Source organism: Metapseudomonas resinovorans, assembly GCF_002003485.1.
In the GTDB taxonomy this organism is placed as follows: domain Bacteria; phylum Pseudomonadota; class Gammaproteobacteria; order Pseudomonadales; family Pseudomonadaceae; genus Metapseudomonas; species Metapseudomonas resinovorans_D.
The window spans coordinates 1-115,343 of record NZ_BDMA01000089.1; the positions used below are offsets into that span (position 1 = coordinate 1).

At 63.4% G+C, this 115,343-nt stretch carries 88 protein-coding genes (1 of these 88 running past the window's edge); 55 read left to right on the forward strand and 33 right to left on the reverse strand.

Annotated features, from left to right (window positions below):
- Positions 1-209: 209 nt before the first annotated feature.
- The 3 genes from ercA to MnOB_RS24875 all read left to right on the forward strand — a co-directional run bounded on the left by ercA (position 210) and on the right by MnOB_RS24875 (position 4,883).
- Positions 210-1,373 (forward strand): alcohol dehydrogenase-like regulatory protein ErcA, encoded by a 1,164-nt coding sequence (gene ercA, locus MnOB_RS24865; RefSeq protein WP_077527195.1) that lies wholly within the window; start codon positions 210-212, stop codon positions 1,371-1,373.
- Entirely contained in the window at positions 1,357-2,694 is a 1,338-nt protein-coding gene (locus tag MnOB_RS24870) for a hybrid sensor histidine kinase/response regulator (protein WP_077527197.1), read from the forward strand. The genes ercA and MnOB_RS24870 overlap by 17 nt, the downstream gene beginning before the upstream one ends.
- A gap of 485 nt (positions 2,695-3,179) precedes the next feature.
- Positions 3,180-4,883, forward strand: a complete 1,704-nt coding sequence (locus tag MnOB_RS24875) for an ABC transporter ATP-binding protein/permease (protein ID WP_234358327.1) — start codon at positions 3,180-3,182, stop codon at positions 4,881-4,883.
- Here the strand turns inward: MnOB_RS24875 and MnOB_RS24880 are convergent.
- On the reverse strand, positions 4,869-5,996 hold the full coding sequence (locus tag MnOB_RS24880) for a glycoside hydrolase family 5 protein (protein WP_077527200.1): 1,128 nt from the start codon (positions 5,994-5,996) through the stop codon (positions 4,869-4,871). The two genes, MnOB_RS24875 and MnOB_RS24880, sit on opposite strands and share 15 nt — an antisense overlap.
- Before the next feature lie 211 nt (positions 5,997-6,207).
- Positions 6,208-7,392 (reverse strand): 4-hydroxybenzoate 3-monooxygenase, encoded by a 1,185-nt coding sequence (gene pobA, locus MnOB_RS24885; RefSeq protein WP_077527201.1) that lies wholly within the window; start codon positions 7,390-7,392, stop codon positions 6,208-6,210.
- 161 nt (positions 7,393-7,553) lie between these two features.
- Between pobA and MnOB_RS24890 the strand changes: the two genes are divergently transcribed.
- A complete protein-coding gene (locus MnOB_RS24890; RefSeq protein ID WP_077527203.1) occupies positions 7,554-8,423 on the forward strand; it encodes a helix-turn-helix domain-containing protein in 870 nt (289 codons plus the stop codon).
- Positions 8,424-8,559: 136 nt separating this feature from the next.
- Here MnOB_RS24890 and MnOB_RS24895 read toward each other — a convergent pair whose 3' ends face one another.
- From MnOB_RS24895 to MnOB_RS24920, 6 genes are all read right to left on the reverse strand, one after another.
- Positions 8,560-9,072 carry a DoxX family protein gene (locus MnOB_RS24895; protein ID WP_077527205.1) on the reverse strand — a complete coding sequence of 171 codons (513 nt, stop codon included), beginning with the start codon at positions 9,070-9,072 and terminating at the stop codon, positions 8,560-8,562.
- Positions 9,069-9,845, reverse strand: coding sequence for an HvfC/BufC N-terminal domain-containing protein (locus MnOB_RS24900; RefSeq protein WP_077527207.1), 777 nt, complete (start codon positions 9,843-9,845; stop codon positions 9,069-9,071). The genes MnOB_RS24895 and MnOB_RS24900 overlap by 4 nt, the downstream gene beginning before the upstream one ends.
- A complete protein-coding gene (gene bufB / locus MnOB_RS24905) occupies positions 9,842-10,711 on the reverse strand; it encodes an MNIO family bufferin maturase (protein ID WP_077527209.1) in 870 nt (289 codons plus the stop codon). Before bufB ends, MnOB_RS24900 begins: the two co-directional genes overlap by 4 nt.
- A 24-nt stretch (positions 10,712-10,735) precedes the next feature.
- Complete coding sequence (locus MnOB_RS24910) at positions 10,736-11,047, reverse strand: BufA1 family periplasmic bufferin-type metallophore (protein ID WP_077527211.1); 312 nt, start codon at positions 11,045-11,047, stop codon at positions 10,736-10,738.
- Positions 11,048-11,227: 180 nt separating this feature from the next.
- The gene (locus tag MnOB_RS24915; protein WP_077527213.1) at positions 11,228-11,863 is read right to left on the reverse strand and encodes an SCO family protein; all 636 of its coding nucleotides are present in this window, start codon (positions 11,861-11,863) and stop codon (positions 11,228-11,230) included.
- Complete coding sequence (locus MnOB_RS24920) at positions 11,860-13,716, reverse strand: multicopper oxidase family protein (protein ID WP_077527215.1); 1,857 nt, start codon at positions 13,714-13,716, stop codon at positions 11,860-11,862. The genes MnOB_RS24915 and MnOB_RS24920 overlap by 4 nt, the downstream gene beginning before the upstream one ends.
- A 367-nt stretch (positions 13,717-14,083) precedes the next feature.
- On the opposite strand from MnOB_RS24920, the gene MnOB_RS24925 reads away from it, so the two are divergent.
- Positions 14,084-14,530, forward strand: a complete 447-nt coding sequence (locus tag MnOB_RS24925) for a hypothetical protein (RefSeq protein ID WP_077527217.1) — start codon at positions 14,084-14,086, stop codon at positions 14,528-14,530.
- A gap of 242 nt (positions 14,531-14,772) precedes the next feature.
- Positions 14,773-16,152 carry an aldehyde dehydrogenase family protein gene (locus MnOB_RS24930; RefSeq protein WP_077527219.1) on the forward strand — a complete coding sequence of 460 codons (1,380 nt, stop codon included), beginning with the start codon at positions 14,773-14,775 and terminating at the stop codon, positions 16,150-16,152.
- A gap of 272 nt (positions 16,153-16,424) precedes the next feature.
- On the opposite strand, the gene pdxR is transcribed toward MnOB_RS24930, so the two are convergent.
- Entirely contained in the window at positions 16,425-17,858 is a 1,434-nt protein-coding gene (gene pdxR, locus MnOB_RS24935) for a MocR-like pyridoxine biosynthesis transcription factor PdxR (RefSeq protein WP_077527221.1), read from the reverse strand.
- Between the two features lie 302 nt (positions 17,859-18,160).
- Here pdxR and MnOB_RS24940 point away from each other — a divergent pair, with 302 nt between their 5' ends.
- Positions 18,161-18,421 (forward strand): hypothetical protein, encoded by a 261-nt coding sequence (locus MnOB_RS24940; RefSeq protein ID WP_077527223.1) that lies wholly within the window; start codon positions 18,161-18,163, stop codon positions 18,419-18,421.
- Positions 18,422-18,529: 108 nt separating this feature from the next.
- Here MnOB_RS24940 and MnOB_RS24945 read toward each other — a convergent pair whose 3' ends face one another.
- Entirely contained in the window at positions 18,530-19,099 is a 570-nt protein-coding gene (locus tag MnOB_RS24945; RefSeq protein WP_234358328.1) for a MarR family winged helix-turn-helix transcriptional regulator, read from the reverse strand.
- A 106-nt stretch (positions 19,100-19,205) separates the two neighbouring features.
- On the opposite strand from MnOB_RS24945, the gene MnOB_RS24950 reads away from it, so the two are divergent.
- From MnOB_RS24950 to MnOB_RS29850, 20 genes are all read left to right on the forward strand, one after another.
- Complete coding sequence (locus tag MnOB_RS24950; protein ID WP_077527227.1) at positions 19,206-19,436, forward strand: glutaredoxin domain-containing protein; 231 nt, start codon at positions 19,206-19,208, stop codon at positions 19,434-19,436.
- 13 nt (positions 19,437-19,449) lie between these two features.
- Positions 19,450-19,704, forward strand: coding sequence for a DUF2024 family protein (locus tag MnOB_RS24955; RefSeq protein ID WP_077527228.1), 255 nt, complete (start codon positions 19,450-19,452; stop codon positions 19,702-19,704).
- A gap of 10 nt (positions 19,705-19,714) precedes the next feature.
- Positions 19,715-19,987, forward strand: a complete 273-nt coding sequence (locus tag MnOB_RS24960) for a Rho-binding antiterminator (protein ID WP_077527229.1) — start codon at positions 19,715-19,717, stop codon at positions 19,985-19,987.
- A gap of 188 nt (positions 19,988-20,175) precedes the next feature.
- On the forward strand, positions 20,176-21,105 hold the full coding sequence (gene pcaQ / locus MnOB_RS24965) for a pca operon transcription factor PcaQ (protein ID WP_077527230.1): 930 nt from the start codon (positions 20,176-20,178) through the stop codon (positions 21,103-21,105).
- Positions 21,106-21,222: 117 nt separating this feature from the next.
- On the forward strand, positions 21,223-21,942 hold the full coding sequence (gene pcaH, locus MnOB_RS24970) for a protocatechuate 3,4-dioxygenase subunit beta (RefSeq protein ID WP_077527231.1): 720 nt from the start codon (positions 21,223-21,225) through the stop codon (positions 21,940-21,942).
- A 12-nt stretch (positions 21,943-21,954) separates the two neighbouring features.
- Positions 21,955-22,560: a protocatechuate 3,4-dioxygenase subunit alpha gene (pcaG, locus tag MnOB_RS24975; RefSeq protein WP_077527232.1), complete on the forward strand. Its 606-nt coding sequence runs from the start codon at positions 21,955-21,957 to the stop codon at positions 22,558-22,560.
- Positions 22,550-23,650, forward strand: a complete 1,101-nt coding sequence (gene zapE, locus MnOB_RS24980; RefSeq protein ID WP_077527233.1) for a cell division protein ZapE — start codon at positions 22,550-22,552, stop codon at positions 23,648-23,650. The genes pcaG and zapE overlap by 11 nt, the downstream gene beginning before the upstream one ends.
- Before the next feature lie 14 nt (positions 23,651-23,664).
- Complete coding sequence (locus MnOB_RS24985) at positions 23,665-24,594, forward strand: AEC family transporter (RefSeq protein WP_077527234.1); 930 nt, start codon at positions 23,665-23,667, stop codon at positions 24,592-24,594.
- A gap of 243 nt (positions 24,595-24,837) precedes the next feature.
- Positions 24,838-25,470 (forward strand): malonic semialdehyde reductase, encoded by a 633-nt coding sequence (locus tag MnOB_RS24990; RefSeq protein ID WP_077527235.1) that lies wholly within the window; start codon positions 24,838-24,840, stop codon positions 25,468-25,470.
- 343 nt (positions 25,471-25,813) lie between these two features.
- Complete coding sequence (locus MnOB_RS24995; protein WP_077527236.1) at positions 25,814-26,656, forward strand: IclR family transcriptional regulator domain-containing protein; 843 nt, start codon at positions 25,814-25,816, stop codon at positions 26,654-26,656.
- A 376-nt stretch (positions 26,657-27,032) separates the two neighbouring features.
- The gene (gene pcaK / locus MnOB_RS25000) at positions 27,033-28,382 is read left to right on the forward strand and encodes a 4-hydroxybenzoate transporter PcaK (protein ID WP_077527237.1); all 1,350 of its coding nucleotides are present in this window, start codon (positions 27,033-27,035) and stop codon (positions 28,380-28,382) included.
- A 164-nt stretch (positions 28,383-28,546) separates the two neighbouring features.
- Complete coding sequence (locus tag MnOB_RS25005; protein WP_077527238.1) at positions 28,547-29,509, forward strand: AraC family transcriptional regulator; 963 nt, start codon at positions 28,547-28,549, stop codon at positions 29,507-29,509.
- Positions 29,510-29,772: 263 nt separating this feature from the next.
- Positions 29,773-31,131, forward strand: coding sequence for a benzoate 1,2-dioxygenase large subunit (gene benA / locus MnOB_RS25010; protein WP_077527239.1), 1,359 nt, complete (start codon positions 29,773-29,775; stop codon positions 31,129-31,131).
- Positions 31,128-31,616, forward strand: coding sequence for a benzoate 1,2-dioxygenase small subunit (gene benB, locus MnOB_RS25015; RefSeq protein ID WP_077527240.1), 489 nt, complete (start codon positions 31,128-31,130; stop codon positions 31,614-31,616). Before benA ends, benB begins: the two co-directional genes overlap by 4 nt.
- Positions 31,617-31,626: 10 nt before the next feature.
- On the forward strand, positions 31,627-32,640 hold the full coding sequence (gene benC / locus MnOB_RS25020; RefSeq protein WP_077527241.1) for a benzoate 1,2-dioxygenase electron transfer component BenC: 1,014 nt from the start codon (positions 31,627-31,629) through the stop codon (positions 32,638-32,640).
- Between the two features lie 32 nt (positions 32,641-32,672).
- On the forward strand, positions 32,673-33,449 hold the full coding sequence (locus MnOB_RS25025) for a 1,6-dihydroxycyclohexa-2,4-diene-1-carboxylate dehydrogenase (protein ID WP_077527242.1): 777 nt from the start codon (positions 32,673-32,675) through the stop codon (positions 33,447-33,449).
- 191 nt (positions 33,450-33,640) lie between these two features.
- A complete protein-coding gene (locus MnOB_RS25030; RefSeq protein ID WP_077527243.1) occupies positions 33,641-34,972 on the forward strand; it encodes an MFS transporter in 1,332 nt (443 codons plus the stop codon).
- Positions 34,973-35,009: 37 nt separating this feature from the next.
- Positions 35,010-36,224, forward strand: a complete 1,215-nt coding sequence (locus MnOB_RS25035; protein WP_077527244.1) for a benzoate/H(+) symporter BenE family transporter — start codon at positions 35,010-35,012, stop codon at positions 36,222-36,224.
- A 128-nt stretch (positions 36,225-36,352) separates the two neighbouring features.
- A complete protein-coding gene (locus tag MnOB_RS25040; protein ID WP_077527245.1) occupies positions 36,353-37,612 on the forward strand; it encodes an OprD family porin in 1,260 nt (419 codons plus the stop codon).
- A 179-nt stretch (positions 37,613-37,791) separates the two neighbouring features.
- Positions 37,792-38,655, forward strand: coding sequence for a methyl-accepting chemotaxis protein (locus tag MnOB_RS29850; protein ID WP_077527246.1), 864 nt, complete (start codon positions 37,792-37,794; stop codon positions 38,653-38,655).
- A 13-nt stretch (positions 38,656-38,668) separates the two neighbouring features.
- On the opposite strand, the gene MnOB_RS25050 is transcribed toward MnOB_RS29850, so the two are convergent.
- The 4 genes from MnOB_RS25050 to MnOB_RS25065 all read right to left on the reverse strand — a co-directional run bounded on the left by MnOB_RS25050 (position 38,669) and on the right by MnOB_RS25065 (position 42,767).
- Positions 38,669-39,847 carry a BaiN/RdsA family NAD(P)/FAD-dependent oxidoreductase gene (locus MnOB_RS25050; RefSeq protein WP_077527247.1) on the reverse strand — a complete coding sequence of 393 codons (1,179 nt, stop codon included), beginning with the start codon at positions 39,845-39,847 and terminating at the stop codon, positions 38,669-38,671.
- A gap of 174 nt (positions 39,848-40,021) precedes the next feature.
- Entirely contained in the window at positions 40,022-41,005 is a 984-nt protein-coding gene (gene acuI, locus MnOB_RS25055; RefSeq protein WP_077527248.1) for an acrylyl-CoA reductase (NADPH), read from the reverse strand.
- 64 nt (positions 41,006-41,069) lie between these two features.
- On the reverse strand, positions 41,070-41,702 hold the full coding sequence (acuR, locus tag MnOB_RS25060) for an acrylate utilization transcriptional regulator AcuR (protein ID WP_077527249.1): 633 nt from the start codon (positions 41,700-41,702) through the stop codon (positions 41,070-41,072).
- A 177-nt stretch (positions 41,703-41,879) separates the two neighbouring features.
- Positions 41,880-42,767: an alpha/beta fold hydrolase gene (locus MnOB_RS25065; protein ID WP_077527250.1), complete on the reverse strand. Its 888-nt coding sequence runs from the start codon at positions 42,765-42,767 to the stop codon at positions 41,880-41,882.
- Positions 42,768-42,945: 178 nt separating this feature from the next.
- On the opposite strand from MnOB_RS25065, the gene MnOB_RS25070 reads away from it, so the two are divergent.
- Positions 42,946-43,524, forward strand: coding sequence for a CGNR zinc finger domain-containing protein (locus tag MnOB_RS25070; RefSeq protein WP_077527251.1), 579 nt, complete (start codon positions 42,946-42,948; stop codon positions 43,522-43,524).
- Positions 43,525-43,797: 273 nt separating this feature from the next.
- On the opposite strand, the gene MnOB_RS25075 is transcribed toward MnOB_RS25070, so the two are convergent.
- Positions 43,798-44,331 (reverse strand): RrF2 family transcriptional regulator, encoded by a 534-nt coding sequence (locus MnOB_RS25075; protein WP_077527252.1) that lies wholly within the window; start codon positions 44,329-44,331, stop codon positions 43,798-43,800.
- 330 nt (positions 44,332-44,661) lie between these two features.
- Between MnOB_RS25075 and MnOB_RS25080 the strand changes: the two genes are divergently transcribed.
- The 5 genes from MnOB_RS25080 (at position 44,662) to MnOB_RS25100 (ending at position 49,517) form a co-directional block, all read left to right on the forward strand.
- Positions 44,662-45,864: an NAD(P)/FAD-dependent oxidoreductase gene (locus MnOB_RS25080; protein ID WP_077527253.1), complete on the forward strand. Its 1,203-nt coding sequence runs from the start codon at positions 44,662-44,664 to the stop codon at positions 45,862-45,864.
- Positions 45,865-45,948: 84 nt separating this feature from the next.
- Positions 45,949-46,221 (forward strand): hypothetical protein, encoded by a 273-nt coding sequence (locus MnOB_RS25085; RefSeq protein ID WP_077527254.1) that lies wholly within the window; start codon positions 45,949-45,951, stop codon positions 46,219-46,221.
- A 139-nt stretch (positions 46,222-46,360) separates the two neighbouring features.
- Positions 46,361-47,887, forward strand: a complete 1,527-nt coding sequence (locus MnOB_RS25090) for a flavin-containing monooxygenase (RefSeq protein ID WP_077527255.1) — start codon at positions 46,361-46,363, stop codon at positions 47,885-47,887.
- Between the two features lie 74 nt (positions 47,888-47,961).
- Positions 47,962-48,741, forward strand: a complete 780-nt coding sequence (locus MnOB_RS25095) for an SDR family NAD(P)-dependent oxidoreductase (RefSeq protein WP_077527256.1) — start codon at positions 47,962-47,964, stop codon at positions 48,739-48,741.
- A gap of 17 nt (positions 48,742-48,758) precedes the next feature.
- Positions 48,759-49,517 carry an SDR family NAD(P)-dependent oxidoreductase gene (locus MnOB_RS25100; protein ID WP_077527257.1) on the forward strand — a complete coding sequence of 253 codons (759 nt, stop codon included), beginning with the start codon at positions 48,759-48,761 and terminating at the stop codon, positions 49,515-49,517.
- Positions 49,518-49,710: 193 nt separating this feature from the next.
- Here the strand turns inward: MnOB_RS25100 and MnOB_RS25105 are convergent, their stop codons facing one another.
- Genes MnOB_RS25105 through MnOB_RS25125 form a run of 5 tightly spaced genes read right to left on the reverse strand, consistent with a single transcriptional unit; the run spans position 49,711 to position 66,906 of the window.
- A complete protein-coding gene (locus MnOB_RS25105) occupies positions 49,711-51,807 on the reverse strand; it encodes a site-2 protease family protein (protein ID WP_077527309.1) in 2,097 nt (698 codons plus the stop codon).
- Positions 51,807-53,147: an efflux RND transporter periplasmic adaptor subunit gene (locus MnOB_RS25110; RefSeq protein ID WP_077527258.1), complete on the reverse strand. Its 1,341-nt coding sequence runs from the start codon at positions 53,145-53,147 to the stop codon at positions 51,807-51,809. The genes MnOB_RS25105 and MnOB_RS25110 overlap by 1 nt, the downstream gene beginning before the upstream one ends.
- A complete protein-coding gene (locus tag MnOB_RS25115) occupies positions 53,140-53,919 on the reverse strand; it encodes an efflux RND transporter periplasmic adaptor subunit (protein WP_107504128.1) in 780 nt (259 codons plus the stop codon). Before MnOB_RS25115 ends, MnOB_RS25110 begins: the two co-directional genes overlap by 8 nt.
- A gap of 10 nt (positions 53,920-53,929) precedes the next feature.
- The gene (locus tag MnOB_RS25120; RefSeq protein ID WP_077527259.1) at positions 53,930-55,435 is read right to left on the reverse strand and encodes a TolC family protein; all 1,506 of its coding nucleotides are present in this window, start codon (positions 55,433-55,435) and stop codon (positions 53,930-53,932) included.
- A gap of 20 nt (positions 55,436-55,455) precedes the next feature.
- Positions 55,456-66,906, reverse strand: a complete 11,451-nt coding sequence (locus MnOB_RS25125; RefSeq protein WP_077527260.1) for a VCBS domain-containing protein — start codon at positions 66,904-66,906, stop codon at positions 55,456-55,458.
- 533 nt (positions 66,907-67,439) lie between these two features.
- Between MnOB_RS25125 and MnOB_RS25130 the strand changes: the two genes are divergently transcribed.
- A complete protein-coding gene (locus tag MnOB_RS25130; protein WP_234358332.1) occupies positions 67,440-69,053 on the forward strand; it encodes a mechanosensitive ion channel family protein in 1,614 nt (537 codons plus the stop codon).
- A gap of 136 nt (positions 69,054-69,189) precedes the next feature.
- Complete coding sequence (locus MnOB_RS25135; protein ID WP_077527262.1) at positions 69,190-69,696, forward strand: DUF3015 domain-containing protein; 507 nt, start codon at positions 69,190-69,192, stop codon at positions 69,694-69,696.
- Between the two features lie 578 nt (positions 69,697-70,274).
- Here MnOB_RS25135 and MnOB_RS25140 read toward each other — a convergent pair.
- Positions 70,275-71,552 carry an OmpP1/FadL family transporter gene (locus tag MnOB_RS25140; RefSeq protein WP_077527310.1) on the reverse strand — a complete coding sequence of 426 codons (1,278 nt, stop codon included), beginning with the start codon at positions 71,550-71,552 and terminating at the stop codon, positions 70,275-70,277.
- 281 nt (positions 71,553-71,833) lie between these two features.
- Between MnOB_RS25140 and MnOB_RS25145 the strand changes: the two genes are divergently transcribed.
- From MnOB_RS25145 to MnOB_RS25185, 9 genes are all read left to right on the forward strand, one after another.
- Positions 71,834-72,808: an AAA family ATPase gene (locus tag MnOB_RS25145; protein WP_077527263.1), complete on the forward strand. Its 975-nt coding sequence runs from the start codon at positions 71,834-71,836 to the stop codon at positions 72,806-72,808.
- A 14-nt stretch (positions 72,809-72,822) separates the two neighbouring features.
- A complete protein-coding gene (locus MnOB_RS25150) occupies positions 72,823-73,767 on the forward strand; it encodes a DUF58 domain-containing protein (RefSeq protein WP_371580328.1) in 945 nt (314 codons plus the stop codon).
- The gene (locus MnOB_RS25155; protein ID WP_077527265.1) at positions 73,764-74,270 is read left to right on the forward strand and encodes a DUF4381 domain-containing protein; all 507 of its coding nucleotides are present in this window, start codon (positions 73,764-73,766) and stop codon (positions 74,268-74,270) included. Before MnOB_RS25150 ends, MnOB_RS25155 begins: the two co-directional genes overlap by 4 nt.
- Complete coding sequence (locus tag MnOB_RS25160; RefSeq protein WP_077527266.1) at positions 74,257-75,258, forward strand: vWA domain-containing protein; 1,002 nt, start codon at positions 74,257-74,259, stop codon at positions 75,256-75,258. The genes MnOB_RS25155 and MnOB_RS25160 overlap by 14 nt, the downstream gene beginning before the upstream one ends.
- A gap of 1 nt (position 75,259) precedes the next feature.
- Positions 75,260-76,861, forward strand: coding sequence for a VWA domain-containing protein (locus MnOB_RS25165; protein WP_077527267.1), 1,602 nt, complete (start codon positions 75,260-75,262; stop codon positions 76,859-76,861).
- Positions 76,858-78,168, forward strand: a complete 1,311-nt coding sequence (locus MnOB_RS25170; protein WP_077527268.1) for a BatD family protein — start codon at positions 76,858-76,860, stop codon at positions 78,166-78,168. Before MnOB_RS25165 ends, MnOB_RS25170 begins: the two co-directional genes overlap by 4 nt.
- A gap of 41 nt (positions 78,169-78,209) precedes the next feature.
- Positions 78,210-79,211, forward strand: a complete 1,002-nt coding sequence (locus tag MnOB_RS25175; RefSeq protein ID WP_077527269.1) for an HAD family hydrolase — start codon at positions 78,210-78,212, stop codon at positions 79,209-79,211.
- Between the two features lie 107 nt (positions 79,212-79,318).
- Positions 79,319-80,887: an arylsulfatase gene (locus MnOB_RS25180; RefSeq protein ID WP_077527270.1), complete on the forward strand. Its 1,569-nt coding sequence runs from the start codon at positions 79,319-79,321 to the stop codon at positions 80,885-80,887.
- A gap of 81 nt (positions 80,888-80,968) precedes the next feature.
- On the forward strand, positions 80,969-83,509 hold the full coding sequence (locus MnOB_RS25185; protein ID WP_107504130.1) for a fused MFS/spermidine synthase: 2,541 nt from the start codon (positions 80,969-80,971) through the stop codon (positions 83,507-83,509).
- A 502-nt stretch (positions 83,510-84,011) separates the two neighbouring features.
- Here MnOB_RS25185 and MnOB_RS25190 read toward each other — a convergent pair.
- Entirely contained in the window at positions 84,012-84,347 is a 336-nt protein-coding gene (locus MnOB_RS25190) for a hypothetical protein (protein ID WP_077527272.1), read from the reverse strand.
- A gap of 50 nt (positions 84,348-84,397) precedes the next feature.
- A complete protein-coding gene (locus MnOB_RS25195; protein ID WP_077527273.1) occupies positions 84,398-84,643 on the reverse strand; it encodes a hypothetical protein in 246 nt (81 codons plus the stop codon).
- A 275-nt stretch (positions 84,644-84,918) separates the two neighbouring features.
- Here MnOB_RS25195 and MnOB_RS25200 point away from each other — a divergent pair, with 275 nt between their 5' ends.
- Both MnOB_RS25200 and MnOB_RS25205 read left to right on the forward strand, forming a co-directional pair.
- Positions 84,919-86,055: a response regulator gene (locus MnOB_RS25200; protein ID WP_199824597.1), complete on the forward strand. Its 1,137-nt coding sequence runs from the start codon at positions 84,919-84,921 to the stop codon at positions 86,053-86,055.
- 89 nt (positions 86,056-86,144) lie between these two features.
- Positions 86,145-90,521 carry a response regulator gene (locus tag MnOB_RS25205; protein WP_077527275.1) on the forward strand — a complete coding sequence of 1,459 codons (4,377 nt, stop codon included), beginning with the start codon at positions 86,145-86,147 and terminating at the stop codon, positions 90,519-90,521.
- A 218-nt stretch (positions 90,522-90,739) separates the two neighbouring features.
- On the opposite strand, the gene arcD is transcribed toward MnOB_RS25205, so the two are convergent.
- The 3 genes from arcD to MnOB_RS25220 form a co-directional block, all read right to left on the reverse strand.
- Positions 90,740-92,230 (reverse strand): arginine-ornithine antiporter, encoded by a 1,491-nt coding sequence (arcD, locus tag MnOB_RS25210; RefSeq protein ID WP_265093696.1) that lies wholly within the window; start codon positions 92,228-92,230, stop codon positions 90,740-90,742.
- Positions 92,231-92,600: 370 nt separating this feature from the next.
- Entirely contained in the window at positions 92,601-93,275 is a 675-nt protein-coding gene (locus MnOB_RS25215) for a MarC family NAAT transporter (protein WP_077527276.1), read from the reverse strand.
- Between the two features lie 397 nt (positions 93,276-93,672).
- Positions 93,673-94,548 carry a LysR family transcriptional regulator gene (locus tag MnOB_RS25220; protein WP_158713858.1) on the reverse strand — a complete coding sequence of 292 codons (876 nt, stop codon included), beginning with the start codon at positions 94,546-94,548 and terminating at the stop codon, positions 93,673-93,675.
- 185 nt (positions 94,549-94,733) lie between these two features.
- On the opposite strand from MnOB_RS25220, the gene MnOB_RS25225 reads away from it, so the two are divergent.
- From MnOB_RS25225 to MnOB_RS25235, 3 genes are all read left to right on the forward strand, one after another.
- Positions 94,734-95,687, forward strand: coding sequence for a DMT family transporter (locus tag MnOB_RS25225; protein WP_158713859.1), 954 nt, complete (start codon positions 94,734-94,736; stop codon positions 95,685-95,687).
- 163 nt (positions 95,688-95,850) lie between these two features.
- A complete protein-coding gene (locus tag MnOB_RS25230) occupies positions 95,851-96,102 on the forward strand; it encodes a hypothetical protein (protein ID WP_077527279.1) in 252 nt (83 codons plus the stop codon).
- A 106-nt stretch (positions 96,103-96,208) separates the two neighbouring features.
- Complete coding sequence (locus MnOB_RS25235) at positions 96,209-101,704, forward strand: trifunctional serine/threonine-protein kinase/ATP-binding protein/sensor histidine kinase (RefSeq protein WP_077527280.1); 5,496 nt, start codon at positions 96,209-96,211, stop codon at positions 101,702-101,704.
- A 21-nt stretch (positions 101,705-101,725) separates the two neighbouring features.
- Here the strand turns inward: MnOB_RS25235 and dapF are convergent, their stop codons facing one another.
- Positions 101,726-102,523, reverse strand: coding sequence for a diaminopimelate epimerase (dapF, locus tag MnOB_RS25240; RefSeq protein WP_077527281.1), 798 nt, complete (start codon positions 102,521-102,523; stop codon positions 101,726-101,728).
- A gap of 183 nt (positions 102,524-102,706) precedes the next feature.
- Between dapF and MnOB_RS25245 the strand changes: the two genes are divergently transcribed.
- A complete protein-coding gene (locus tag MnOB_RS25245) occupies positions 102,707-103,711 on the forward strand; it encodes an acetoacetate decarboxylase (ADC) (RefSeq protein WP_077527282.1) in 1,005 nt (334 codons plus the stop codon).
- A 73-nt stretch (positions 103,712-103,784) separates the two neighbouring features.
- Here MnOB_RS25245 and MnOB_RS25250 read toward each other — a convergent pair whose 3' ends face one another.
- The gene (locus tag MnOB_RS25250) at positions 103,785-104,231 is read right to left on the reverse strand and encodes a MerR family transcriptional regulator (protein WP_077527283.1); all 447 of its coding nucleotides are present in this window, start codon (positions 104,229-104,231) and stop codon (positions 103,785-103,787) included.
- Between the two features lie 178 nt (positions 104,232-104,409).
- Here MnOB_RS25250 and MnOB_RS25255 point away from each other — a divergent pair, with 178 nt between their 5' ends.
- The 3 genes from MnOB_RS25255 (at position 104,410) to MnOB_RS25265 (ending at position 107,506) form a co-directional block, all read left to right on the forward strand.
- The gene (locus tag MnOB_RS25255) at positions 104,410-105,240 is read left to right on the forward strand and encodes an alpha/beta fold hydrolase (protein ID WP_077527284.1); all 831 of its coding nucleotides are present in this window, start codon (positions 104,410-104,412) and stop codon (positions 105,238-105,240) included.
- A 316-nt stretch (positions 105,241-105,556) separates the two neighbouring features.
- On the forward strand, positions 105,557-105,979 hold the full coding sequence (locus MnOB_RS25260) for a glycine zipper domain-containing protein (RefSeq protein WP_077527285.1): 423 nt from the start codon (positions 105,557-105,559) through the stop codon (positions 105,977-105,979).
- Between the two features lie 303 nt (positions 105,980-106,282).
- Positions 106,283-107,506, forward strand: a complete 1,224-nt coding sequence (locus MnOB_RS25265; RefSeq protein WP_077527286.1) for an OmpP1/FadL family transporter — start codon at positions 106,283-106,285, stop codon at positions 107,504-107,506.
- Between the two features lie 249 nt (positions 107,507-107,755).
- Here the strand turns inward: MnOB_RS25265 and MnOB_RS25270 are convergent, their stop codons facing one another.
- Together MnOB_RS25270 and MnOB_RS25275 are read right to left on the reverse strand one after the other, a co-directional pair.
- Positions 107,756-108,811: a beta-keto acid cleavage family enzyme gene (locus MnOB_RS25270; RefSeq protein ID WP_077527287.1), complete on the reverse strand. Its 1,056-nt coding sequence runs from the start codon at positions 108,809-108,811 to the stop codon at positions 107,756-107,758.
- A 49-nt stretch (positions 108,812-108,860) separates the two neighbouring features.
- The gene (locus MnOB_RS25275; RefSeq protein WP_077527288.1) at positions 108,861-109,709 is read right to left on the reverse strand and encodes a TauD/TfdA dioxygenase family protein; all 849 of its coding nucleotides are present in this window, start codon (positions 109,707-109,709) and stop codon (positions 108,861-108,863) included.
- Between the two features lie 512 nt (positions 109,710-110,221).
- On the opposite strand from MnOB_RS25275, the gene MnOB_RS25280 reads away from it, so the two are divergent.
- On the forward strand, positions 110,222-111,433 hold the full coding sequence (locus tag MnOB_RS25280; RefSeq protein WP_234358329.1) for a patatin-like phospholipase family protein: 1,212 nt from the start codon (positions 110,222-110,224) through the stop codon (positions 111,431-111,433).
- Between the two features lie 170 nt (positions 111,434-111,603).
- Positions 111,604-112,485 (forward strand): helix-turn-helix domain-containing protein, encoded by an 882-nt coding sequence (locus MnOB_RS25285; protein WP_077527289.1) that lies wholly within the window; start codon positions 111,604-111,606, stop codon positions 112,483-112,485.
- A 125-nt stretch (positions 112,486-112,610) separates the two neighbouring features.
- Here the strand turns inward: MnOB_RS25285 and MnOB_RS25290 are convergent, their stop codons facing one another.
- The 3 genes in view from MnOB_RS25290 to MnOB_RS25300 are tightly spaced (at most 43 nt apart) and all read right to left on the reverse strand, a layout consistent with a single transcriptional unit that may run on beyond the window.
- A complete protein-coding gene (locus MnOB_RS25290) occupies positions 112,611-113,906 on the reverse strand; it encodes an NAD(P)/FAD-dependent oxidoreductase (protein ID WP_077527290.1) in 1,296 nt (431 codons plus the stop codon).
- Between the two features lie 14 nt (positions 113,907-113,920).
- Complete coding sequence (locus tag MnOB_RS25295; protein WP_077527291.1) at positions 113,921-115,006, reverse strand: polyamine ABC transporter substrate-binding protein; 1,086 nt, start codon at positions 115,004-115,006, stop codon at positions 113,921-113,923.
- Between the two features lie 43 nt (positions 115,007-115,049).
- On the reverse strand, positions 115,050-115,343 hold the 3' end of the coding sequence (locus tag MnOB_RS25300) for a glutamine synthetase family protein (RefSeq protein WP_077527292.1). It continues 1,065 nt past the right edge of the window; 294 of the gene's 1,359 nt are visible here — the last part of the coding sequence; its start codon lies beyond the right edge, outside the window — the gene reads right to left on this strand; its stop codon occupies positions 115,050-115,052.

The window sequence follows — 115,343 nt, forward strand, 5'->3', positions numbered from 1 at the left end:
TGTCTCCCGACACCCGTTACCTATGTCCCCCGGCTGAACACCGTGCGCACCGGTAGCGGAATGTCAGGGGGTGCCGAGCTCGCAATTGGTTTTCCTGTAGGAATGGAGGATGTGGGACCTAGGAAAGCTCCCAAGGTCTGATTGAAAAGCCCCGTGAATCCAGTAGGCTGGGTCCTACTCACCGCATAACTACAAGAAAGAGCCGTTTGATGCGTCACGATATCAGCTTGCTTCGCAAGTTCGTTTCTCCCGAGATCATTTTCGGCGCCGGCTGCCGGCACAATGTTGGCAATTACGCCAGCACCTTCGGCGCACGCAAGGTGCTGGTGGTGTCCGACCCCGGCGTGCAAGCCGCGGGCTGGGTCGCTGATGTGGAGGCCAGCCTCCAGGCCCAGGGCATCGATCATTGCCTCTACACCCAGGTATCGCCCAACCCCCGCGTGGAGGAGGTGATGCAAGGGGCCGAGTACTACCGCGCCATGGGCTGCAACGTGATCGTCGCCGTGGGCGGTGGGAGCCCCATGGACTGCGCCAAGGGCATCGGCATCGTGGTTGCCCATGGCCGCAGCATCCTCGAGTTCGAAGGGGTGGACACCCTGACCGTACCCAGCCCTCCGCTGATTCTGATCCCGACCACCGCCGGCACTTCGGCTGACGTTTCGCAGTTCGTGATCATTTCCAACCAGCAGGAGCGAATGAAGTTCTCCATCGTCAGCAAGGCGGTGGTGCCCGATGTGTCGCTGATCGACCCGGAAACGACCCTGAGCATGGACCCGTTCCTCTCTGCCTGTACCGGCATCGACGCCCTGGTTCATGCCATCGAGGCCTTCGTTTCCACGGGGCACGGTCCGCTCACGGACCCCCATGCGCTGGAAGCCATGCGCCTGATCAACGGCAATCTGGTGGCGATGATCGCCAATCCACAGGACATCGCCCTGCGCGAGAAGATCATGCTCGGCAGCATGCAGGCCGGGCTGGCCTTCTCCAACGCGATCCTCGGCGCCGTGCATGCCATGTCCCACAGCCTCGGCGGCTTCCTCGACCTGCCGCACGGCTTGTGCAACGCGGTTCTGGTCGAGCACGTGGTGGCCTTCAACTACAGTGCCGCCCCGGAGCGCTTCAAAGTGATCGCCGAGACCTTCGGCATCGATTGCCGTGGCCTGACCCACAACCAGGTACGCCAGCGTCTGGTGGAGCACCTGGTGACCCTGAAGCGCGCGGTGGGCTTCCATGAGACCCTCAGCCTGCATGGCGTTGGCACATCGGACATTCCCTTCCTTTCGCGTCACGCCATGGGCGACCCTTGCATCCTCACCAACCCGCGCGAATCCAGCCAGCGGGATGTCGAGGTGGTGTATGCCGAGGCCCTCTGACGACCCGCGCGACGCCCTGACCGGCCTGCTTGGTCTGGGCAGTCACTCCGCGCGCAAGAGCCATTACCCAGAACTGCTGGCGCGCCTGGAGGAGCTGGAGGCCGAGCGCAACCGCTACCAGACCCTCAATGACGAACTGGAGCAGCGCGTGCTGGACCGCACTCGCGAACTCCAGGCGCTGAACGAGCAGTTGCGCGAGGCCCGGGATGCGGCCGAGGCGGCCAACCTGAGCAAGGACAAGTACCTGGCCGCTGCCAGCCACGATCTGCTGCAACCGTTGAACGCTGCGCGCTTGCTGGTTTCCACCTTGCGCGAGCGCGAGCTGCCGGCGTCCGAACAAAAGCTGGTGGAGCGCACCCACCAGGCGCTGGAAGGGGCCGAGGACCTGCTGACCGACCTGCTGGATATTTCCAAGCTGGACCAGGCCGCGATCAAGCCGGATGTGGATGTCTACCAACTGGACGAGGTGCTGGGCCCGTTGGCCTCGGAGTTCGAGAGCGTCGCCGAAGCTGCTGGATTGGGGCTGCGTGTGCGCATTCCGCGCCTGTGCATCAGTACGGACTTCCGCCTGCTGACGCGAATTCTGCGTAACTTCCTCAGCAATGCCTGCCGCTACACCGAGCGCGGGCGCGTCCTGATGGGCGCCCGTCGCCGTGGTGACCATCTGCGCCTGGAAGTCTGGGACAGCGGTCGTGGCATTCCGGAGGACAAACTGCAGGCGATCTTCCTGGAGTTCAATCAGCTGGACGTCGGTCGTGCGGCCGAACGCAAGGGCGTAGGGCTGGGTCTGGCGATCGTCGACCGGATTGCCAGCATGCTGGCGTATCGGGTTGAGGTGAGGTCACAGTTGGGGCGAGGCTCGGTGTTCAGCATTGAAGTGCCGCTGGCCACGTCGCAACCCGAGACGAGAGCCCTTGTAGAACCACGCTCCGTAACCGGCGATCCACTCCCCGGCCGGCGCCTGTTGGTAGTGGATAACGAACCCGACATTCTCGAAAGCATGTCGGCACTTCTGGGACAGTGGGGATGCGAAGTGCTGACCGCCACTGACCTGGCCACCGCCCAGAAGGTGCTGGAGGATCAGGCGCCGGACCTGATCCTGGTCGACTATCACCTGGACCACGGCATGGTTGGTTGCGATGTGATTCTGGCCCTTCGCCAGCGCTTCGCGCGGCAAATTCCGGCGGTGATCATCACCGCTGACCGCAGCGACCAGTGCCGACGCAAGCTGCAGGGGCTCGGCGTCCCGTTGCTGAACAAGCCGGTCAAACCGGGCAAGCTGAGGGCGGTGATCAGCCAGCTGATCGGCAGCGCCAGCTGAAACGGCGGCCCATCTGGCAGGTCCGTCGATCCACCTTTTTCGGCCAGCGGCGCTCGACGGTCTGGAAAAAAACGGTGGATCAGATTCCGTGTGCTTGAATCAACCTTACCGGCGTTGCCATGCAACGAGGCCGACGAGCCGAGATCAGATGGTCTGCCCTCGTTTGTCCCTGCGTTGCAGCCACGTCCCGCGGCAGACCCTCGCCGAGAGCCAACCATCGGCAGGGCAGACAACGCGCTCCCCGGAGTTCGCTGAGCAACCTGAGGCCACGGCCTCGAGCAGCAGGGGGTCAGATGATGCTTCGCATGCTGAACAGGGCGGCAACACAGGCTCGCCCGCAATGGGGAAACTGCTGCGTCGCCTGTGCGCAGCACAAGGTGGGGCCTGACTCTTCCAGGGCGCCTGCTCGTCTTTTCTCTGAATCGAGTGGCAGCTAGATGTTCCGGCCGGCGGCAAGATCGCGCTGGCAGTTCCTGAGTCTGGTGATGCCGTACTGGAACTCCACGGAGAAATGGAAGGCGCGCGGCTACACCCTGGCTTTGCTTGCGCTCACCCTGGCGCAGGTCGCATTGGTGATCTGCCTGAATTACTGGAACCGGGCGCTGTTCGATGCCCTGGAGGCCAGGTCGCTGAATCGCCTGATGGTGCAGATCGGCGCCTTCGTGGTGATCCTGCTCCTGACCGTTGGCGTCACCGCGCTGCACATGCGGGTCAAGCGCTGGCTGCAACTGGACTGGCGCAAATGGCTCACGGCCAGGGTCCTCGACAAGTGGATGGCGCACGGGCATCACTACCAACTGCAATTGACCGAAGGGGAGCATGACAATCCTGACGGTCGCATCGCCGAAGACATTCACGTCTTTACCGAGAGCTCGATTGCCCTGACGCACTCGCTGGTCTACTCGTTGCTGATCTTCGGCAGCTTTGCCGACATCCTGCTGACGGTCACCGGCAGTGCCAATTTTCCCGGAACCGCGTTGATGGTGCCGGGCTACATGGTGATCCTGGCCGTCGCCTACGCCGGCGCGGGAACGATCTTCGGCATGCTCCTCGGGCGTCCACTGATCAGGGCGACCAACAAATTGCAGTCCGCGGAGGCGGATTTCCGCTTCGGTCTGGCTCACGCCCGGGAAAGCTCCGAGTCCATCGCGTTGATGCAGGGGGAAGCGGCCGAGCGCCAGCAATCTTCGGTGCATTTCGCCGAGTTGGGTCACCGTTGGTATCGCCAGACCCGCGCCTATCTTGGAATCGTGTCTTTCTCTTCGGGCTACGGCGTGCTTCTGCCGGTATTCCCGATCCTGATCATGGCGCCCCAGTACGTTGCCGGCAGCATGACGCTGGGGGTGCTGATGCAGGCGGCGCAGGCGTTCCAACAGCTGACGTCGGCACTGTCATGGCCGATCGACAATCTGGCGGAACTGGCGCGGTGCCGGGCATCGGCGGACCGCGTGATGAGCCTGTACCGTGACCTGGTGAGCCTGGAAGAGCGCGGCACCGAACCGCAGGGGCATCGGATCAACCTCACACAGTCGCAGAAGACCGAAATGGTGCTGCGCGACCTGTGTATCTCCAACCCTGATGGTCAGGTCCTGATCGAGGGCCTCAACGTCGTGATCCAGCGAGGGGAGCGGGTGCTGATCTCCGGCGATCCCACGATCACCATCGGGCTGTTCAAGGTCATGGCCGGGTTGTGGCCGTGGGGACACGGGGAGGTCTGGCTGCCGGCGGGGCCGGCCATGTGCTTCTTGCCGCAGCGCCCCTTCCTGCCCGTTGGCAGCCTGCGCGCGGCGCTCTGTTATCCGCATCCGGCTGACACCTACACCGTCAGCGCATTGCGCGACGCGCTTGAATCCGCGGGGGTCGCCTGGCTGGCCAAACGCCTGGACGAGGTCGAGAACTGGCAGAGCGTGCTGCCGTTGCGGGCGCAACAACGGTTGGGTATCGCCCGGCTGTTCCTGCAGCAACCCGCGTGGGTGTTCATCGAGGAGGCCACGAGTGCCTTCGAGCCGCAGGGCGAGGAATATCTGATGGACATGCTGCATCGCGAACTGCCGGACACGACGCTGCTGGCCATCAGTTTCCAGACGGGCCTGGAGCGGAACTACCAGCGCAAGCTCCTGCTCAGCCACCTGCCGAACGACGCGGTTGTGGGCTATGGCACGCCGCTGCGTGCGCTACGAAAAAGCTGAGGGCAACCAACCGCGCTGGACGCATTCACGGAAGCACCAGGCCGGCGTGGTCTCGGTCTTGTAGCTCCAGAAGAACCAGCCCAGGTATTTCTCGTAGGTCAGTAGTTGCGCTGCGGCGTAGCCGCGATAGGCGACTTCCTGTTGGAAGCGGTCCATGTTTTCCAGCGCATGGTTGAACGGCCCTTCGGCCCATAGCGAAACGACTTTCAGGTCCAGCCCCAGGCTCCACTCGCCGCAATAGGCCGGGATGCCGAGGCGCTGGATGATTCCGTCCGCCTCGGTTTTCCACTGGCCGCTGGCTTTGTGGATGTGGGTATAGATATCGCTGTCGATGTCACCACGCTCGAAGCACTGGTAGCGGTGGATGTCGAACACGACGTTGGCGAATTCCGGTGCTTGCATGAAGCCCAGGTATTGCTCGTAGTCGCGGAAGCCGTCGTGGAACACCACGCTGACCTTGTCTGCGCTGCAGTGCTGGCGAATGCGCTGGTAGGCGTCCTGGTTGTAGCCCTTGAGGTAGTCGGTCGGCACATCCCAGCGGGGCTCGTTGAGAACCTCGATGGCATGCAGGGCGCTCTGGTCGCGATAACGTTCGGCCAGGCGTTCCAGCACGCTCAGCGAATGCGCGCGGTACTCATCCTGGGTGTGCCATTCGCAGACATCCTTGATGCCGCCGTTGTCGAAGCCGTTCTGGCAGCCGGGTGCGGCGTGCAGGTCGAGGACGATCCTCAGCCCGAATTCGTCGGCCCAGGCGAAGGCCCGGTCGAGCACCTCGATGCCGCCCTCGACGAAGGGGTGGTGGGCTTCGCCGTATTTCGGGTGGTAGGGGTAATCCGGCCCGAAAATCCAGTGCCCCACGGGAATGCGTACGGCATTGAGGCCGCGTTCGTGCAGCCAGGCAAAATCGTCTCGGGTGATGAAGGTGTTCCAGTGTTGCTTCAGTCTTTCCGGGGCTCGTGCGCCCATCTCGGCACACCAGGTGGTTTCATCGGTGGCTTGCAGACCCTCGAACAGGCTCGGGGTCATCCACTTCTCCAGGACCAGCCAACCGCCCAGATTCACGCCGCGCAATTTCTGTCCGGCGTTGGTATTGACGGGATTCTGCTGCGCCATGACTGCACTCCTTTGGTCTGCACGAACCGAACTTCTGGAATTCTTGCCAATCGCCCTTGCAAGCCTAGGTCATGAGCGGGAGGCCGCCAGGCGGGATGGTGACGACAGTGCCGGGATCGGTGCGCATGGCGCACCCTACGGCTCACCTCGCCTGTAGGGTGCGCCGCGCGCACCGCAGCAATGCAATCCGGTGCGCGCCGGAGCCGGTCCCTTAGCCAATCGCCTCGTACGGCAGGCCCACATAGTTCTCCGCAATGGTCTTGCGACCGGCTTCGGAACCGACGTAGTAGTCCAGTTCGGTCTGTTGCATGCGGCGTCCGAAATCGTCGGTTTCCGGGAAGCGGTGCAGCAGCGAGGTCATCCACCAGGAGAAGCGTTCGGCCTTCCAGATGCGCCGCAGGCAGATGGACGAATACTGTTCCAGCAGGTCGACGCGGCCCTCGCCATAGACCTTCACCAGGATGCGGAACAGGGTATTCACGTCACTGGCCGCCAGGTTCAGGCCCTTGGCGCCGGTGGGCGGGACGATGTGGGCGGCGTCGCCGAGCAGGAACAGACGGCCGTATTGCATGGGCTCCACCACGAAGCTGCGCAGCGGGGCGATGCTCTTCTCGATGGAAGGGCCAGTGACCAGCTTCGCTGCGGTCTGCTCGGGCAGGCGGCTCTTCAACTCATCCCAGAAGCGCGCGTCGGACCAGTCTTCGACCTTTTCTTCGGCCGCCACCTGCACGTAGTAACGGGTGCGGGTAGGCGAACGCATGCTGCACAGGGCGAAGCCGCGTTCGTGGTTGGCGTAGATCAGTTCGTCGTTCACCGGCGGGGTGTCCGCCAGCACGCCCAGCCAGCCGAAGGGGTAGACGCGTTCGAACTCCTTGAGCACGCCGGCGGGAATGGACTTGCGCGAAACACCGTGGAAGCCGTCGCAGCCGGCGATGTAGTCACAGTCCAGGCGCAGGGTCTGGCCGTCCTGTTCGAAGGTCACGTAGGGGGCGTCGGATTTCAGGTCGTGGGGCTGGACGTTGGCCGCGTTGTAGACACTGCGCGCGCCACAGGCGGCGCGGGCGTCCATCAGGTCGCGGGTCACCTCGGTCTGGCCGTAGATCATCACGCTCTTGCCGCCGGTGAGCCCCTTGAGGTCGATGTGTTCGCAACGACCGTCGAAGGCCAGCTCGAAGCCGTCGTGTACCAGACCCTCGCGATCCATGCGCTCGCTGACGCCGGCTTCGCGCAGCAGGTCGACCATTCCCTGTTCGAGCACCCCGGCGCGGATGCGGCCAAGGACGTAGTCCGGCTTCTGGCGTTCGATGATGACGTTGTCGATACCGGCCTTGTGCAGCAACTGGCCGAGGAGGAGGCCGGACGGGCCGGCGCCGATGATGGCGACCTGGGTTCTCATTGTTGTTGTCCTCTCGAAGGATTTCGGTAGCCGGCGCAAGGCAGTCGCGGCTTACCTGTTGTTGTGGTGAGCCTGTATTTTTTGTGGATGGGCATTGGCTTTGAAGGCAATATCCAAGGTCATTCATGGACTTTTCATGGATTGATGCCATTGGAGGTTCGATGATCGAACACACCCATTCCCCTGTCCCGGTGTTCAAGCTCTACGGCGAGACGGCCGCCTGGCCGACGCCGGACCTGATCCATTGGGAATCGATCGAGTCGCGCAGCCGCCTGCATGAATGGGAGATCAAGCCCCACCAGCATGGCGACCTGGTGCAGTTGCTCTACGTGCGCTCCGGTCGCGCGGAGCTGGAAGTGGAAGGGCGGGTGAATCGGGTCGACTGCGCGTCGCTGCAGGTGGTGCCGGCGCTCTGCGTGCATGGTTTTCGCTTTTCCAACGATGTCGACGGCCATGTGCTGACCCTGGCGCTGCCTCTGGTGGAACAGGTGGCGGGGCTGCTCGACAGCAATGCGCTGCTGGCACCGGCCTGCTTCGCCGCCGGCGACAGCCAGCCCTACCTGGACACCTTGTTCGAAGCCATCAGCCGCGAGTACGCCCAAGCGGCGCCGGGGCGCGAGCTGATGCTGCAGTCCCTGATCAGTGTGTTGCTGGTGTGGATTGGCCGTCGCTCGCTGGCCCTGTCCCAGGCCGAAGCCCAGCATCAGGATCGCGGGCGGCTGCACCTGCAGGAGTTCGCCCGGTTGCTGGAGAAGCACTTCCGCGAACACCTGCCTATCGAGCATTACGCCCAGCGTCTGGGGATCAGCGCCGCTCATCTCAACGCCCTGTGCCGACGCCTGGCCGGGCAGTCGGCGCTGCAGATGATCAACCAGCGGTTGCTGCTGGAAGCCAAGCGCTGCCTGGTCTACACCGCGATGACCATCAATCAGGTGTCGGACAGCCTGGGCTTCTCCGAACCGGCCTATTTCTCCCGATTCTTCAAACGCGGAACGGGGCAATCACCGAAGGAATTTCGGATCGCTCGTTAACGGGCTTGCATAGTACGTAGGGTGGATGACGCTCTTTTCATCCATCGTCGGAGCCCGGTGGAGCAGCGCCTGGTGGGCTGCTGCGCAGCCCATCGCGATTGAAATCGCTCCTACAGTTTTCTCCCACTGGGGGATTTCAACCTTGATACCGCCGCCCGATCAGATGATCGATGGACAACACCCCCGGTCCTTGGCTGACCAGCAGCAACAGGCAGGCCGCCCAGACGCCGTGGGTGGGATAGGCGTCGGGGTAGACGAAGAACTGGATCACCAACGTCATGCCCAGCAGGGCCAGGGCGGAAAAGCGCGTGGCCAGGCCGAGCAGGATCAGCAGCGGGAAGAAGTGCTCGGCGAATGCGGCCAGGTGGGCGGCCAGTTCTGGTGAGAAGAAGGGCAGTTTGTATTCGTCCGTGAACAAGGGGATGGCCGAGGCGGAGAGGTGTGGAATGCCCAGCTGGAAGGTACCGTCCACCAGGTCGATGGCCAGGCCTTCCACCTTCGTCTGTCCGGATTTCCAGAAGATCGCGGCAACGGAGAAGCGCGCAACGAAGGCCACCAGGCTGTAGGGAATCCGTTTGCACAGTTCGATGGCCTGGACCACCAGTTTGGCGGGCAGGTGGCTGTAGTGGATCTGGATGGTGGCATTCATGGCATCTGACTCCCGCGATGGAGGGTGAACCGGGTGATGACGCCGCCCGCCAGCAGGCGAGCGAAGGTGGTGCCGAGGTCGAACGCGTTATCGATGGCCAGCGCGGCGCCCACGGCAGGGCCGAGTGGACTGCCCGCGATCAGGGCCTGGATGAAGGCCGTCTCACCGGCGCCGATGCGGCTGACTTCCACCTCCAGGCCATTGCGCAGTACCAGGGCGCACTCGGGCTGACCGGGGTCGACCTCAGTCAGCCCGAGCAATCCCTGATGGGCGGCCCAGAGCGAGGCGATGGCGTAGTCGGAACTGATCACGGCAATCGACGGGTGCAGCCAGAGCTGCAGGCCGGGCAGCCATTGCGGATCGGTCAGGACGTCGGCCAGGACGGTGCTGTCCAGGGACGGCAGGTCAGCGGCGTGGTAGGCGTGCACCTGCGCCAGTTCCAGGCGTGCCATGTCGGCCAGGTAAGGCAGGCTGGCAGCCGGTGGGAAGTTCGCGATAAAGGCAGGGAAGTCTTCGCCGTAAAAGACCAGCAGCGGTGAGCGAGGCGGCGTGGCTTGTACGTGCAGGCGCGCCATTCCGGCAAAGAATTCATCACCCACCAATTGCTTTACCACCGGAAAGGTATCCGCCAGCGCGTTGATCAGCGAGGCCAGCACATTGTTGCGATAGACCGCAAAACGCCGCATCGGATCGGAGCCATTCCAGGTCACCAGGCCGGGCGGGCAGGCCGGCTCCGGGGCGAGCAGGGCAGCGGCGAAGGCGTCGGTGTTCATGTTGAACGCTCCTTTTCCAACTTACGATCGGCGCGCTCGGCCTCACGTACCAGCACGTCCAGGGCGGGAATGTCGTTGTCCCGCTCGATCAGCGTCGGCACCGGGCCGAGGCGTTCCAGGGTTTCGTCGTAGAGGGTCCAGACCGCGTCATCGACGGCCGATCCGTGATGATCGATCAGCAGGCGCGAACCGGCGGCATCGCGATCCTCGGCGAACCCCGCCAGGTGGATTTCGCCGACCGCGTGCAGGGGCAGGGCTTCCAGGTAGGCGCGCACAGCGCGGTTGTGATTGATGCACGACACGTAGGCGTTGTTGAGGTCCAGCAGCAGGCCACAGCCCGTACGTTTCACGACCTCGCTGATGAACTCGGTTTCGTCCAGGGTGGAGCGGCTGAACTCCAGGTAGGTCGCCGGATTCTCCAGCAGCATCGGCCGTTGCAGATGGTCCTGGACCTGGTCGATGTGCGCACAGACCCGCTCCAGGTTGGCCTGGTCGTAGGCCAGTGGCAGCAGGTCGTTGAGAAAGAAATCGCCATGAGTCGACCAGGCCAGGTGCTCGGAGAATGACGCCGGCTCATAGCGGCGGAGCAGCGCGGCCAGGCGGTCGAGATGGGCTTTGTCCAGCGGCTGGTCGGCCCCTATGGACAGGCCGACGCCGTGGATGGAGAGGGGATAATCCTCGCGGATCAACCCCAGGTAATGGTGGAAGGGGCCGCCTTCCACCATGTAGTTCTCGGCGTGGATCTCAAGGAAACCGAGGGCCGGCCGGGATTCGAGCAGGTCCCGGTGGTGCTGGGACTTCAGCCCGATCCCGGCCCGTGCCGGCAAGCGGCCGGCAGGAGCAGGTGGCAGTGAAGACAGGGTCATGGCGCGCGCTCCTGCCGGTAGTGGTCAGCTCTTCTTCTCGTCCTTGAAGGCTTGCAACTGGCCATGGCCGGTGGGCGAAGAAGGCGACGCCGTCTTCTCGCAAGTGCCGGTGGGGACGTACTTCCAGGCGTTGCCCTGGTAATCCATCTTGGCGGTGCCCGCGCAGGACGTGCCGGCGCCGGCAGCGCAGTCGTTCTTGCCTTTCATGGCGACACCAAAACATTTCTCGTTGTCGGCGGCCTGGGCCCCCATGGGCGCCATGGCCAGGCCAATGGCGGTGCTCAGGGCAAGGGCGAGGCCGGTTGCGGATACGACACTGGCAGTCGGGTTTTTCATGGTTGTTCTCTCCGTTTCTGATGGGTCGATAGGGCTGGGCGCCCAAGGCGATGGGTGTCCCGGACTTGTTGGGTGCCGGAATCACCGCCTTCGAAAAAGGAGAGTTTGGACGACGAGCAGCGTTACATCCCGACGAGAAGTTTTTTCTTGAACAACTCGCTGGCTACGTTGCGCGCCGTCTCAGGTCGGTACGGCTGCATCCTTGTAAGCAGTCGCCACCATCGCCGTATCCACGTGGTTGATGGTGGCAATGATGCGTTCGGCGTCGCACAGGGCCGGCGCCATGGCCCAGCGGTTGGTGCGGTCGTTGCCGATGCGGAGCATGCCGATGTGGCTGGTGAGATTACCGTCGACCTCCGGTACGGGGTCGTAGAAGCCCAGGCCGTAGCGCAGGCGACGGATATCCGCTTCCTTGCCGGTGAGGAACAGCCAGCCCGGACGTACGCCCTGGCGTTCGGCGTAGTCCCTGAGTACGTCGGCGGTATCCAGCGCAGGTTGCAGGCTGATGGAGTAGAGGAATACATCGCGCCCCAGTCGCTCGCCGAGGAGGATCTGGAGCCTGCGCAGGTTGGCGATCATGGCTGGGCAGCTGCCTTCGCACTGGACGTACATCATGTTGATCGCCACCACCTTGCCCTGCACCAGGTCGTCGTAGAAATGCAGCTGGCGACCGTCATGGGTTTGCACAGGAACATTGGGGAAGCGGCCGTCGGACTTGCGCGTCGTCGATTGCGAAGTCGGGGCAAGGCTGTAACCCAGGGCGCCGCCAAGCGCCGCCAGGCCCAGCCCGCCGATTACCATGCGCCGAGTGTTCATGTGCGGCCTCCCGGGAGTGGCGATTCACTGCGTGCCATACCGCTGCCGCTGCTGGGTGATGGTCCACCGGTGTCCAGTTCGATATCCCAGCGACCCATCATGGCGTGATCCTCGTGGATCAGGTTGTGGCAATGGATGGCGTATTTGCCCAGGAAGTCGCGGAAGCGCAGGAACACCCGGACGGTCATGTCTTCGCCTATCACGTAGACATCCTTGCGCCCTTGCTCATGGAGCGGAATCGGCACGGCGCGACCCAGCACCGTCTTGCTGATGATGCGACCTTCCTCGAAGTGGACGTGGATAGGGTGGTCCCAGCCATCCTCGGGGTTGACCATTTCCCAGATTTCGGCGCTGCCCTGGCGTATACGGGCGTTGATCTGATTGGGGTCGAAGAAGCGCTCGTTGATGGACCACAGGCCTTTGTCGCGGTCGAACACCCAGCGTCGTGTCGGCGCCGCGGCGATCTCTTCGGCGGTGAGCGGGCGCAGCTCGCGGAGGCGGTCCGGCACCTGGCTGACATCGGCTTCAAGGGGCATGCGGTCGACGATGAACTTGAGCACCTGCACGCCGGGCCTGCGTACGTCCTTGGGTTGCCGGGTGTCTTCGGCCTTGTGTGTGAGGCGGTTGACCAGATAGAGCTCGGTTCCCAGCGGGTAGGCGGAGAAGTCCACCACGATGTCGCCGCGCTCGGCCACGGCCAGCCGGACCCGCGTCTGATCGCGCAAGGGCGCGGGCAGCAGGTTGCCGTCATTGGCGATGTAGGTGAAGCGCTGGTCGCGCCCGCGGCGATCCACCAGGTAGAACTCGTAGAAACGGCTCGGGCCAGTGTTGAGCAGACGCAGGCGATATTTGCGGGCGGCGACGCGCAGTATGGGCTCGATGATGCCGTTGACGGCGATCTTGTCGCCCAGGACGCCTTCCGGGCTGACCTGATCCCAGAACAGGGTGCCGTCGGGGGCGAAACGCTTGTCGCCGAAGGCCAGCGGATAGTCATGGGGATAGCTGGGGAGACGCAGCGCACCAGGGTTGGGATCGTGCTCGTCGCCGGAGTCGAGGTCATCGAACAGCAGGTAGAAACCCACCAGGCCCTTGTAGATGTTGGGCGCGGTGAAATCCATGGTGTGGTCATGGTAGAAGAGCGTGCCCAGGGCTTCCCTCGGGTCGCCGATACCGTTCTGGAACTCGTCGAAACCGGCGTAGATGTTGCCGTACAGGTGGTCGAGGAATTCCCCGGGAGCGGCAAGGGTCGGTCCGGCCTTGGTGGCGCTGTAGAAGTCGCCGGGGAAGCCGTCGCTTTCCGATCCGGTGTGGGCGTTGTGCAGGTGGGTGGCGATTTCTGGTGAACCGAAGCCCTGGTGGTCGGCGGGCAAACCATTGCGGATACGCACGACGATGGGCTCGCCATAGCGCGCGAAGATCACGGGTCCTGGCGTCATGACTTCCGCTTCATTGCCCTGGAAACCCCAGATCGGCTGACGCGGGTAGGCCTCATTGAAGAGCCATTGCGGGTTTTCCCGTGCCGTCAGTTCGTAGGTTGTCCCGTAGGCCAGTTCGGCCCAGCGCTGATGCACCGCTCGGCCTGCCTCTCCAGCCGAACCATTGGCCTGCTCGGTGGGCGCTGGAGACAGGAGGACGGGGGCGAGCGGAGTAATCCGTTCGGGTAGTTCGAGGGTCCAGGGAATGGTTGGCGGGCTGGGCGGGATGACCAGAAGGACCTCTTCGCCTTCATCGTCGCTGGCCAGGCTACCAAGCGGGCGCCCGATGAAGGGGACCGCCACTGCAGCCGAGGCGAACTTGAGAAAGGTTCTGCGGGAATCGCCGGATGCCGAGTGGATGGGGTCGGGCCTGTTCATGAGACGCCTCCTCCCGAAGGGGATTCATCTTTGCTCAGGACTGAAGATCCGAGTGAGCTTCCGTGGTGGTAGAGAGGGGCGGGATCTCCGTCAAAATCCTGGCAAACCATGACGATATCACCGTGAAATTGCTGGCAGTCAAAATAATGACAATCGGCTGGGTAGGCGTTGCGGATCGCGGTCTGAGTGCGCTTCGTCGCGTCTCTGGCCCTCCTGTCAAAGCCAGGCTGGCGGCGTCTTGACTCCTGTTCCCCGGTCACGAAACTCAGGCGGCAGGGGTGGGAAAAAAATACCGAGATGCCAACAACCGGCCCCGAACCAGCATTCCTGGCAACGATGACAATTGCTTCGGCTAGGGGAGGCAGTCATGTGTCATTCAGTGGAAGTCAGTGGACTCTTCACCGCCGAAGGAAGCCGGCAACTCATCAACTACCCCGATGCCGATGCGGCATTGCCCATCCATGACCCACAGCGTGGCGTGGTCTGGATTCCCTGGGGACGTCGAAGCCAGGAACACGGTGAACTCCCGGCCACAGGCTGGTTGCAGGGCGAAGGCGTGGTGCCCGAAGGCTGGGACCGCTTCAATCCGGCTTCGGTGCTCGCGCGGGTAGCGCGCTTCATGGAGATGACCCACGACGGCGAGCCGCGCTGGTTCGACGTGGAAGACGGCAAATTGCTGCAATGCGTGTTGCTGCGCCATGGCCACGAACAACGGGTATACGTGGTCACCACCGAGGCGCCGGACGAACAGCACCGCAGCTGGCCACTGACGCGCGGCCACAGGAGCAAGGGGCGGCTGGCCGCGCTTATGTAGGGTGGATGGCGCTTTTTCCATCCACCGGCGGAGCTGGGTCAGGCGCCTAATGGTGGATCGGTGAAGCGTGATCCACCCTACGAAGAGCCGTGTGTCGGTGAGCCAGGGCCTCGGATACCCATTCTCTTTTTGTGAATACTTTCTTCTGGATTATTCGTTTTACGTGAATCGGTCGCTGCCTTAACGTCGCCGCATGATTGATCGCGAGCCCTGACGGGGCTCTCACGTAGAACGAGGACAACATGACTCAGCCTGCCGCCATCTCCCGCAACCCCGCCACCGGCGAAGAAATCGCCCGTTATCCCTACCAGGATGCCGCCGCCCTGGAAGCCAGCCTGGCGTCTGCCCAGCGTGGCTTCGAGGCCTGGAGCCGGTTCAGCGTGGAAGAACGCAGCGCGGCGCTGCTGCGCATGGCCAAGGCCCTGCGTGCCAACGCCGAAACCATGGCACGGATGACCACCACCGAAATGGGCATGCCGATCAGCCAGTCCCGTGGCGAGATCGAGAAATGCGCCAAGCTCTGCGAGTGGTACGCCGAACACGGTCCCGCCATGGTGGCCGACGAGCCGACCCTGGTAGAGGACGACAAAGCCGTGGTCGCTTACCTGCCGTTGGGTCCGGTGCTGGCCGTGATGCCCTGGAACTTCCCGGTGTGGCAGGTCATGCGCGGCGCAGTACCGATCATCTTCGGCGGCAACAGCTACGTGCTCAAACACGCCCCCAACGTCATGGGTTGCGCCCGTCTGCTGGGCGCCGCCTGGGCCGAAGCCGGCCTGCCGGAGGGCGTGTTCGAGGTAATCAACGTCGAGCCGCCGCTGGTTTCGGTGGCCATCGCCGATCCGCGCATCGCCATGGTGGCGGTGACCGGTAGCGTGGGTGCCGGTGCGGCCATCGCTTCCCAGGCTGGTGCTGCGCTGAAGAAATGCGTACTGGAGCTGGGCGGTTCCGACCCCTTCATCGTCCTGGCCGACGCCGACCTGGACCAGGCCGTGAAGGCTGCGGTCACCAGCCGCTTCAACAATGCCGGTCAGGTGTGCATCGCCGCCAAGCGCATCATCCTCGAAGCACCCATTGCCGAAGCCTTCACCGAGCGCTTCGTGGCGGCGGTCGAGGCACTGAAGATCGGTGATCCACAAGCCGATTCCACCTTCGTCGGCCCGATGGCCCGCTTCGATCTGCGCGACGAACTGGATGGTCAGGTTCAGGCCACGCTGGCCGAGGGTGCGACGTTGCTGCTGGGCGGCCACAAGCTGGAAGGTACGGGCAACTACTACGCGCCGACCATCCTGGCCGACGTAACTCCGGATATGACCGCATTCCGCAAGGAAATCTTCGGCCCCGTGGCGTCCCTGATCGTCGCCCGTGACGCCGAGCACGCCGTGGAGCTGGCCAACGACAGCGAATTCGGCCTGGGTGGTGCGCTCTGGACCACTGATGCCGCCAAGGCACAGAAGCTGGCCCGTCGTATCGTCAGCGGCGCGGTGTTCATCAACGGCTTCACCGCCTCCGACCCGCGCGTGCCGATCGGTGGCGTGAAGAAGAGCGGTTACGGTCGTGAGCTGTCCCACTTCGGCCTGCGCGAATTCCTCAACGTGCAGACCATCTGGCGCGATCGCGGCTGAAGGTTGGGTTGAGTGAAAAAAGGGGCTGCCAGGTGCAGCCCCTTTTTCATTCTGCGAAAGGAGTTCGCACGCTTGCTCTTGTGGGGGCGAATTCAAATGCTCGGGCTATCAGGATTACGTTGCCACGTCGGTGTGGCCGGCCCGTAGGGTGGATAGCGCTTTTTCTATCCACCGGCTCTGCAATGTTGGGCCTCGTTCCTCGGACCAACCTACGGCAGGACTGCGTCCTGCTTGGCGAATGAATTCGCCCCTACAGGTGGTTGTGCCGCCCTTTATGCAATCTGCTCCAGGATGTCCCGCACCCGATCCAGCGCCGGGTCGATGTCCAGGGTCTCGATGCCGCCATAGCCCAGCATCAGGCCGCTGCGTGGCGGTATCTGGTAGGAGAAGCTGGCCAGCGGATAAATGCCGACGTCCACCTTGCGGGCCAGTTCCACCAGCAGCGGTATGTCCACCGGCACCTTCGCCAGGACCGCAAGGTGGAACCCGGCCACCGAAGGCACCAGCTCGAACCAGCGTCCGAGGTCTCCGTTGAAGCGCTCGTGGATACGCTCGCGCCGGCTGGTGTAGAGCGGGTGGCAGCGGCGGATATGCTTGAGCAGGCAGCCTTCATCGATGAACTTGGCCAGGGTCCACTGCATCAGGGTCGAGCAATGGCAGTCGGCGAGCTGCTTGGCGGCGGTAATGGCGGTGATAAGCGCGGGCGGCAGGATGCAGTAGCCCAGGCGAAGCTCGGGCTGCAGGGACTTGGAGAAGGTGCCGACGTAAGCCACGGCGCCCTGGCTGTCCAGGCTCTGCAGGGTTTCGGTAGGACGGCCTTCGTAGCGGAATTCACAGTCGTAGTCGTCTTCGATGATCACCGCGCCGATGCGCAGGGCTTTCTCCAATAGCGCTTCGCGTCGGGCCTGGCTCATGGGCATGCCGAGGGGGAATTGGTGCGACGGGGTCACGTAGATCAGTCGCACATGCTCGGGAATGGCGTCGACGCAGATACCTTCCGCATCCACTGGAATGCCGATCACCTCGGCACCCTGGGCGGCGAACAGTTGACGCGCCGGCGGGTAGCCAGGGTCCTCCACGGCCACGCTGCAGCCCGGCTCGATCAGCACACGAGCGAGCAGGTCCAGCGCCTGCTGCGCGCCATTGCACACCACGACATCCTCGGCGTTGCAGCGCACGCCGCGGGAAAAGGCCACATGGCGGGCAATGGCATCGCGCAGGGCGGGCAAGCCGGCTGCCTCGCTGTAGAGGCCTCGGGATTTCGCGGTCTGGCGCAGGGCGTGCTGGGTGCAGCGGCGCCAGTCGTCCTGGGGGAACTGGTTGCGGGTGGTGGCGCCGCCGATGAAGTCGTAGCGCAACATCGCATCAGGGGACGGATGGCCCAGGCTGCTGGAGATATTGCGCCACCTGGAGATGATCGCTGCGCTGGCCAGGGATTCGTGTCCCTGCTTGCGCCCCTGCCCGGCGGACTGGGCATTGACGAAGGTGCCCGAGCCCACCTTGCCGATGAGCAGGTTGTCGTAGGTGAGCAGGGCATAGGTATCGGACACCGTCTTGCGCGAGATTCCCAGCTGTTCGGCCAGCAAGCGGCTCGGTGGCAGCCGGGTACCGGCCTTCAGGCGTCCGGACTCGATGGCCTCGCGCAACTGGCGATACAGCTGACCGGACAGGTCCTTGCTGCCCTGGATGACGATGTGCAGTTCCATGCATGGCTCCGGCGAGGGACTGGCTGGAAAAATACCGCATTGCCGGTGGTTGTGGTTGGCGTCCCGCAAGGGGCGGGCAGGGCGTTACGTTAGTCCGCGGGCCGTCCGCGCCGAACAGCCAATCTGCACATTTCCCGGAAGGCCAATGGCATGACCCCCGGTCAGGTGAAACGTCCCGGAGCGCCCCCTGTGCTATATCCGGATGAGAGCAAGGCATGCGCCGACCTTCAGTTGAACTTCACTCACGCCTGCCGGACTGGCTGACCCCATTGCGCCGGGCATTCAACAAAGAGGTAGACCCCATGAGCACCCTGCAATGCGTTCACCGCGACCACACCGTAGTCGCCGACGTCTTCGAGCATCCGGGCATTCCGACGCCCTGGGCTGCCGGTTGCCACATCATCGCGCCCGACGGGCAAACCACCCGCCGCATTGCGCTTCCCGTTCGCTATTCCTTCCTGGCGGAACTGGGCAAGGCCCAGCAGGCATCACTGGCCCATGGCAGGTGGCTGGTGGATCAGTGCCTGGACGAAGGGCGCGAGCTGTTCCAGAAAAGCGCCTGAGGAAAGCCGGGCAGGGAGGCCCTTGTCTGACACCTTTGCGCGCCCGTCTTGAGCGGGCGCCCTATCAGTGCGGACGTACGATTCCATTTTCCCAGCCAACCGGGCTGATCAGGCTGCATGTTCGCGCGGCTGGTGTTCACGGCAGATCAGCTCGATGGAAGCGCGGGCCAGGGGTTCCCGGGTCAACCCGCAGAAGGGGCCGCCGTCCCGCTGCTGATGAAAGCGACAGGTCTTGCACAGGCCGAAACCGGGCACATCCACCTGGCGCTGTACGGTACGCAGCAGCTCAGCCAGCAGCCGTTCCAGTTCCTCCGCATCCGCCCCCATTGCCTCTGCGGCGTTCGCCAGGAATTCAGGCGGCGTCACCGCCACCAGCAGCTCACGCGCCGCAGGCGTCAGCACCAGGTGCACGCTGCGCTTGTCCTGCTGATCCTGACGCTTCTCGATCAGCCCCTTGGCTTCCAGTGCTTTCAGCGATTGCGATACCGTGCCCTTGGTCAGCCCCAGGTAATCGGTCACTGCCAGCGGCGTGTCCGAGTAGTGGTTGCAGCGCGCCAGGTATTCCAGCGCGCTGAGCTGCACTGGCTGGAGATCGGCCAGCAGCGGGTGCTCGCGGTGCCAGATGCGCATCAGGCTGGTCAGTCGTTCGAACAGATCGAAAAGGGTGCTCATATTCACCTCCGTCGATAAATAGTATCGAGTAAAAACTATATTGACAAAGGGTGTTCTCCGGGTAACCTGATTGCGGTATCGAATCGATACTAAATCAACCTGGAGACTGAAAATGACTACCGCCCGTTACTACCACGCCGGCTGCCCGGTTTGCGTTTCCGCTGAACAGACTCTCCTCAACCTGCTCGCCCCTGACGTTCAGGTGGAAGTGGTGCACCTGGGCGAAGCCCCGGCCCGCGTCGCCGCAGCCGAGGCCGCTGGTGTGAAATCGGTGCCCGCCCTGGTGGTGGACGACCAGGTGCTGCACATCAACTTCGGCGCCGCGATTGCGGACCTGAAGTAAGGAGGGCATCGAAATGCAGGTGAAAGTCTTCGATACCCATGTCCGTACCCGCGATGGCCGTTACCTGCACTTCGACGTGCTTACCGACGGCGGCGACAAGCTCCAGGCGGGGCGCTTCGCCGCCGAGTGGCTGGCCAGCCGGGGTGTGCAGGACGCCGACATCGCCGCCAGCGAATGCCTGTTCTGCCACAGCGAGATCGCCAGTCCGCAGGTGGCCGAAGCCATCGGCCGACACGGCTACTCGATCATTCCGCTGCAAGGCTGCTGAGGAGACCGCCATGTATCAGCCCCTGGATTGCGACCTGCACGATTTCCTGGAAATCGCCTGCCTCTATCGCTACCTGCTGAAGGTCGAGCTGGTGGACGGCGGCGGGTTCGAGGCCAGGGCGCTGACCACCCACACCAACCCGGAGAAGGAAGAGTTCTTCGTGCTGGAAGTGGAGGACGGTCCCTGTTCCGTACGCATGGACCGCCTGCTGGCCATCACGCCACTGGAAGCCGGTGCGCGTTTCGGCCGCGTAGAGTTGGCCGGGAAGGTGTGTGCGGTGTAAGCGCGACTCGCCGCTGGAGCTGTAGGAGCGAGCTCTGCTCGCGATCAGTCCGAGCGCCATCCTTCGCGAGCAAGCTCGCTCCTACACGAGTTCGGTCCAGACATGGTTTCCCAGGTTCAAATAGGAGTTGGCTGTGGGTCCGGTCCTTGCGCTAGCCTTCGCAGGCAAGCCGCAACAGGACCTCGCCGTTGAACATCGATAACCGCATCAAATTCCGCCACCTGCTGTGCTTCCTCGAAGTGGCGCGCCAAGGCAGCCTGGCCCGCGCCGCTGACCAGTTGGCAGTGAGCCAGCCGGCTATCTCCAAGACCCTCAAGGAACTGGAGGAGGTGCTCGATGCCAGCCTGTTCGAACGCAGCAAGAGCGGCGTCAGCCTGACGGAAGCCGGCCTGGCCTTCATGCGCTATGCCGGCCCTTGTGTGCAGGCCTTGCGTGACGGGGTGAACAGCCTCCGCGAAGGCGAGTATGCCGCCGGTACCGTGCGCCTTGGCGTGCTCTCCACGGTTGAGGGGCTGCTGGTGCCGGAAGTCGTGCGCCGCCTGCATTCGAGCCATCCTTCCCTGGTGGTCAGCGTTCTGACCGGGCCGGGCGCCTATCTGCTGTCGCAGCTACGGGTGGGCGAGCTGGACCTGGTGGTCGGACGCGTGACCGACAACCCGGAAATCCACGGCCTGACCTTCGAACACCTGTACAGCGAGTCCATGACCCTGGTGGTTCGCGCTGGCCATCCGCTGCTGGAGGAGGGCGCCGACCGACGCTCGCTGGACGGCTTTCCGCTGGTGCTCCCCCTTGCCGGCACGACCATCCGCAAGCATGCCGATGGCTTCTTTGTGCAAAGCGGCATCAGCCCGCCACGCCAGCGTCTGGAAACCCTGTCCCTGGCCCTGAGCCGGCGTTACGTACAGAGCGGCGATGCGGTCTGGATCGCTCCCCTGGACGCGGTGCGCCTGGACCTGGCCAGTGGTGAACTGGTGGAGCTGGACCTGGGTTTCAAGGAACCCGGCGGTTCGGTGGGAATCTGCAGCAACGCGTCGCTGCCGCTTTCGCTCGCGGCGCAATGGGCGGTGGAGACCCTACGCGAGGCGGCACTGGACTATCGCGAGGGGCGTCTGACATAACCAAATGGTTATGGATGGCGCCAAGGATTTCAATTTTCTGCTGACCTCTACTGGATGAAACTGCGCTCCACGGCCCGCAGCCTGGCCGCTCAATAAATCCAACAAGAGGAAACCGTGATGTCCGATGCGGAAAACAGCCGCTTCGTCATTCGTGACCGAAACTGGCACCCGAAAGCTTTCACGCCCGATTACAAGACGTCCATCGCCCGCTCTCCGCGTCAGGCGTTGGTGAGCATTCCGCAGTCCGTCTCCGAGACCAGCGGCCCGGACTTCTCCCACCTGAAGCTGGGCCAGCACGACAACGACCTGCTGCTCAACTTCAACAATGGTGGGCTGCCCATCGGCGAGCGCATCATCGTTTCCGGGCGGGTTGTCGACCAGTACGGCAAGCCGGTTCCTCACACCCTGGTCGAGATGTGGCAGGCAAACGCCGGCGGCCGCTATCGCCACAAGAACGACCGTTACCTGGCACCGCTCGACCCGAACTTCGGTGGCGTCGGCCGTGCGCTGACCGACCGCGACGGCTACTACCAATTCCGCACCATCAAGCCGGGTCCGTACCCGTGGCGCAACGGCCCGAACGACTGGCGCCCGGCTCACATCCATTTCTCCATCAGCGGGCCGTCCATCTCCACCCGCCTGATCACCCAGCTGTATTTCGAAGGTGATCCGATGATCCCGATGTGCCCCATCGTCAAGAGCATCGCCAACCCCGACGCGGTTCAGACGCTGATCGCCAAGCTCGACATGAGCAACGCCATCCCCATGGATTGCCTGGCATACCGCTTCGACATCGTCCTGCGCGGCCAGCGCAAGACCCACTTCGAAAACCGCTGAGGAGGCACGCGCATGCCTATCGAACTGCTGCCGGAAACCCCCTCGCAAACGGCCGGCCCCTACGTGCACATCGGCCTGGCCCTGGAAGCGGCCGGCAACCCGACCCGCGACCAGGAAATCTGGAACCAGATGGCCAAGGCCGATGCGCCGGGCCAGCACATCCTGCTCCTCGGCAATGTCTACGACGGCAATGGCCATCTGGTGCGCGACTCCTTCCTGGAGTTCTGGCAGGCCAACCACGAAGGCGTCTACGACACCGCCTTCGACCTGGAAAAACCGTTCAACAGCTTCGGCCGTACCGCCACCACCTTCGACGCCGGCGAGTGGACCTTGAACACGGTCAAGCCGGGCGTGGTGAAGAACGCCGCTGGCGTGCCAATGGCGCCGCACATCAACGTGTCGCTGTTCGCCCGTGGCATCAACATCCACCTGCAGACCCGCATCTACTTCGACGACGAAGCCAGCGCCAATGCCATCGATCCGGTGCTGAACCTGATCGAGCAGCCACAACGCCGCGAAACCCTGGTGGCTCGCCGCTGCGAAGTGGACGGCAAACTGGCCTATCGATTCGACATCCGTATCCAGGGAGAAGGGGAAACGGTGTTCTTTGACTTCTAGAGAGCGGGAACCCGCATTCGATGCGCCGGCCGAAACGGTCGGCCAGCGCATTGAACGGCATTTTGATGCACTGCTGGAGGCCCGGGGCTACCGGGCCGACACGGCGCAACGCACAGCCATTACCCATCTCGGGCAATGGCTGGAGTCGTTCATGGCCGGGAAAAAGGGCTGGTTGCGTCGTCCCGTCGCGGGCCTGTACCTCTGGGGCGGAGTAGGGCGCGGCAAGAGCTTTGTGATGGACGCCTTTTTCGCCGCCGCACCGCTGTCGGCGAAACGCCGCGTGCACTTCCACGCCTTCCTCCAGGAACTGCAGGAACGCATGCGTGCCTTCACCGGCCAGCCCGATCCGCTGGCACTGGCGGCCAGGGCGTTGGCAGCGGATACGCCATTGCTCTGCTTCGACGAGTTCCACGTCCACGACATCGGCGACGCTGTGCTCCTCGGGCGTCTGCTCAAAGTGCTGGTGGAGGAGGGCGTGGGCATGGTCTGCACCTCCAACTACGACCCGGACGGGCTTTGCCCGAACCCGCTGTACCGCGAACGCTTCCAGCCGGCCATCTCCTTGATCGAAAAACGCTTCGACGTGCTCAACCTCGACGGCGGTGAAGACTACCGCTTGCGGCGCGGAGAACTCGAAGCCTGGGGCACCTATTGCTGGCCGCTTTCAGCCACCGATGTGCCCGGGATCGAACATCAGCTGGGTTTGAGCGCAGCGGCCGAACGGGATGTGGTGGTGGCGGTCAACCACCATCCGCTGCGGTTGCGGGCCATGGATACCGAACGGGCCTGGCTGGATTTCGACGAGCTGTGCCGACGCCCCCATTCCAGTGCCGATTTCCTTTGGCTGAGCAGGCGCTTCCTGCATCTCGCCATTAGCGGCGTGCCCTGCCTCGGTGAGGAAGCCATCGATGTGCAACAGCGTTTCGTCAACCTGATCGACATCGCCTACGACGCGGGAATCCAACTCCTGCTGGCCAGCGAAGCCAGCCTGGACGACCTGTGTCGGGGCAATCCCCATATGGACTTTTCCCGTACCCGCAGCCGGTTGCAGCAATTGAAACCGGTCCAGCCCGGGGAAGGGAGCCGCTGACCGCAGAGCCCCCAATGCTTCAGATTCTTGGCATCACCGCGCCCATCTTCATCCTGATCGGAATCGGCTACCTGTCCGCCCGCGGGCGGCTGGTCAGTCCGGAGCAGGTGCTGGGCATGGGCAAATTCGTCATCACCTTCGCCCTGCCGGCCCTGGTCATACGCGCACTGCTGGAAAAGCCGCTGGACGAGGTGTTCGACGCCACCTACCTGCTGGCCTACGGCATCGGGTCCCAGGTGGTGTTCTGGGGTGGCTTCCTGTTCTCCCGGATGGTGCGCAAGGACAGCCTCAGCGGCAGCGCGCTGGCGGGCCTTGGCATGTCGGTGTCAAACAGCGGCTTCATCGGTTATCCCATCGTGGCCATGGTCCTCGGTTCACCGGCAGCCGTGGCGCTGGCCCTCGGAATGCTGGTGGAGAACCTGCTGATGATTCCGCTGGCGCTGGCCCTGGCCGAAATGGGTCGGCAGAACGGCAGCGGATTGCGCGCGGCCCTGCTGGATACCTTCCTGCGCCTGCTGCGCAATCCGGTGATCATCTCCATCAGCATCGGCCTGGGATTGGCCCTGCTCGGCGTCCGCCTGCCCAGCGTGCCGGCCAAGGTGGTGGAGATGCTGGCGACGGCCTCGGCGCCGGTCGCACTCTTCGTCATCGGCGCCAGCCTCAACGGACTGCGAGCCGGTGGCCTGGTCAAGGACGTGGCCCAGCTCAGCCTCGGCAAGCTGCTCCTGCACCCGCTGGCGGTCATGCTCAGCTTCCAGCTGCTGCCGCCGGTCGACCCGGCACTGCGAGTCGCCGGTGTGCTCTTCGCCTGCTCGCCGATGATGAGCATCTACCCGATCCTCGGCCAGCGCTTCGGACTCGAGGGGCGCTGTGCTGCGGCGCTGGTGGTCTGCACCGTGCTGGCCTTCGTCAGCATCAGCTTGTTCATTGGTTTGCTGACCTGAGGCATGGGCTGCTTTTCTGTACCCTCGCACCCACGGTCTGGATCGTAGGGTGCGCTGTGCGCACCGATTCCGGGATCGGCTTCGGCACCCCATCAAACCGCTGGTACGCACGGCGCACCCTACCGGATCGGCTTCATCCTGCTAGCCGGTGGATTCGAATCGTCACAGGTGGAGCGCTGCGCTGGCTATTCTCATCAGGTCATCCGCACGAGCGTGCGGCCACCCTGGCAAGAGGAGGCAGCGATGAGCAAGCGATTGAGCGAGGAAGGCATGGACCTGCTGTTCCGTCAGGCACGTACCTACAGTGCCTGGCTGGACAAACCGGTGAGCGACGACACGTTGCGTGAGCTGTACGACCTCATGAAGTGGGGGCCGACCAGCGCCAACTGCAGCCCGGCGCGGATCCTCTTCTTGCGAACGCCCGAGGCCAAAAACCGTCTGTTACCCGCACTGGCGCCGGGCAACATCGACAAGACCATGGCGGCTCCGGTCACCGCTATCGTTGCCTACGACCTGAAGTTCTATGAGCAGCTGCCCACGCTCTTCCCCCACACCGATGCGCGTGCCTGGTTCGCCAATACGCCGGAACTGGCCGGGCTCACCGCGCGGCGCAACAGCTCGTTGCAGGGGGCCTATTTCATGCTGGCAGCGCGAGCGGTTGGCCTGGACTGCGGGCCGATGTCGGGGTTCGACAATGCCCTGGTCGACCACGAGTTCTTCCCCGCCGACGGGCGAGCGGACGCCTTCCAGCTGGAGCACTTCCCGGATAGCCAGGTGAAGTCCAGCTTCCTCGTCAACCTGGGTTATGGCGATCCGTCGAAGCTGCACGCGCGAGGGCCGCGCCTGGGCTTCGACGAGGTGTGCAAGCTGCTGTAGGGGCGAATTCATTCGCCAAGGACAGCGCAGCTGTCCTGTTCTGGTTCGGTAGGGCAGACCTTCGGCCTGCTTGGCGAATGAATTCGCCCCTACAAGAAAAAGATCGAAATGCCAGCCCCGAACGCGCGGGTAGCGCGCCGGGGTGATGGCGTCTGCGTGGGGGGAGCGACTCCGCCTCTTGAGCGAAGACGATGCCGGGCGCCGAGGTACCTGATCAAACCGGGGCGCTGGTTGGCGGCGGCAAAAGTAAGAGTCGAACGCATCAGGGTCAATTGCGATTATCGAACTTTGGTTCGATAATCGGCCGACTTGTCGTGACCGCGATCCACCAAGGACAACAAGAATGACCGAAGAACTGCGTGCCCCTCTGCCGCCCCTGGCTCCCCCGATCATCGCCTCGCCGGCCAAGCGCATCGAAGCCTTCACCGGTGATCCCAACTTCATGACCTCACTGGCTCGCGGCCTGGCGGTGATCCATGCGTTCCAGGAGCGCAAGCGCCACCTGACCATCGCCCAGATCAGCCATCGCACCGAGATTCCCCGCGCCGCTGTGCGTCGCTGCCTGCACACCCTGATGAAGCTGGGCTACGTCACGACTGACGGGCGCACCTACTCGCTGCTGCCGAAAGTCCTGACCCTCGGCCACGCCTACCTGTCGTCGACGCCGCTGGCGGTCACCGCCCAGCCGATCCTCGACCGCCTCAGCGACCAGCTCCACGAGGCCTGCTCCATGGCCACCCTGGAAGGCGATGAGATTCTCTACATCGCCCGTTCGGCCACGCCCAACCGGTTGATCTCGGTGGACCTGAGTGTCGGCAGCCGCCTGCCGGCCTATTGCACGTCCATGGGCCGCATTCTCCTGGCCGCCCTGGATGACGCCGCGCTGGACGACTACCTCGAACACGCCGACTTGCAGGTCAAGACCAGCCGCACCGTGCACACCGTCGACGGGCTGCGCGCCAGCATCGCGGAAATCCGCCGCCAGGGCTGGGTGATCATCGACCAGGAACTGGAAATGGGCCTGCGCTCGGTGGCGGTTCCGGTACGCGATTCCGCCGGCCAGGTGCTCGCTGCACTGAACGTCGGCACCCACGTTGGTCGCGTCAGCCGCCAGGAACTGGAAACCCGATTCCTCCCGGCGTTGATCGAGGCGAGCAAGGATCTGAGTACGCGGTTGTTCCATTGAGTGTTCAGTCGTCAGGGACTTCTGTAGGGGCGAATTCATTCGCCAAGGGCAGCGAAGCTGCCCCCTGATAGCAGGGCAGACCTTCGGCCTGCTTGGCGAATGAATTCGCCCCTACAGGGAATCTATCGCCCTGACCAATCATTGTTCGAATACCGAACGCTTTGCCGATTATCGAATTGAACCACCCGCCTGCTCTTCGTATGGTCTGCACAGCCGCGCCACCAGCCAGCGCGGCCAATAACAACAATGAGAGTCCGATCCGGTGACACCAGAAGCACCGGGCACGCCCTCATTCCTGTCCAGTCCGAGTCTTCCCCGTCAGAGGCCGCATAGAACGGCCCGCATGCGGAGGAGGGCCAATCGCAGGAATACTTGCATGACCAGCCCAGCCCACCTGCCCGCCACGGGCACGCTCGACGTTCAATCCTTCATCAACGCCCAGCCGCTATCCGCCTATCAATGGCGCGTCGTGTTGCTGTGTTTCCTCATCGTGTTCCTCGACGGCCTGGATACCGCCGCCATGGGCTTCATCGCCCCGGCGCTGACCCAGGACTGGGGCATCGACCGTGCCAGCCTCGGCCCGGTGATGAGCGCCGCGCTCATCGGCATGGTCTTCGGCGCCCTCGGTTCCGGTCCCATGGCCGACCGATTCGGGCGCAAGGTGGTGCTGGTAACAGCGGTGTTTCTGTTCGGGCTGTTCAGCCTGATCTCCGCCTTCAGCGCCAACCTCGAACAACTGCTGATTCTCCGCTTCCTTACCGGCCTCGGCCTGGGCGCCGCCATGCCCAACGCCACGACGCTGCTGTCCGAATACACCCCCGAGCGCCTCAAGTCGCTGCTGGTCACCAGCATGTTCTGCGGCTTCAACCTCGGCATGGCCTCCGGTGGCTTCGTTTCCGCCTCGATGATCCCGGCCTTCGGCTGGCACAGCCTGCTGCTCCTCGGCGGCATCCTGCCGCTGGTGCTCGCCGTGGTGTTGCTGATCTGGCTGCCGGAGTCGGCGCGCTTCCTGGTGGTGCGCAACAAGGGCGCGGACAAGGTCCGCAAGGCGCTGGCACCCATAGCGCCTGCTGAAGTGGCGACCGCCAGCGGCTTCAGCGTGCCTGAACAGAAGACCGTGCAGAGCCGCAACGTCTTCCAGGTGATCTTCTCCGGCACCTACAGCGCCGGCACCCTGTTGCTCTGGCTGACCTATTTCATGGGCCTGGTGATCGTCTACCTGCTCACCAGCTGGCTACCCACCCTGATGCGCGACAGCGGCGCGAGCATGGAGCAGGCCGCGTTCATCGGCGCGCTGTTCCAGTTCGGCGGTGTGCTCAGCGCTGTCGGCGTGGGCTGGGCCATGGACCGCTTCAACCCGCACAAGGTCATCGGCGCGTTCTACCTGATGGCCGGTGTCTTCGCCTATTTTGTCGGCCAGAGCCTGGGTGAAGTGACCCTGCTGGCCACCCTGGTCCTGCTGGCCGGCATGTGCGTCAACGGTGCCCAATCGGCCATGCCGTCCCTGGCGGCGCGCTTCTACCCGACCCAGGGCCGCGCCACCGGCGTGTCCTGGATGCTCGGCATCGGCCGCTTCGGCGCCATCCTGGGTGCCTGGATCGGTGCGACCCTGTTGGGCCTGGGCTGGAATTTCGAACAAGTGCTGACCGCGTTGGTGGTGCCTGCCGCCATCGCTACTACAGCGGTGATCATCAAGGGGCTGGTAAGTCACGCCGACGCGACCTGAGTCGGCTCGCGATCGGTTGTTACAACCGGTCGCACTTACTTACAACCGTTTATCCCTGGCCACTGCATGTAGGAAAAGGCTCACATAGAATCGCGTAATGATGATCGCGGGCGCTTGCCAACCGGCATGACGCCCGCGACTTACAACAACGAGAAAGAGTGCCTGTGATGGATAGTCGCCTGCTGAGTGAACGCAGTAAGGTGTTCGAGCGTGCGGACCCCTATGCCGTGTCCGGATATGTGAACCAGCATGTCGGGTCGCACTGCATTCGCCTGCCCGCCGCAGGCCATCCCGAGGCCAGCCTCAATCACCGCAAGTTCGCCAACCTCGATCTCTGCCGCATCAGCTATGGCGGTGCCGTGCGTGTCACCTCACCGGCGCTGGAAACCATCTATCACCTGCAGATTCTCCTCAGCGGCCATTGCCTGTGGCGCGGCCACAAGCAGGAGCACTACCTGGCACCGGGCGAGCTCTTGCTGATCAACCCTGACGACCCGGTGGACCTGACTTACTCGGATGACTGCGAGAAATTCATCCTGAAGATGCCCACCAGCCTGCTGGAAGGCGTCTGCGATGAGCAGCGCTGGCAACGGCCGAGTCCCGGCGTGCGCTTCCTGCAGAACAACTATCAACTCGGTGAACTGGAAGGCTTCGTCAACCTGCTGGCGATGGTCTGCCAAGAGGCTGAAGCCAGCGACCAGCTGCCGAGGGTGCAGGAGCATTACGCGCAGATCGTGGCGAGCAAGATGCTCAGCCTGATGAAGACCAACGTCAGCCGCGAAAGCCTGGGCTGCCAGGAGGCTTCGTTCGATCGCATCCTGGCCTACATCGAACACAACCTGAAGCAGGACATCAGCAGCGAATTCCTGGCTCGCCAGGCCAGCATGAGCCTGCGCTCCCTCTATGCGCTGTTCGAGCGCCACCTGGGCACCACGCCCAAGCACTACATCCGCCAGAAGAAGCTGGAACGCATCCGCGCCTGCCTGGCCGACCCCAGCTGCAACGTCCGCAACGTCACCGAGTTGGCGCTGGACTACGGCTTCCTGCACCTGGGTCGCTTCTCCGAAAGCTACAAGGGGCTGTTTGGCGAGCTGCCGTCGGACACCTTGAAGCGGCGCGGGCTGTAACGCCAATTCATCGCTCTTTCACTGTAGGGGCGAATTCATTCGCCAAGCAGACCGCAGGTCTGCCCATCGGCCTTGAAGGGGGCAGCTCCGCCGCCCTTGGCGAATGAATTCGCCCCTACAAGGTGTTTTCCGCCCCCAGTGATTTGTTACAGCTCCCACCTCTCTGCAAAAAACGGATAGCGATCTGCACAAAGCGGATATTGCCGTTTGCCCCGCATCCCTAACCTGACCTGGCCTGAACAATAACAACGGAGGCCCTGGCCATGTCCCTGGGATTCGATTTCCTGCACTCGCTGCTTGAGGATGACAAAGAGAAGGGCGTCTACCGCTGCAAGCGGGAGATGTTCACCGACCCGCGCCTGTTCGAGCTCGAGATGAAGCACATCTTCGAAGGCAACTGGATCTATCTCGCCCACGAGAGCCAGATTCCCGAGAAGAACGACTACCTCACCCTCAACATGGGGCGCCAGCCGATCTTCATCGCGCGCAACAAGGACGGGGTACTCAACGCTTTCCTGAACGCTTGCAGCCATCGTGGCGCGCAGCTGTGCCGACACAAGAGCGGCAACCGTTCCTCCTATACCTGCCCGTTCCACGGCTGGACCTTCAACAACTCCGGCAAGCTGCTGAAGGTGAAGGACCCGGCTGAAGCCGGCTATCCGTCCAGCTTCAACTGCGAAGGCTCCCACGACCTGACGAAAGTGGCTCGCTTCGAGTCCTATCGCGGCTTCCTCTTCGGCAGCCTGAATGCCGACGTGAAGCCCCTGGTCGAGCACCTGGGCGAGTCCGCCAAGATCATCGACATGATCGTCGACCAGTCCCCCGAGGGTCTGGAAGTCCTGCGCGGTTCCTCCAGCTACATCTACGAAGGCAACTGGAAGCTGACCGCCGAGAACGGCGCCGACGGCTACCACGTGAGCTCCGTGCACTGGAACTACGCCGCCACCCAGAACCAGCGCAAGCAGCGCGAAGCGGGTGAAGAGATCAAGACCATGAGCGCCGGCAGCTGGGCCAAGAACGGCGGTGGCTTCTACTCCTTCGATCACGGTCACCTGCTGCTCTGGACCCGTTGGGCCAACCCGGAAGACCGTCCGCTCTACGAGCGCCGCGACGAGCTCGCCCAGGACTTCGGCAAGGCCCGTGCTGACTGGATGATCGAGAACTCGCGCAACCTCTGCCTGTACCCGAACGTCTACCTGATGGACCAGTTCAGCTCGCAGATCCGCATCGCCCGGCCGATCTCCGTCAACCAGACCGAAATCACCATCTACTGCATCGCGCCGAAAGGCGAGAGCGCGGACGCCCGCGCCAAGCGCATCCGCCAGTACGAAGACTTCTTCAACGTCAGCGGCATGGCCACTCCGGACGACCTGGAAGAATTCCGCTCCTGCCAGCTGGGCTACCAGGGCAGCCGTGGCTGGAACGACATGTCCCGCGGGGCCGAGCACTGGGTCGAAGGCGCTGACGCTGCCGCCCAGGAAATCGACCTGCACCCGCTGCTCTCCGGCGTGCGCACCGAAGATGAAGGCCTGTTCGTGCTGCAACACAAGTACTGGCAGGAGACCATGCTCAAGGCCGCCGCGGCCGAACAGCAACTGATCCCCGTGGAGGCCGTGCAATGAGCATCTCTTACGACGCCGTGCGCGACTTCCTCTACCGCGAAGCGCGTTACCTGGATGACAAGGACTGGGACAACTGGCTGGAGCTGTACGCGGCTGACGCCAGCTTCTGGATGCCGTCCTGGGACGATCGCGACGAGCTGACCGAAGACCCGCAGACCGAAATCTCGCTGATCTGGTACGGCACCCGTGGTGGCCTGGAAGACCGCGTCTTCCGCATCAAGACCGACCGTTCCAGCGCGACCATGCCGGACACCCGCACCTCCCACAACATCAGCAACATCGAGATCCTCGAAGTGGCCGACGGGCAGTGCAAGGTGCGCTTCAACTGGCACACCCTGAGCTTCCGCTACAAGACCGTGGACAGCTACTTCGGCACCAGCTTCTACACCCTCGACGTGCGCGGTGAGAGCCCGCTGATCAAGGCGAAGAAGGTGGTCTTGAAAAACGATTACGTACGTCAGGTCATCGACGTCTACCACATCTAGGGTGCCTGCCATGACTCACAAGATCGCACTGACTTTCGAAGACGGCGTTACCCGTTTCATCGACGCCACCCCCAGCGAAACCGTGGCTGACGCCGCCTATCGCCAGGGCATCAACATCCCGCTGGACTGCCGCGACGGCGCCTGCGGTACCTGCAAGTGCTTCGCCGAAGCCGGCCGCTACGACCTGGGCCAGGACTACATCGAAGACGCACTGAGCGAAGTCGAAGCCGCCGAGGGTTATGTGCTCACCTGCCAGATGCGCGCCGAGAGCGATTGCGTGGTGCGCGTGCCGGCGTCCTCAGACGTCTGCAAGACCCAGCAGGCCAGTTTCGAGGCCAGCATCAGTGCGGTGCGCCAGCTATCCGACAGCACCATCGCGCTGTCCATCAAGGGCGAGTCCCTGAGCAAGCTGGCCTTCCTGCCGGGCCAGTACGTCAACCTCAAAGTGCCGGGCAGCGAGCAGACCCGCGCTTACTCCTTCAGCTCCCTGCAGAAGGACGGAGAAGTCAGCTTCCTGATCCGCAACGTCCCCGGCGGTCTGATGAGCAGCTTCCTCACGGGGCTTGCCAAGGCTGGCGACAGCATGTCCCTGGCTGGCCCGCTGGGCAGCTTCTACCTGCGTGACATCCGTCGTCCGCTGTTGCTGCTGGCCGGTGGCACGGGCCTGGCGCCCTTCACCGCGATGCTGGAAAAAATCGCGGAAGAGGGCAGCGAGCACTCGCTTCACCTGATCTATGGCGTGACCCACGACCATGACCTGGTGGAGATGGACAAGCTGGAAGCCTTCGCCGCGCGCATCCCCAACTTCACCTACAGCGCCTGCGTGGCCAACCCGGAAAGCAGCTACCCGCAGAAGGGCTACGTGACCCAGCACATCGCGCCGAAGCACCTGAACGACGGCGACGTGGATGTCTACCTGTGCGGCCCGCCGCCCATGGTCGAGGCGGTCAGCCAGTACATCCGCGAGCAGGGCATCTCGCCCGCGAACTTCTACTACGAGAAGTTCGCCGCCAGCGCGGCCTGATCCCGCGCGACTCGCCATCTGAAGAGGCTGCCATGTACAAGAGATTCCAAGACAAGGTCGCGCTGGTCACCGGCGCGGCGCAGGGTATCGGCCGCCGCGTGGTCGAGCGGTTGGTGGAGGAGGGCGCGCACGTCGTTGCCGTGGACCGCTCCGAGCTGGTCTTCGAGCTACAGGACGAATTGGGTTCCGGCGCATCGATGCTGGCCCTGACCGCCGACCTCGAACAGTTCGCCGAGTGCCACCGCGTGGCTGCCGCCGCCGTGGAGCGCTTCGGTCGCCTGGACATCCTGATCAACAACGTGGGCGGGACCATCTGGGCCAAGCCCTACGAGTACTACCAGGAACACGAGATCGAGGCCGAAGTGCGCCGCTCGCTGTTCCCCACCCTCTGGTGCTGCCATGCCGCGCTGCCCTACATGCTGGAGCAGGGCGCGGGCGCCATCGTCAACGTCTCGTCCATTGCCACTCGCGGCGTTAACCGCGTGCCTTACGGGGCCGCCAAGGGTGGCGTGAACGCGCTGACTGCTTGCCTCGCCTTCGAGAACGCCGAGCGTGGCATTCGCGTCAACGCCACCGCACCGGGCGGCACCGAAGCGCCGCCACGCCGGATTCCGCGCAATACGGCGCAGCAGAGCGAACAGGAAAAGGTCTGGTACCAGCAGATCGTCGACCAGACGATCGACAGCAGCCTGATGAAACGCTACGGGACCATCGACGAGCAGGTCGGGGCGATCCTCTTCCTGGCCTCCGATGATGCCTCCTACATCACCGGCGTAACCCTGCCGGTGGGCGGAGGTGACCAGGGCTGAAAACACCGTGGTAATGGGTTTCGCAGGCTCTACCCATCCTACGACGTGATCTTCCGCGGTAATGGGCATTTGTAGGATGGGTAGAGCGGAGCGAAACCCATCAGGCCCGCACAAACGTATCTACCGGCCGGGCACCGTCACGCGCCCGTCCCTGCGGTTTCTACACAACAAAAACAAAAGAGACAGATGCCATGCGAAAACTCGACGTACACGAGATCATCGATAACGCGCGCTTCACGCCCTTCCACTGGATGGTGATGTGCTGGTGCGCACTCCTGCTCATCTTCGACGGCTATGACCTGTTCATTTACGGCGTGGTCCTGCCGGTATTGATGAAGGAATGGGGCCTGACCCCGCTGGAAGCCGGTGCCCTGGGCAGCTACGCGCTGTTCGGGATGATGTTCGGTGCGCTGTTCTTCGGCCCCCTGGCCGACAAGATCGGCCGCAAGAAGGGCATCGCCATCTGCTTCGTGCTCTTCTCCGGTTTCACCGTCCTCAACGGCTTCACCAGCACCCCCACCGAGTTCGGCATCTGCCGCTTCATGGCGGGCCTGGGCATCGGCGGGCTGATGCCCAACGTGGTGGCGCTGATGAACGAGTACGCGCCGAAGAAACTGCGCAGCACCCTGGTCGCCATCATGTTCAGCGGCTACTCCCTGGGCGGCATGCTGTCTGCCGGCGTGGGTATCTACATGCTGCCGCGCTTCGGCTGGGAGGCCATGTTCTTCGCGGCCGCCGTGCCGCTGCTGATGCTGCCGCTGATCCTCTGGTACCTGCCGGAATCGGTCGGCTTCCTGCTGCGCCAGGGACGTGTCGAGCAGGCCCGCGCGATCCTCAAACGCGTCAACCCGGAACTGGAACTGCGTGACGACGATCACCTGGAACTCACCGAAGCGAAGAAGCAGGGCGCCCCGGTGCTGGAACTGTTCCGCGAAGGCCGTGCGCTGCGCACCGTGATGATCTGGGTGGCGTTCTTCTGCTGCCTGCTGATGGTCTATGCCCTGAGCTCCTGGCTGCCGAAGCTGATGGCCAACGCCGGCTACAGCCTGGGTTCCAGCCTGTCGTTCCTGCTCGCCCTGAACTTCGGCGGCATGTTCGGCGCCATTGCGGGCGGCTTCCTGGGTGACCGTTTCAACCTGCCGAAAGTGGTCGCGGCCTTCTTCATCGTCGCGGCCATCTCCATCAGCCTGCTGGGCTTCAAGAGCCCGACTCCGGTGCTCTACCTGCTGATCGGCATCGCCGGCGCCACCACTATCGGCACGCAGATCCTGCTGTATGCCACCGCCGCGCAGTTCTATGGCCTGGCGATTCGTTCCACCGGCCTCGGCTGGGCTTCGGGCATCGGTCGCAACGGCGCCATCGTCGGCCCGCTGCTGGGTGGCGCGCTGCTGGGCATCAACCTGCCGCTGCAACTGAACTTCATGGCCTTCGCCATCCCCGGCGCCATTGCCGCCCTGGCCATGTGCTTCGTCCACCTGCAGCAAACCCGCGCTGCACCGCTGGCGACGGCAGCACAGGGCTGAGACTGACCACGCGTCGCACCACTGGCCGGGAGGCAGCATGCGCACCTTGTTCAAGGACTGTTCATTGTCCGCGGTGGTGGCGGGATTCATCGCCACCATGATTTCCTACGCCGGCCCCCTGGTGATCGTGTTCCAGGCGGCCGAGAGCGGCGGCATGCCGGCCGAGTTGCTGTCCTCCTGGGTGTGGGCGATCTCCATCGGTAGCGGGGTGCTGGGGATTGTCCTCAGCCTGCGCTACCGGGTGCCGGTGATCATTGCCTGGTCGGCGCCGGGCTCGGCACTGCTGGTGTCGATGTTGCCGGGCATCAGCGCCGGTGAGGCGGTGGGGGCTTATGTGATGGCCAACACCATCATCCTGCTGGTGGGCCTGTCCGGCGCCTTCGACCGCATCGTCGGCAAGCTGCCGGCAGCCATCTCGGCGGCGATGCTGGCGGGCATCCTGTTCAGCTTCGGCACCCGACTGTTCACCTCCCTCAAGGACGAACCGCTGATGGTGATGGCGATGTTCATCACCTATCTGCTGGTGCGGCGCCTGTCGCCGCGATACGCGGTGATGGCCGTGCTGCTGGTGGGTTGCAGCATCGCCGCCGGTAGCGGCCAGCTCAACACTGCGGCCCTGGTGATCGGCTTCGCCACCCCGGAATGGGTGACGCCGGCATTCAGCTGGCACGGGCTGTTCAACATCGCTTTGCCGCTGGTGATGGTGGCGCTCACCGGCCAGTTCGTGCCCGGCGTGGCCGTGCTGCGCAATGCCGGTTACCCGACCCCGGCAAGCCCGATCATCTCCGCCAGCGGACTGGGCAGCCTTCTGCTGGCGCCTTTCGGTTGCCACGGCCTGACGCTCGCCGCCATCACCGCGGCCATCTGTACCGGCCGGGAGGCCCACGAAGACCCGGCCCGGCGCTACGTTTCCGGGGTGGTGGGTGGGGTGTTCTACCTGTTGCTGGGCATCTTCGGCGCAACCCTGGTATCGATCTTCACCGCACTGCCCAAGGAACTGATCGCGGCACTGGCGGGCCTGGCGCTGTTCGGCGCCATTGCTGGTGCGCTGGCCGGTTCCATGGCTGTGCCCGAGGACCGCGAGGCGGCCCTGATCACCTTCCTGGTCACTGCGTCGGGGATGTCCTTCCTCGGTCTGTCGGCGGCGTTCTGGGGGCTGATTTTCGGCATCTTCGCCCATCTGCTGCTGACGGCGCGTCGTGCACCCAAAGTTCAACCGGAACGGGAGGAGGTGCTCGAACCCAATCCCTGACCTGACCCGGTGATGGAACCACTGCGGGAGCTGTCCGCAGCCATCGCCACACCTTCCCCGACTTGCGTGCATGGCCCCGAAAGAGGGTCGCGGGGAAGTTTTGTCCCAATAAAAACAAGAGCGACGAAATGACCAACACCACGAGCAAGCTTTCCGTAATGCTTTGCGCCGGCGTAAGCGCTGGCTTCGCCCAGGCCGCTGAGTCCGGTTTCATCGAGGACTCCACCGCGACCTTGCAGGCGCGCAACTACTACTTCAGCCGTGACTATTCCGACATCGTTGGCGCCAACAAGCAGTCCAAGGCCGAAGAATGGGCCCAGGGCTTCATCCTCAACTTCAAGTCCGGCTATACGCCCGGCCCGGTGGGCTTCGGCCTCGACGCCATCGGCACCCTCGGCATCAAGCTCGACAGCAGCCCCGACCGGGTCAACACCGGCCTGCTGCCTGTGAAGGAAGATGGCAGGGCTACCGACGATTACAGCCGCCTGGGCGTGGCTGGAAAGATGCGCTTCTCAAAGACCGAGCTGAAAGTCGGCGAGTTGCAACCCAACCTGCCGGTGCTGGTGTTCAGTGATATCCGCCTGCTGCCGCCCAGCTACCAGGGCGCCAGCATCACCTCCAACGAGATCGCCGGCCTGACCGTGCAGGGCGGCCACCTCACCAGCACCAGCCTGCGCAACGAGGCCGGAGACGACAAGATGCAGGCCATGCTCGGCCACGTGCCGCAGCGCCAAGCCTCCAGCGACGCGTTCAACTACGCCGGCGCCGATTACGCCTTCAATTCGAACCGCACCACGCTCAGCGCCTGGTATGCGCAGCTGGAAGACATCTACGACCAGCGCTTCTTCGGTCTCAAGCACAGCGAACCAGTGGGCAATTGGGTGCTGGGCGCCAACATCGGCTACTTCGACTCCAGCGAGGACGGCAAGAAGCTCATCGGCGAGATCGACAACCAGGCCTTCTTCTCGCTGCTGTCGGCCAAGCGTGGCGGGCATACCTTCTACATCGGCTACCAGGCCATGTATGGCGACAGTTCCTTCCCGCGTGTATTCGCCAACGTCAGCCCGCTGGGTAACGAAGTGCCCACCTACGAGTTCGCCTTCGCCGACGAGCGCTCCTGGCAGGCGCGTTACGACTACGACTTTGCCGCACTCGGCATCCCCGGCCTGGTGGCCAGTACCCGCTACATCACCGGCGACAACGTGGATACCGGCCAAGGCTTCGAAGGCAAGGACCGCGAGCGCGACCTGGACATCAGCTACGCGTTCCAGAGCGGCGCCCTCAAGGGACTGGGTGTGCGCGTGCGCAATGTCACGGCGCGCTCGAACTACCGCACCGACATCGACGAGAACCGGTTGATCCTGAGTTACACCTGGACGCTGTTCTGAGGTCGAGTGCCGCTGCCTGGCATGGGCAGGGCCTGCTTTACCTGTAGGGGCGATTTCAATCGCCAAGCGGGCCGGAGGCCCGTCACGTTCAGGCCCAGATGGGGCAGCTGCGCTGCCCTTGGCGAATGAATTCGCCCCTACAGGACCTTGTATCCCGCGATGTAGAAGGAGCTTTCTTCATGCCCCGCAAACCCCTCGCCACACTGCTGCTTGGCAGTGGCGGCGTGATCACTCTGGTCGCCTTCCTGCTCGCCAGCGGATGGCTGATGGCCGTGGCGCTGATCGCCATGGTTGCCGCCGGTCTGCTGTACCACCTCCAGCCTCCGGTAGTGGTCGAAGTGCGCGTGGAAGTACCGGTCGAGCCAGCCATCCAGGTGATCGCCGCTGCCGAGCCGCAGTCGGTGCCCATCCCGTCCAATGCCCACCTGCAAGCGCCCTTGAGCGAGTTGCTCGATGCCATCGTCCATTGCGAGGCGGACATGCAGTACGCCAACTCGCTGGCGCGCGCGGCCGGGGAGAAGGTCCAGCTGGGCGCGGAGAGCATGCAGGCCACGGCCGGCGCCATCGGTGAGCTGGACGCCTACATGGCGCATATCGGCCAGGTGTTCAACGAGCTGGGCAGTCAGTCCATGCGCATCGGCGCCATCGTCGGCAGCATCCAGGACATCGCAAAACAGACCAACTTGCTGGCGCTCAATGCCGCCATCGAGGCGGCGCGGGCTGGCAGCCACGGGCGCGGCTTCGCCGTGGTGGCGGACGAGGTGCGCAACCTGTCGCTGCGCGCCAATGAATCCAGTGGGCAGATCCGCTTGATCGCCGAGGGCCTGCAAAAGGCCGCCGAGGAGGCGAGGGCAGGCATGGAGCATGTCAGCGGTTCGACCCGCGCGGGTCTGGAGAAGTCCGCCGCCGCCCTGCATGCCATGGGTGAGATGCGGGCGGGTGCGGCGGCGCGGGTCGAGATCGTCGAACGGATCGTCCAGCGCCTCGCCGGGCAGCGAGGGCTGGCGCAACGGATGGCAGGATTACTGGAACAGGGCGCCTGAGCGGAAGACCGGCTCAGGCGTATTGGCCGGCGGCGTAGCCGGATGCCCAGGCCCACTGGAAGTTGAAACCGCCGAGGTGGCCGGTCACATCCAGCACTTCGCCGACGAAATACAGCCCCGGCGAGCGCTGTGATTCCAGGGTTTTCGACGACACTTCGTCGGTGCTCACGCCGCCCAGGGTCACTTCGGCGGTGCGATAGCCCTCGGTGCCGGACGGGGTCAGTTGCCAAGCGGACAATTGCTCGGAAATCGCCGACAGTTCGGACGGGGTGTACTGCTTCATCGGCTTGGACTCGAACCACAGATCGGCGAGCAGGCCGGCGAGCTTCTTGGTGAACAGCTCGGCGAGCAGGGTCTTGAGTTCGCTGTTGGGGCGTTCCCGCTGCTGCTGCGCCAACCATTCGTTGGCGTCGTGATCGGGCAGCAGGTCGATTTCCAGGGTGTCGCCCGGATGCCAGTAGGAGGAAATCTGCAGCATGGCCGGGCCGCTGAGGCCACGGTGGGTGAACAACAGGTTCTCGCGGAAGACCTGGCCGTTGCAGCTGACGCGGCAATCCACCGAAGTGCCGGAGAGCTCGGTGCACAGGTCCTTCAACTGGTCGGTGATGGTGAAGGGCACAAGTCCAGCGCGGGTCGGCAGCACTTCGTGGCCGAACTGGCGAGCCACCTGGTAGCCGAAACCGGTGGCACCCAGCGTCGGGATCGACAGGCCGCCACTGGCGATCACCAGCGATTCGCAGTGCATCATCCCGGCGCTGGTCTGCAACTGATAGCCGCTGTCGTGACGGGCGATCTCGATGATCGAGGTCTCCAGCATGATCTCCACGCCAGCGTCGTCGCATTCGCTCAGCAGCATGTTGAGGATGTCACTGGACTTTCTGTCGCAGAACAGCTGGCCGAGTTTCTTCTCGTGGTACGGCACTTCGTGCTTGGCCACCAGGCCGATGAAGTCCCACTGGGTGTAACGGGCCAGTGCTGACTTGCAGAAGTGCGGGTTGCGCGAGAGGAAGTTGGCCGGCTCGGTGTACATGTTGGTGAAGTTGCAGCGACCGCCGCCGGACATGAGGATTTTCTTCCCGGCCTTGTTCGCATGGTCGACCACGCGCACACGACGTCCACGCCCGGCCGCCGTTATCGCACACATCAGTCCGGCTGCGCCGGCGCCAATGATCACCACCTCAGTACTCGACACTGTCCACTCCGCTATTCGAAAACGGCGCGCATCTTACCCGAATGCCAGACGGGCCGCCGAACCGCCCGACGCAGTACGTTTTTCCGTGAACGTGGCGCTGAGTGCAACGAGGCCCAACAACCCGCTCGGATTGCGGCTTCGCAGGCTTGGCGCCAACCTGCGAAGCCCGTGGCATCACGCGTTGACGTTCACCACCACGCGGCCGCGTACCTTGCCGTCCAGCAGGTCACCGGCCACGGCAATGGCATCGCCCAGGCCGATCTCGCGGGTAATGGCGTCCAGTTGAGCGATATCCAGATCCCGTGCCAGGCGGTCCCAGGCTTCGATGCGCTCGGCGCGCGGGCGGGTAACGCTGTTGATCCCCAGCAGGCTCACGCCGCGCAGGATGAAAGGTGCCACGCTGGCGGGGAAGTCCATGCCCTGGGCCAGGCCGCAAGCAGCAACGGCACCATCGGCGCGCAGGCCGGCGCAGACGTTGGCCAGGGTATGGCTGCCCACCGAGTCGATGGCAGCGACCCAACGTTCCTTGGCCAGCGGGCGGCCCGGTTCGGAAAGCTCGCTGCGGTCGATGATCTCGGCGGCGCCCAGTCCCTTCAGGTAATCCGCTTCACTGGTACGCCCGGTGGCTGCGACAACGCGGTAGCCCAGGCGGGCGAGCAGGGCGATGGCGAAGCTGCCGACGCCGCCGTTGGCGCCGGTGACCAGTACGTCGCCCTGGCCAGGCTTCAAACCATGTCGTTCCAGGGCAAGCAAACAAAGCATGGCGGTGTAGCCGGCGGTGCCGATGGCCATGGCCTGGCGAGGGCTGAAGGCGGCGGGCAGCGGGATCAGCCAGTCGCCGTTCAGGCGAGCCTTCTGGGCCAGTCCACCCCAATGGGTCTCACCCACGCCCCAGCCATTGAGCAGGACCGCGTCGCCCGCCTTGTAGTCCGGGTGGCTGCTGGATTCCACCGTGCCGGCCAGGTCAATGCCCGGCACCATGGGGAACTGCCGCACCACTGGACTCTTGCCGGTAATGGCCAGGCCGTCCTTGTAGTTCAGCGTGCTATAGGCCACGCGCACCGTGACATCGCCTTCCGGCAGCTGTGCTTCGTCAATCTGGGTATTGCGAGCGCGGTATCCGGCCTCGTCTTTCTCGATCAGGACTGCGTTGAACATGCTTGCACCTCCAATTAGACCAGTCGTCTATAAATAGGCCCAAAAAACCGCGCTCCCTGATGGGTTAGCGCGGCAATCCGGCCAGGAATCCGTTGAAGAAAACATCCAGCGGAACGTTGTCCCGCGTCAGCCGGGCACGCAATACGGCGCCTTCCCAGCCGATCCAGAAGAACGCCGCCAGTCCATCGCAATCCGCCTTCGTCGACAGCTCGCCGGCAGTGCAGGCTTCGCGCAGGCATGCGGCCAGGCGGTCCTGCCAACTGCACAGGATGGACTCCAGCTCCAGGCGGAAACCCTCCGGCAGGATGGCCACTTCCTGGCCCAGGTTGCCCACCAGGCAGCCCCGGCAGAACTGGTGGCGGAGCATGCCGGCCTTGGCGTCCTCGACGAAATTGACGAGGCGTTGCAGCGGCGACACGTCCTCTTGCAACAGGTAGCGGTCGAGCTTGTGGGCGAAGTAGCGGGCATAGCTCTCCAGCACCGCCTGCCCGAAGGCTTCCTTGCTGTCGAAGTAGTGATAGAAGGAGCCCTTCGGCACGCCAACGCGCTTGAGCACGGCATCGATGCCAGTGGACATGAAACCCTGCTCGGTAAGGATCTCCATGCCGCAGCGAATCAGCGCGGCACGGGTGTCGTCGAAGTCGCGGTCGACCTTGGGCGGGCGGCCGCGACGGGGTTTGGGAGTGGCATCGGTCATGGGGAGGGGATTTTAGACTGATCGTCTAGAAGATCAACCACTACGAATGTCTTACCAGGGGGCACCTGTTGTAGGGGCGATTTCAATCGCCAAGCAGGCCGAAGGTCTGCCCCTCGGCCTCCAACAGGGCTGCTGCGCAACCCTTGGCGAATGAATTCGCCCCTACAGAAGATCAGCTCAGGCGGCGATTTCCCCCAACACCTCACGAATCCGCTGGGCGATATGGCCGGCATGGGTTTCCAGGGCGAAATGCCCGGTATCCAGCAGCTCCACCACTGCATTGGGGTTATCGCGCTTGAAGGCCTCTGCACCCGGCGGGATGAAGAACGGATCGTGCTCACCCCAGATCACCAGCGTCGGCAGGTGGGTATCGCGGAAGAAAGCCTGGAACGCTGGATAGAGCTTCAGGTTGTTGGCGTAGTCGAGGAACAGGTCGAGCTGGATGTCCTTGTTGCCCGGGCGTTCCAGCAGCAGCGCATCCAGGTAGTACGACTCGGGGGCCACCAGCGTCAGGTCCTTCACGCCGTGCAGGTACTGCCAGCGCGTGCCGTCCAGGTGCAGGACGGCATCGTGCACCACCTTGCGACGTTCTGGGTTGCCAGGCTCGGCCCAGTAGGCGCGGATCGGCTCCCAGGCATCGCCCAGGCCCTCCAGGTAGGCATTGCCATTCTGCGAAACCAGCCCCGTGATCCGCTCCGGATGGGCCAGCGCCAGGCGCAGGCCGGTGGGTGCGCCGTAGTCGAACACATAGAGGGCGTAGCGCTTGAGCTCCAGCTTCTCGACGAAGGCCCCGAGGGTTACGGCCAAGGCATCGAAGCTGTAGCGGTATTCACGCTCGGCGGGGACTTCGGTGAAACCAAACCCTGGCAGGTCCGGCGCGACGATGTGGAACTTGTCGGCCAACAGGGGGATCAGGTCACGGAACTGGTGTGACGAGCTGGGATAGCCGTGCACCAACAGCAGCGTGGGCGCGGCTGGGTCTCCGGCTTCACGGTAGAAGACGCGAACACCGTCTGCTTCGACGAACTGGTGGCGAACCGGGGTATGCACGATGGGCGAGGTCATGGCGATCACTCCGTAACTTGTAAAGTAGACATTGAGGGTTACTGCTGGGGGCTGAGTATGGCTCTGTAAAGTAACCTGTCAATGGCAAAAATAACGGTTACTTGCGCCATTCGTCGTAACTGTTCATTTGTGTTTTATGGGGTTACTCTCTCGCCATTCACCTTTCCGGAGCGTCACCATGGCCACCGCCGCTTCCTCGCCGCCCCTCGAACCCTTCGTATTGGCTGACCACCCCGTGCTGGACATGCTCAACACCCTGGCCGCAGTGGATGGCGCCCCCCTGGAGTTCTGGCACAGCGATGAGGATGTCCAGGCCTGGCTGGCGCGTACTGGCTGGGACCTTCCAGAGGTGCGCTTCGCCAGGGGCGAATTGCTGAAGGCGGCCCTGACGCTGCGCGAGGCGGTACGCGGACTGGTGGAGCAGCGCAAGGTGGGCGGCCAGGGTTCGCCGGACGTGCTCAATCGGTTTCTGGCGACCCCCAGTCATCCGCAGCTGAACTGGTCGGCAAGCGGAGAACCGCGACTGGAGAAGGTGTGGGCAACGGCGACTGCCGAGCAGTACCTGGCGCCCCTGGCCGAAGCGGCGGCGGAACTGCTGGTGGGAGGCGACTTCAACCTGGTGCGCGAGTGCGAGCACCCGGACTGCGTGCTCTGGTTCTACGACCGCACCAAGTCCCATCGCCGCCGCTGGTGCAGCATGGCTCTGTGCGGTAACCGGCATAAGGTGGCTGAGTTCCGCAAACGCAAGCAGCACTGATGTTGGGGGACACTGCGCTGTAGGGGCGATTTCAATCGCCAAGCAGGCCGAAGGTCTGCCCCAGGGAATTGAAGGGGGCCGCTGCGCAGCCCTTGGCGAATGAATTCGCCCCTACAGTGTTTGCGCCGATCATGATTGGGCCCTTCCGTAGGTTGGGCAGAGCGCAGCGAAGCCCAACGCAGCGGGGTTCCGTTCCCAGGCGATGGGTTTCGTTCCTCTACCCATCCTACGATCTGCTCCAGCGCGCTATTGGATTGATTCCGTCGGGCGGCCTCAAAGCGGCCCGATTTCCACCTTTCCGTCGTGGCGCTCGTTCATCCAGCGGAGTATCTGTTCGCCAAACTCGGGCGGGGCCTTGCGTGCGACGCGGCGCACCAGGTCGAGAATGGTCTGCTGGGCGAGGGCTTCTTCCATGCGTTGCTGCGCCTGCTGCATCACGGCGTGGATGGAGCAGGGGTCGGCGACGGCCCAGTTCGGCGCCGGGCACTCACTTCCAAAGATCGCGCAGCGCTCGCGCACGCCGCGGCATTCGAATATCTGTTTATCGCCATCGATCGCGCGAACGATATCCAGCACGCTGATCTGGTCCGCCGGCCGCGCCAGGCGGAAGCCGCCGCGCACGCCTTCCGTCGCCGCAACCAGGCCCGCCCGCGCGAGGCGAGTGAAGACCTTGGCCAGCAGTTCCGGCGGCACGCCCTGCAATTCGGCCAGGGTGCGCACGCTGGCTTCGCGGCCGTCGCCTTTCTCGTCTGCCAGGTAGAGGAGGCAATGGATGCCGTACTCCACGCCCGCACTGTACAAAGCCATCGTTAACTCCGACTTATATTGTCGCCATTGTGGCGACCTTCTCTATTACGTTTCTTGTGTTTCCAGCTCCACAAGGGAAGCCTTCCTTCACTTCAGACGCCTCAATGCTAGCGGATTGAAGCGTTAACGCCCATATTTGTCGCGGCCTGGAGGGAATAATGGCGACGAGCGGCAGGGCCCGGCAAGAAAAAATACTTGCTGAAAATAACTACGACAAATACAGTCGTAGTTATCCGGTGTGGTTAGGGGCAGTGACCTCACAGCCCGGCATGTAGATGTCGGGCGCATCCGCCCGGAACAACCTCACTTTTCGCCTTGTGGAGAGAACCCATGAAACAACGCATCCTGATCGTCGGCGCCGGCTTCGGTGGCATGTGGAGCGCCCTGAGTGCAACTCGCCTGCTGGACCAGCATGGCCGTAATGACGTCGAAGTGGTGGTGCTCGCACCCCAGGCCGAGCTGCGCGTACGTCCGCGCTTCTACGAGCCCGAAGTGCACAAGATGGTGGCTCCGCTAGGCGATCTGTTCGACGCGGTGGGCGTGACCTTCGTCAAGGGCTTCGCCGAGCGCATCGATGTCGAGGGCAAGCGCGTGGGCTATCACGGTGGCGATGGCCAGTTCGCCGAGCTGAGCTACGACCGCCTGGTTCTGGCCACTGGCAGCCAGGTGGTACGCCCGACTATGGCTGGTGTCGAACATGCCTTCGATGTAGACCAGCTGGAGGAGGCTGTGCGCCTGGATCGTCATATCCAGTCCCTGGCCGAGCGTCCCGCTTCCACCCGCCGCAACACCGTGGTTGTCGCCGGTGGTGGCTTCACCGGGATCGAGACCGCCGCCGAAATGCCGGCCCGCCTGCGTGCGGTACTGGGTCAGGATGCCGATGTACGCGTGATCGTCGTCGACCGTGGCACTGAGATCGGTGCCGCCCTGGGCGAAGGTCCGCGTGGGGCCATCGTCGAGGCGTCCACTGAGCTGGGTATCGAGTGGCGCCTGAACAGTGGTGTGGCGTCGGTGGACGCCGCCGGTGTGACCTTGTTCAGTGGTGAACGCATCGAGGCGGACACGGTTATCTGGACTGTTGGCGTGCGTGCCAGCTCGCTGACCGAGCAGGTTCCGGCCGAACGCGATGGCCAGGGTCGTCTGCACGTCGACGCCAACCTGCAGGTACACGGACATGACGGTGTGTTCGCCACCGGCGACGTCGCCCGCGCGGCATGTGATGACCAGGGCAACCATGCGCTGATGTCCTGCCAGCACGCCATCGCCCTGGGACGCTCCGCCGGCAACAACGTGGCCGCCAGCCTACTGGGCGTGACGTCGATCCCCTACAGCCAGCCCAAGTACGTCACCTGCCTGGACCTCGGCGCCTGGGGTGCCGTGTTCACCGAAGGCTGGGATCGCCAGATCAAGTTCGAACGCCAGGAAGGCAAGTCCATCAAGCAACAGATCAACTCCGTGTGGATCTACCCGCCGGCAGCTGATCGCGCCACCGCGCTGGCCGCCGCCGATCCGATGATCCCGGTCGTTGCCTGATACCCCCAGTCGCCAGCCAACCGCCTGGGCCGCCCGTCCTGTGACGGCGGCCCCAGGCCCCGATTTCCATGCCCGGAGCCTGCCATGAGCCTGACTGTCATGATTTCCACCCGCCCCCTGGCTGCCGCAGCCATCGAACAGATCATCAGCCAGTGCCTGCCCGGCGTCGCCTGGACCCTCCAGTCGAAATCGGCCGAAGGCAGCTCCTGGCGCCTGCATCTCGCCATCGATCCGTGCTCTGAACCGGTGTCCGGCATGTTCTCGTCAATCCTTGCCAGCGAATGGTTGACCGGCATCGAATTCGTGTCGCCGGCACCGACTGTTTGTGCACCGGCGAAGACGCCTGCTGTCCAGTAACGGTCTCGTGGGTGGTCGACCGGCGCGATTCCATGCTTTTGGATGGTGCCGACCGGTGCTTGTTGGAACGATAGTCCGGCTCTAGCCTCAAGCATGGCATTGCCACGCGTGGTCCCGACAACAAGCACAAGGAACCGCCATGACCGCCCAATCGAACCCCTCGCAGGAACTGCTCGATGTGCTGATCGTCGGTGCCGGCCTGTCCGGTATCGGCGCCGCCTGTTACCTGAAGCGGGATCAACCCACCAAACGCTTCCAGATACTTGAGGCACGCAACGACCTGGGAGGCACCTGGGACCTGTTCCGCTATCCCGGCATCCGTTCCGACTCCGATCTCTACACCTTCGGTTTCGAGTTCAAGCCCTGGAAGGACGAGAAGGCGATTGCCGACGCCAGCGCGATCATGAGCTACCTACGCGAAACCGTGGCGGAGCACCGCATCGAGCAGAACATCCGCTTCGGCCAAAAGGCGATATCGGCCGACTGGCGCAGCGAGCAAGGCTGCTGGGAAGTGCTGGTGGAGGACGTCGCCACGGGCCAGCGCAGCATTGTGCGCAGCCGCTGGTTGTTCTCGGCGGGTGGCTACTACCGCTACGACCAGGGCTTCGCGCCTGCCTTCGAGGGCGCCGAGCGATTCCGCGGGCTACTGATTCACCCGCAGCACTGGCCGGAAGACCTGGACTACAGCGGCAAGCGCGTCGTGGTGATCGGCAGCGGTGCTACCGCCGTGACGCTGGTGCCGGCGATGGCCGACAAGGCCGCCCACGTGACCATGCTGCAACGCACGCCCAGTTATGTGATCCCGCTGCCGGCGAAGGACCCCATCGCGCTGCTGCTGCGCAAGCTGCTCCCGGAGCAGATGGCCTATTCCATCGTGCGCTACAAGAACGCCAAGGTGGCACTGGCTATGTGGCGCTTCTGCCAGCGCTTCCCCAATGCCGCGCGGCGCATCATCCGCTTCGTCAATAAGCGTGCGTTACCGAAGGACTATCCGGTGGACGTGCACTTCAATCCGCCCTACAACCCCTGGGACCAGCGCCTGTGCGTGGTGCCTGACAGCGACCTGTTCAAGGCACTGCGCAGCGGCAAGGCGTCCATCGTCACCGACCACATCGAGACTTTCACCGAGCAGGGCGTGCGCCTGAAGTCCGGCACCGTGCTTGAGGCGGATATCGTCATCACCGCGACTGGGCTCAACGTGCAGGTATTCGGTGGCGTGCAACTGTCCCGCGATGGCCAGCCCGTCGCCTGGAGCGAGACGGTCGCCTACAAGGGCATGATGCTCTCCGGCATCCCCAACTTTGCCTTTGCGGTGGGGTACACCAATGCCTCGTGGACCCTCAAGGTGAGCCTGCTTTGCGAGCACTTTTGCCGGCTGCTGGGCTACATGGATGAGCGCGGTGTGGAGGTGTGCGAAGCCCAGGCCCCGGCTCGCATGCCGACCCGGCCGCTGCTGGATTTCGGTGCCGGTTACGTGCAGCGCGTGCTGGCCAACCTGCCACGTCAGGGACCGGGCATGCCCTGGGTGATGTCCATGGACTACTTCAGCGATGTGAAGCTGCTGCGCAAGGGCCCGGTCGCCGACGCCTGCCTGCAATTTTCCGCCGCGCCGGTCGTTCATTCGGCTGTATCGCCTGAAGCGGCAGCACTCAACGGCGTGTCCTGACGCTGGCCGCATCGCGAGGGTAGGCTGGCTCGCATTGCTACTCCAGCGCTTACAACCCGCATGAGGAGCGTGAAATGACCCATACGAATTGGCAGGGCCAGGTGGCGCTGGTCAGCGGTGCCGGAAGTGAGCTGGGCATCGGCATGGCTATTGCCCGCAGGCTCGGCGCTGCCGGGGTGAGATTGATCGTCACCGCCAGCAGCGCGCGTATCGCCGAGCGGGTGGAGGAACTTCGCGCCGAAGGTTTCGAGGCCGAAGGGCGGGCGGCGGACCTCACCGACGAAACCCAGGTCGGCGAACTCGCTGCGTGGGCCGAATCGCTTTGGGGCCGAATCGACATCCTGGTGAACAACGCCGGCATGGCCATGCAGGGCAGCCCCGAACCCTTCGCCGAAGTCGCCGGCATGGACCTCGCCACCTGGAACCTCTCCATTGCACGCAACTTGACCACCGCCTTCCTGCTGACCCGTGCCGTGCTACCGGGCATGCAGGCGCGGGGATACGGGCGCATCGTGCAGATCAGTTCGACCACCGGCACCCGTGGCAGCAATCCGGGCGAGGCCGCCTACGGCGCCGCGAAGGCCGGAATGGTGGGCATGAACATGGGGCTGGCACTGGAAGTCGCGCGCCAGGGCATCACCGTCAACTGCGTTGCGCCGGGCTGGATCGGCACCGGTTCCAGTACGGACGAGGAGCGCCATGCGGCCAGTTATGTGCCGGTGGGGCGGGCAGGACGTCCAGAAGAGGTCGCGGCGGCCGTGGCATTCCTCGCGTCGCCGGAAGCCAGCTACATCACCGGGGAGCTGCTGGTGGTGGATGGCGGCAATTGTCTGATCGAGAACAAGGCGCCCTGAGCCGGAGGCCCCAGCCTATGAACACCTCCGTCGTTCTTGTCACCGGTGCGGCCGGCGGCGTCGGCCGTGCCCTGGTCAAACGCTTCATCCAGGGCGGCTGGCAGGTCTTTGCTACTGACCTTTCGGCCGAGGGCCTGGCGCGGCTGCACGCGGAGCATCCCGCCTGCGGGATCTTCGCCGGCGATATCCGCCAGCCCTCGACCTGCACCGCAGCGGTTGCCGCGGCCCTGGCGTCCTTTGGACGGCTGGACGCGCTGGTCAACGCTGCCGGCGTGTGGCGGGAAGGTCCGGTGGAATCCTTCAGCGAAGAGGACTTCGACCTGGTCCTCGATGTGAACCTGAAAGCCACCTTCTTCATGTGCTCGGCCGCCATTCCGCCGCTCAAGGAAACCTCCGGCGCCATCGTCAACATCTCCAGCGATGCCGGTCGCCAGGGCAACCGCAATGCGGCGGCCTACTGCGCGAGCAAGGGCGGGGTGACGCTGCTGACCAAGACCCTGGCCCTGGACCTGGCGCCATTCGGCGTGCGTTGCAACGCCGTGTCGCCGGGCGATATCGAAACGCCGATGCTGAAGTTCCAGGCCGACCAGTACGGCGGTGGCGACCCCGAAGGGTATTACCGCGAGCTGCTGGCGAAGTACCCGCAGGGCGACCGCGCCTGCTTCATCCAGCCCGAAGAGGTGGCCGACCTGGTCTACTTCCTCTGCCAGCCCGGCGCGCGTTCGATCACCGGTGCGGACATGGCGATCGATAGGGGCGTGTCGGCGGGGAACTGATTTCCACCGGCGTGCCACGGCGCACTTGCACTTGTAGGAGCGAGCTTGCTCGCAAACCTTCAGGGCCGACCTTTCGCGAGCAAGCTCGCTCCTACACAAAGCCTTGGAGTTCGCTTTTGCCGGTGGGTCTCGTCTGGTGGAAATGAACAGCGATTTCCACCCTACGGAAGTTGCAACCGCACTTGTAGGAGCGTTAGAAGCCGCTTTCCCTGAGCAATATCGCCGCCACATGGGTGAGGCCTTCGGCCAGGAGGCTGCGGCGGTTGCCGTCGATCTGCAGGTGGCCACGGGTTTCGCGCAGGGTGTGCGGGGCGGTTTCCAGTTGCACCAGCACGTGGAACAGGGGTGGCGTAGGCACGAGTTCCTTGCTCTGGCTGGCCACGGTCAGGGGCCCGCCATAGCGGGAGGCGAGCATCGCATGTTCCAGTCTGCTGACGCGGGTGCTGCCGATGGCCACCACCTTGCCGGCGATGGGCGTTGGCTGGCCTTCGGGGTAGAAACGCACCTCACTGCCTTGCACCAGGCGCTGCACGTCGTCCTGGTCGACGTAGGCATCCACCTGCCAGCGGCTTGGGTCCACCAGCATGCCGATGGGCTCGCGGCTGTGGACCCATTGGCCGGCACGCCAGTCAGGGTCGAGGTCCAGCCAGCGTCCGGCGAAGGGCGCCTGGAGTTTGAGCCGGGCGATTTCCGAACGGGCTGCGCGGGCTTCCTCGAACTGAACACGCAGGCGCTGGCGGGTAGCAAGAGCCTGCTCGGCACCACCGGGGTCTGCGATCAATCCGCCAAGGCGAGCTTCGTAACTCTTCGCGCTGGCCTCGCTGCTGGTCAGGCGTGAAGTAATGTCCGGCTCTTCCAGGGTGACCAGGGTCGCGCCGGCCTCGACGTTCCCCGCTGCATGAATGGCCTGCAAGCGTGCGGGGTAGGGCGCGAAGACCCGCAACTGCTGCTCGGCACGGGCCACGCCCAGGGCATGGATCTGGCTGCGCCAGGGCACCGCCAGGAGCAGCAGGAGCACGGCCAGCACGCCCCACCAGAAGTACCGGCGACTGTTGCGGATGGCAGCACGATTGGCCCACCAGTGTTTCAATTCACGTGCGATCGGCATGACGATAAACCAGGCGATTTCCACGGCGAACAGCAGTATCCCGAGCAGTTTGAAGAAGAGCAGGTAAACCGCGACGGCAATACCCAGGAACAGCACCAGGCGATAGACCCAGGTGACCATGGCGAAGGCCACCAGCGCGCGGCGCTTGCCGGGGCTGAAGGCTTCCGGCCACTCCTCGTCCAGGCCCAGCAGCACGCGCCGCAGGGTGGTCCGGGCCAGCGCCGAGGAACGCTCGTGGAGGTTGGGAAAGTCCAGCAGGTCGGACAGGATGAAGTAGCCGTCGAAGCGCATGAACGGGCTGGCGTTCAAGGCCAGCGACAGGACCCAGCTGGTAGTGGCGAGGTAGAGCAGGGCGTTGCGCACTGGGCCCGGATCAGAAAGGGCCCAGCCGAGGGTCGCCAGGCCGGCGAGGGCCAGTTCGGTGAGGATGCCCGCCGACGCGATGGCCAGGCGCTGCCGGGAACTGCGCAGCTTCCAGCTCTCGCCGGTGTCGGTGTAGAGCATTGGCCAGAGCACCACAAAGGCGATGCCCATGTGCCCGACGCGAAGCCCCAGACGCGTCGCCACCAGGGCGTGGCCGAGTTCATGGAGGGTCTTGGCCAGGGCCAGCGCCAGGGCGAAGCTGAGCAGCCCGGAGGCGGAGAAGGATTCGACCACCGCCGTGGTGAAGGCGTCCCACTGCTGCAGCACCAGCAGCACGCCGATTACGCCCAGGGTCACCACCAGCACCCCGGTCAGCGGGCGGAACAGCCAATCCAGATGGCTCGCCAGGCGTTCCAGGTGTCTCTGCGGGCGCAGCAGCGGGATGCGGAAGAACAGATAATGGTGCAGCCACCATTTCCAGTTGAGCCAGGCATTGCCTTCACTGCGCGAAGCCATGCGAGCTGCGGCATCGGGTGTCGGGCGCAACAGCTGGTGTTGTGCGAGGAACTCGCGGAATTCCAGCACCTGCTCCACGTCCGGGCGCAGCGGCGTCTGCTCCTGGATGGCACTGCAGATCTGCTGCGGGGTGCACTCCCAGCGCAGCAGGCACTCGAACTCCAGCCAGCCAATGCGATAGAAGCGATTGACCACCGTGTCCTGGATCACCCAGGCCGGCTCGCCATCGTTGCCGGGCGCGGTCTCCAGCAACCGTAGATCCTCGCGCAACGGCGGGAGCGGCATCTGCGCCGCATCGACGATCACAGCCCGGTCCAGGCGCGCAGCGCGGCAAAGGGCCGGCGCAGCAGGTAGTAGCCCAGCACCACCCGTTCGCCATAGAGCTTGGCGGTACCGTGCAGGCCGAGGCGGGCATGCTCCGGCTGGCCTTCGACGCTGGCCAGCAACCGGTAGGCGACTACGCCTTCTTCATTGGCGCGGGCCTGGTAGCTGGTTTCCAGCACCTCTCCCTTGAGCGGCGAGAGCGGGTAGGCGGTGAGGAACAGGGTGACCTCCGCGCCCGGCTCCAGGGCGATGGCGTCGGCCACCGGCAGCTGGATCAACATGGCCGGCTGTGCGGGGTCGGCCACCTGGAGGATTCGTTCCCCGGTCGCCACCGGCTTGCCCAGCCAGTCGTTGGGGTCGCTGAACACCGCCACGCCGGCGCGCGGCGAGCGCACACGGGTACGCTGCAACTGCGCCTGTACCGCCGCCAGTTCGGCGCGACGCTGCTGGGCGCGGCCGTTGAGCAGGGTCAGCTCGCTCTTGCTCTGCGGGTTGTCGAACGCGCGCTGGCTGGCCGCCATCAACTCCGCATCGGCCACAGCCACTTCCTTGCCGAGCACTTCGGCGCGGCTTCTCAGGGTGGTTTCGTCGAGGGTGAAGAGCAGGGTGCCGGCTTCCACCGGCTGGTTAGGCCGAACCTGCATGCGCTCGATCACCCCATCGATGGGGGAGCTGATGACCTCCGCCTGGCGCGAGACAATCTCGGCCGGTGCCAGTGCTGTCTGCCGCACCGGTATCAGCATCAGCGCAGCGGCCACCGCCAGCGCGGCCAGGAGTTGACGCTTGCTCGGGCGCCAGCCGAACAGCCGGCGCCGGCCGATGAAGGCGGCCCAGCAGTGTGCCCAGGTCTGCCAGAGGCCATCGGCCAGCGGCACCAGGGAATCGGCCGGCGGGGCATCCAGCAGGAAGATCACCAGCCCCAGGCGCGTGCCTTCGCGGTCATGCAGGGGAATGCACCAGAGTCCGGATGGCCACCACTCGGCCCAGCCTTCGGCGATGTCGTCGGGCGGTTCCACGGCGTCGCGGGCCAGCCAGCGGGGTTGGGCGTCAGGCAGTTGGGTGCTGAGCCAACGGCTGGCGCGACGCAGCCAGACCAGGTAGGGCGAGTCCTCGCTGGGGCGGGCGAGGCCGGAAACGCAGAGCAGTTCCAGGTCCGCGCCACGCTGGGCGAGCACCAGCGCCTGGTGGTAGCGCAGCAACGCATAGGGATCGTTGGCAATGGAGAAGGCCAGGGCGTTGAGCGAATCGGCGGCGAGCGCGCGATCGCGCAGTGCGGCCAGGGCCAGCAGCAACTGCGGGTGTGGCAGACGGTCATTCATGGGCTTGCGGGAAGCGTGCGGTGCCGCTCATGCCGGCGATCAGTTCAGGGTGCTCGGCGTCGAGCCGCGCCTCCAGTTCCACGGTCTGGGCCACGGCGTCGACCCGTGAGTTGATGGCGCTGATGTGGGCGCCATAGGACTTCCCGGTTTCCAGGATGCTGACCTCCAGCGCCAGGCCGGGCTTGAGCTGCGGCAACAGGCTCGACGGCACGTTCAGGCGCACCTTGAGGGCACCGTCGCTGACCAGATCGAACAACGGAGTACCGGCCGCCACGGTCTGGTAGGGCTTCACGTGGACCTTGGCGACCCGGCCGGAGAAGGGCGCCTGCACCCGGCAGTAGCCGCTCTGGGCCTGGGCCAGGGAGCGGGCGCCTTCAGCCTTCTGGACCTCGGTGTTGGCCATGGCCACTTCCAGGTCGCCTACCGCATCCAGCTTGCGCAGGTTGCGTTTGGCATCGAGGTTTTGCCGGGCCATGGTCAGTTCGGCGGCGGCGACCTTGGCGCGGGCCTGGGCTTCTTCGCAGTTGAGCTGGGCCAGCAGGGCGTCCTTCGCCACCTGCTGGCCGAGGGGCGCCTTGAGTTCGCCGAGGGTGCCGTTCATCTGGCTGGAAAGCGTGGTTTCCAGGTCAGCGCTGAGCAGCACGCGGATGGCGCCGGGGTCCTCGCTGGGGGCGGCCGGGGGCAGGTCATCGGCAAGGGCGATGGGTAACGGTAGAGACAGGACAAGGGACGCAAACAGGGCGAGCAGACTGCGCTCAGCGATCGACGACATGCGGTGTTCCTTATTTGCTGACCAGAAGTTTGCTGTGTTCCTGTTCACCCAGGGTGCGCTGGATTTCTCGGGCCAGCGTCTGGATGTCGTGCTTCTCGATCTGCTCCGGGAGGATGTCCAGGCCAACGGAGTTGTACAGCCGGCCCCAGGCCGCCTGGGCGTCCGAGTAGGCTGCTTCACGCTGGTAGCGCGAAAGCAGGTAGCGGCCTTCGGCGCGGATCAGTTCCAGCTCCGAGCCGTAGGAGGTGGTGCGCGCCGCCTGGGCGTAGTCCAGCAGGCTCTGGTCCACCCGCAGGCTCTGGTCGGCGAATTCCACTTCCTGGCGCGCCAGCTGGTAGCGCAGGGTGCCCACCCGGACCTGGGTGAGGATGGCCATGGACAGTGCCACACGGCGCATGTCGTCGGTCTTTTCCTGGGATTCGGCGGCGGCGTTCAACGACGGCAGCTGCAGCAGGCGCAGCAGGTTCATCGACACCTGCAGCCCGGTCTCGGTCCAGTCGCTGTTGTAGAGGAATTTGTTGGAGTCGTACTTGTAGCCGAAATCCAGGCTGACGTTGGGCCAGAGCTGGGCCTTGGCGATCTTCAGGTCATTCTCGTTGACCCGCTTGCGGTACCACTCTTCCATGATTTCCGGGCGGTTCTCCAGGGAGATCTGTTCCAGCCGGTCGATGTCCTGGTTCAGTTCCGGCAGCGGTTGCTCGGTCTGGTCGGCGAGGATCAGCTTCGACCCCGGCGGTAGCGACATCAGCGCGGACAGTTCGGCCTGGGCGAACTCCAGGTCCTGGCGGCGCACGGTGAGCAGGTAGATCGAGTCGAGCAGGGCGCGCTGGTAGGACAGCACTTCCTGGCGCGGCAGCAGGCCCTTGGTCTCGGCCTCGCGGGCGGAGAGCAGTGCCTGGTGGGTACGCACCAGCAGGCGGTCGACCTGGGGCATCAGGCGCTGGGCGCCGACTGCGCGCCAGTATGCATTGCGCACATCCTGCAGGACGTTCTGAGCCACCTTGCGTCGACGTTCCTCGGCCATGAGGATCTGGTCGCTCTTCTGCTGGGTGCGGTAGTAGGCGACGCCGAAGTCCAGCAGGCTCCAGGAGAGGCCCAGGCCGTAGAGTTCGCGATAACGCTCTTCGGAGGTGGATGCCCGCAAGCTTTCCTCGCGGTCCTCGATGCCGATGGAGGTGCCGCCGGAGTCGTTGTTACGCCCGGCATAGCCAGCCGAAGCAACTACGCGCGGCAGCATTTCATGGCTGGAAACGTCACGCAGGTCACTGGCCAGCGCGCTCTCCATGAGTTTCAGGCGGTAGTCCAGGTTGTACTTCAGGGCCCGGGCGGCGGCCTCGTAGAAGGTGATGGGAGCAGTCACCGGTTCCTGATTGGAGTACATCTGCGCCTGGTCGCGGATGATGCGCTGTCGGCTTTCTTCGTCGGTGTACTCGTGGGGCTTCATGGCTGAGCAGGCGCCCAGCAGCAGGGTGGAGGCGATGGCGGCGCTGAGGAGCGTGTAGGGCGTTCTTGGCATGGTCGATCCTTGGTCCTTGCTTATTCGGTTGGCCCATTGCCCAGCGCACGCAGGCGCTCAGCGGCCTCGCGCAACTGGGCACTGAAGCCGGGGGCGGTACGGGCGTCGGAGGGCGGCGGCAACTGGGCATCGCCCTGGGTCAGGTTGTCCGGGGTGGGGGCGAACACCGACGGATCGGGCAGCAAGCCATCGGCGCTCAGGCTGGTCCGACCGTGTCGGCCGAGAATCCACGCCAGGTCGAGGTCGCTATTGGCGCTGCTGTCGTGTACCGCGCGGGAGACGAACTGGCCCTTGATCTGGCCGAAGTGCGCGTTCAGGGTTTCGCTCTCGATTTCCGGTTCCAGTCCCAGGCGCAGATCGCTGCCGTCGGCATCCCAGCCAGACAGCATCAGTTGGCGTTCATCGCGCTCCACCACCGGGCCGACAAAGACCACCGGGTCCACGCCGGGCAGCGGCGGGCGGCGGAACGGGTCGAGATCGTCACGGTCTTCGTGCGGGCCGATGGGTTCCCGTGGCGCGGGGATGAAGGGCGCGGCGATATCCAGGTCGATCGTCAGCTGCGCCAGGTCGGTCGCGCCGGCGCGGTCGCCCACCGTGTAGGTGAAGACGTCCTGCAAGACGCGACCCAGACCGGCGGCCCTGAGCACTTCGGGGTTGGTCAGGTCGATGCTGTAGGTGTAACTGCCGTCGGCATTGATCACCAGGGTGCCGTAGCGACCGGCGATGGGCTGGCCGACCAGACCCGCCGTGCCGGTGCCGTTCTCTGCACCACTGCGGATGCCCACTACCTGCAATTGCTCACCGCCGTCCACGTCCGAGTCGTTCGGCAACACATTGCCGGTGGCCTGGGGCGCCGGGGTCTGGTCGCTGGCGAGGTTGCCGTCGTCCTGGGCAACCGGATTGTCGTTGGCGCCCTGGATCAACAGGTTCAGCCGCGCTTCGGACTGAGCACCGGTCGTGTCGCGCATGATGTAGGTGAAGGTTTCGCGCAGGGTTTCGCCGGCGGTGCGCAGTGCCTGTACCACCGGGTTGGTGTTATCCAGCACATAGACATAGCTGCCATCGGCATTGAGGGTCAGCGTGCCGTAGCGGCCCACCAGGGCCTGCCCGACCAGCGCGCTGTTGCCCAGTTCGCTGGTGGCCGAGAGGACCTGCCGGGTTTCGCCGTTGGCAACGCTGTCCACGTCCTGGTCGTTGGTCAGGACGTTGCCGGAGGGATCGCTGCCGGGAATGGCGTTGCCCACGCCGCCGGCCTCGACCGCCGTGGCGTCGTCATCCTGGGCGACTGGCGTGTCGTTGCGACCGTCGATGGTGATCCGCAGTTCGGCGGTGTCGGTCGCCAGATGCGTGTCGGCGAGCGTGTAGGTGAAAACATCCACCAGGGTTTGACCGCTGATGCGCAGCGCCTGGACCACGGCCAGGCTGTTGTCGACCACGTAGGTCCAGCTGCCGTCGGCGTTCATCGTCAGGTCGCCGTAGAGGCCGCGCAGCACTGTGCCGACGGTCCCGCTGGTGCCGCTGCCCGTTTCGCTGCCAGTGCGAATGGCCGATACCGAGAGCTGCTGTCCTTCCAGATCCGTGTCATTGCCCAACACGTTGCCGCTGGGGTTCAGCCCCGGAGCATCGTTGTTCAGGCCGCCGGCCTCTATGGCCGTTGCCTCGTCGTCGAAGCCATCCGGGGCATCGTTGCGGCCAATGACGATGATCGACAGTTGCGCCAGGTCGGTGAGTCCGCCCAGGTCGGTCACCTCATAGGTGAAGTGATCCACCAGGGTGTCCAGCAGATCGAGGGCGAGCACGTCCGGGTTGGAAATGTCGATGGTGTAGTGGTAGCTGCCGTCGGCATTGATGATCAGGGTGCCGTACTGGCCGACCAGTACGTCGCCGACGGAGCCGGTGGTGCCGCTGCCGTTCTCCGGTCCCGTGCGGATACCGGTGACGGTGAGCTGGTCGCCCTGGTCGACATCGCTGTCGTTGGGCAGGACGTTACCGGTGGGGTTCAATACCAGGCCGTCGCCATTGTCGGTGATGGCGATGTTCAGGTTGTCTGCGGCGACCGGGGCGTCCCAGGCACCCTGGATGGTGATGGTGATGCGGGCGATGCTCAGGGCGCTGGCGGTGTCGCGCATGCGGTAGGAGAAGACTTCCTGCAACGTGTCGCCGGGCTTCAGCGCCTGGACCGCCGCCAGGGCGTTGTTCACCACGTAATGCGATTCGCCATTGGGCTGAACGATCAAGGTGCCGTAGAGGCCGTCGATGCTCTGGCTGCCGGTGACCAGGGTGAAGTTCGCGCCTCCCAGCTCGTCGCCGAGGCGGATACCGATGAGCGTCTTGGTATCGCCGGCGTCGACGTCGGTGTCATTGGCCATGACGTTGATGCGCGGGTCGATACCGAGGGTGCCGTTGTTGGTGCCGCCGGCCTCCACGGCGACCAGGTCCACACGGATCGCATGCGGGTTGTCGTTGCGGCCCTGGATGGTGATGGTGAGGGTGGCGGTGCTGAGGGCGCCAGCCAGGTCGCGAATGGTGTAGGTGAAGGTTTCGCTCAGGGTATCGCCAGCAATGCGCAGGGCTTCCACACGGGGATCGTCGTTATCGACGAGGTAGGTGTAGCTGCCGTCGGCATTCAAGGTCAGGGTGCCGTACTCGCCGAGCAATGCGCTGCCGACGGTGCCGATATCGGCGCCGTGGCGTACACCGACCACGGTGAGCGTCTCGCCATTGAGGTCGACGTCGGTGTCGTTGGCCAGGACATTGCCGGTCGGGTCGACCCCATCCAGATTGTTGTCAAGGCCACCGGCTTCGACGGCGATGGCGCTGTCATTGTTGGCGACCGGCGCATCGTTGGCACCTTCGATGGTGATGCTCAGCAGTGCGATGTCGGTGGCGCCGGCGGTGTCGACGACGCTGTAGTTGAAGGTCTCGAGCAGCGTATTGCCCGCCCGCAGGGCCTGTACCGCCGCCAGGCTGTTGTCCAGGCGGTAGCTGTAGCTGCCGTCGGCGTTCAGGGTCAGCCAGCCATATTGGCCACGCAGTTCGCTGCCGAGGGTGCCCGCTGTACCCGCACCTTCCACGGCACCGGTACGCACCGATCCCACCACCTTGGTTTCGCCGTAATCGATGGCATCGAGGGCGCCGCCATCGACGTCGGTGTCGTTGTCCAGCACGTTGCCGATCGGGTCGACCCCAGCGCTGCCGTTGTTCACCCCACCGGCTTCGACAGCCGTGGCGGTGTCATCGGTCGCCACCGGGTTGTCGTTGCGGCCGAGGATGAGGATCACCAGCTGCGCGGACTGGGGCGCTTCCACGCCATCGGAAATGGCGTAGGTGAAGCGCTCGATGAGGAAGTCCGAGAGCAGGCGCAGGGCCTCCACCTCGGGATTGGTGTTGTTCAGGACGTAGCTGTAGGTGCCGTCGGCATTCAGCGTCAGGGTGCCGTACTGGCCGTCGAAGGCCTGGCCGATGGTGCCCGTGGTGCCCAGTTCGTCATTGCTGACGGAGATCACGCTGATCGGATCGCCGTCCGGATCGACATCGAACAGCAGGGCGTCGCCCGTGGGGTCGAGGCCCGCTTGGCCGTTGGCGACGCCACCGCGTTCGACGGCGATGTTGAAGTGGTTCTGGGCAATGGGCGGATCGTTGATTCCGCGGACGGTGATCACCAGTTGCGCCAGGTCGGTGAAGCCGTTGGTGTCGATGATCTGGTAGGTGAAGGTCTCGGTCAGGGTCTGACCGGCCTGCAGGGCTTGCACCGTGGGGTTGGCGCTGTCCACGTCATAGGTGAAGGAACCGTCGGCGCCGATGCGCAGCAGGCCGAAGTTGCCCAGCAGGAGGGCGGCGCCAGTGGTACTGGTAGACCCGGTAGCCACTCCGATCAGGACGCCGCCTGCGGTTTCCAGGCCTGGGCGCACGCCATTGACCCGGAGCAGGGTATTGGGCCGGTCGGCCGCGTCGACGTCGTTGTCCACGCCATTGCCGCCAGGCTGGGTGACAGGGCCCGGGCGGCTGGGGAAGCGGATGACGTTGCCGCTGGGATTGCTTTCACCGATGGCGGTTGGGCCGGAGCCGGCCTGGGCGACGGCCTGGTCATCGCTGGCCAGGGGGTTGTCGTAGTTGCCGCGGATGGTGATGCGCAGTTCCGCCAGGTCGTTCAAGCCTGCCGTATCGGTGACCTGGTAGCTGAAGAACTCCGTCAGCGTGTCGTTCGGCCCCAGCCGTTGCACGGCGGTGGCGTCTTCGTTGAGCACATAGGTGTAGGTGCCATCGGAGGCGATGGTCAGGGTGCCGTAGGTACCGATGACGTTGACGCTGCCCCCGGGGGGAACGATAAACAGCAAGCCTGGCGCGAGCTCACGCAGGGCGCGCGCGCCGCTGACCCTCTTGGTTTCGCCGTAGTCGATCGGGTCCGCCGGATTTTCGCCGCCGTCCACATCCAGGTCGTTGTCCAGCACATTGCCGGTGGCGTTGGCGCCGGGAACCGGGAAGCCGGTTGGAGGGATGTCGCCGGGGTTGCCGATATCGGTGTTGTTGACGCCGCCTTTCTCGATCGCCGTGCCTTCGTCATTGACACCGACCGGGGTGTCGTTGGCGCCCTGAATGACTACCGCGAGAGTGGCCGAGGATTGCAGTGGCGGGCCGCCCAGGCCGATGTCCGAGATCACGTAGGTGAAGCTCTCGTTCAGCTGGTTGCCCGCCAGGCGCAGGGCCTGGACTTCGGGATTGGCGTTGTCGACCACGTACTGGTAGGCGCCGTTGGACTGCAGCACCAGCTTGCCGTAGCGCCCGAACACTTCCACCGAACCCAGTAATGGAACCGGGACCACCACGCCGAGCGGGGAGGTAACGGAAACGACGCGGATCCGGTCGCCGTTGGTGCCGATATCGACATCGGTATCGTTGCTCAGCAGGTTCCCGCGCGGATCGACGCCCGGCAGGCGGTTGAACGTACCGCCGGCTTCCACCGCCGTGGCGTTGTCATTCACCGCAATGGGGGCGTCGTTCACCGGGTCGAGGCGGATCACCAGGAAGTCGTCGTCGGTGCGTGCGTCGGCCAGTTCGCCGGGAATGCCGTTGCCGTTGAAGTCGCCATAGTTGCCCAGATCGTTGCTCACGACCTGAAGGAAATCGACACCGTTGAAATTGAGGTTGCCGAGGTAGCTGAGGCCTGCGAGGGCGGCGTTGATGTCGGCGATCCGCCCCACCAGCACCATGTTCGCGGTACCGGCGCCGGTAACCGTCACGCCGGTGGTTGGACCGGTGAGGGACAGCGTGCCGCGAAGTACGTTGAGGTTTACCTGAATGGCGCGGCTGGCGACGACCGGGTCGCGCTCGGCATCGACGTCGCTGACGCTGATACCGGGAATCGCCAGGGGCGTGTCTTCGAGTCCCGGCTGGAAGCCGGGGAGGGTGTTCACCGGGGCATCGTTGAGTTCGACATAGCCGGAGTTGGCTTGTTGCGCCACGCCTTCGCCCAGGGTCACCTGGACCTGGCCGAGGGTGCTGCCATCGGTATCGATGCGAATCCGCAGTTCGCCGAACTGGGTGATGCTGTTCACCGTGGTCGGCGCGTCGATGCGGAACAGACCGCTGGGTAGCACACCGAAGGAGAAGCGGCCGTTGGCGTTGGTGGTGGTGGTGAAGGTCTTGTCGTCGCCGCTACCGAACACACCATCATTGCCGGCCCAGATCAGGTTGATGGCCTGGTTGGCGATGGCCAGTTCATAGGCGGGTGTGCCGGGAACCGGGTCAGGGTCCGGCGTGGCGTCGTTCGGCGCGCTGGCGGCGGTGCCCGTGTCGTTCCACAGGGTGCCGCTGATGATCCCGAGGCCGGCGCCTTCGCGCAGCACGTAGTTGTTCAGGGGGGCGCCGGGGCCATCTACGCCGGTGCGCTCGCCGGTCGCGGTGCTATCGGGACCCACCGCCGTGCCGCCCCAGTTGGTGAAGGTTTCCGGCAGGCTGCTCCAGCTCAGGGTGGCATCGGTGCTGGCGATGGTTGCGCTGTTCGGCACCTGGACGCTGTACACCACACTGACGCTGGTGCCCGGGTCGATCCGTGCGATATCCACGGTCACACCGCCGGTGGTGCTGAAGCTGACGCCGGCCGGCAGGTTGCCCGGACCGTAGGTGTTGGCGCCGATGGTGATGCTGAGCAGGGTGTAGTTGCTGCCGGTGGGGAAACCATCGGTCAGGTGCACGTCATAGGCTGGCAGGCCGCCGTTGGCGGTGAAGCCGACCGTGACGGTGGCGGTCCCGAGGGTACCGCCGGGGTTCGCGTTGAAGTCGGTGACGGTCTTGTTCAGGCCAGCGAAGCCGGGCTCGACGATGCGCTCGAACAGAGTATCGCTGGTGGTGCGGACAATGCCGTTGACGCGGTCATGTGCCGTGACGCCAAGCTGCTTGGCGCTCTGGTTGCCGAGGCTGTTGTCCACCCGGGCGTTGAATTCGAAGACCACGCCTTCGAGGTCGTCGTCATTGCCGTCATTACCGGTGCCGAAGGGGCCATTGGTGAGGTTGCCCAGGTTGATGGTCACCACCTGCCTGCCGTTGGCGTCGGTGTCGAGCACCACGTAGATCGGATTGATCACGCCTGTAGGCGCTGCGCCGGAGAGGTCGGGCGTAATCAGTTGGGCTTGCGGGCTGTCCTCGTTGCCGATGATCTGCAAGGTACCGCCGATGATCAGGTCCCCCAGGCTGGTGACCAGCCCGCCATCGGAAATGAAGCCGATGCGCATGGTACTGATGTCATCCACCGTCAGGCCGTCGTCCAGGGTGATGACCAGTTGGTAGTTGGGGTTGCTACCCTCGGGAACCAGCACGGCGGCGCGGTAGCGGATGACCTCGCCGATGCTCACGTTTTCCACGAGCGCATCCGTCGGGTTGGGCGCGGCGGTATCGGAGAGGCCGCCAACCCGCGAGAAGCGGATGGCCTGGGCCACCGGGATGATCAGGGCGTTGCTGCGCTGGTAATCGTTCAGGACGCCGGTATTGATCAGGCCGTCGAGGCCGGTGCGTTCGCCGGCAGGGTCGGCGGCGCCGTTGATGTTGCTGCCGTTGAGGCTGGTCCAGCGGACATTGGCGAGGTTGTCGAATTCGGCCACGGACGCACCGGTGGCGTTCACCACGCCGGTCACGCGGATGACGAGGGTACCGCCCTTGGCGATGTCGACATTTCCGATGTTGATCAACGTGCGCGTGGTCGGGTCGAGCCTGAAGCTGGCGCTGACATCGGTGCTGACCCCGCCCACGGTATAGATCGCGCTGACCACAGTGAGCTGGTCCATCTCCGTGGGCAGCTGGCTGGAGAAGGCGATGTCGAACGCGTCGTAGTCGCTTCCGGCGTTGCCGTTGGCAATGGTGATGCTGAAGTCGACGCGGTCGCCTTCGTCAAAACCCAGGCCCGGGGTCGTGATCAGTTGCTGGCTGAGCTGCAGGGTCGGTTCCTGGATGGTGATCGCCGGCTTGGTACCGGCCAGGTTCACATCGCGGTTCAGCGGCACGGTGCCGTTGGGGGTGTCGCCATCCGGATCGCTGTAGCTCAGCCGGGCATCGTTCTGGCGCACGCCGCCGGCCTGGTTACCGATCACGTTGCTGGCCACCAAACGCACGCGGATGACGAAGCTGTTGTTGCCTATGTTGTTGTCGCCGGCAGCGCTGGACGCGGTGAAGGTGAAGCGCGCATCGGCGCCGTCGGCACCCAGGGTGCCGGCGGGGGCGGTGAGGCTGCCGATGGTGACCGTGCCGGCGAAGTTGGCGGACAACGCGCCGCCGGCGGTGGTGATCAGTTGATAGCCGAGGTTGCCGTTGAAACCGGTGTCCAGGCGCAGGCCGGGCGGGATCAGGTCGTCAATGCGCAGGTTCTGGCTAGTGCCTTCCGGCAGCGTGATGATGATGTCGTAAAGCATGCTTTCGCCGACCACCAGGTTCGCACCGGTGGTGTGAGCGGCGCTGGAGTCGCCATTGTCCAGGCTGCCGCCGGCGAAGTTCTTGCTGATCACCGGCGCAGCGACCTGCTGGCTGGCGAGGTCGGATAGCGGCACTGGCACGAAGTTCTGCCCGCCCTCGGCACTGGCGTAATGGGTCAGCTCGGCGGTGGTCTGCAGGGTGGCGCTGGCACCGATGGCCGCCGCGACCTGTACGTCGTAGGTGATTACCACCAGGTTGGCGCCGCTGTTGTCGGCAGCTGTACCCGGACGGCCGGCCAGCAAGGCGCCGACGCCGGGACCATCGATGAAGGTGATGGTGTTGGTGACGTTGTTCACGGTGAAGTGGGTGCCGGCTATCAGCCGGGTGCCGTCGCCGCGATAGATCAGCAGGTTGGCGTTGGCCAGGTTGCCGCCGACGAAGGACAGGCCTGGCGGCAGGGTGATACGGGTGCTGACGTCATAGGCGGTACCGCCGCCATGGTTCTCGATGGCGGTGGCCAGGCGCAGGCGGTCGCTCGCATCGATACCGGTGACATTGCCATTGACCGCGAGGATGTCGGTGATGCTGCCGCCGAAGGGCACGCCAGTGGTGCCCGGCGCATTCCAGGTGCCGGTGGTGCCGGTCACCGTGCCGTGGCTGGTGGACACCACGCCGTGGCTCATCGTGAGAACGGGCTCGGCCACCGAGGCGATCAGGGTCACGTCATCGGTGGTGAGCAGGACGCTCTTGTCCAGGGTACGGGTCTGGCTGGATTCGCCCAGCACGTTGAAGGCGCGCTGGTCGGCGAAGGGCTGGTCGCTGACGGTGAGGGTGAAATCGATGGCGATCCGGCTGCCCGTGATGCCCGTGTTCACATAGTCTGCGAAGGTGAACACCAGCGAATTGCCGGGGCCGATCGTGACCAACGTGGGGCTGTTCGGGTTGGTATTGCCGGTGGCCAGGCGCCAGATGGTGTTGGGGTCGATGCCGGTCAGGTCGAACAGCGGCAGCGGCAGGTAGGCGGTGAGCTTGAAGTTCTCGTAGTCACCGGTGACCAGGTCGTAGCTGAGGCGGAAGGTGACCGAGTCGCCGGGGCGCAGCTCGGTGCCCGGTGCCGGGGCACCACCACCGTTGAGGTCGGCCAGGTCGATATTCACCTGGCTGGTGGGGATAGTGCTGACGGTGTTGGAGACGTCGCTCTCGTCGAAGCCGCTGAGGTTGTTCGGGTCGAACAGGACGGTGGCGGTCACGGTGGCGTTGTTGCCGAAGGAGTCGCCTTCGTTGATTTCGCTGTGGGGCGCGCCCGCCGGCGGGGTGTAACTCTGGGCAACCCGTGCCTGATAGGCGAGCACTGCGAGGGTGGCACCTTGCAGCAGGTTATCGAACGCCAGGTCACCGTTGAGCCACTGGCGGAGACCGAACGCGTTGGCCAGGGAGCCGCCGATATTGAAGATGATGGACGTACTGCCATCGGCATTGACGATGGTTTGAGAAATCAGCGCGACGGTCTGGGTAATGCCGTTCTGACTGATGGTCAGGGTGGCGGTACCGGGGATCAGGGTCTGCCCGTCGCCGAGGCGGTCGAAGACCGCAAATTGACCGACACCCAGGAAGGTCCTGCCGAAGGCGAAATAGTCGGAGAGGGCGATATTCAGCCTGTAGTCCAGGACATCCCCCGGGCTGAGGCCGGTGGCGCCGACATCGGTACGCACGCTGACCTGTTTCTCCAAGGTGATGGACTTGGCGACGAAGCTGACGTCATCGCCGGTTCCGTCGAAGGCGATCGGGCCATTAGTGGCGTCGCGAGGGTCGAGGGGGACCCAGTTGCCTGCCGCAGTCGGTCCATCGAAGGTGATGGTGACGTCATCACCGGTGGCGGCGTTGAGCACGGGCACGCCATTGGCGTCGTCGTCCGGAACGAAGAACTGCACGCTGGTGGTGGTCGGCGTGTTCAGGGTCGGATAGCGGACAGTGAACTCGCTGATATACAGGTCGTTGCTGAGGTCGCCGTCGCTGTTCTGCGCCAGGATGCGCTGGATGAACGTCGGATCGGTAACCGTGCCGCCGTTGTGCAAGGTGATGGACGTGATGATGCCGCCACCGCCGGGCGTAATGGCGGTCACGATGACGTTGTCCGGCACCGGCTGGGTCAATACCACATCGGTCAGGGTCTGGGCGTCGGCGGGGGTGATGGTGACGTCCAGTTCGCGGCCGTAGTTGGGGCCGGTTGCGGTTTCGCCTTCGGGCGTGGTGATCACCTGGTCGAAGGTAATGACTGTCGGGTGCACCACATAGCTGTCGGCGTTGGCGGACGGCTCCAGGATGCTGGGGTCCGTCGCCGGGTTGTTCAGCGAGTCGTTGCCGTACTGGAAGCCGCTGCGCGCACGGATGGTCAGGTCCGGCGTCGACCCGGAGAAGGAGAAATCGGTATCCGCCAGGTCGCTCAACGCAGCCGTCACTTGCACGGTGATGGGCGGCTGACCCTGGGCGACGCTGGCGAACGGCAGTTCGACCACCACCATCTGGTCGCCGGCACGCATGCCGAAATCGGCCGCATTGATGACCACTGGCTTGCCGTCGGTTCCCACTGCCAGCGGGTGGCTGGCCTGGCCGTTGGCGTCGAAAGTCAGGACATGGGCCGTGAGGTTCTGCCCGAGGTAGGTGGCGGAGACGAACGTGATGCCGTCGTCGATCTCCGCGCCTGCGCCGTCCTTGCCTGTCGCCGGGAAGAACAGGTCGATGAAGGGCGCATAGCCGGTATCGGTGGTGATATTGGTGAACGTAACGTCGAAGTTGAAGGTGTTTCCCAGCAATACATCCGCGCCACCACCGAGGGTAGTGGTCGGTCCGGCCACCATCAGACGGTCGTAACCGGCGGTGGCAGCGGCGGTAAGGGCGATGGGCTTGTCGATATCGCCGCTGGTGACTTCCAGGTCCCAGTCGCCACCCGCGCGGGCGCTGCCGGTGTCATCGCTGGAGGCGGCGACGTCGGCGCCGGTCCAGCGCGCCAGTTCGTTGACCAGGGTGCGCCCGGCGCTGCCTTCACCGACCTTGCAGCCGTAGAGCTGGATATCGGCGCCTTCGCTGAGTGACTGGCTCCACTGGCTGAGGGGCTGGGCGAACTGGCCGATGTTGTCGGCGCTCAGGGTGGTCTTGCCGAGGGTGAACTCGCCGGAGGCACCATGGGAAAGGATCTGGATGGAATCCACCTGGCCGAGCTGGGCCAGTGCCGCGGAGATGGCGGCAAGACCATCCTGGTTGGCTTCCACCACCAGCACTTCGACATTGCCGGGCAGTTGCGCCGTCAATTTCTCGCGGCCGTCGATGCGGCTGTCCAGCACCAACAGGTGGCGGCTGGCGGAGGGCTGCTGGCCGGGTTCGCTGCGGGCGTCGTTGGGCGTGGCGTGATCAGCTGCAGGCTTGCCGGCGTCACCGGTGTCCTGGTGCTGCTGATCCACGGCCGCGGCGGCTGCGCCGTCGAACAGGATGCGTGGTTCCAGGGCCAGGGCGCGGCGCTGGGGTCTGAATGCGGGCGGCACAGGGGTGCCGGGCTTGGTATCAATATCCATATGCTCACCAAGAGACCTGTCGCGCATGGGCAGGCCTGTAACGTTTGAGATTCAGTACCGCGAAAACACCTTGCGCGCCCCTCGGGTGCAAGGTGCCGATGCAACCTGTGCTGGATGCTGCGGCGCAATGGCTCGGCTCTGCCCTGTCATCTCGATGACCCAGGTGGAGGCGAGTTCTTCGTTGCGGCCGAGTCCTGAAATTCGGTTTGTCAGGCAGAAGTCCGTTTTCTGTCAGAAATTTCTCAGGTGAGCCTACACAAATTTTTCCGAAACGCCAGCCCATCCGTCCGTCGTACAAGAAGGGAAATCCAGCTACCGCGCCACTTCCGAGGCGAATCCGTGATCGGGTTGGCTGTTGTCTGTGCGAGGTACTTGCGTGCCTGAATCCCGATTCGATTTCGCGAAGTGGACTAGGCTGCAAATCGCCAGGCCAGGAATCGGGGGCGCCTGGCGGACAACGAGAACGGGCCGGAGTGCGCTACATGGATAAAAGGATCAGTTGGTGGGGAGCCACGATCTTCTGGATTCTCTCGATGGCACTTTCCGCCATCGCACATGCGGCGGAAGAGGCGACGACCACAGTGGCGGAACCCGCCGAACTGAAAGTCGCCAACCGCAGCATCTTCGTCTTTCGTGCCACGTTCCTCGGTGAATCACCCGCTGCCCGTGCCAGTCGCGCGGGTGCGGTGATCCGCGAAGTGCTCGATGGCACCGAGGAAGCCGAGGTCAGACTCGACAGCATTCAAGACAGTTACATGGTCCTGCTGGGCGACCGGCGCGCCTTCATCATCTCGCCGAACGACCTGGATGCCGGTGAAACCTCGGTTCGCCAGGACGCCGAAGTGGCGGCGCAAAAACTGCGCCAGGTGGTCGCGGAATCGGCGGAGGCTCGCAGCCTGCGCTTCCTGCTGACGGCCGGGGGATTCTCCGCAGCAGCGACGTTGCTCTATATCGGACTGCTGAAGCTGCTCGGCTGGGCGCGCCGCAGGGCGCTGTCCTGGCTGCCAGGGCGCATGGGCCGGCACACCAGCGCGCTGAGGATCGGGGAAACGCAGCTGGTGGATTCCAGCAACCTGTTTCCCGTGGTCCGGCGCGTTTTGGCACTGGTGTTCTGGTCAGTGGTGCTGCTGCTCACCTATGAATGGCTGAGCTTCGTACTGCAGCGATTCCCCTATACGCGTCCCTGGGGTGAAAGCCTCAACCAGTACCTGGTAGATCTCGTGCGCTACATGCTGGATGCCATCGTCAGCGCCATCCCGGGACTGGTCATCGCGCTGCTGATCTTCTTCATCGCGCGGGGCATCAGCGCCTTCAGCAAGCGGCTGCTGGAGCGCCTTTCCCGGCCGGGCACCATCAGCTGGCTCAACCACGAGACACTGCAACCCACCACGCGCCTGACTTCGCTGGCCATCTGGTTGTTCGCCCTGGCCATGGCCTATCCCTACCTGCCTGGGGCTGGGACCGAGGCATTCAAGGGGCTGTCGGTGCTGATCGGCCTGATGATTTCCCTGGGCGCATCCAGCGTAGTAGGGCAGGCGGCGGCGGGGCTGATCCTCACCTACACCCGCACCCTGCGTCCCGGCGAATACGTTCGCATCGGCGACAACGAGGGCACCGTCACCGAGCTGGGGATGTTCACCACCAGCATCCGCACCGGTCTCGGTGAGGTGCTGACCATTCCCAATTCGATGATCACCGGTTCGGTGACCCGCAACTACTCCCGCGTCGTGCAGGGCCAGGGCTACGTGGTGGATACCACCGTGACCATCGGCTACGACACGCCCTGGCGCCAGGTGGAGGCCATACTGCTGGAAGCTGCGCGGCGCACGCCTGGCATCCTCCAGAAACCGCTGCCGCAAGTGTTCCAGACGGCGTTGTCGGACTTTTACCCCGAGTACCGGCTGGTGGCCCAGGCAGTGCCCAGCGAGCCACGCCCGCGCGCCGAGCTGCTGACCATGCTGCACGCCAATATCCAGGACGTGTTCAACGAGTACGGCGTGCAGATCATGTCGCCGCACTACCTGGGCGACCCCGCGCAGGAAAAATGGGTGCCGAAAGAGCGCTGGTACACCGAGCCGGCAAGGCAGGCAGCTGATGAGGATGGGGACCATTCGGGCTCGATGCGCGGTGTTCCAAGCCGGGAATAGCCGTCTCGCCCGTGAGATCGAATTTGAAAGAAGCGGAGGTCTCGCCTAAACCTTCTGGACGTTTACGTGTCGTTCAGTGTGGAAGTCGTACGTGCAGTCACGTGGCTAGCTGTTCAATAACCAAGGAATGAAAAACATGACGAACAAACTGATTGGCAAGGCCATTATCTTCGGACTTCTTAGCACCGCTGGCGTCGCGGCATACGCGGATCAGGCCGGGGGCGGCGGATGCGGTTGGGGGAACATGGTATTCGAAGGTCAGCGCGGTCTGGTTCCTCACCTGCTGGCCACCACCACCAACGGCACCTCGGGTAACGCTACCTTCGGCCTGACCTCGGGTACCAACGGTTGCGATTCCAGCGTGAAGCTCGGCTATGGCGGTCGCTCGGTGTTCGCCATGAACGGCATGCTCGACAGCATCGCCGAAGACATGGCGCAAGGGCAGGGCGAAGCACTGGATGCCTACGCCACGCTGCTGGGCGTCGAGCAGGCTGACCGCGCCCACTTTGCGAAGGTCACCCAGGCCAACTTCTCAACCATCTTCGCCAGCCCCGACGCGACCGGCGAACAGGTACTCGCCGCGACTCTCGACGTGATGAGCCGCGACCAGCAGCTGGCCCGCTACGCCAAGCTGCCGAGCTGATACCCCGCACAAACGAAAATGCCCTCTTCGGAGGGCATTTTTGTTTGCGGCGGAATAACTGTAGGAGCGAACTCTGCTCGCGAAGGACGTCGCTGGGTAGGGTGGATATCGCTCTTCGCATCCACCATCGATGCGACGTCCGGCACCTATGGTGGGTCGGTGAAGCGTGACCCACCCTACGGGGCTGCTGCGCAGCCCATCGCGAATGAATTCGCCCCCACAGGAAGAGCACCCTTTGTGGGCGGCGGAACAACTGTAGGAGCGAGCTCTGCTCGCGAACGGAATCGACACGAACTTCCCGTAGGTTGGCGCAGCGGGTGGGTAGGGTGGATGTCGCTCTTCACATCCACCATCGATGTCAGCGTGCGACCTCTATGGTGGGTCGGTGAAGCGTGACCCACCCTACGGGGTTGCTGCGCAGCCCATCGCGAATGAATTCGCCCCCACAGGAAGAGCACCTTTTCGTGGGCGGCGGAACAACTGTAGGAGCGAGCTCTGCTCGCGAACGGCGGTGGCACGAACTTCCCGTAGGTTGGCGCAGAGCGAAGCGAAGCCCAACAGCCAGGGTGTCTGCGCCCTCAGAACCGCCAGGTTGCGCCGCCGCCGATGATGTGCAGTGAGGTGTTGTCGTAGCTGCCGGACAGGCTGTTGCCGGAGCGCTGCTTGGTCTGTTCCACGTCCATGTCGCCCAACCAGATCAGGGTGTAGGCCATGTGCAGGTCGAGCCCCTCGTCGACCTGGTAGTTCACACCTGCAGCCAGGCGCCAGGTTTCGGCCATGGGGTTGTCCACGGTGCGGTCTTCGTCGTCCACCGCCGAGCTGTCGTAGCCAACGCCCATGCTCCAGCGCATCTTATCGCTGGCCTGGTACTGCGCGCCCACCGAAGCGTGCCAGGTGTCCTTGTACTGGCGGTCGACGGTCCGGCTGGTGCCGAAGTTGTCGGCGTCCACTTCGACACCGATGTTCCCGAACTCGCTCCAGTCCTGCCAGCCGAGGCTGGCCAGTAGTTTCCATTGCGAATCCAGGTCGTGGGCGATGCTCAGTACCGCCGTTTGCGGTACTTCCATGTCGATGTCCAGGCTGTCCACGTTCAGTTGCCGTAATGCCAGGTTCAGCAGCGGGTTGCTGATGTCGTCGACGCTGGGACGGTCGGAGAATTCCAGGTCCACTTTGCTGGTGTAGGCGAGGCCGACGTGGGTGCGCTCATTTACCCGATACAAGAGGCCGATGTTGAAGCCCACGCCAAAGTCGGTGTCCTTGTATTCGAGTTGGCCATCCGGGCGGTCGACCAGGCCGAGCAGGTTGTTGTTGATCGCCACTTCGGTGCGGTAGTAGGCGTACATCATGCGCGGCCCGAAGCCGATCGAGAGGTCGTCGTTGATCTTGTAGGCATAGGTCGGTTGCAGCGACACACCGATGATGGCCGACTCCTGGGTGAAGTAGCGCCCAGCCCAGTCGTCGTCGTAGTCGAGCGCCAGGCCGAAATTGCCGTACATGCCGAAGCCGATGGCGGCCTGGTCGTTGATCTGGTGGCTGACGAACAGGCTCGCGCCCGGCAGGTACTGGAGCGCATTGCCTCCTTCGTTGCCATCGAACTGGTTGCCGGCATCACGGGAGAACTGGATGTCGCCCAGGATCACCTGGGCGTTCGCGCTGATCTGCGTGCCGGGCAATTCGGTAAGGCCCGCGGGGTTGTTCATCAGCACGCTGGGGTCGGTGGCCAGCGCCGCGGCGCCCGCATTGGCCAGGCCTGCGCCTTCCTGACCGGCCTCGTAGATCAGGATGCCGCCCGCCCAACTGTTTCCGGACAGCATCCACAGTGCTGACGCCAGAGCGGTGAGTCCGATGGGGCGCATAGCTGGGGAAGTGCTGAACATGGCGCGTCCTCTGCAGTAGGGCTAATACCCGTGGTTGTTCTCCAGCCTAGATGCTCGTCTCCTGTGCGCAACCTGACATGGTCTTACACAAAGCCGGAGCTTTCTGGCGCATGAAACACTTGCGGCTAGAGTTACCAGACCGCAGTTCACGAATGCGTCCGGTGTAGGCGATCCAGGCCCGAGCAGGGCTGGTCGACAGTGCGCCACTCCACGCAAGCGTCGATGGTCAACTTTCTGAACCTCAGTCAGGGAATGGATCAGTGACTACACGCGAGCAGATTGCAGAACTGGAAGCCAGGGTTTCGGAATTGGTGCTGGGGCAGGCCCATATCATTCGCCACGTGTTGTTGGGGCTGTTGGCCAACGGCCATGTACTGCTGGAAAGCCTGCCGGGCCTGGCCAAGACCCGCACCGTCAAGGCACTGGCCACCCATCTGGAGGCGCAGATGCGCCGCATCCAGTTCACGCCGGACCTGCTGCCGTCGGACATCACTGGCGGGGAGATCCTCCAGCAGACCGCCGAGGGCAACCAGATCAAGTTCCAGCCCGGCCCGCTGTTCGGCAATGTGATCCTCGCTGACGAAATCAACCGCGCCCCGGCCAAGGTCCAGGCCGCTCTGCTGGAAGCCATGGAGGAGCGACAGATCACCGTCGCCGGCCAGAGCTACCCGATGCCGGGCCTGTTCATGGTGCTGGCGACGCAGAATCCCATCGAGCAGGAAGGTACCTACCCGCTGCCGGAAGCGCAGATGGATCGCTTCCTGATGAAGGTGCAACTGGACTACCCGAAAGTGGAAGACGAGACGCAGGTCCTGCGACTGGTGCGGGGCGAGGAACAGGCTGCGCAGGGTACGCGCCAGGCGCCGGTGCGGCTGCCTCAGGAGGTGGTGTTCGCGGCGCGGCGAGAAATGGCCGGCGTGCATGTCTCGGAATCCATCGACCGCTATCTGATCGACCTGATCAATGCGACGCGCCACCCGGCCGACTACGACGCCGATCTGGCCCGCTGGATCAATATCGGTGCCAGCCCTCGGGGCGGCATCAGCCTGGATCGCGTATCAAGGGCGCATGCCTGGCTGGCGGGCAACGAGTTCGTCTCGCCAGACGATGTGCGTGCCGTGGTGCACCCGGTCTTGCGCCATCGCCTGCAGCTTTCCTACGACGCCATCGCTGACGGCGTGAATGCGGACCAGGTGCTGGACCGCCTGCTGGACAAGGTGGCGATCCCTGCCTGAGTGGACCCATGGCCATGCAACAGACCGTTCCTGACGGCTTCGTCTATGTTTCGCTCGCCCAACTGATGGCGCTGGAGCATCGCGTCCGCGGCCTGAGTTTTCACTCCCGTCAGCCGTTGTCGAGCATCCTCGCCGGCAACCACGCCTCGCGCTTGCGTGGGCGCGGACTGAGCTTCGACGAGTTGCGCCACTACATCCCTGGCGACGATCTGCGGCACCTCGACTGCCGCGCCTCCTTGCGTTTCGGCAAACCCTTCGTGCGCACCTATACCGAGGAGCGCGACCGGCCGACGCTGGTGTTGGTGGATCAACGCATGAACATGTATTTCGGCTCCCGGCGCTACTTCAAGTCGGTGACGGCGGCGGAGCTGGCAGCCTTGTCCGCCTGGATGGCCTTCCATTCTGGCGACCGCGTGGGCGGCCTGGTGTTTGACGATCAGCGGGTGGAGCACATCCGCCCGTTGCGCAGCCGCAACCGGATCGAAGCCCTGTGCGCGGCAGTGGTCCGGGCCAATCACCGCCTGAGCGTCGACCAACCCGACAGCGAGGGCAGCGACCGGCTCGACATTGTGCTGCGCAGCTGCATCGGCGCAGCGGGCCACGACCACCTTATCTGCATCATCAGCGACTTCGCCGGGGTCAGTACGCAGACATTACAACTGCTGCGCCAGCTCAGCGCGCACAACGATGTGATCGCCATGCAGGTCTACGACCCCATTGCGCTGAACGTTCCCGAGAAGGGTCGAGTCACCGTGACCCAGGGGGAGTTGCAGGTGGAACTGGAGGTGGAGCGTCGCCAGGTCCAGCGCCCCCTGGGCGAGTTCCTCGCCGGGCGCTTGCAGGAGGTGGCCGAACTGCTGCGTCGTAGCCAGGTGCCGGTGATGATGATCAATACCGGCGAGGACACCCTCGACCAGGTGCGCCGCGAATTGGGCCGACTAGCAGGGATGCCGCGATGAGCACTGCCGCAGCGCCGAGCATCGATCAGCTCAAGGAGCTGGCCCTGCCAGTGCCTCCCTACAGCTACTTGCCCCAGACCTGGGGCTGGCTGGTGCTGTTGCTGGTGGTGCTGGCGCTTGCCCTGGTGTGCGGTTTCCTGAAATGGCGGCGCTGGCAGCGTGACCGCTACCGGCGGGAAGCGCTGGCACGGCTGGATACCCTGGTAGGTGTGCTGGATGACGATGAGCGGCGCCTTGAGGCCATGCGCGAACTCCCGGAGTTGCTCAAGCGCGTCGCGCTGTCCATGCCCGATGCGCCAGCTGTGGCGCGCCTGGGGGGCCAGGAGTGGCAGCGGTTTCTCGCCGTGCGCGCCCCGGCGCCTTTGCCGGAAGGCTTCGCCGCGGGCCTGTTCATTGTCGCTTACGCGCCGGATGCGCGGCTCCTGGCCATTCCCGACGCGAACGTGCGCTCGCTGTTCGCCACCAGCCGGCACTGGATAGAGGCGCACCATGTGGCAGTTTGACTATCCCTGGGTGCTCTTCCTGCTGCCGCTGCCATGGCTGGCGTGGCGTTATCTGGGCGAATACCGCGAGGCCCGCAGCGCCTTGCGAGTACCGTTCTTTTCGGCCATGAGCCGTGCGGTGGGGCAGACGCCGGGAAGTGGCGGTAAGCGGGGAGGGCGCTGGCAGATGCTGCTCAACCTGCTGGTCTGGGCCTTGCTGGTAGCCGCATGCGCGCGGCCGGTGTTCGTCGAGAAGGCGATCCAGCACGAACAGCCGATCCGCGACCTGATGCTCGCCATCGATATCTCCCAGTCCATGGAAACCACCGACTACACCGATGCCAGCGGCCGCCTGGTGGATCGCTTGACCGCGGTGAAAGGCGTGGTACGGGAGTTCATCGAACGGCGCAAGGACGACCGCATCGGCCTCATCGTGTTCGGCACCGGCGCTTATCCGCAGGTACCGCTGACCCTCGACCATGCCAGCCTGCGGGTGCTGCTGGATGAGGTCGGTATCGGCATGGCCGGGCCAAATACCGCCCTGGGCGATGCCATCGGCTTGACCATCAAGCTGCTGGAAACCACCCAGGAGCAGGAAAAGGTGCTGATCCTGCTCACCGACGGCAACGACACCGGCAGCGCCATCACACCCGCCCATGCGGCGAAGATGGCGCATTCCCACGGCATCATCGTGCACACCATCGGCATCGGCGACCCCGAGGCCACCGGAGATGCCAAGGTGGACCTGCAGACCCTCCAGGACATCGCCGGGACCACGGGTGGGCGCTTCTTCAGGGCTGATGATCGCAGCGCACTGCAAGAGGTGTACGCCACCCTCGACCGGCTCACGCCCCACAAGGTGAAGACCTTCAGCCACCAGCCCAAGCGGGACCTGTTCTGGTGGCCGCTGGGCGCGGCGCTCCTGCTCCTGGCGGGCTGCCACCTGCTCGCAGCGCTGTTTAGTCGGGTTTCCCGAGGCGCGATGGCACGGACGGAAATGGAGCAATGAGATGACCATCGACCTCGGCGCCTTCCACTTCCTGCGGCCCCTCTGGTTGCTGCTGATGCTGCCGGGCGTCTTGCTGCCGCTACTCTGGATGCGCCGACATGACCTCAAGCGCCAGCTCGACGGTGTCATCGCGCCGCACCTGATGGAACGGCTGCTCATTACCCCGGAAGATCATCAACGCCTGCGCCCGGTCTACCTGCTTGGGGCTCTATTGGCACTCGGTGGCCTGGCCGCAGCGGGGCCGACCTGGGAACAGGACAACCCCGCCTTCCTCGACAACCGGGCGCCGCTGATCCTCGCGGTCGACCTCTCGCCGTCCATGGATGCCGACGACGTGCCACCCACGCGGCTCGCCGCCGCCAAGCGCAAGCTGCATGACCTGATCCAGCGCCGGGCCGGCGCCCGCACCGCGCTGATCGCCTACGCCGGCGGGGCACATCTGGTGCTACCCGCCACCGAAGACCCGACGCTACTGGATACTTTCGTCGAGGCGCTGGCCACCGATCTGATGTCGCAATCGGGTAAGGATGTGTTGGGCGTGATCGAACAGGCACGCAAGATTCTCGATGCGGAAAAGGCGCCCGGCACCCTGGTGCTGGTTACCGACGGAGCCGACGCCAGTCAGTTCGAGGCAATCGGCAAGAGTCTGGCGGGCGGCGATCTGCAGGTGCTCGTCCTTGCCGTCGGGAGTCGGGATGGTGGCCTGGTACGGGATGCTCGCGGCCAGCCGCTCATTGCTGCTGACGGCCGGCCAGTGGACGCGCGCTTCGACGAGGAAGGTCTGAAGCGCCTGGCCAACGCAGCCAATGCGCCCCTCGGCAGCCTGACCCTGAACGATGACGACCTCGACTGGATCGAGCTGCACGCCCAGCAGCACTTCCAGGCGGTGCAGGGCGATGGCCGGCAAGTGCACTGGAAGGATGCCGGCTACTGGCTGTGCTGGCCTCTGGCGCTGATTGCCCTGTGCTGCGTAAGGCGCGGCTGGCAGGTGCACTGGCTGGGGGGATTGCTGCTGGCCGTGTCGCTGCTCGGCATGCCGGCACCCGCCCGGGCCGGTGTCCTGGCAGATGCCTTCTTCACCCCGGACCAGCAAGGGCGCTGGGCCTTCGAGCATGGACATTACCCGGAAGCCGCTGCGCACTTTACCGACCCTTACTGGAAGGGCATGGCCGCGTACCAGGCGGCGGACTACCAACTGGCCCTGGCCAGCTTTGCGCGACTGAACAGCGCCAACGCGTATTTCTACCTTGGCAACACCTACGTCCGCCTGTTCAAGTTTCCCGAGGCCATCGCCGCTTACCAGCAGGCGCTGACGAAGCAGCCGGAGTTCCCCGAGGCCAGCGCCAACCTGGCCCTGGCCCAAGCGCTGCTGAAGGATTACGAGGACCAGCAGGAGGAGGGCACGCCCAACGAGAAACCCGACAAGGTTGTGGAAGACCAGACGCCTTCGCAGGGTGGCAAACAGGTGCAGCAGGACAAGGCCCAGGCCGCATCCGACCAGGTCTGGCTGAACAACCTCACCACCTCGCCGGCCATGTTCCTCAAGCGCAAGTTCGCGCTGCAGGAAGCGGCCCGCCAGCAAAGCGCTGAGGCATCGCAATGAAGCGCCTGGTGTGCCTGTTGCTGCTTTGCCTGCCATGGCTGGTGCAAGCCGCCGAACCCGAGGTGCGGGTGCAGCAGCGTCTGGTTCCGGCGGATGGCGCGGTGGTCGGCGGAATCGTCACTCTGGAGGTGGATCTGCTGGTGGACACCTGGTTCACGGCAGCGCCCGTCCTTCCGAAGCTCGACCTGCCCGGCGCGCTGGTGAGGCCGCCCACAGGTGAAGCGCAACACCTGACCGAGCAGCACGATGGCAAGACCTTCTTCGGCCTGCGCTACACGTACCAGATCACCCCACAAACGGCGCGGCGTTTCGACATCCCGGTCCTGGAGTTCCAGGTTCAGCCGGGGCAGGCGAGCGGGCCGGTGAAGATCAAGGGCCAGCCGCTGTCCTTCGCGGCCAAGGCCCTCGTGGGCGCGGGTGACGAGCAGCGGCTGGTGGCGAGCAGCGTGAAACTAACCCAGGACATCCAGCGCTCCCACGAGCCGTTGCGCCAGGGCGACAGCATCACCCGCCGTCTGCGGGTGGAGGCGGAGGGCGCCCAGGCCATGCTCATTCCGCCGCCGGTGTTCGCCGAAGTCAAAGGGCTCAAACGCTACGTTCAGACACCCAAGGTGCAACCGCTCAGTGATGGTCGTGGCGGCACCAACGGTGGGGCCCGCGACGACTCCGTGACCTACGTGATCGGTGATGCGGGCACCTTCGAGCTGCCGGCCATCAAGCTGAAATGGTGGGATGCGACTACCGGCGAAGCGCACAGCATTTCAGTACCGGCTGTAAAGCTCGAAGCGGCCAAGGGCGCTTACCAGGCGCCGTTCTCCATCAACGAAGACCTGCGCGCGTTGGGGCAGAAGGCCCAGGTGAGGGTATCCGGCCACTGGCTGCTGCTGGCCGTGCTGGTGTCGCTCGTGGCCGGGCTCGCGTACTTCGGCCGCCCCTGGGCGCGCGCCGCGCTGGTTGGTTGGCGGCGTTGGCGGGCGGCTCGCCAGCGGGCCTGGCTGGACTCCGCCGAGCATGCCTGGCAACTGGCTCGACAGCAGTTGGCAGCGCGCCCGGCGCAATTGGGTGGGCTGTACCTTTGGGTTCGCCGAAGTAATGGCAGTCGGACACTGTCGGAATTTTCTCAGCCGTTGCCCGACCGTATCGCGAATCGTTTGCTAGCCTACTTCAAGGCTCGCTACGGGTCGGAACCTTCCGACAATCAAGCAGCTTCCGATCTGTCGCAGGTATTGCCCGATGTGCGGCGCGCGGCGGCTGAAACGAGTAAGAAAGGCCGTGCCAGCCACGGATTGAAACCGCTCCGTCCCTGAGCCGGTGGGGCCAGGTAAATCGCTCTCAGCAAGGACGTCACATGCGCCCATCATCTGCCCTGAATAACTTGCGCTGGTGGTTCACATTGCTCCTGGTTCTGCCTTTGCTGGCGCAGGCGCAAGACCCGTTGCCATCCTGGAAGGACGGCCCGTCGCGCAAGTCCATCGAGGCCTTCGTCGCGGCGGTGACTACGGAAGGGGGCAAGGACTTCGTGCCGGAGGCCGAGCGCATTGCCGTCTTCGATAACGACGGCACCTTGTGGAGCGAGCAGCCGATGTACTTCGAGGTGCTGTTCGCCATGGACGAGGTCAGGCGTCTGGCACCGCAACATCCCGAATGGAAGGAGCAGCAGCCCTTCAAGGCGGTCCTCGAAGGTGACCACAAGGCCCTGGCCGAAAGCGGTACGGAGGGGATGATGAAGATCATCGGCGCCACCCATACCGGGATGAGCACCGACGAGTTCATCGCCCTCAGCCGGAGCTGGCTGGCAAAGTCCGTGCATCCGCGCAGCCAGAAACCCTACACCGAGATGATCTTCCAGCCGATGCGGGAACTGCTGGCGTTTCTGCGGGTAAATGGCTTCAAGACCTACATCGTCTCCGGCGGTGAAGTGGCCTTCATGCGCGCCTTCGCCGAAGAGGTCTATGGCGTTCCGCCGGAACAGGTGATCGGCACCAATTTCGCGTCGCAGTTCCAGGACAAGGACGGCAAGTTGTCGATCCAGCGCCTGCCCAAGCTCCTGCACAACGATGATGGGCCGGGCAAGCCGGTCAGTATCGACACCATCATCGGCCGGCGGCCGATCCTCGCCTTCGGCAATTCCGATGGCGACCTGCAAATGCTCCAGTGGACCATGGCCGGGGAGGGCAAACGCTTCGCCGGGCTGGTTCATCACACCGACGCCACGCGCGAATGGGCCTATGACCGGGAAAGCAAGATCGGCCGGCTGGACAAGGCTCTGGACGCGGCGAAAGCCGGCAACTGGACAGTGGTGGACATGGCAGGGGAGTGGAGCCGTGTCTATCCCTTCGAGCACAACTGACCACCCCTAACGAGGAACCGCAGGAACACAGGGACCCAGCCAAGCAGTCGGCATCTCTCGTGTACGTAGTCGTGGAGACACAGCAACGTGAGACGGAGAAAGGCCATATGAAGCGCAGTGGAAGATGGATAACGACATTTGCCCTGGCCGCGACAGCGGCAATGGGCATCTGTACCGCACAGGCCGCAGACACACCGAACATCCTGGTGATCTTCGGCGACGACATCGGCCAGACCAACATCAGCGCGTATAGCAAGGGTGTTGTGGGCTACCAGACGCCGAATATCGATCGCATTGCCAAAGAAGGGATGATGTTCACCGACTACTACGCGGAGAACAGCTGCACGGCGGGGCGTTCGACCTTCATCACCGGGCAGGCGATATTGCGCACGGGCCTTTCCAAGGTCGGTATGCCCGGCGTGCCGGTGGGCCTGCAGGCGCGTGACGTCACCATCGCCCAGGCGCTCAAGTCTCACGGCTATGCCACCGGCCAGTTCGGCAAGAACCACCTGGGTGACCGGGATGAGTACCTGCCGACCAACCATGGGTTCGACGAATTCTTCGGCAACCTCTATCACCTCAACGCCGAGGAAGAGCCCGAACGCCCCTATTGGCCGAAGGATGATGCGGCCTTCGTCAAGGCTGCCTCACCGCGCGGTGTGATCAAGTCCAGTGCCGACGGCAAGATCGAGGACACCGGTGCGCTGAACAGCAAGCGCATGGAAACCATCGATGACGAAACCACCCAGGCCGCCATCAACTTCATCGACAAGCAGGTCAAGGCCGACAAGCCGTTCTTCGTCTGGATGAACACGACGCGCATGCACGCCTTCACCCACGTGCGCGAATCCATGAAAGGGCAGAGCGGCATGGCGGGCAACGATTACGCCGACGGCATGCTCGAGCACGATGGCGACGTGGGCAAACTGCTCAAGACCCTGGATGACCTCAAGATCACCGACAACACCATCGTGGTCTACACCACCGACAACGGCCCGAACCAGTGGTCCTGGCCGGATGCCGCGACCACACCGTTCCGCAACGAGAAGAACTCCAACTGGGAGGGCGCCTATCGGGTACCGGCGATAATTCGCTGGCCGGGCAAGGTCAAGCCGGACTCCATCTCGACCCAGATGTTCTCCGGTCTCGACTGGTTCCCGACGCTGCTTGCCGCGGTGGGTGACACGGACATCAAGGATCGGCTGCTCAAGGGCACCGACCTCGGCGGCAAGAGCTTCAAGGTGCACCTGGATGGCTACAACCAGCTGGACTACCTGACTGGGAAATCCGACAAGAGTGCGCGGAACGAGTTCTACTACTTCAACGACGACGCAGAACTGGTGGGCATGCGCTTCGCCGACTGGAAAATCGTCTGGTGCGAACAACGTGCACCTGGCGGTCTGAAAGTCTGGAGCGAGCCCTTCACTTGCCTGCGGGTACCCAAGCTGTTCAACCTGCGCATGGACCCGTACGAGCGGGCGGATGTGGTTTCGGACCAGTACTACGACTGGCTGACCAAGAACGACTACCTGCTCTTCCAGGGCACGCAGAAGGCGGCGGGATTCCTGCAGACCTTCGTCGAGTACCCGCCGAGCCAGCGTCCAGCCAGTTTCAGCATTGATCAGATCCGTTCCGACGTGGACAAGAAAATCGAAGAGAAGATGAAACAGCAGTAGATCGACCCGGTGCCCGCCTCCTGGCGGGCACCTTCCTTTCAACTACCTTCTGCGGGTTAGCCAATCCGATAAGGCCAGTCGATGTCCTCAGCCGCGAGTTCGTCCCGTGCGCGTTCCCGAGCCACGGTGCGTGAAGATGCCCGCAAACGGCTTCCCTTGCAGATACTCATCCCCGCAGCGTTGCTGTTCGTTTCCGGCGGCGCGGCACTCGTCTACCAGGTGCTCTGGGTCAAACAGCTTTCGCTGGTGGTGGGGGTGGAGGTCTATGCCGTCACCACCGGCATCAGTGCCTTCTTCGCCGGGCTCGCCCTGGGTGGATTGGTGTTCGGTCGCTGGGCCGACTGCCTGCGCCGCCCCGTGCGCCTCTATGCCTTGCTGGAACTTGCGGTGGCCGTGCTGGGCGTTGGCGCCACGCTGGCTCTGGCCAATTCGGCCGGCCTGTTCGCGCGGCTGGAGGACAAGATCGGTTTGCTCGCCTGGCTGTTGCCCTTCCTGCTGGTAGGGCTGCCTGCCTTTCTCATGGGCGGCACCTTGCCCGTGCTGGTTCGCTCCCTCACGCCTGCCGACGGCCAACTGGGCGAAGCCGGTGGGCGGTTGTACGCGGCCAACACGGCGGGCGCCATTGCCGGCACCTTGCTGGCAGCCTTCGTCTTGCTGCCGCAACTGGGGGTGACCGGCAGCGCTCTCGCAGCCGCTTGCCTGAACCTGCTGGCCGCAGCCGGCGCCTGGGTCACCCGACGCGGTGACGATCTGCCGGTGCAGCCTTCTACAACCTCGCGGATGTCGCGCTCTCCTGGGGCGCGCCTCGCCATCGCCCTGTATTGCGTCGCGGGCGGTGTGGCCCTCGGCTACGAAGTGGTCTGGAGCCAGTCAATCGTTCAGTTCATGAGTACCCGCACCTTCGCCTTCGCCATGGTGCTCGCCACCTACCTGACCGGCTTGGTGCTGGGCAGCGCTCTGTATGCCCGCCGTGCCGACCGGATTCGGGACCCCTGGGGCCTGTTCGGCCTGCTGATCGCCGCTGCGGGCCTGATCGCCCTGTTGCAGGTGGCGGGCCTCGGCCGCTGGCTGGTGATCGCCCAGACCCAGGTGGAAATGCTCGTACTGCAGTCCACCGGCAACGAGCTGGCCGGCATGTGCGCGCGCTTCGCCACAGCGGCGCTGAGCATGGTCTTTCTACCGACGACCTTGCTCGGCGCTGCCTTTCCGCTGGCCCTGCGGTTGTCGGTGGAAAGCGGGCACGTCGGGCGTGACGTGGGTGCGGTGGTAGCCCTCAACACCTTGGGCGGCATTCTCGGCGTCGTGCTCACTGGCTTCCTGCTGGTGCCTGGCGTGGGTCTGGTGCGTACCCTGGCGGTCCTCGCCATGCTGGCGGCGCTGGTGGGCTGTATCTCCGCGTGGCGGGGTGCCAACGTCGGCCGGGGCAAGCGCGGCGCGATCCTGGCAGTAGCCGTGGCGACGCTGGCCGTCGGCATACTCACGCCGCCCCAGCGCCTGGCGGAACTGTTGCCCGGCGCGCGCAATGGGCAGATCACCTTCTACGAGGAGGGCAGAGGTGGCACCGTCGCCGTCGTGACCCAGGGACGGCAGGGGCGCGAATTCAGCCGCCTGTACATCCAGGGTGTGTCCAATACCGGCGATGCCATGCCGTCGTTGCGCTACATGCGACTGCAGGCATTGCTGCCGCTGCTGATTCAGCGTCACGAGCCACGTTCGGCGCTGGTCATCGGCTTTGGCACCGGCATCACCGCTGGCGCCATGTTGCGCTATCCCAGTCTGCAACGACCGGTGGTGGCGGAATTGCTGCCCGAGGTGCTGGCCGCGGCGCCGCTGTTCCACGGCAATTTCGACGCCGTGAACGACCCACGCCTGGATATCCGCCTGCGCGATGGCCGCCGTGAACTGCTGCGCAGCACCGAGCGCTACGACCTAGTCACCCTGGAGCCGCCACCCCCCTCGGCAGCTGGGGTGGTCAACCTTTACTCGAGGGACTTCTACCAGTTGGCCGCCTCGCGGTTGCAGCCCGGCGGCCTCGTTGCCCAATGGCTGCCGCTGCCGACACAGAACCTGGATGACAGCCGCTCCCTGGTGCGCAGCTTCCTCGATGTCTTCCCCCACGCGTCGCTCTGGACCACCGAATTCCACGAGATGCTGCTGATCGGTTCCCTGGAGCCCCAGGAGCTGGATGTCGCGCGAATCCGCCAACGCTTCGAGCAACCCGAAGTTGCTGGGGCGCTGGCAGAAGTGGGGGTAGATTCCGCGGCGGCCCTGCTTGCCACCTGGGTGACTGATCGTGACGGGCTGGAGCGCTTCGCCGGCGATGCCCCAGCCGTTACCGATGACCGGCCGCGAATCGAATATGCACCCTGGGTACGCAGCAAGGAGATAACGCGAGTCTTGCCGGAACTGCTGGCCCTGCGCTCGGCTCCGCCGCTGGTGAATGCAGACGCCGGTTTCCGTGGCGCCGTGGATGACCAATGGCGCTCGCTGGCGCGCTTCTACGCCCTGACGCTGCACGCCTACAACGGCAATCGCCAGGCCTGGGCCCGCGAAATCCGCGAGCTGGCCCGCAGCGACGGCGACAACCCCTATTACCGCTGGTTTATCGGGGGTGGGCAGTAGGCGAGCAATGGTGTGGGGTCTGCTTTTGTAGGTTGTGGCGGGCGGCGTTCCGCTAGAGCGGAGCGAAACCCAACGATCGGTGTAGCAACGTTGGGCCTCGTTCCTCGGACCAACCTACGGCAGAACTGCGTCCTGCTTGGCGAATGAATTCGCCCCTACAAGATGTATGCCGGGTTGAGCCAACGCACGGGCTGCCCCCTCTCCCTCTGGGAGAGGGTTGGGGTGAGGGATGATGCGTGTGGCAGAGAGGTGGGGAAATGCTCGGACGTAGGGTGGATGACGCTTTTTCCATCCACCATTTCCAGTTAACCAACGCACGACATTGCAATGTTGGGCCTCGTTCCTCGGACCAACCTACGGCAGGGCTGACGATTCGCCGGGCCTCGCAGGATGAAGCCAATCCAGTAGGGTGCGCCGTGCGCACCGGCGGTATGACGTGGCGTCGAAGCTGATCCTGAAATCGGTGCGCACAGCTACGGTTCAGACCGAACTGAATCGCCCCCTACACATGCCCTCGCATCGAGTCCAGGATCGTGTACAGCTTCTCCATTAGGCCGTCCCTCATCCGGTACGACGTAAGGGGGGCGTCTGTTGGGGGCGATTCTTCGCACAAAATCGCAAATTCCTCTGCGATCTGCTTGCACAGGCTTTGCAATTTTTCGGGTGAATCCCAGAGCGTTGGCTCCAGAGCCGGCAGTACGATCATGTGGTGGCTGGTGAGGCTTTCCAACTGCAGGTTTATCGCCCCATCTTCTTGTCGTGTCACGACGCACTGATATCCCGGCATCAAATCTTCGAAGCGCACTTCAATGTCCCGATTATCACTTGCGGTGTTCATGGTGGGTCTCCTCAACCCGTAAAGGGAACAGCGAATGCCGAGACGTCGGCTCAACACTCGGGAGAGCTGAATACGGGACAGCCATCCTCATCGATGTGCAGCAACTTGCTAAGTGCGTCCCGGGCAGCAAGCACAGCATCCGTCCGTCGCTTGAAGTGCGTTCGGTCATAAACCTGATGGAGATGGGGTTCGATGTCGAGGTGATGCGGCTTGATGGCGATGAATGCCAGAACGTGATCACCATTGAGATGGGTCTCTGTCCAGGCGGCATGCCCGGGGAAGTCTCGTCGATTCATGGCGGCCTCCTGCAGGGTGCGACGCAGACGCGGGATACTCAATATGGCTCAACGAGCAGGAATTGGGGAGCGTGTCGATGAATGGCTGACGCCGAACCCCGACAACCCGGCCAGGCAGGTCCGGCCGGCCGCGGTGGCATGTCGATCAATGGAGGACCGCACGCGCGTGGTCAAATTCCTGGAATAACCGAACGCTTATCTATACTGACTTCGCACGCCGGTTCCGGAGTACGGATGGAAGACGCAGGGCAATATCCACTTGGGGAGAAATGGAGATGAATCCGGCAAGTCTTGGCGAAAAACCCACAGTCCTGATCGTGGACGACACCCCTGACAACCTGACCCTGCTGGCTGACCTGCTGAAAGTCATCTATCGGGTCAAGGCTGCGCGCGACGGAGACAAGGCTCTGCAGATCGCAGGCAGCGACGACAAGCCGGATCTCATCCTGCTCGACGTGATGATGCCTGGCCTCTCCGGTTTCGATGTCTGCCGCCAACTCAAGGCGCAGCCCCATACCCGTGATATCCCGGTCATCTTCCTCACCACCCAGGGGGCGATCGAGGACGAGCTTCGCGGACTGGAGCTTGGCGCGGTCGACTACATCACCAAGCCGATCAACCCGCCCACGGTTCTGCTGCGGGTGGATAACCACCTGAAGATCAAGGCTGCCGCCGACTTTCTGCGCGATCAGAACGACTTCCTCGAACAGGAGATCGCCCGGCGCACCCAGGAGGTGATCGCGATTCAGGACGTGACCATCCAGGCCCTCGCGTCCCTTGCCGAGACCCGCGACAACGAGACCGGCAACCATATCCGGCGCACCCAGCACTACGTGCAGGCGCTCGCTGAGCACTTGAAGGATCACCCTCGTTTTGCCGCTGAGCTGGACGCGAATACCCGTCGTCTGCTGTACAAATCAGCACCGCTTCATGACATCGGCAAGATCGGCATTCCAGACAGCATCCTGCTCAAGCCGGGGCGGCTGACGATGGAAGAGTTCGAGGTCATGAAGACGCACACGACGCTCGGTCGCGATGCCCTGCAGCGTGCCGAGGACCAACTCGGCGTGGAGGTTCCCTTCCTGCGGCTGGCCAAGGAAATCGCCTATGGCCACCAGGAAAAATGGGACGGTAACGGTTATCCCGAGGGCAGGGCGGGCGACCAGATTCCGGTATCGGCACGCCTGATGGCGGTGGCGGACGTCTACGACGCGCTGATCAGCCGTCGTGTCTACAAGCCCGGTATAAGCCATGAAGACGCTGTCGCATTGATCAGCGAAGAGCGGGGCCGTCATTTCGACCCAGATGTGGTCGACGCCTTCCTGGCGATAAAGGAGCAGTTCCAGGCCATCGCCGAGCGCTACGCCGACAGTGAGCAGGATTTGAAGGCCAAGGCCAGCAGAGGGGCGTGAAGCGCACCCGTGTGATGCGCTTTCGGACACAGTCGATTGCGTTACCCGAGCCACCCTGTCTGGCGGCCTGTTCATAAAGGCGAATTCAGATGATGTCTCCGTTCGACTTTTTGCAGCGTTTGCCCCTGCGCCTGAAACTGCAGTTCGGCTTCGGCGGAATTCTTCTGCTGGCGCTGTTTCTGGGGCTGTACAGCCTGCGAGTGCAATACCTGCAGAACCAGCAAATCCGCCAGATCTACTCTCAGGACATGCTGGGCCTGGTCCATATCGATTCCGCGCGCGTCGCGCTCGCGGAAATAGGCCTGCACCTGCGTCAGTCGGTGCTGGCCAGCGATGACAAGGAGCGGTCCGATGCACGGCGACAGCTAACCGATGCCATCGAGCTGCTTGACCGCGAGATGGAGCTGGCGCGACCTCTTATCTTCCGCGCGCCGAATCAGCAGAACCTCCTCCGTTTCGACATGGCCTTCGCGGAATACCAGCGACAGTTGGATAAAGTGCTGGAACTGCAGGTTTCGAGTGCTTCCCGCAGCGCGGAAAGTGCGCGGCTTGCCGCCAGCGCCTTGATCGACTCGCCAGCCTTCTTGCGAGCAGGGGCCGCAGCCGCCCAAGCGCTTACACAGATGGCCAGGATCAAGCGCGAAGGGGCGGACATCGGCGTGGCTTCGGCGGCCGAGCGCCTCGATCGAAGCGTGCAGCTGACCTTGTGGTTGCTCGTGCTCGGAATGCTCGGGGGCATCATCTTCGGCTATCTCATCAGTCTGTCCATCCGCCGGCCGGCCGAAAGCCTACGCAAGACTGTGGAAACCCTGAGCAGCGGAAATCTTGATGTCGAGGTCCCGTTCCAGGATTACCCCAATGAAATAGGCGGCCTTTCCCGGGCACTGCTGTTGCTTCAATCGGAGGCGCAGCAAATGGCGGCCCAGCGCTGGGTCAAGACCCATGTGGCGGCCATCAGCCGCGACCTGCAATCGGCCAGCAATTTCACTGAGCTGAGCGAGCGGTTTCTCGGGGCCATCGCGCCGTTGCTGGGTATTGGAAGCGCGACCGCGTACGGCCATGACGAAGCCCATCATCGCCTGATCTTGCTGGGGTGCTATTCAGCCTCCACCCAATCACCGCCGCCGCGCCATCTGCGTCTGGGCGAAGGACTGGCCGGCCAGTGCGCGCAGGAACGGCGCACCATCACACTGGAGCAGCCTCCGGCCGACTACCTGCACATAAGCTCCAGCCTGGGTGAGGCGGCGCCTGCGGTGGTGACTATCCTGCCGCTGCTGCGCGGTGAACGCCTGCTGGGGGTGCTGGAGCTGGCCAGCTTCCGTCCGCTGGAGCCCAATCAGCAGAGCCTGCTCGACGAACTCCTTCCGCTGCTGGTAATGAGCGCCGAAATACTGGAACGCACCTTGCGCACCCACCAACTGCTGGCTGAAACCCGCGAGCAGGCGGCCCAGATGGAGGCGCAGCAGCAAATCATCCAGACCACCAAAGCCTGGTATCGAAGCATCATCGAATCGGCGCCTGACGGCATGATGGTGGTGGATCGCAGCGGTGCCATCATCCTCGCCAATCCCAAGCTGGAAGAGTTGTTCGGCTATGACAGCGGCGAGCTGATCGGCGTCCGGGTAGAGCAGTTGGTGCCGGAGGCGTCCAGGGCCAAGCACGAGCCACTGCGCAGCCAATACTTCGAGCAAGGTCATACCCGCCAGATGGGCGGCACCAGCACGGACCTGCGCGGACTGCGCAAGGACGGCAGCCACTTCTCGGTGGAAATCGGCCTTTCACGGTTGCCGGAGCTGCACAACCATGAACTGTGCGTCTGCGCGTCGGTCCGTGACATCAGCGAACGACGCGCCATGGAAGCCGTGATTCTGGAAAGCGAAGAACGCCTGAAAAGCATCCTGGACCGCAGTCCGGTGAGCGTCGCGTTCGCAACCCAGGGCCAGATCCATTTTGCCAACCCGCGGTTCGTCGAAACCTTCGGCCTAACCGCCGGGGACATGGTGCCGCAGATATACGTCAACCTGCTCGATCGGGACGATGTGTGGGCCCATCTTCAGGCTGGCGAACCCTACTACGAACGCGAAGTGCAGATGTACGACAGCCAGGGGCGCGAACGCGAAATGCTCGCCACTTATCTGCCGATGCAGTATCGCGGCGAGTTTGGTGTTCTCGGTTGGCACATCGACATTACCCAACGCAAGGCTGCGGAGCGGGCCATGCTCCGCGCCAAGCAGCTGGCCGAGGAAGCGACGCAAGCCAAGAGTCACTTCCTGGCCAACATGAGCCACGAGATTCGCACGCCGATGAACGTCATCATCGGCATGAGCTGCCTGGCCTTGAAGACCGAGCTGGACCGCAAACAGCGCAACTACGTGGAGAAGATCAACCTCTCTGCGGAGAACCTGCTGGGCATCATCAATGACATCCTCGATTTCTCGAAGATCGAAGCCGGAGCGATGGCCGTCGAGCGAATCGGCTTCCGACTCGAAGATGTGATGGAGCATTTCGCCAGCGTGGTTGGTTTCAAGGCCGAGGAGAAGCAGCTGGAGTTGCTGTTCCAGCTCGACTACGACCTGCCCACTGCGCTGCTGGGGGACCCGCTGCGTCTCGGCCAGGTATTGATCAATCTCGGCAACAATGCGGTCAAGTTCACCGAGACGGGGGAAATCGTGGTTGGCGTCGAGCAGGTCGCCGCCGCCGGGCCGGACGTCGAGCTGCATTTCTGGGTCAGGGACAGTGGTATCGGGATGACGCCGGAGCAGTGCGAGCGCATCTTCCAATCCTTCATGCAGGCCGACTCCTCCACTTCGCGCAAATACGGCGGCACCGGCCTGGGTCTGGCGATCTCGCACAAACTGGTGGAACTGATGCAGGGCCGGATCTGGGTAGAAAGCGAGCCTGACCGTGGCTCAACCTTCCATTTCCACGCACGCTTCGGCCGCCAGGAACACGCGCGGCCACGGCGGGTCATGCGCGCTGAAGAGCTATTGGGCTTGCGTGTGCTGGTGGTCGATGACAATGCCTCGGCCCGGGAAATTCTCTCGACCATGGCTCATAGCTTCGGACTGGAAGTGGACGTTGCGCGCACCGGTCGCGAGGCCCTGCAGTTGTTGAGCCGCGCCGCACAGAAAGAGCTGCCTTACCGGCTCTTGCTGATCGACTGGAAGATGCCTGAAATCGACGGCATCGAGGCCGTGCGCCAGTTGCACGACGGTGGCGGGGACGTGCCAGCGGTGATCATGGTGACCGCCTTCGGGCGGGAGGACGCCCTCGATGCCGCGCGTGTGCAGGGCGTAACGCTGGACTTCGTGCTCACCAAACCGGTGACACCGTCCTCACTGCTGGAAGCGATCAACCAGGTGCTGGGTGGTGCGTCCCCGACGGAAACCCGCAGCACTGAACGCCACGGCCAGACCGAGAACGCCAAGGCGGCTCTAGCCGGCAGCCGCGTGCTACTGGCGGAAGACAACCCATTGAACCAGGAGCTGGCGGTGGAGGTGCTCACGGATGCCGGCATCGAGACCGTGCTGGTCAGCAATGGCCAGGAAGCGCTCGATCTGCTGGCTGTGGACCAGCGTTTCGACGGCATTCTCATGGATTGCCAGATGCCCTTGGTGGATGGCTACGACGCGACCCGTGCGATTCGCCAGCGGCCACAGCTGACCGGCATTCCGATCATTGCCATGACCGCCAACAACCTCGCTACCGATCGTCAACTGGCGCTGGATGCGGGCATGGACGATCACATCGCCAAACCGCTGAACCTGGACACGATGTTCGCCACGCTGGCGCGCTGGATCACTCCAGCCCAGGCCCGCACCCTGGCCCCCAGGCAGACCGCACCCACCGTGCAGTCGACCTTGCCTGCATTGGCCGGCATCGATCAGCAGAAAGGGCTCGCCACCTGTAGCGGCAAGCTGTCCCTCTATCAACGGTTGTTGCTGAAGTTTCGCGATGGCCAGCGGGACTTCGCCAACCTCTTTGAAGAAGCGCGAGTCGGAAGTGATCCCACCGCTGCCCAGCGCGCCGTCCACAGCCTGCGGGGCGCCGCTGCCAATATTGGAGCGGTGGAGGTAGTCGAATCAGCCGCTCGGCTGGAGCAGGCCTGCCGGCAGAACGCCCCGACCGAGCGTATCGACCTCTTGCTGGGCGAGCTGCTGACCGACCTGGCAATCGTCATTCAGGCGCTCGCCGCTCTGGACAACCCTCCGGCAGCAACTGGCGGTTCCATTGAGAGCGACCAGGCCCATCTGTCCGACCTGTTCGATCGCCTCCGGCGCTGCCTGGCGCAAAGTGATACGGCCGCTGAAGAACTCATCACGGAGATCTGTGAACAGTTTCGGGGCCGACCAGGGGAGGACACCCTGAGGCGTGTCGCCAAGGCCGTGGACTCGTTCGATTTTGACCAGGCCCTGGCGCTGCTGGACCAACTGGAACACCCGGACCGCAACGCCATCGGCAAATGACGTTGCTGTATATGCAGTAGGTGTTGTAAGTGGCTGCATTGCCCGTAGGAGCTGGCTTGCCAGCGAATGGCCCCTTTTCGCTAGCAAGCTAGCTCCTACAAGGCTCCTGGACCGACTATCGATTTCTGACAACAGCTAACGCAGATATAGCCAATGACGTTGCACCTCCGGCGAGTCCATGGCGGCACGGACTTTCGTCCGCCATGGACCGTCCTCGATCAGAGGCTGAGGAAGCCGCTGTAGAGGCCGTAGCCGGCGATCAGGGCGCCGATCAGTACCACCAGGAAAATCACCTTCTCCACCCCGGTGAACACCGGCTGGCCCAGCTCTCGCTTGGCCTTGGCGAACAGGATCGCGCCCGGTGCATAGAGGAGGGCCGACAGCAGCAGGTATTGCACGCCTGCCGCGTAGACCAGCCAGACGGCATAGAGCACGGCGACCAGCGCAATCACCAGATCCTTGGTTCGTTCACCGGGCGCCTGTTCGTAGGTCTCGTTACGGAACGCCAGCAGCAGCGCGTAGGCGGCTGACCAGAAGTACGGCACGAGGATCATCGAGGTCGCCAGGTACAGCAGGCTCAGGTAGGTGGAGCTGCTGAACAGGGTGATGATCAGGAACAGCTGGATCAGCCCGTTGGACAGCCACAAGGCATTGGCCGGGACCTGGTTGGCGTTCTCCTTGCGAAGGAACTCCGGCATGGTGTGATCGCGGGCACTGGCAAACAGAATTTCGGCACACAGCAGGGTCCAGGACAACAGCGCGCCGGCGAGGGAAATGATCAGCCCCACGCTGATGAGGACCGCGCCCCAATGACCAACCACGCTTTCCAGCACGCCTGCCATCGACGGGTTCTTCAGTCCGGCCAACTGGGCCTGGGCCATGATGCCCTGGGACAGCACATTGACCAGAACCAGCAGCAAGAGCACCGCGACGAAGCCGATCACGGTGGCCTTGCCGACATCGCTACGCTTCTCGGCGCGCGCGGAGAAGATGCTGGCGCCCTCGATGCCGATGAATACCCAGACCGTGACCAACATCATGTTGCGGACCTGGTTCATCACCGTCCCCAGGTCGCTGTTGCCGGCGCCCCAGAAGTCGGACGTGAACACGTCCATCTTGAATGCCACGGCGGCGATGACGATGAACAGCGCCAGCGGCACCATCTTGGCGATGGTGGTCAGGGTGTTGATGAAGGCGGCTTCCTTGATTCCCCGTAGCACCAGGAAGTGCAGGAGCCACAGCAGCACCGACGCACAAACCATCGCCGGCAGGGTGTTGCCCTCGCCGAACATGGGGAAGAAGAAACCCAGCGTGCCGAACAGCAGCACCATGTAACTGACGTTGCCGATCCAGGCGCTGATCCAGTAGCCCCAGGCCGAAGAGAAGCCCATGTAGTCGCCAAATCCGGCCTTGGCGTAGGCATACACACCGCCGTCGAGCTTGGGTTTGCGGTTGGCGAGGGTCTGGAATACGAACGCCAGCATCAGCATGCCGACCCCGGTGATGAGCCAGCCGATCAGGGTGGCGCCGGCGCTGGCGCTGTTGGCGATGTTCTGCGGCAGCGAGAAGATGCCACCACCCACCATCGAGCCGACGACCAGGGCGATCAGTGCGCCCACTTTCAGTTTGTCGCTGGAGGTAGCGACCTGTGTCTGTTTACCGGGCTCCGCCTGCTTGCCCAGGTCTATGTTGCTGGTTGAGTCGACCATAAAAAGCTCCTTGCCGAATTGGCATCGCGCAAAAGAATGGCCGGCCAGCAAGAAATGGTCTCAACCGCACAATATGACCCTTCGAGTGGTCCACGCCACCGAACAGACTGCTTGACTCTCTGCTGGAGTTGGTTCGCTTCAACTCGCGCCCCGCAGCCGGGCACTGCTCTCTACAAAGTCGTGGTGTTCGCGACAGCTTCGCCTGGTCCGGAGGGATCAGCTCCCTACGCCTACTTGGCGCTCCCGTGTTCAGGGTTCCGCTGTCGAAAGCAGTTTTAGTGTAGCGACGGGTGGAAGGTTCGACAGGTTATTTCCAGAGATAGATATTCAATGGCGAGTGAACATGGTCACTGGTGGACTCTGGATGAGTTCATGGATGGCGAAGTAGTTGCACGTTGTTATTGATCAGAGTTTGTACGATTTCTATCGAGCCATTGATGGCGAATTGAACGCCCATGCATACGAGCAGAAATCCCATAATTCGCGAGATGGCATCAATGCCTGACGGGCCGGTAATCCTCATGATCAGATCCGAGGCCCGCAAACTACCCCAGAGTATCAGCGCGGTTGAAAGGAAGATTAACGGCGGTGCCGTCATTATTATCCAGGGCGGAAAGCTCGTACTGTGCTTGAGGGTGGCCGAAGCACTGATGATCAGCGCAATGGTGCCCGGTCCAGTGGTGCTGGGCATGGCTAGCGGGATGAACGCAAAACTGGCTCGTTTTGCCTCGCCGTTGCGAGATGCGGAGGGTGGTGCAGGTTGAGGAAAGAGCATTCTTGCGCCAATTATTATCAGGATTCCTCCGCCAGCAATTCTCAAACCCGGTATGGAAATATTGAAAATATCCATGACCAGTTCACCTATGTAGTAGGTGAATATCATGATGAGAAAGACATTAAGTGACGTCAGGAATGCCTGTTTGTTCTTTTCTTCCCGTGTGAGTCCCTGTGAAAGGGCGAGAAAAAGCGCCACTGTGGTAGGCGGATTTACCAATGGCAGCAATGCCAGCAGCCCCAGCATAACGGCGTTGAACAAGTCACCCATGCTTCGCCATCCTGAAAGTATTCCGGTGATTCTCTCTACGCCAACGCTTCGCTATTGATATCGATTGCGTCGGTATCGCATCTCAATATAGACAGCCGAACTGATTGCATCTCGTACGGGTGGGCCGATTCGCCCCCACAGGGTTTGTGCGGAGCTGAGTCTTTACACGCACAGCTCCCTCTCCCTCTGGGGTGAAGAGGCACGCTTTTGGAAGCACCGCTTCCAGTGCCAATGAACGCCTGAGCGCGAAGCGATCAGGCCGGGGCGCAGAGCGGGGTTGGGGTGAGGGAAGCAGGTGGGCTCGGAGTCTGATGTGTTGGGTTTCGCTGCGCTCAGCACCAACCTACGGGGCCGCTGCGCGGCCCTTTGCGAATGAATTCGCCCCCACAAAAAACGTTCACTCAGGTGAAGAAACGAACCGCTCTGACAGGAAGTCGATGAACGCCCGTGTCCGAGCCGGGACAAAGTTGCTAGGGGCCCTGAGTGCATAGATAGCCGAGTCTGACGACCGTGAAAAATCCTCTAGCAGCGGGACCAGGCCGCCGGACTTCAGGTCGTCGCGCACCATGAACTCTGGAAGGCGGGCTATTCCGGCCCCGGCCAGGCACAGGGTGCGAATGGCCTCGACACTGTTGCAGGAAAAACTTCCCTCCAGTCGAATTTCCCGATTCGACGCGGAACGAAACTCCCAATCGTTGAACCGGCTTTCGAAGTTGAGTTTCAAGCACAGGTGCTCCGCGAGATCGACAGGCTTGGCTGGTACTCCGTGCAACTCGAGGTAGCGGGGGGAAGCGCAAATGATTCGTTCATTCGATGCCAGTTTCTGCGCGACCAGACTTGGGTCGGATACCGCGCCGCTCCTTATCGCGACATCGATGCGTTCGTGCCTGAGATCGACAATGGCGTCCGTCAGGGTCAGGTTCACTTTTATATCCGGGTAGAGCCGCATGAAATCGACGACGGCAGGCACTACATGGTGGTGACCGAAGGCATTTGAAGACGTCACTCTCAACATGCCCCGTGGCGCATCGGAATCAAGCAACACAGCAGCTTCCAAGGCCTGGATATCCGCGAGGATCGGTCGTGCTTCGCGCACATACCGCTCCCCAGCATCCGTCAGTGCCACCATCCGCGTCGTGCGCGACAACAGCTGGATGCCGAGCCGATCCTCCAGGCGCTGAACGCGTTTGCTGATAGCCGAGTGGGTCATTCCAAGCTTGCGCGCGGCCGGTGAAAAACCACCTGCGTCCACCACTGCAACCAGGATTGCCATGTCGCTGTACCTGTCCATCGGAGCCTCTTTTTTGTTCCGTTATGGAACAGGTCCCTGGAAATTTCAACGAATTCCAATTTTTTTGTACAGGCCAGAGAATGCCTCCGGCGGGACCGAGATCGTCGATCTGCCGGATCGATAAAGAACAATCCGGCATGCAGTCACATCCATCCGAGAGCGTAGCGATGAAACCCACATTCACGACTGGCATTGCTGCCGCGACTTTCGCCTCCCTCACCTGGTCGATGAACTTCGTCGCGCCGCTTTTCATCGGTGAATATTCGATCTTCGATCTTGCGGCCTGCCGATACATCATCTCCGGATTGATTGGTGCGGTGATTCTGCTAGCCAATATCGAATCTTGCCGAAGGTTTGGCTGGAAAGACTGGCTGACCGCCGCCGGGCTGGGATTCATCGGGTATGTGGGGTACTTCATGGCGGTTGTCCTGGCGGCTACCTATGCGGGCCCGGTCATCGCGCCTGCCTTTCTGGGGCTGGTGCCCGTCGCTCTAGCCATCAGCGGTAATGTCCAGGGTGGAATCTCCTGGCGATTGCTTCAGGTTCCGTTTGGACTGGCTGCGCTCGGACTGCTCCTGGTCAATGTCCAGAGCGTTGCCCAGGCTGAAGGGCTCCCGCACACCTCGCTGGTGATCGGAACAGGGGCATCCCTCGCAGCCGTGGCGCTGTGGGTCTGGTTCGGACTCGCCAATCAACGTGCCCTGATGAAACGCCCCGGCATGAATGCCTGGATCTGGACCGCCATGATGATGGTCGGCGGTGGTCTGCAAACCCTGGTATTCATTCCCATCGGAGCGAGCATGGAATTGTTCAACGCCCCCAAACTGGGGTTAGGAGCGAGCGCCATCACCCATCTGTATCTGCCGGCGCTCATGCTTGCTGCGGTTGCGTCGATGGGCGGTGCGTGGGCCTGGACCCTGGCGTCCCAGCGCCTCCCCATAGCGCTCGCCAGCCAACTGCTGTCCCTGGAGATGGTGTTCGCCACGTGCCTGGGGCTGCTGTTCCATCACCGGTGGCCTACAGTTCCAGAGGCGCTGGGTGTTGCGCTCATCGTCTTCGCTGTGGTGAAAGCTATCGGCGTCTTCCATGGTCATTCCGGCAGGCTCGCTGCAGCGCATTGAGTAGCTGCGCTAATGCAGACACTGTTCATTTGATAGGGAAGGGGAGACCCGTTAGTGCCGTTTGGCAGGTAAGAGGTCGCACAGCGCTCCGAGCGTTATCCTGAGCGCAGGCGACTGAAACCGGCTCAAAGGCGAAGTGGAAGCGGAGGCTTCTGGAGGACCGATGAAGCAGAGGCTCCAGCAACGACTACAAACGCAGATTTCCGAGACGCTGCCCGGGTTCATGGTGCAGTGTGAGTTCACTGGCAAACACCTGATCGACGTCTACCTGAGGAACGAGAAGACCCGTGAGGCGGCCCGAATTACGGGCGTGAACACGGCCGACCTGACCGGTCCGGGGGCACTGGACGCAACGGTTGATCAACTGCTGTTCGAGATTGAAGCGCTTATAGAATCCCAGCGTTCGGACAAGTAACGAGGGCGCGATCTAGCAACGGCGGTGGGATTTTCCCGGAGCCCGTGTAGGAGCGAGCCGAGCCATACAACTGAGTATCAGCAACCTCCATGCGATGGCATTGGCGATGGGCAAGAGTTCGTCGATCTTGTGGGACGATGGTGAACGCGCTTACTGCCGGGAATTCCGCGTGGGCGAGGAGGGCGGTCAGAGCGTTCTGATAGCGCGCCTTGTCGCCGAACACCCTTCACCCGCCTCCCTTGATCGCCTCACCCATGAATTCAGCCTGAAGGACGCTCTGGATGGCGCCTGGGCGGTGCGCCCCCTGGAACTGGTGCGCGAATCTGGCCGACCTTGTCTGGTGTGCGAGGACCCCGGTGGCGAGCTGCTCTCTGGATTGCTCGGCGCGCCCATGGAAACCGGGGATTTCCTGCATCTTGCCGTGAGCATCGCCGGGGCATTGTCCAGATTCCACCAGCGCGGCCTGGTCCATAAGGACCTCAAACCCGCGCATATCCTCGTGAACTGCACCGACGGCCAGGCCCGGCTCAGCGGATTCGGCCTGGCCTCGCGGCTGCCTAGGGAGCGGCAGGCGCCTGAACCGCCGGAAACCATCGCCGGCTCGCTGGCCTACATGGCGCCGGAGCAGACCGGCCGGATGAACCGCTCGATCGATTCACGCAGCGATCTGTATGCGCTCGGCGTCACGCTCTACCAGATGCTGACCGGAACCTTGCCGTTCCAGGCCGCCGATGCCATGGAGTGGGTGCATTGCCACATTGCCCTCAAGGCGGTTCTGCCCCATGAGCGGGTGGCGACCATTCCGGCCATGGCTTCCTGCATCGTGATGAAGCTGCTCGCGAAGACGGCGGAAGACCGTTACCAGACTGCCGCGAGCCTCGAGCATGACCTGCAGCACTGCCTGGCCGACTGGCAGCGCCAGCGTCGCATCGATGAGTTTCCCCTGGATGAACGTGGCACGCCTGACCGGCTGCTGATCCCCGAGAAGCTGTACGGGCGGGAGCACGAAGTCGATGCACTGGCTGCGGCCTTCGATCGCATCGTCAGCAGCAGCTCGCCGGAGCTCGTGCTGGTCTCCGGCTATTCCGGCATGGGGAAATCCTCGGTCGTCAACGAGCTGCACAAGGTGCTGGTGGCGCAGCACGGGCTCTTCGCATCGGGCAAGTTCGACCAGTACCAACGCGACATCCCCTATTCGACGCTGGTTCAGGCGTTCCAGAGCCTGGTGCGTCCGCTCCTGGGCAAGCGCGATAGCGAGCTGGCGCGCTGGCGCACGGCCTTGTCTGACGCGCTGGAACCCAATGCGCGGCTGATGACCGATCTGCTCCCCGAACTGAAACTGATCATTGGCGAACCACCGCCCGTTCCGGAACTGGACGCGCCCCAGGCAAAACGCCGGTTTCTGCTGGTGTTCCAGCGTTTCATCGGTGTATTTGCCCAGGCCGAGCATCCCCTGGCGCTGTTTCTCGATGACCTGCAATGGCTCGATACGGCGACGCTTGATCTGCTGGAAGAACTGCTGACGAGTTCGGACCTCCGCCATCTGATGCTCATTGGCGCGTATCGCGATAACGAAGTGGATGCGCTGCACCCCCTGACGGGCAAGCTCCAGGCCATCAGGAATGCCGGCGGCCGGATCGAGCAAATCAGCCTGTCCCCCCTGTCGACGGCGCACATCACCCAGCTGATCGCCGAATCGCTCCATTGCCTCCCGGAGCGTATCGAACCGCTGGCCCGGCTGATGCACGACAAGACCGCCGGCAATCCCTTCTTCGTCATCCAGTTCCTCCAAGCGCTGGTCGACGGAGAGCTGCTGACCTTCGATCACGAGAGGGAGCAGTGGCTCTGGGACGCCGGGCGGATCCACGCCAAGGGCTACACCGATAACGTCGTCGACCTGATGGTGGAAAAGCTGAGCCGCTTGCCTGCCGAGACTCAGCAGGCCTTGCAGCAGCTGGCCTGTCTCGGCAACGTCGCGAAAACCCGCACGCTGGCTTCCGTGCTCGGTGTCAGGCGCTCCCAGCTCCAGGCTTTGCTGTGGGAGGCGATTCGCCAGGAACTGGTCGAGCGGCTGAATGGCGTCTATGCCTTCGTGCACGACCGCATCCATGAGGCCGCGTATTCGCTGATCGCCGAAACTTACCGTGCTGAAGCCCATCTGCGCATCGGCCGGATGCTCGTCAAGCAGACACCGGAGGAAAACTGGGAGGAGGAGATTTTCGAGATCGCCGGCCAACTCAATCGCGGTGCCGGGTTGATCACCGACCGCGAAGAGCGGGAGCAGCTGGCCGAGATCAACCTTCTGGCCGGGCGGCGCGCCAAGGCCGCGACGACATTCGCTTCGGCGCTCACCTATCTCGCGGCCGGTGCCGATCTGCTGGATGAAGTGTCCTGGGAGCGCCGACATGATCTGGCTTTCGCACTGGAACTGAATCGCGCCGAGTGCGAGTTCCTCACCGGCCAATTGAGCATTGCCGACGAACGTCTGGCGGCCCTGACGAATCGTGTCGCCGGACCGGTCGAATGGGCCAGGGTGGCGTGCGTGCGAATGGATGTGTGCCTGCTGCTCAACCAGAGCGGTCGCGCGGTCTCGGTGTGCCTCGATTACCTGCGGCATGTGGGCATCGAATGGTCATCCACGCCTGCGGACGAAGTGGTGCGCAGCGAGTATGAACGCATCTGGACCGGGCTCGCCGGAAGGCCGATCGAAGATCTCATCGACCTGCCATTGATGGAGGACGCCATTGCCCTTGCGACCGTCGAGGCGCTGGTCAAGCTGACGTCACCCGCCTTGCATGCGAATTCGAACCTGGCTTCCCTGACGATCTGCAAAGCGATCACGCTGAGCATCGAGCATGGCAACTGCGATGCCTCGTGCGTGGCCTACGCCACCGTGCCCAGGATTACTGGCCGGCGCTTCGGCGACTATGAGGCCGGCTATCGATTTGGCGAGCTCGCCTGCAAACTCGTCGAGCGCCTTGGTCTCCAGCGCTACGAGGCGCGCACCTACTTCTGCTTCTCGGTCTTCGTGGCGCGCTGGGCGCAGCCCATACGGAGCTGTTCGGACCAGTTGCAGCGTGTCTTTGTCACGGCTAACCGTATCGGCGACCTGCCGTTTGGCGCCTTTTCGCGAAACTGTCTCGTCTCGAACCTGCTGTTCGCCGGTGAGCGATTGTCCGATATTCACGAGGAGGCCGAGCGGGGGCTGGCCTATGCCCGCAAGATCCGTTTCGGACTCGCCATCGGCTTCATTGAAAACCAGCTTGCGCTGATCCGGTCACTGAGGGGTTTCACACCCACCTTCGGCTGCCTGGACGATGAGCACTTCAATGAGGCACAGGCCGAGGAGCGCATAACGGACGTCTCGCGGGTGCTCGCGTGCTGGCATTGGATTCGGAAACTGCAAGCGCGTTACCTGGCAGGAGACATCGAGGCCGCCATGGAAGCGGCGTCGAAGGCGCATGAGGTGCTCTGGGCGTCCCACTCCTTCATCGAGGAGGCCGAGTACTTCTTCTATGCTGCCCTGGCCAGGGCAGCGCTGTGCGACAGCATCCCGGCCGGTGATCGCCAACAGCATCTGCATGCGCTGGTCGCGCACCAGCAACAGTTGCAAAGCTGGGTAGCGCTCTGTGCCGAGAACTTCGCCAGCCGCGCCCTGCTGGTGAGTGCTGAAATAGCCCGTATAGAAGACCGCCGCATGGATGCCGAACTGCTCTATGAGCAGGCCATCCAGTCGGCGCAGGAAAGCGGCTTCGACCAGATCGAAGCGCTGGCCAATGAACTCGCTGCGCGGTTCTACGCATCGGCTGGCTTCCAGAAGATCGCCCGCCTGTACCTGCAGGATGCCCGCTATGCCTACCTGCGCTGGGGCGCAACGGGCAAGGTGCGCCAGCTCGAGCAAGCGCATCCGTTCCTGAAAACGGATGACACGGCCCCCGGCCCGACGAGCACCATCGCCACGCCGGTGGAGCACCTGGACCTCGCGACCGTGATCAAGGTTTCGCAGGCGGCTTCCAGTGAAATCGTCCTGGAAAGATTGATCGACATGGTCATGCGCACGGCCATTGAACAGGCCGGCGCGGAACGTGGGCTACTGGTGCTGTCGGACGCCGGCGAGGCGCGCATAGCGGCGGAGGCGACCATGGGAGGCAAGGCCGCCGAACTGCAACTTCGCGACATACCGGTGAGCGCGGACATGCTGCCGGAGTCGATCCTTTTCCATGTCCTGCGCGCCCAGCAGAGCATCGTGCTGGATGATGCCTCGGCCGACCCCGGCCTTGCGGCGGACACCTACATCCGCACGCGCCACTGCCGCTCGATTCTCTGCCTGCCGCTGATGAATCAGGCGAAGCTCATCGGTGCCCTTTACCTGGAAAACAACCTCACGGCCCGCGTATTCAGCCCAACGCGTATCGCCGTGCTGAAGCTTGTTGCCTCGCAAGCCGCAATTTCCCTGGAGAACGCTCGCCTGTACCGCGAAGTGGCGGAGCGCGAAGCCAAGATCCGCCGCCTGGTGGATGCCAACATCATCGGCATCGTGGTCTGGAACGCCAGCGGCGGCCTGGTCGATGCCAATGATGCCTTTCTCCGCATCATCGGCTATGCGCGCGAGGACCTGCTGGCGGGCCGCCTGCGTTGGCGGGACCTGACACCGCCGGAATTCATTGAGATCAGTGAACGCTCCCTGGCGAGCGCGTTGCAGACGGGGAGGGCGCAACCCTATGAAAAGGAATACATCAGGAAGGATGGCAGCCGCGTGCCAGTGGTTGTCGGCCTGGCTTCCTTCGAAGGGAGCCGGAAGGAAGGTGTCGCCTTCGTGCTGGACCTGACCGAACGCAAACAGGCGGAGGAAAAGGTCCGTGGGAGCGAGCGGCGCTATCGCGAGGTGCAGGCGGAACTGGCGCACGCCAACCGGGTCGCCACCATGGGCCAACTGACGGCGACCATCGCCCACGAAGTCAATCAGCCCATCGCGGCGACCATCCTCAATGCCCAGGTTGCCCAGCGGCTGCTCGGTGCCCCATCGCCCGACCTCGACGAAGTCGGAAACACGATTGGGCGGATCATCAAGGATGGCAACCGGGCGGCGGATGTTATCGGTCGAATTCGCGAGTTGCTGCGGAAAGCGCCCTCCCAGAAGCTGCCGATGGACATCAACGAGGCGATCCTCGAAATGGTGGAGTTCACCCGCGGCCAGGCCACCAAGGGCAAGGCCCTGGTGAAGCTGCAACTGGCAGAGGCCCTGCCGCGCATCGAGGGCGACCGTGTCGAGCTGCAACAGGTGCTCCTCAATCTGATCATCAACGCACTGGAAGCGATGAGCGATGTCGGGGATGGAGGGCGGCAGCTCGTCATCAGTACGGTCGAGGATGAGGGCGGTTACGTGCGGGTGGCGGTGACCGATTCAGGTCCGGGATTCGCCTCGGAGCCGGAGCAGATCTTCGCACCGTTCTACACCACGAAATCCGCTGGCCTGGGCATGGGCTTGTCGATCTGCCGCTCGATCATCGACGCCCATGGCGGCCAGTTGCGGGCGAGCGCAAATGAGCCCCGCGGTGCGACCGTCCAGTTCACGGTTCCCGCTCATAACGCTACTTCCTGACGACCACGGGAAGGGCAAGGCTCAGCTGAAACACTCTTCGTCCAGGCTGTAGCGGCCCACGCGGCGCACCGGCCCTCGCATCAGGACCTCGAAGTTCTCATCCAGCACGATCTGGATCAGTCCGCCGGGCATATGGACATTCACCTCGGGCTCCACGAGTCCCAGTCGCCGGCAGACCGCTGCTGCCGCACAGCTGCTGGTGCCCGAGGACAGCGTATAGCCAACGCCTCGCTCCCAGATGCGGACTTCCAGGTTGTTGCGGTCGATCACTTTCACGAACTGCACATTGGTGCGGTTGGGGAAGGGTTCGAGATGCTCGATGACCGGCCCGAGGGCGCGCGCGGTTGATTCATCGGGTTGATCCATGAAAATCACACAGTGCGGATTACCCATGGAGACCGGATGCAGCCGCAGCTCGCGTCCCTGCACATTCACCTCCAAGGCGCTCCTGTCCGGAAACTGTGCACGCCCCATGCGAATGGCAACGTTGCGGCCTTCATCAAGAACTTGGCACGACACCACGCCACCGGCCGTATGCACCTGGAATTCACCTGCGCCAACGTGGCCGCGATCCCAGAGGTAGCGGCAGAAAATCCGCAGTCCATTGCCGCTTTTCTCCGCTTGGGAACCGTCAGTGTTGTAGATGATCACGCTAGGCATTTCGCCCTGCGTGAGCACCGGTACAAGGATGCCGTCCGCCCCGAGTCCCCTATGTCGATCACAGGTCCGCGAGATTTCCGCCGGCGAAAGATCGAAAGAGGGTTCGTCTGCATAAACGAGGTAATCGTTACTGGCAGCGTGGTACTTGAAGAAATCCATGGTGAGCTTCTGTTCGCGAGGTGCAGCGAGAGTAGGCAAGGCCGCAGGTGCGAACAAGCTATGCACGGGAATTTGATTCCCTCCGAGAAGTGCTTGACCTTAAAGTTGAGTTAAACGTTAGGGTTCTGTTGGCGGGTTCCATAGGGAACAACGGCATAACGTACTTAGCGGAGGGTTCAGCAGATGAAACGAGGCAGTTTTGCGGCAGTGGCGGGGATATTCATGAGCACCGTATCGGCCTTCGCATTGGCGGGAAATTCCCCCAACGCCAAGGAAGCAGGAAGCGTGATGATCAACATCGGGGGCCACGAAGTTCCTGTTGTCGCCGGTGGTCTGTATGACCGCTTCCGCTCCAATCCTCCGCTTGCCACCATCGAATCCGAAGCCCCTGGCGTCGATCTGAGCTGGTTCAGGGGGCTCAAGAAAACCAAGGTCGACATTGGATTCGAATCCTACTCACCCAATTTCTACTACAAGAACAACCGGATCACCGTGGTCTACACGGCGGACATTAATAAGCTCAGAGCGTTGATGCCCGCGGAGGTCCTGGGAAAAGTCCAGCCCGTGCAGGTCTGGCCGGGCAGGGGACTGGTCGCCCTTACCGCTTACTCCTATGAGTACTGCGATAACGACAGCTACAACGAAATCGCCCTGTCCATCGTCACGAACAAGCCTGGATCATCGAACCTCGGCCCGGTCTCGCTGGTAGGTCAGTCGCTGTCCGGGGATTTCTGGGGGTACGTGCTGAAACTCCCGGTCAATACCGAGCTTGCCCGGGTACGGGGCGTGGTCGGCTACAACTTGCCGAAGTGGCTGACGGGCATCAACCGCCGGGAGAGTGACAAGTCCGTGACCTTCGAAATCGTTGATAACGAAACAGGCAAGGTTGACGTGGTCTTCGAGGGAGAGAAGTTGAGTGCGCCTTCAGATGAAGTGGAGCTGGTGACCAACAGCTTCACGAACGTCGGTAAAGACGGCGGATTGACCTACGGCTATGCGGTATCCCGGCAATTGAGCCACGCCTCCAGCACGAGTGCGGACTCGGTCAATCTCACGCTGAATGACGGTAGCCTTTCCACATTCATGAAGTCCCTGGATCTGGGGAAAATGCTGAAGTACGAGTACGTGCCGCAGTTCCAGAGCGCACTCTATGCGCCCGAACCCTTATCGATGCTGGACAACGAATAATCGCTACGGCCTTGCGCCAATGGGGTCAGGTCAGGCCATCGCGGCCTGACTTGCCCTGTGCGGAAACGCTGTCTCAGCCTTCGCGAGCCGGCCGACTGGAACCGGTCGCCGTTTTGGCTTCCTTACGGAGGCGATTCAGTACCCGCTGAGTGTTTTCCCCGCACTGCATGCCTTCCGGCTTGCTCTCGATGACTTCGATGGTGACCAGCAACTGCGCCTTGTTCTGCTCCAGGCGCGCTTGCATGGCCTCGATCTCGGCCACCTTGCGCTTGAGACTGTCCAGCAGTTCCCCGTGCTGCCAGCTGTTCTGGCCGATTGGCAGGAGATTGCGGATTTCCTCCAGAGAAAAGCCTGCGGCCTGGGCCCCGGTAATGATCTCCAGGATGAGCACCGCGTCAGGCCCGTAGTCGCGATAGCCGTTGGACTTGCGATCAACCGAAGTGATCAAGCCACTGGACTCGTAGAAACGGATGCGGGAGGCCGCGAGACCGCTGAGTTTCGCCAGTTCACCAATTCTCACGCTGCACCTCGGCAGAATCATTGACCTTAAAGCTTACTTTAATCCTAGAGTCCAATAGCGGCCAAGCGACTCAACGGCAACGCCAGCCGCGTTTTCCAGGCATTGCCCGCCATGCGCGGTACCGATTGGCGAGCACATCTCCAATGGCAGACCTCCACATCAGACAGGAGAAGCGAACATGGGATACGTCACAACGAAGGATGGAGTCGAAATCTTCTACAAGGATTGGGGACCGCGCGATGCGCAGGTGATCTACTTCCATCACGGCTGGCCGCTGAGCTCGGACGACTGGGATGCGCAGATGCTGTTCTTCCTGGCCCAGGGCTTTCGCGTAGTGGCCCACGATCGACGCGGTCATGGACGCTCCAGCCAGGTCTGGGATGGCCACGACATGGACCATTACGCCGATGACACGGCAGCGGTCGTGAACCACCTCGGCGTCCAGGGTGCCGTCCATGCCGGCCATTCCACAGGCGGTGGCGAGGTCGTTCGCTACATCGCGCGGCATCGTGAAGACCCCGTTGCCAAAGCCGCCCTCATCAGTGCGGTGCCGCCGCTGATGGTGAAGAGCGCGAGCAATCCCGATGGTCTTCCCAAGGATGTCTTCGACGGCCTGCAGGCCCAGCTCGCTGACAACCGCGCGCAGTTCTTTCGGGATGTCCCGGCCGGTCCCTTCTATGGCTACAACCGCCCAGGTGCCACGCCGTCGGAGGGCATCATCCAGAACTGGTGGCGGCAGGGCATGATGGGCAGCGCCAAGGCGCATTACGACGGCATCGTCGCCTTCTCCCAGACCGACTTCACCGAAGACCTCAAGAGCATCACCATCCCCGTTCTGGTGCTGCATGGCGACGACGACCAGATCGTGCCCTATGAGAACACCGGCGTGTTGTCGGCCAAGCTGCTCAAGAACAGCACCCTGAAGATCTACCCGGGGTTCTCGCACGGCATGCCCACCATCAACGCCGACACCATCAACGCCGATCTGCTCGCCTTCATTCGAAGCTGAGTTTCACGGGAGCCAGGGAGTTCACTTCCTGGCCTCCAACGGGTTCCACAGGTTGTTGTCGCGGGGAGCGACTCTCGCTTTGCGCATGAACGCCCGAGCGAAACCTTTTTCTACCCCTCGATGTGGCTCGATGTAGTGCAGATTTTGTAGATGTCATTGGTGGGCGCCTGGGTTTAAATACGGACTTTGCTCGATAGCCGGTAGCGCTAGTAAATAGACTTTTGACTCAGGTCCATGAAGGACCGAACTTGCATTGTCTGCCTGTTTCCCTTCCGACAGAATTGTCTGCACCCGTTTCCAACTCGAGGTTCGAAAGATGCGTAAATCACTCTCGGCACTTGCCCTCAGCATTCTGGCTTCGCAGTACGTAGCCGCCGATGAAACGACCAACACAGCGGTGGGCGGCGGCATTGGCGGGGCCGTGGGGAGTGTCGTTGGCCAGGCCGTCGGCGGAAGCACTGGCGCTGCGATCGGTGCCGGTTTGGGCGGCGCAGCAGGCGGGGCGGTGAGTGCGAAGGATGGCAAGAAGACCGAAGCAGCGATCGGCGGTGGTCTCGGTGCGGCCGGCGGCCAGGTGATTGGCAATAAGGTAGGGGGCTCCACCGGTGGCGCAATCGGCGCCGGTCTGGGCGGGGCTGCCGGCAGTGCTATCGGCAACAACCTGGCCGACGACGATGACCACCACGACAACCACAAAGCCAGCCACAAACATAAACACAAGCACAAACACAACGACTGATCCTTGGCGTCGTTGCACGAAGGCCCGCCTCTTTGGCGGGCTTTTGCATTTCACGGGATTGCCTTGTCAGAAGCGGAAAACGCCCTTGATCCGCAGATTTTCCTCCCTTCAAGTTGCGCCTCCAACTCCTCTGACTAGGCTTCGGCATGTAATTCCGAACTGGCAAAGGCCTTCTGCAGAGGGCAGAAGAATTAACCACCGCACGGCGTCCGATTTATCTCTGTCACGAGATGTACTCATAAACATCGGCAGTGAGGCAGGCGCAGCTTTGCGCACCAACTTCACACTGACCAAGGGGGCTCCATGGAAAGTGCATCGTTCCGGGTGTTGGCCGGCGTACTGGTTTCCCTGTGCACGTCGTCCGTCTTTGCCGGCTCGGCGGGATTTGCGGGCATCGCCGCCAGTGCCGACAGCGCTGAAACCGCCAGCGACAACCCGGCCGGCATGTCCAGGCTGCACAAGCCGGCTGCATCGATCAGCCTGATGCAGGCCACCGGGCTGGGCACCTTCGAGGTGGACGAGGGGCAGACCACTACCAGCGGGGGAGATCCCGATAACGACCTCAACCCAGTGATGATTCCGCAGGCCTATTACGTTCGGCCGTTCACTGAGTCCCTCCATGGAGGCATCTCGCTGACCATTCCGTCCGGATTTGGCTCCGAATACGGTTCCGATTGGGCTGGCCGCTACTACACCGACAGTTACTCGCTGGTCTATGTCGCCGTGACTCCTGCGTTGTCCTGGCGAATCAACGAGCAATGGTCGATCGGTGCTTCCGTGGGTATCAACTACATCTCGTCCCAGTCTGAAGTTGCCATCAACACGCTCGTACCCGGCGCTGCCGATGGAAAGCTCGAGGCCGACCTCGATGGCGTCGGGACCAACTTCAGTCTCTCGCTGTTGTGGGAAATGACGGCGAAAACCCGATTAGGCCTGGTGTACACAAGCGAATCCAAGACGGATATCGATGGCGACCTCAAATTCCGCAACACGGGTCCAGTGATTGGCGGATTGCTCGAACGGGGCATCCTGAGCGACAAGATTGAGGTCGAGCAGGTCATGCCTCAGCGCATCATCGGCGGCATCTATCACGAACTGGATTCCGGGGCGTTCATCGTTGCGGACCTCGCCTGGGTGGAATTCTCCCGGTTCGGCGCCAACTCGGTTTCGCTGGATGGCGAAACGATCGACGTGGAAGACAGCGGCTTCAACAACTTCTGGGCCGGTACCCTGGGCTACGGATTTCCCGCCAACGGCGGCCTGCGTTACACCCTCGACACCTTCTACGTGCAGGCGCCAGTCGACGACAGCAAACGAACGCTGGCCATGCCGCTGGATCGTATGTGGGGAGTAGGCGCTGGGGTCCAGGTCGATCATGGCAATGGCAAGTCGGTGGAGTTCAACCTGCATCTGGTGGACTTTGGCGAGTCGCCTGTGGATACCGGGCCGTCTGCCGTGCGTGGGCGTGTCGTGGGGGAAACCGAGCATCCATACGCCGTCATCATTTCCGGGGCGTACCACTTCTAAGTCACGGCCCCTGATCCCGGGCGAGGTGCTACAGGAAGCAACCTGGAAACGAACGATTCGTTGGCTTCGCTTGGCTCAGTGCCAATCCGGGTTAACAGCATGGGTATCGCAGTCTCAACCCATCCTACGTTGCGGAGATATGTGGGAAGCGGAGCAGCGACCGAGGCATCGCATCCAACGCTCGCTGCCATTTATGGCAGCGAGCCGCGGAAAATGGTCGGCCAGTTGCAGTGCTGACCGACCGGAGCATCAGGTGTGCTGCGTGAAGCCGACCTGACCCGGCTTGCGGTTTGGCGCGAAGCCGTTCCTGGCCAGGGTCTCGTCGGCGTCCTTGTAGAAGGTCCCGATCTTGTAGATCTTGCGGGCTTCCTCGCCATTGGCCACTTCACGGCCGAACTCTCGGGAGATGCGAACCAACTGCTCGATCTGCTCGACGGTCGTCATCTTGGCGGTCTGGCGCTGGTTCCAGATGTTGTCCTCGATGCCGCAACGTACGTGAAGGCCAAGAGCGATGGCCATCATGTTCAGCGGCAGCACATTGCGCATGCTGGTCTCCAACGTCAGCACCGAACCATCCGGGCAGGCGCGCACGAAGTTGGCCAGGTCGTACGGATTCGGCGAGTCGAAGCCGCCGCCGATGGCTACCCAGGTGAGGATCAGCGGTACGTTGCACGTGCCACGGCGCATCATGCGCTCGACGGTGTTGAGTTGGGTGATATTGGCCAACTGGAAGTGAGTCTGGATGCCGTTGGCCGAAAGGCGGCGAATGTGTTCCTCGACCCAGGCAGGACCGGCCGGGATGGTCATTTCCTGGTAGGCCCTGAGCATCACCGGGTCTTCGAGCGAAGTGCCGCGAATGTCGGCGGCGGTCATCTGCTCGCAGACGTTCATCTGGTTGGTGTTGATCGCGATGGTCACCTGATCCGGGGTCGGGGTCAGCTCGGCCAGCATGTGGCGGGTGTCGTCGGACAGCCACTTGGCAACGTCGCCGTCGTTTTCGGGGGCAAAGGAAATCGAGCCGCCGACCTGGAGGATGATCCCCGGGCAGGTTTCGCGGATACCCGCCAGCAATTCGTTGAACTTGGACAGGCGCTTGGAGCCCTTGCCGTCTTCCTCACGTACGTGGACGTGCAGCACGGTGGCGCCGGCGTTATAGCAGTCCACAGCTTTCTGGATCTGCGCGTCCATGCTTACCGGGATGTCTTCCGGGAAGTCGGACGGCATCCATTCCGGGCCGTAGGGGGCGGCGGTGATGACCAGCTTTTCCATGTTTTCGACAAACAGGGAACCATCGATGAAATTCATGACTTACTCCTGGGATCGGCTATCTAGTGGTTGTTGTGCGGTTCGATGATCAGAAGGGCTTGTCGCCGATGATTCCGGCGCGTTCCATCTTGCGGACGCAAGGCGGGTAATCCATCGCGGCGTAGTGCTGGGTAGAGCGGTTGTCCCAGATGGCCATGCTGTTCTTCTTCCAGCGCCAACGGACCTGGTATTCCGGGATGTAGGCCTGGCTGACCAGGTAGCGCATCAGGTCGCTGCCGCCCATGCTGTAGTCCTGGCCGTAGCGCACGCGCTCGGGCGTGTGGAAGTTGGTGAAGTGGGTAGTGAACGCATTGACGAAGAGGATCTTTTCGCCGGTTTCCGGGTGGGTGCGCACCACTGGGTGCTCGGGGTCCGGATACATGGCCTTGAGCGCCAAGCGCTTCTCGATAGGCATGGCCGCGCCGAAGCTCGCTTCGATGCTGTGGCGGGCGCGCAGGCCTTCGATGCGCTGCTTCACGTCTTCCGGCAACTTCTTGTAGGCCAACGCCATGTTCGCCCACAGGGTGTCGCCGCCTACCGACGGCCCTTCCACGCAGCGCAGCACGCAACCCATGGGCGGGGCGTCGCGCCAGGTGGCGTCGGTGTGCCAGGCGTTCTCGTAGCGGTCGTTGGGTTGGCCCGGTTCCTTGTAGATGCGCACCAGGCCCGGATGCTCCGGGTCGCTGCCGGCCACCGGGTGGTCTTCCAGCTCGCCAAAGCGGCGGGCAAAGGCCACATGCTCGGCACGGCTGATGTCCTGGTCGCGCAGGAACAGCACCTTGTGCTTGAGCAGGAGTTGGCGGATTTCGGCGAAGAGGCCGTCATCGTAAGCCGCATCCGCGAGGTTCACGCCGATAAGCTCGGCCCCGATACTGCAAGTAAGTTGTTCTACGCGCATCTTGTTGTTCTCCTCTGGCGATGTTTGTTCGGCCGGGCGAGCTACTGGGAAACGGGGCCCTTAGCTCAGACCTCGAGGAGGAATCTAGGGATGGAGAGGGGGGAGGCGACCATTCATTTGGCGACAGGTTCTTCGCAGTTCATGTCAGGTCCCCAGCCGCCGAAGCAGGATCTTGAGTGCCATTGATCTGGGTCAGTTTTTGCGGGGGGAGGCAACTGGCTGCCGTTAGTCGATACACCGAAAACAAGCCAGCGGGGGAGAGGTCTATAACCGCTATGTTGGTTTTGATTGCTGTTCGTGGTCCGGCCAGCCAGACCAGCGACGTCGGGCTCCAGGTTTTCTGAGCGCAGAAACGTGAAGCGTCTTTAATGAAGTAACGGGAGCCAAAGCTGTCCTCACTCAACGACCCCGCGCAGTTGCCACAGATGATCAATCCGCACCCTGGCATGCAAATTGTTGGGAAACGATCCGCGCGAACATGTGCGACGTCGCGCTCAGCGAGAGAGTCGACTATGAAAGCCACCAACCTGATCGTGACCCTGTTGCTACTGTTGCAGGGCTGCACCATGGCGCCGATACGCCTACCGGCGGTACCGAACGATCTGACGGCCAGAGCGGAAATTCCAGGCATGCCTGGCGTGCGCTATGTCGGCGGCGGCGACATGACAGAATTCACCCGGATCGGCATTCAAGCGCTCCAGCGGGAGCAGGCTTATCTTGTAAAGCAAGGGCACAAAGGACCCCTGCCGCCAGCGGTATACCTGGCCATTTCGGGCGGTGGTGACAATGGGGCGTTCGCCGTAGGCGTGTTAAATGGCTGGACGGCTACAGGCACGCGTCCGGAATTCAAACTCGTCACTGGCATCAGCACGGGCGCTCTGATCGCGCCTTTCGCATTTCTGGGGCCGAAGTACGACGAGACACTGAAAAAGTTCTATACGACGCTGTCACCGAAAGACGTCCTCGAGCCGCGCAGTTTCTTCGAAGGCGTTCTGGGTGATGCAATGTCAGACAACGCACCGCTATTGAAGCTGACACGCGAGTCGTTGAATGAGCAGATACTCGATGAAATCGCCGCCGAGTACGCCAAGGGCCGCTTTCTGTTAGTTGCCACTGCGGACCTCGATGCGCGCCGCGCCATAATCTGGGACATGGGGAAAATCGCGACCTATGGCGGTCCTGAGGCATTGGATCTGTTCGTGAGAGTCATGATTGCATCTGCCTCTATTCCGGGAGGATTTCCGCCGATGATGATCGACGTAGAAGTCGATGGTAAGGCCTATCAGGAAATGCACGTGGACGGCGGCATCATGGCACAGGTGTTCGCTTATCCGGCGTCTGTTCGCGTCGATGAGGAAGCAAAAGCAGTTGGAGTGACCCGCGAGCGCAAGCTATACGTGATACGCAATTCACGGCTCGACCCGGACTGGGCGGACGTCGAGCGCAAAACCATGAGCATCGCCGGTCGCGCGGTCACCTCGTTGATCCACAGCCAGGGTATCGGCGACCTCTACCGGATCTATTCCACCACCCAGCGTGATGGTGTGGATTTCAACCTCGGATTCATACCCTCGAGCTTTAACGCTCCGCACAAGGAAGAGTTCGATAACGAATACATGCGCAGTCTCTACGCAACCGGTTATGACATGGCGGTGAAGGGCTTCCCGTGGCTCAAAACACCTCCCGGATTCACTGCTCCCGGTGTAACGGCAGCAGGGAAGTAGTGAGCGTGCGTTGTGCCCCAGTCTGTGCCGACTGCGGTCGTTGGCGAACTGCTCCACCCGGCCGATTGCGAGCGCTCGTTGGGGACAGCGGCGGCCACGCATTTCCCGACTTGCACGGGGCGCATGGCGATTGATAGCCTTCCGGGCCTAAAAAACCAGCAGGCCTGGGTATGGTAATCAGGGTTGTCGAAGCACAAGAAGTAGATCAGCAGCGGATAGCCATTCCTGGCTGGGAGCAGCAGTACACGCAGATGTCTGCCGGGCGATTCTCGGGCCGTATTCTGCATGCCGAAGTCCAGGGGATCGAGCTTTATGAGGAGCAAATGAACCTTCGTGTGGAGCAGGAGTTCCACGCTCCGCCAGACGCCCTGGTCTTCAGCTTCGACATGTCGGAGAACACGCTCTACCTGCTCGATGGCGAGACTCGCAACGCCTGGGTCACGCCGGAGAACTATCGCGAGGTGGCGGTGGTGATCAAGCAGGCGGCGCAATGGGGCCAGCCGCTTGACGCGTTCGCCGACCTGGTGCTCACGCCTCTTCGATCCGATAACTGCAGGTCAGTCGCAGCGTCGCTCAGCGATATGCTCACTGGTGCATTCGGCGGCCAACGCCATATGGATGCCCCAGGTGTCGCGCAGACCATCGTCTCCGACTGTTTCTACTTGCTCTGCGAAGCGCCGATCGGTGACGGGCGCCGGTCGCGCTCTACCGTCCAGGCCAAGCGAGTCGTTCAACGGGTCAAGGAAGTGGTCGACGATTGTCCAGAAGAGAACTTCGGGATGACCGAGTTGGCCGCGAAAGCCGGTGTATCGCCACGCAGCCTTCAGCAATCCTTCCTGCGTTATGCCGGCATCCCACCTATCGTGTGGCTTAGAAATCGACGACTGAATGCTGCTCGCCGCGATTTGCTGGGGGCAGCCGAATCGGGCGTCACCGTGGCCGAGGTGGCCATGAAATGGTCATTCTGGCACCTGGGCCGCTTCTCCCAGTCCTACCACGCCCTCTTCGGCGAGTACCCCAAGACCACCGTCAAGCAGGGCTACCGCGCCTGAGCTGCTGCAGAGGCAGCCTTGGCGTAGAACCGTAGGATGGCGTGGAGCGAAGCGATACCCATCAATCACGATCGCTGCAACATGGGTATCGCCCAGGCTCCACCCATCCTACAAGAGCCGATCTATCAGCCCAGTAACTCCCGCACCCGATACCATGCCATGCCCAGCGCCAACAACGGGGAGCGCAGCAGCTTGCCTCCGGGGAATGTCAGATGCGGCACTGCGCTGAACAGGTCGAGGCCCTGGCTTTGACCGGCATGGATGGCCTCTGCCAGGAGCTTGGCTGACCAGTGCGTGACGTTCAGGCCGTGACCGGAATACCCCTGGGCAAAGAACACATTCGGATGCGCCTTGAGCCGCCCCACCTGCGGGAAGCGATTGGCGGTGATACCAATCACGCCGCCCCACTGGTAATCGATCCTGACCTGCTCGAGCTGGGGAAATACCTTGAGCACCTTCGGCCGCATGTAGGCGCCGATGTCCTTCGGGTCACGACCCGAGTAGTGGCAGGCCCCCCCGAAGAGCAGGCGCCGATCGGCCGTCAGACGGTAGTAGTCCAACCCCACCTTCTGGTCGCATAGCGCCATGTTCTGCGGGATCAGCTGTGCCGCCAGTTCCTCCGACAATGGCTCGGTGGCGACCACGTAGCTGCCAGCGGGCAGTACCTTGCCGGTCAGCCTGGGTTCCAGATCGTCCAGGTGCGCATTGCAGCCGAGCACCAGGTTGTTCGCCAGCACGCGTCCCTGCGCGCAGTGGACGATCGCGGTCTTACCGTGCTCGATGCGCAGCACCGGGCTCTGCTCGAAGATCTGTGCGCCGAAGGCCTTGGCCGCGCGGGCTTCGCCCTTCACCAGGTCCAGCGGATGCAGGTGACCTGAGCCCATGTCGACCAGGCCGCCGGCATAGCAATCGCTTGCCACCACCTCACGCATCTGGCCGGGGCCTACCAGCCGGGTCTGATGCGGATAGCCCAGCGCATTCAGTTCCTCTTGCTCCTCGGCCATGGCGGCGAACTGGGCGGGGGTGTTGGCCAGCTCGCAGAAGCCCCAGCGCAAATCGCAGTCGATGTTCAGGTCGCGGATGCGCTCCGCGACCAGGGTCACCGAGTCGAGGCCTGCACGCTCCAGGTAACGGACTCCTTCCTCGCCCACGTACTTGGCGAAGCCACTGACGTCGTGGCCGATGCCGCGTATCAGTTGGCCGCCGTTGCGCCCACTTGCGCCCCAGCCGATGCGCCGGGCTTCCAGCAGCACGACGGAGTGGCCACGCTGGGCCAGCTCCAGTGCAGTGTTGACGCCTGTGAGCCCACCGCCGACGACGCAAACGTCCGCGCGAACGTCCCCCGCGAGCGAGGGATACAGCTGTTTGTCTCGGGCGGTTGCGGCGTAATAGGACGCAGCATGCTCCTCGGTGTGAGTCATGGCTCGTTCTCGATTCATTGGTTGAACTTGATCTTGCTCCAGCTGCGGGTCATCAGGCGCATGATCTTGGGTGGCGGCGCCTTGGCGATGTACAGCTTGTCGAGCACGGCCTGGCTCGGATAGACCTCGGGGTTGTTCTGCATCTCCGGGTCGAGCAGCGCCTTGGCGTCAGCGTTGGCGCTGGGGTAGCCGACGTACTCGCTGATGCCGGCGATCACCTTGGGCTCCAGGATGTAGTTGATGAACGCCAGCGCCTGGTCCGGGTTCTTCGCATCGGACGGGATGGCCATCAGGTCGAACCAGAGGTTCGCGCCTTCCTTGGGAATGCTGTAGGCGATCTCGATGCCGTTCTTGGCTTCCTTCGCCCGCGCCGCCGCCTGGAACACGTCGCCGGAGTAGCCGAAGGCCACGCAGATGTCGCCGTTGGCCAGATCCGAGATGTACTTGGACGAGTGGAAGTAGGTGACGTAGGGGCGCACCGCCGCGAGCTTGGCCTCGGCTTTCGGGTAATCGGCCGGGTTGGTGCTGTTGGGGTCCAGGCCCAGGTAGTTGAGCACCGAGGGGATCATCTCGTCGGGGGAGTCCATGAAGGCGACGCCGCACGCGTGCAGTTTCTTCAGGTTCTCCGGCTCGAACAACACCGACCAGGAGTCGACGTGGTCGACGCCCAGCACTTGCTTCACCTTCTCGACGTTGTAGCCGATGCCGTTGGTGCCCCAGAGGTACGGCACCGAATGGCGGTTACCCGGATCGTTCTGTTCCAGCAGCTTGAGCAGCTTCGGGTCCAGGTGCTTCCAGTTCGGCAGCTTGCTGCGGTCGAGTTCGAGGAAGACCCCGGCCTGCACCTGGCGGGTGAGAAAGTGGTTGGACGGCACCACCACGTCGTAACCCGAACGGCCCGCTAGCAGTTTGCCTTCCAGCGTTTCATTGGAGTCGAAGACGTCATAGATCGGCTTGATGCCGGTGGTTATCTGGAACTCACCCAGAGTGTCGGGGGCTATGTAGTCAGTCCAGTTGTAGACGCTGATCGTCGGCTCAGCGTGGGCGACCTGGGCCATCGTGGCCAGGGCAAAGGGCGCAAGGTAGCGCAGCAGTCTCATATCGACTCCCGTATTTTTGTTGTGATGACGGAATGGGGGCGAGCTAGACGCTCAGCAGCAGGAACTCGCGCTCCCAGGAGCTGATCACCCGTTTGTAGTTCTCGTGTTCGGTGCGCTTCACGGCAACGTAGCCCTGCACGAACTTGCGGCCCAGGTATTCCACTAGCACTTCGCAGTCTTCCATCTGGGCCAACGCGTCCTCGATGGTAATCGGCAGGCGCAGGTTGCGGCGCTCATAGCCACGTCCTTGCACCGGCGTGCTGGGGGCACACTTCTCGACCATGCCCAGGTACCCGCAGAGCAGGCTGGCAGCCAGCGCGAGGTAGGGGTTGGCATC

Bases quoted from the DNA above. Each gene is read 5' to 3' on its own strand.
- MnOB_RS24925 (WP_077527217.1), top strand. From the start codon at position 14,084: ATGTGTCATTCAGTGGAAGTCAGTGGACTCTTCACCGCCGAAGGAAGC.
- MnOB_RS25200 (WP_199824597.1), top strand. From the start codon at position 84,919: ATGAATCCGGCAAGTCTTGGCGAAAAACCCACAGTCCTGATCGTGGAC.
- MnOB_RS24930 (WP_077527219.1), top strand. From the start codon at position 14,773: ATGACTCAGCCTGCCGCCATCTCCCGCAACCCCGCCACCGGCGAAGAA.
- MnOB_RS25125 (WP_077527260.1), bottom strand. From the start codon at position 66,906: ATGGATATTGATACCAAGCCCGGCACCCCTGTGCCGCCCGCATTCAGA.
- MnOB_RS25170 (WP_077527268.1), top strand. From the start codon at position 76,858: ATGAAGCGCCTGGTGTGCCTGTTGCTGCTTTGCCTGCCATGGCTGGTG.
- MnOB_RS25115 (WP_107504128.1), bottom strand. From the start codon at position 53,919: ATGTCGTCGATCGCTGAGCGCAGTCTGCTCGCCCTGTTTGCGTCCCTT.
- MnOB_RS25180 (WP_077527270.1), top strand. From the start codon at position 79,319: ATGAAGCGCAGTGGAAGATGGATAACGACATTTGCCCTGGCCGCGACA.
- MnOB_RS25295 (WP_077527291.1), bottom strand. From the start codon at position 115,006: ATGAGACTGCTGCGCTACCTTGCGCCCTTTGCCCTGGCCACGATGGCC.
- pcaG (WP_077527232.1), top strand. From the start codon at position 21,955: ATGCCTATCGAACTGCTGCCGGAAACCCCCTCGCAAACGGCCGGCCCC.
- MnOB_RS25075 (WP_077527252.1), bottom strand. From the start codon at position 44,331: ATGGCTTTGTACAGTGCGGGCGTGGAGTACGGCATCCATTGCCTCCTC.
- MnOB_RS25025 (WP_077527242.1), top strand. From the start codon at position 32,673: ATGTACAAGAGATTCCAAGACAAGGTCGCGCTGGTCACCGGCGCGGCG.
- MnOB_RS25190 (WP_077527272.1), bottom strand. From the start codon at position 84,347: ATGAACACCGCAAGTGATAATCGGGACATTGAAGTGCGCTTCGAAGAT.
- MnOB_RS25040 (WP_077527245.1), top strand. From the start codon at position 36,353: ATGACCAACACCACGAGCAAGCTTTCCGTAATGCTTTGCGCCGGCGTA.
- MnOB_RS25120 (WP_077527259.1), bottom strand. From the start codon at position 55,435: ATGCCAAGAACGCCCTACACGCTCCTCAGCGCCGCCATCGCCTCCACC.
- benC (WP_077527241.1), top strand. From the start codon at position 31,627: ATGACTCACAAGATCGCACTGACTTTCGAAGACGGCGTTACCCGTTTC.
- MnOB_RS25100 (WP_077527257.1), top strand. From the start codon at position 48,759: ATGAACACCTCCGTCGTTCTTGTCACCGGTGCGGCCGGCGGCGTCGGC.
- MnOB_RS24985 (WP_077527234.1), top strand. From the start codon at position 23,665: ATGCTTCAGATTCTTGGCATCACCGCGCCCATCTTCATCCTGATCGGA.
- MnOB_RS25235 (WP_077527280.1), top strand. From the start codon at position 96,209: ATGGGCAAGAGTTCGTCGATCTTGTGGGACGATGGTGAACGCGCTTAC.
- MnOB_RS24900 (WP_077527207.1), bottom strand. From the start codon at position 9,845: ATGAACACCGACGCCTTCGCCGCTGCCCTGCTCGCCCCGGAGCCGGCC.
- MnOB_RS25030 (WP_077527243.1), top strand. From the start codon at position 33,641: ATGCGAAAACTCGACGTACACGAGATCATCGATAACGCGCGCTTCACG.
- bufB (WP_077527209.1), bottom strand. From the start codon at position 10,711: ATGACCCTGTCTTCACTGCCACCTGCTCCTGCCGGCCGCTTGCCGGCA.
- pcaK (WP_077527237.1), top strand. From the start codon at position 27,033: ATGACCAGCCCAGCCCACCTGCCCGCCACGGGCACGCTCGACGTTCAA.
- MnOB_RS24955 (WP_077527228.1), top strand. From the start codon at position 19,450: ATGCAGGTGAAAGTCTTCGATACCCATGTCCGTACCCGCGATGGCCGT.
- MnOB_RS25195 (WP_077527273.1), bottom strand. From the start codon at position 84,643: ATGAATCGACGAGACTTCCCCGGGCATGCCGCCTGGACAGAGACCCAT.
- MnOB_RS25220 (WP_158713858.1), bottom strand. From the start codon at position 94,548: ATGGCAATCCTGGTTGCAGTGGTGGACGCAGGTGGTTTTTCACCGGCC.
- MnOB_RS25140 (WP_077527310.1), bottom strand. From the start codon at position 71,552: ATGCGCCCCATCGGACTCACCGCTCTGGCGTCAGCACTGTGGATGCTG.
- MnOB_RS25135 (WP_077527262.1), top strand. From the start codon at position 69,190: ATGACGAACAAACTGATTGGCAAGGCCATTATCTTCGGACTTCTTAGC.
- dapF (WP_077527281.1), bottom strand. From the start codon at position 102,523: ATGGATTTCTTCAAGTACCACGCTGCCAGTAACGATTACCTCGTTTAT.
- MnOB_RS25035 (WP_077527244.1), top strand. From the start codon at position 35,010: ATGCGCACCTTGTTCAAGGACTGTTCATTGTCCGCGGTGGTGGCGGGA.
- pdxR (WP_077527221.1), bottom strand. From the start codon at position 17,858: ATGGAACTGCACATCGTCATCCAGGGCAGCAAGGACCTGTCCGGTCAG.
- MnOB_RS24960 (WP_077527229.1), top strand. From the start codon at position 19,715: ATGTATCAGCCCCTGGATTGCGACCTGCACGATTTCCTGGAAATCGCC.
- MnOB_RS24940 (WP_077527223.1), top strand. From the start codon at position 18,161: ATGAGCACCCTGCAATGCGTTCACCGCGACCACACCGTAGTCGCCGAC.
- benB (WP_077527240.1), top strand. From the start codon at position 31,128: ATGAGCATCTCTTACGACGCCGTGCGCGACTTCCTCTACCGCGAAGCG.
- MnOB_RS24910 (WP_077527211.1), bottom strand. From the start codon at position 11,047: ATGAAAAACCCGACTGCCAGTGTCGTATCCGCAACCGGCCTCGCCCTT.
- MnOB_RS25150 (WP_371580328.1), top strand. From the start codon at position 72,823: ATGCAACAGACCGTTCCTGACGGCTTCGTCTATGTTTCGCTCGCCCAA.
- pcaH (WP_077527231.1), top strand. From the start codon at position 21,223: ATGTCCGATGCGGAAAACAGCCGCTTCGTCATTCGTGACCGAAACTGG.
- MnOB_RS25175 (WP_077527269.1), top strand. From the start codon at position 78,210: ATGCGCCCATCATCTGCCCTGAATAACTTGCGCTGGTGGTTCACATTG.
- MnOB_RS25080 (WP_077527253.1), top strand. From the start codon at position 44,662: ATGAAACAACGCATCCTGATCGTCGGCGCCGGCTTCGGTGGCATGTGG.
- MnOB_RS25090 (WP_077527255.1), top strand. From the start codon at position 46,361: ATGACCGCCCAATCGAACCCCTCGCAGGAACTGCTCGATGTGCTGATC.
- MnOB_RS25205 (WP_077527275.1), top strand. From the start codon at position 86,145: ATGATGTCTCCGTTCGACTTTTTGCAGCGTTTGCCCCTGCGCCTGAAA.
- acuR (WP_077527249.1), bottom strand. From the start codon at position 41,702: ATGACCGATGCCACTCCCAAACCCCGTCGCGGCCGCCCGCCCAAGGTC.
- arcD (WP_265093696.1), bottom strand. From the start codon at position 92,230: ATGGTCGACTCAACCAGCAACATAGACCTGGGCAAGCAGGCGGAGCCC.
- MnOB_RS25215 (WP_077527276.1), bottom strand. From the start codon at position 93,275: ATGGGTGACTTGTTCAACGCCGTTATGCTGGGGCTGCTGGCATTGCTG.
- MnOB_RS25095 (WP_077527256.1), top strand. From the start codon at position 47,962: ATGACCCATACGAATTGGCAGGGCCAGGTGGCGCTGGTCAGCGGTGCC.
- MnOB_RS25245 (WP_077527282.1), top strand. From the start codon at position 102,707: ATGAAACGAGGCAGTTTTGCGGCAGTGGCGGGGATATTCATGAGCACC.
- MnOB_RS25085 (WP_077527254.1), top strand. From the start codon at position 45,949: ATGAGCCTGACTGTCATGATTTCCACCCGCCCCCTGGCTGCCGCAGCC.
- MnOB_RS25285 (WP_077527289.1), top strand. From the start codon at position 111,604: ATGGTAATCAGGGTTGTCGAAGCACAAGAAGTAGATCAGCAGCGGATA.
- MnOB_RS25130 (WP_234358332.1), top strand. From the start codon at position 67,440: ATGGCACTTTCCGCCATCGCACATGCGGCGGAAGAGGCGACGACCACA.
- MnOB_RS25160 (WP_077527266.1), top strand. From the start codon at position 74,257: ATGTGGCAGTTTGACTATCCCTGGGTGCTCTTCCTGCTGCCGCTGCCA.
- ercA (WP_077527195.1), top strand. From the start codon at position 210: ATGCGTCACGATATCAGCTTGCTTCGCAAGTTCGTTTCTCCCGAGATC.
- MnOB_RS25265 (WP_077527286.1), top strand. From the start codon at position 106,283: ATGGAAAGTGCATCGTTCCGGGTGTTGGCCGGCGTACTGGTTTCCCTG.
- MnOB_RS25260 (WP_077527285.1), top strand. From the start codon at position 105,557: ATGCGTAAATCACTCTCGGCACTTGCCCTCAGCATTCTGGCTTCGCAG.
- MnOB_RS24890 (WP_077527203.1), top strand. From the start codon at position 7,554: ATGATCGAACACACCCATTCCCCTGTCCCGGTGTTCAAGCTCTACGGC.
- MnOB_RS25230 (WP_077527279.1), top strand. From the start codon at position 95,851: ATGAAGCAGAGGCTCCAGCAACGACTACAAACGCAGATTTCCGAGACG.
- MnOB_RS25225 (WP_158713859.1), top strand. From the start codon at position 94,734: ATGAAACCCACATTCACGACTGGCATTGCTGCCGCGACTTTCGCCTCC.
- MnOB_RS24990 (WP_077527235.1), top strand. From the start codon at position 24,838: ATGAGCAAGCGATTGAGCGAGGAAGGCATGGACCTGCTGTTCCGTCAG.
- MnOB_RS25185 (WP_107504130.1), top strand. From the start codon at position 80,969: ATGTCCTCAGCCGCGAGTTCGTCCCGTGCGCGTTCCCGAGCCACGGTG.
- MnOB_RS25165 (WP_077527267.1), top strand. From the start codon at position 75,260: ATGACCATCGACCTCGGCGCCTTCCACTTCCTGCGGCCCCTCTGGTTG.
- MnOB_RS24920 (WP_077527215.1), bottom strand. From the start codon at position 13,716: ATGAACAGGCCCGACCCCATCCACTCGGCATCCGGCGATTCCCGCAGA.
- acuI (WP_077527248.1), bottom strand. From the start codon at position 41,005: ATGTTCAACGCAGTCCTGATCGAGAAAGACGAGGCCGGATACCGCGCT.
- MnOB_RS24915 (WP_077527213.1), bottom strand. From the start codon at position 11,863: ATGAACACTCGGCGCATGGTAATCGGCGGGCTGGGCCTGGCGGCGCTT.
- benA (WP_077527239.1), top strand. From the start codon at position 29,773: ATGTCCCTGGGATTCGATTTCCTGCACTCGCTGCTTGAGGATGACAAA.
- pobA (WP_077527201.1), bottom strand. From the start codon at position 7,392: ATGAGAACCCAGGTCGCCATCATCGGCGCCGGCCCGTCCGGCCTCCTC.
- MnOB_RS24880 (WP_077527200.1), bottom strand. From the start codon at position 5,996: ATGGCGCAGCAGAATCCCGTCAATACCAACGCCGGACAGAAATTGCGC.
- MnOB_RS24870 (WP_077527197.1), top strand. From the start codon at position 1,357: ATGCCGAGGCCCTCTGACGACCCGCGCGACGCCCTGACCGGCCTGCTT.
- MnOB_RS24895 (WP_077527205.1), bottom strand. From the start codon at position 9,072: ATGAATGCCACCATCCAGATCCACTACAGCCACCTGCCCGCCAAACTG.
- MnOB_RS25280 (WP_234358329.1), top strand. From the start codon at position 110,222: ATGAAAGCCACCAACCTGATCGTGACCCTGTTGCTACTGTTGCAGGGC.
- MnOB_RS25255 (WP_077527284.1), top strand. From the start codon at position 104,410: ATGGGATACGTCACAACGAAGGATGGAGTCGAAATCTTCTACAAGGAT.
- MnOB_RS25065 (WP_077527250.1), bottom strand. From the start codon at position 42,767: ATGACCTCGCCCATCGTGCATACCCCGGTTCGCCACCAGTTCGTCGAA.
- MnOB_RS29850 (WP_077527246.1), top strand. From the start codon at position 37,792: ATGCCCCGCAAACCCCTCGCCACACTGCTGCTTGGCAGTGGCGGCGTG.
- MnOB_RS25070 (WP_077527251.1), top strand. From the start codon at position 42,946: ATGGCCACCGCCGCTTCCTCGCCGCCCCTCGAACCCTTCGTATTGGCT.
- MnOB_RS24995 (WP_077527236.1), top strand. From the start codon at position 25,814: ATGACCGAAGAACTGCGTGCCCCTCTGCCGCCCCTGGCTCCCCCGATC.
- MnOB_RS25270 (WP_077527287.1), bottom strand. From the start codon at position 108,811: ATGAATTTCATCGATGGTTCCCTGTTTGTCGAAAACATGGAAAAGCTG.
- MnOB_RS24950 (WP_077527227.1), top strand. From the start codon at position 19,206: ATGACTACCGCCCGTTACTACCACGCCGGCTGCCCGGTTTGCGTTTCC.
- MnOB_RS24875 (WP_234358327.1), top strand. From the start codon at position 3,180: ATGCCGTACTGGAACTCCACGGAGAAATGGAAGGCGCGCGGCTACACC.
- MnOB_RS25275 (WP_077527288.1), bottom strand. From the start codon at position 109,709: ATGCGCGTAGAACAACTTACTTGCAGTATCGGGGCCGAGCTTATCGGC.
- MnOB_RS25110 (WP_077527258.1), bottom strand. From the start codon at position 53,147: ATGAATGACCGTCTGCCACACCCGCAGTTGCTGCTGGCCCTGGCCGCA.
- MnOB_RS25155 (WP_077527265.1), top strand. From the start codon at position 73,764: ATGAGCACTGCCGCAGCGCCGAGCATCGATCAGCTCAAGGAGCTGGCC.
- MnOB_RS25290 (WP_077527290.1), bottom strand. From the start codon at position 113,906: ATGACTCACACCGAGGAGCATGCTGCGTCCTATTACGCCGCAACCGCC.